115 protein-coding genes and 2 tRNA genes (2 of these 117 running past the window's edge) are annotated in these 111,562 nt (G+C 67.7%); 57 read left to right on the top strand and 60 right to left on the bottom strand.

Going from position 1 to position 111,562, the window contains the following annotated elements; genetic code table 11:
* Positions 1–54, top strand: partial view of a hypothetical protein gene (locus PK98_RS02875; RefSeq protein WP_039094140.1) — the final stretch only. The gene continues 138 nt to the left of window position 1, outside the view; only the last 54 of its 192 coding nucleotides appear in the window; its start codon lies beyond the left edge, outside the window; its stop codon occupies positions 52–54.
* Positions 55–307: 253 nt separating this feature from the next.
* Here PK98_RS02875 and rplQ read toward each other — a convergent pair whose 3' ends face one another.
* The 4 genes from rplQ to rpsM form a co-directional block, all read right to left on the bottom strand.
* Positions 308–727 carry a 50S ribosomal protein L17 gene (gene rplQ / locus PK98_RS02870; protein WP_039094138.1) on the bottom strand — a complete coding sequence of 140 codons (420 nt, stop codon included), beginning with the start codon at positions 725–727 and terminating at the stop codon, positions 308–310.
* A gap of 162 nt (positions 728–889) precedes the next feature.
* The gene (locus PK98_RS02865) at positions 890–1,951 is read right to left on the bottom strand and encodes a DNA-directed RNA polymerase subunit alpha (RefSeq protein ID WP_039094136.1); all 1,062 of its coding nucleotides are present in this window, start codon (positions 1,949–1,951) and stop codon (positions 890–892) included.
* Between the two features lie 115 nt (positions 1,952–2,066).
* Positions 2,067–2,456, bottom strand: a complete 390-nt coding sequence (gene rpsK, locus PK98_RS02860; RefSeq protein ID WP_039094134.1) for a 30S ribosomal protein S11 — start codon at positions 2,454–2,456, stop codon at positions 2,067–2,069.
* A gap of 78 nt (positions 2,457–2,534) precedes the next feature.
* Positions 2,535–2,903, bottom strand: a complete 369-nt coding sequence (gene rpsM / locus PK98_RS02855) for a 30S ribosomal protein S13 (protein ID WP_039094132.1) — start codon at positions 2,901–2,903, stop codon at positions 2,535–2,537.
* A gap of 341 nt (positions 2,904–3,244) precedes the next feature.
* On the opposite strand from rpsM, the gene PK98_RS02850 reads away from it, so the two are divergent.
* From PK98_RS02850 to PK98_RS02835, 4 genes are read left to right on the top strand one after another with little or no spacing between them, the layout of a single operon-like run.
* Positions 3,245–6,628: a transglutaminase family protein gene (locus tag PK98_RS02850; RefSeq protein WP_039094130.1), complete on the top strand. Its 3,384-nt coding sequence runs from the start codon at positions 3,245–3,247 to the stop codon at positions 6,626–6,628.
* A gap of 56 nt (positions 6,629–6,684) precedes the next feature.
* Complete coding sequence (locus PK98_RS02845) at positions 6,685–7,779, top strand: acyltransferase family protein (RefSeq protein ID WP_039094128.1); 1,095 nt, start codon at positions 6,685–6,687, stop codon at positions 7,777–7,779.
* Positions 7,780–7,818: 39 nt separating this feature from the next.
* Positions 7,819–10,317 carry a circularly permuted type 2 ATP-grasp protein gene (locus PK98_RS02840; protein ID WP_081996010.1) on the top strand — a complete coding sequence of 833 codons (2,499 nt, stop codon included), beginning with the start codon at positions 7,819–7,821 and terminating at the stop codon, positions 10,315–10,317.
* Positions 10,314–11,240: a transglutaminase family protein gene (locus PK98_RS02835; RefSeq protein ID WP_052207956.1), complete on the top strand. Its 927-nt coding sequence runs from the start codon at positions 10,314–10,316 to the stop codon at positions 11,238–11,240. The genes PK98_RS02840 and PK98_RS02835 overlap by 4 nt, the downstream gene beginning before the upstream one ends.
* 58 nt (positions 11,241–11,298) lie before the next feature.
* On the opposite strand, the gene PK98_RS02830 is transcribed toward PK98_RS02835, so the two are convergent.
* The 4 genes from PK98_RS02830 to PK98_RS02820 all read right to left on the bottom strand — a co-directional run bounded on the left by PK98_RS02830 (position 11,299) and on the right by PK98_RS02820 (position 17,561).
* Positions 11,299–13,779, bottom strand: a complete 2,481-nt coding sequence (locus PK98_RS02830; protein ID WP_039094126.1) for a TonB-dependent receptor — start codon at positions 13,777–13,779, stop codon at positions 11,299–11,301.
* 79 nt (positions 13,780–13,858) lie between these two features.
* Positions 13,859–14,023 (bottom strand): YezD family protein, encoded by a 165-nt coding sequence (locus PK98_RS16210; protein ID WP_081996009.1) that lies wholly within the window; start codon positions 14,021–14,023, stop codon positions 13,859–13,861.
* 66 nt (positions 14,024–14,089) lie between these two features.
* Positions 14,090–14,566 (bottom strand): RrF2 family transcriptional regulator, encoded by a 477-nt coding sequence (locus PK98_RS02825; protein WP_052207954.1) that lies wholly within the window; start codon positions 14,564–14,566, stop codon positions 14,090–14,092.
* A gap of 58 nt (positions 14,567–14,624) precedes the next feature.
* Positions 14,625–17,561 carry a TonB-dependent receptor plug domain-containing protein gene (locus tag PK98_RS02820; RefSeq protein WP_039094124.1) on the bottom strand — a complete coding sequence of 979 codons (2,937 nt, stop codon included), beginning with the start codon at positions 17,559–17,561 and terminating at the stop codon, positions 14,625–14,627.
* Positions 17,562–17,748: 187 nt separating this feature from the next.
* Here PK98_RS02820 and acs point away from each other — a divergent pair, with 187 nt between their 5' ends.
* Positions 17,749–19,698, top strand: a complete 1,950-nt coding sequence (gene acs / locus PK98_RS02815) for an acetate--CoA ligase (protein ID WP_039094122.1) — start codon at positions 17,749–17,751, stop codon at positions 19,696–19,698.
* A 47-nt stretch (positions 19,699–19,745) separates the two neighbouring features.
* Here acs and PK98_RS02810 read toward each other — a convergent pair whose 3' ends face one another.
* Together PK98_RS02810 and glmU are read right to left on the bottom strand one after the other, a co-directional pair.
* Positions 19,746–20,528 (bottom strand): SDR family NAD(P)-dependent oxidoreductase, encoded by a 783-nt coding sequence (locus PK98_RS02810; protein ID WP_039094120.1) that lies wholly within the window; start codon positions 20,526–20,528, stop codon positions 19,746–19,748.
* Between the two features lie 95 nt (positions 20,529–20,623).
* The gene (glmU, locus tag PK98_RS02805) at positions 20,624–21,988 is read right to left on the bottom strand and encodes a bifunctional UDP-N-acetylglucosamine diphosphorylase/glucosamine-1-phosphate N-acetyltransferase GlmU (protein ID WP_039096155.1); all 1,365 of its coding nucleotides are present in this window, start codon (positions 21,986–21,988) and stop codon (positions 20,624–20,626) included.
* Between the two features lie 71 nt (positions 21,989–22,059).
* On the opposite strand from glmU, the gene PK98_RS02800 reads away from it, so the two are divergent.
* On the top strand, positions 22,060–22,734 hold the full coding sequence (locus tag PK98_RS02800; RefSeq protein ID WP_039094118.1) for an HAD-IA family hydrolase: 675 nt from the start codon (positions 22,060–22,062) through the stop codon (positions 22,732–22,734).
* Here PK98_RS02800 and PK98_RS02795 read toward each other — a convergent pair.
* From PK98_RS02795 to PK98_RS02735, 13 genes are read right to left on the bottom strand one after another with little or no spacing between them, the layout of a single operon-like run.
* Positions 22,731–23,564, bottom strand: a complete 834-nt coding sequence (locus PK98_RS02795) for a flagellar motor protein MotB (protein WP_039094116.1) — start codon at positions 23,562–23,564, stop codon at positions 22,731–22,733. The two genes, PK98_RS02800 and PK98_RS02795, sit on opposite strands and share 4 nt — an antisense overlap.
* Before the next feature lies 1 nt (position 23,565).
* Positions 23,566–24,429 carry a flagellar motor stator protein MotA gene (motA, locus tag PK98_RS02790; RefSeq protein WP_039094114.1) on the bottom strand — a complete coding sequence of 288 codons (864 nt, stop codon included), beginning with the start codon at positions 24,427–24,429 and terminating at the stop codon, positions 23,566–23,568.
* Positions 24,430–24,471: 42 nt separating this feature from the next.
* A complete protein-coding gene (locus tag PK98_RS02785) occupies positions 24,472–25,386 on the bottom strand; it encodes a flagellin N-terminal helical domain-containing protein (protein WP_039094112.1) in 915 nt (304 codons plus the stop codon).
* On the bottom strand, positions 25,386–26,723 hold the full coding sequence (flgK, locus tag PK98_RS02780) for a flagellar hook-associated protein FlgK (RefSeq protein ID WP_039094110.1): 1,338 nt from the start codon (positions 26,721–26,723) through the stop codon (positions 25,386–25,388). Before flgK ends, PK98_RS02785 begins: the two co-directional genes overlap by 1 nt.
* 3 nt (positions 26,724–26,726) lie before the next feature.
* Positions 26,727–27,023 carry a rod-binding protein gene (locus PK98_RS02775; protein WP_039094108.1) on the bottom strand — a complete coding sequence of 99 codons (297 nt, stop codon included), beginning with the start codon at positions 27,021–27,023 and terminating at the stop codon, positions 26,727–26,729.
* Positions 27,020–28,123 (bottom strand): flagellar basal body P-ring protein FlgI, encoded by a 1,104-nt coding sequence (locus PK98_RS02770; protein WP_039094106.1) that lies wholly within the window; start codon positions 28,121–28,123, stop codon positions 27,020–27,022. Before PK98_RS02770 ends, PK98_RS02775 begins: the two co-directional genes overlap by 4 nt.
* Positions 28,123–28,776: a flagellar basal body L-ring protein FlgH gene (locus tag PK98_RS02765; RefSeq protein WP_039094104.1), complete on the bottom strand. Its 654-nt coding sequence runs from the start codon at positions 28,774–28,776 to the stop codon at positions 28,123–28,125. The genes PK98_RS02770 and PK98_RS02765 overlap by 1 nt, the downstream gene beginning before the upstream one ends.
* 5 nt (positions 28,777–28,781) lie before the next feature.
* Entirely contained in the window at positions 28,782–29,570 is a 789-nt protein-coding gene (gene flgG, locus PK98_RS02760; protein ID WP_039094102.1) for a flagellar basal-body rod protein FlgG, read from the bottom strand.
* 25 nt (positions 29,571–29,595) lie between these two features.
* Positions 29,596–30,336: a flagellar basal body rod protein FlgF gene (locus PK98_RS02755; RefSeq protein WP_039094100.1), complete on the bottom strand. Its 741-nt coding sequence runs from the start codon at positions 30,334–30,336 to the stop codon at positions 29,596–29,598.
* A 9-nt stretch (positions 30,337–30,345) separates the two neighbouring features.
* Positions 30,346–31,158, bottom strand: coding sequence for a flagellar hook-basal body complex protein (locus PK98_RS02750; protein ID WP_039094098.1), 813 nt, complete (start codon positions 31,156–31,158; stop codon positions 30,346–30,348).
* Between the two features lie 30 nt (positions 31,159–31,188).
* On the bottom strand, positions 31,189–31,464 hold the full coding sequence (locus PK98_RS02745; RefSeq protein WP_039094096.1) for a flagellar hook assembly protein FlgD: 276 nt from the start codon (positions 31,462–31,464) through the stop codon (positions 31,189–31,191).
* Positions 31,461–31,865: a flagellar basal body rod protein FlgC gene (gene flgC, locus PK98_RS02740; protein WP_039094094.1), complete on the bottom strand. Its 405-nt coding sequence runs from the start codon at positions 31,863–31,865 to the stop codon at positions 31,461–31,463. Before flgC ends, PK98_RS02745 begins: the two co-directional genes overlap by 4 nt.
* 4 nt (positions 31,866–31,869) lie before the next feature.
* Positions 31,870–32,217, bottom strand: a complete 348-nt coding sequence (locus PK98_RS02735) for a flagellar basal body rod protein FlgB (RefSeq protein WP_039094092.1) — start codon at positions 32,215–32,217, stop codon at positions 31,870–31,872.
* A 181-nt stretch (positions 32,218–32,398) separates the two neighbouring features.
* Between PK98_RS02735 and PK98_RS02730 the strand changes: the two genes are divergently transcribed.
* The 8 genes from PK98_RS02730 (at position 32,399) to PK98_RS02695 (ending at position 38,476) form a co-directional block, all read left to right on the top strand.
* On the top strand, positions 32,399–33,052 hold the full coding sequence (locus tag PK98_RS02730; RefSeq protein WP_039094090.1) for a MotA/TolQ/ExbB proton channel family protein: 654 nt from the start codon (positions 32,399–32,401) through the stop codon (positions 33,050–33,052).
* Positions 33,049–33,429 (top strand): hypothetical protein, encoded by a 381-nt coding sequence (locus tag PK98_RS02725; protein WP_052207951.1) that lies wholly within the window; start codon positions 33,049–33,051, stop codon positions 33,427–33,429. Before PK98_RS02730 ends, PK98_RS02725 begins: the two co-directional genes overlap by 4 nt.
* Before the next feature lie 45 nt (positions 33,430–33,474).
* Positions 33,475–33,996 (top strand): flagella basal body P-ring formation protein FlgA, encoded by a 522-nt coding sequence (locus PK98_RS02720; RefSeq protein ID WP_039094088.1) that lies wholly within the window; start codon positions 33,475–33,477, stop codon positions 33,994–33,996.
* 89 nt (positions 33,997–34,085) lie between these two features.
* Positions 34,086–34,376: a flagellar biosynthesis anti-sigma factor FlgM gene (locus PK98_RS02715; RefSeq protein ID WP_081996007.1), complete on the top strand. Its 291-nt coding sequence runs from the start codon at positions 34,086–34,088 to the stop codon at positions 34,374–34,376.
* The gene (locus PK98_RS02710; RefSeq protein ID WP_235425377.1) at positions 34,373–34,696 is read left to right on the top strand and encodes a hypothetical protein; all 324 of its coding nucleotides are present in this window, start codon (positions 34,373–34,375) and stop codon (positions 34,694–34,696) included. The genes PK98_RS02715 and PK98_RS02710 overlap by 4 nt, the downstream gene beginning before the upstream one ends.
* Before the next feature lie 56 nt (positions 34,697–34,752).
* Positions 34,753–35,610, top strand: coding sequence for a lytic transglycosylase domain-containing protein (locus PK98_RS02705; protein ID WP_235425376.1), 858 nt, complete (start codon positions 34,753–34,755; stop codon positions 35,608–35,610).
* A 92-nt stretch (positions 35,611–35,702) separates the two neighbouring features.
* Positions 35,703–37,739, top strand: a complete 2,037-nt coding sequence (locus PK98_RS02700) for a flagellar biosynthesis protein FlhA (RefSeq protein ID WP_152608594.1) — start codon at positions 35,703–35,705, stop codon at positions 37,737–37,739.
* Positions 37,736–38,476 carry a sigma-70 family RNA polymerase sigma factor gene (locus tag PK98_RS02695; protein ID WP_039094086.1) on the top strand — a complete coding sequence of 247 codons (741 nt, stop codon included), beginning with the start codon at positions 37,736–37,738 and terminating at the stop codon, positions 38,474–38,476. The genes PK98_RS02700 and PK98_RS02695 overlap by 4 nt, the downstream gene beginning before the upstream one ends.
* A 235-nt stretch (positions 38,477–38,711) precedes the next feature.
* On the opposite strand, the gene hspQ is transcribed toward PK98_RS02695, so the two are convergent.
* The 3 genes from hspQ to PK98_RS02680 form a co-directional block, all read right to left on the bottom strand.
* Positions 38,712–39,092, bottom strand: coding sequence for a heat shock protein HspQ (gene hspQ / locus PK98_RS02690; protein WP_039094084.1), 381 nt, complete (start codon positions 39,090–39,092; stop codon positions 38,712–38,714).
* Positions 39,093–39,163: 71 nt separating this feature from the next.
* Positions 39,164–39,253: transfer RNA gene (locus PK98_RS02685), tRNA-Ser, on the bottom strand.
* Between the two features lie 193 nt (positions 39,254–39,446).
* On the bottom strand, positions 39,447–40,733 hold the full coding sequence (locus PK98_RS02680; RefSeq protein WP_039094082.1) for an MFS transporter: 1,287 nt from the start codon (positions 40,731–40,733) through the stop codon (positions 39,447–39,449).
* A gap of 246 nt (positions 40,734–40,979) precedes the next feature.
* Between PK98_RS02680 and PK98_RS02675 the strand changes: the two genes are divergently transcribed.
* From PK98_RS02675 to mnhG, 9 genes are all read left to right on the top strand, one after another.
* Complete coding sequence (locus PK98_RS02675; RefSeq protein ID WP_039096149.1) at positions 40,980–42,377, top strand: amino acid permease; 1,398 nt, start codon at positions 40,980–40,982, stop codon at positions 42,375–42,377.
* Between the two features lie 114 nt (positions 42,378–42,491).
* Positions 42,492–44,267, top strand: a complete 1,776-nt coding sequence (locus PK98_RS02670; RefSeq protein WP_407637612.1) for an SLC13 family permease — start codon at positions 42,492–42,494, stop codon at positions 44,265–44,267.
* Between the two features lie 86 nt (positions 44,268–44,353).
* Positions 44,354–45,481, top strand: coding sequence for a rod shape-determining protein RodA (gene rodA / locus PK98_RS02665; protein WP_039094078.1), 1,128 nt, complete (start codon positions 44,354–44,356; stop codon positions 45,479–45,481).
* A 48-nt stretch (positions 45,482–45,529) separates the two neighbouring features.
* Positions 45,530–48,271 carry a hydrogen gas-evolving membrane-bound hydrogenase subunit E gene (mbhE, locus tag PK98_RS02660; RefSeq protein ID WP_039094076.1) on the top strand — a complete coding sequence of 914 codons (2,742 nt, stop codon included), beginning with the start codon at positions 45,530–45,532 and terminating at the stop codon, positions 48,269–48,271.
* Positions 48,268–48,648 (top strand): sodium:proton antiporter, encoded by a 381-nt coding sequence (locus tag PK98_RS02655; protein ID WP_039094074.1) that lies wholly within the window; start codon positions 48,268–48,270, stop codon positions 48,646–48,648. Before mbhE ends, PK98_RS02655 begins: the two co-directional genes overlap by 4 nt.
* Entirely contained in the window at positions 48,641–50,116 is a 1,476-nt protein-coding gene (locus PK98_RS02650; RefSeq protein ID WP_052207946.1) for a proton-conducting transporter transmembrane domain-containing protein, read from the top strand. The genes PK98_RS02655 and PK98_RS02650 overlap by 8 nt, the downstream gene beginning before the upstream one ends.
* Positions 50,113–50,448: a Na+/H+ antiporter subunit E gene (locus tag PK98_RS02645; RefSeq protein ID WP_039094072.1), complete on the top strand. Its 336-nt coding sequence runs from the start codon at positions 50,113–50,115 to the stop codon at positions 50,446–50,448. The genes PK98_RS02650 and PK98_RS02645 overlap by 4 nt, the downstream gene beginning before the upstream one ends.
* Positions 50,445–50,720, top strand: a complete 276-nt coding sequence (locus PK98_RS02640; RefSeq protein WP_039094070.1) for a monovalent cation/H+ antiporter complex subunit F — start codon at positions 50,445–50,447, stop codon at positions 50,718–50,720. Before PK98_RS02645 ends, PK98_RS02640 begins: the two co-directional genes overlap by 4 nt.
* A gap of 2 nt (positions 50,721–50,722) precedes the next feature.
* A complete protein-coding gene (gene mnhG / locus PK98_RS02635) occupies positions 50,723–51,079 on the top strand; it encodes a monovalent cation/H(+) antiporter subunit G (RefSeq protein ID WP_039094068.1) in 357 nt (118 codons plus the stop codon).
* 42 nt (positions 51,080–51,121) lie between these two features.
* Here the strand turns inward: mnhG and PK98_RS02630 are convergent, their stop codons facing one another.
* The 8 genes from PK98_RS02630 to rbfA form a co-directional block, all read right to left on the bottom strand.
* The gene (locus PK98_RS02630) at positions 51,122–51,805 is read right to left on the bottom strand and encodes an epoxyqueuosine reductase QueH (RefSeq protein WP_039096147.1); all 684 of its coding nucleotides are present in this window, start codon (positions 51,803–51,805) and stop codon (positions 51,122–51,124) included.
* A gap of 47 nt (positions 51,806–51,852) precedes the next feature.
* Complete coding sequence (locus tag PK98_RS02625; RefSeq protein ID WP_052207944.1) at positions 51,853–52,119, bottom strand: hypothetical protein; 267 nt, start codon at positions 52,117–52,119, stop codon at positions 51,853–51,855.
* Positions 52,120–52,325: 206 nt separating this feature from the next.
* Complete coding sequence (pnp, locus tag PK98_RS02620; RefSeq protein WP_039094066.1) at positions 52,326–54,695, bottom strand: polyribonucleotide nucleotidyltransferase; 2,370 nt, start codon at positions 54,693–54,695, stop codon at positions 52,326–52,328.
* Positions 54,696–54,910: 215 nt separating this feature from the next.
* A complete protein-coding gene (gene rpsO / locus PK98_RS02615; protein WP_039094064.1) occupies positions 54,911–55,180 on the bottom strand; it encodes a 30S ribosomal protein S15 in 270 nt (89 codons plus the stop codon).
* Positions 55,181–55,201: 21 nt separating this feature from the next.
* On the bottom strand, positions 55,202–56,086 hold the full coding sequence (gene truB / locus PK98_RS02610) for a tRNA pseudouridine(55) synthase TruB (protein ID WP_039094062.1): 885 nt from the start codon (positions 56,084–56,086) through the stop codon (positions 55,202–55,204).
* A gap of 2 nt (positions 56,087–56,088) precedes the next feature.
* Complete coding sequence (locus PK98_RS02605) at positions 56,089–56,775, bottom strand: site-2 protease family protein (RefSeq protein ID WP_039094060.1); 687 nt, start codon at positions 56,773–56,775, stop codon at positions 56,089–56,091.
* 5 nt (positions 56,776–56,780) lie between these two features.
* Positions 56,781–57,383: a thymidine kinase gene (locus tag PK98_RS02600; protein ID WP_039094058.1), complete on the bottom strand. Its 603-nt coding sequence runs from the start codon at positions 57,381–57,383 to the stop codon at positions 56,781–56,783.
* A gap of 24 nt (positions 57,384–57,407) precedes the next feature.
* Entirely contained in the window at positions 57,408–57,803 is a 396-nt protein-coding gene (gene rbfA / locus PK98_RS02595) for a 30S ribosome-binding factor RbfA (protein ID WP_039094056.1), read from the bottom strand.
* A gap of 135 nt (positions 57,804–57,938) precedes the next feature.
* On the opposite strand from rbfA, the gene PK98_RS02590 reads away from it, so the two are divergent.
* On the top strand, positions 57,939–58,304 hold the full coding sequence (locus tag PK98_RS02590) for an RcnB family protein (protein ID WP_039094055.1): 366 nt from the start codon (positions 57,939–57,941) through the stop codon (positions 58,302–58,304).
* A 91-nt stretch (positions 58,305–58,395) separates the two neighbouring features.
* Here the strand turns inward: PK98_RS02590 and infB are convergent, their stop codons facing one another.
* From infB to rimP, 4 genes are read right to left on the bottom strand one after another with little or no spacing between them, the layout of a single operon-like run.
* Positions 58,396–61,176 (bottom strand): translation initiation factor IF-2, encoded by a 2,781-nt coding sequence (gene infB, locus PK98_RS02585; RefSeq protein ID WP_039094053.1) that lies wholly within the window; start codon positions 61,174–61,176, stop codon positions 58,396–58,398.
* A 17-nt stretch (positions 61,177–61,193) separates the two neighbouring features.
* The gene (locus tag PK98_RS02580; protein ID WP_052207942.1) at positions 61,194–61,961 is read right to left on the bottom strand and encodes a DUF448 domain-containing protein; all 768 of its coding nucleotides are present in this window, start codon (positions 61,959–61,961) and stop codon (positions 61,194–61,196) included.
* Positions 61,942–63,591, bottom strand: coding sequence for a transcription termination factor NusA (nusA, locus tag PK98_RS02575; RefSeq protein ID WP_039094051.1), 1,650 nt, complete (start codon positions 63,589–63,591; stop codon positions 61,942–61,944). The genes PK98_RS02580 and nusA overlap by 20 nt, the downstream gene beginning before the upstream one ends.
* Positions 63,591–64,163 (bottom strand): ribosome maturation protein RimP, encoded by a 573-nt coding sequence (rimP, locus tag PK98_RS02570; RefSeq protein WP_039096144.1) that lies wholly within the window; start codon positions 64,161–64,163, stop codon positions 63,591–63,593. Before rimP ends, nusA begins: the two co-directional genes overlap by 1 nt.
* A gap of 167 nt (positions 64,164–64,330) precedes the next feature.
* Between rimP and PK98_RS02565 the strand changes: the two genes are divergently transcribed.
* Complete coding sequence (locus PK98_RS02565; protein ID WP_039094049.1) at positions 64,331–64,888, top strand: 3'-5' exonuclease; 558 nt, start codon at positions 64,331–64,333, stop codon at positions 64,886–64,888.
* Between the two features lie 37 nt (positions 64,889–64,925).
* Here the strand turns inward: PK98_RS02565 and pspF are convergent, their stop codons facing one another.
* On the bottom strand, positions 64,926–65,945 hold the full coding sequence (gene pspF, locus PK98_RS02560; protein WP_039094047.1) for a phage shock protein operon transcriptional activator: 1,020 nt from the start codon (positions 65,943–65,945) through the stop codon (positions 64,926–64,928).
* Positions 65,946–66,094: 149 nt separating this feature from the next.
* Here pspF and PK98_RS16990 point away from each other — a divergent pair, with 149 nt between their 5' ends.
* From PK98_RS16990 to grxD, 16 genes are all read left to right on the top strand, one after another.
* Positions 66,095–66,247 (top strand): hypothetical protein, encoded by a 153-nt coding sequence (locus PK98_RS16990; protein ID WP_161792392.1) that lies wholly within the window; start codon positions 66,095–66,097, stop codon positions 66,245–66,247.
* Positions 66,244–67,074, top strand: a complete 831-nt coding sequence (gene pspA / locus PK98_RS02555; protein ID WP_052207940.1) for a phage shock protein PspA — start codon at positions 66,244–66,246, stop codon at positions 67,072–67,074. The genes PK98_RS16990 and pspA overlap by 4 nt, the downstream gene beginning before the upstream one ends.
* Positions 67,075–67,077: 3 nt before the next feature.
* Positions 67,078–67,371, top strand: a complete 294-nt coding sequence (pspB, locus tag PK98_RS02550; protein ID WP_039094043.1) for an envelope stress response membrane protein PspB — start codon at positions 67,078–67,080, stop codon at positions 67,369–67,371.
* Positions 67,368–67,745 (top strand): envelope stress response membrane protein PspC, encoded by a 378-nt coding sequence (pspC, locus tag PK98_RS02545; protein ID WP_039094041.1) that lies wholly within the window; start codon positions 67,368–67,370, stop codon positions 67,743–67,745. The genes pspB and pspC overlap by 4 nt, the downstream gene beginning before the upstream one ends.
* Positions 67,746–67,781: 36 nt before the next feature.
* On the top strand, positions 67,782–68,072 hold the full coding sequence (locus PK98_RS02540; protein ID WP_235425374.1) for a hypothetical protein: 291 nt from the start codon (positions 67,782–67,784) through the stop codon (positions 68,070–68,072).
* Complete coding sequence (locus tag PK98_RS02535) at positions 68,069–68,305, top strand: hypothetical protein (protein WP_039094039.1); 237 nt, start codon at positions 68,069–68,071, stop codon at positions 68,303–68,305. Before PK98_RS02540 ends, PK98_RS02535 begins: the two co-directional genes overlap by 4 nt.
* Before the next feature lie 19 nt (positions 68,306–68,324).
* A complete protein-coding gene (locus PK98_RS02530; protein WP_039094038.1) occupies positions 68,325–68,558 on the top strand; it encodes a hypothetical protein in 234 nt (77 codons plus the stop codon).
* A gap of 25 nt (positions 68,559–68,583) precedes the next feature.
* Positions 68,584–68,994: a SufE family protein gene (locus tag PK98_RS02525; RefSeq protein WP_039094036.1), complete on the top strand. Its 411-nt coding sequence runs from the start codon at positions 68,584–68,586 to the stop codon at positions 68,992–68,994.
* Entirely contained in the window at positions 68,966–69,349 is a 384-nt protein-coding gene (locus PK98_RS02520; RefSeq protein ID WP_235425373.1) for a YbaN family protein, read from the top strand. The genes PK98_RS02525 and PK98_RS02520 overlap by 29 nt, the downstream gene beginning before the upstream one ends.
* Before the next feature lie 102 nt (positions 69,350–69,451).
* Positions 69,452–70,882: a 3-isopropylmalate dehydratase large subunit gene (leuC, locus tag PK98_RS02515; protein ID WP_039094035.1), complete on the top strand. Its 1,431-nt coding sequence runs from the start codon at positions 69,452–69,454 to the stop codon at positions 70,880–70,882.
* Entirely contained in the window at positions 70,879–71,406 is a 528-nt protein-coding gene (locus tag PK98_RS02510; RefSeq protein WP_039096142.1) for a DNA-deoxyinosine glycosylase, read from the top strand. The genes leuC and PK98_RS02510 overlap by 4 nt, the downstream gene beginning before the upstream one ends.
* A 6-nt stretch (positions 71,407–71,412) precedes the next feature.
* Positions 71,413–71,577 (top strand): isopropylmalate isomerase, encoded by a 165-nt coding sequence (locus PK98_RS16640; RefSeq protein WP_152608513.1) that lies wholly within the window; start codon positions 71,413–71,415, stop codon positions 71,575–71,577.
* Complete coding sequence (gene leuD / locus PK98_RS02505; protein WP_039094032.1) at positions 71,577–72,179, top strand: 3-isopropylmalate dehydratase small subunit; 603 nt, start codon at positions 71,577–71,579, stop codon at positions 72,177–72,179. Before PK98_RS16640 ends, leuD begins: the two co-directional genes overlap by 1 nt.
* Positions 72,180–72,219: 40 nt before the next feature.
* Positions 72,220–72,543 carry a DUF1476 domain-containing protein gene (locus tag PK98_RS02500; protein WP_039094030.1) on the top strand — a complete coding sequence of 108 codons (324 nt, stop codon included), beginning with the start codon at positions 72,220–72,222 and terminating at the stop codon, positions 72,541–72,543.
* A 2-nt stretch (positions 72,544–72,545) separates the two neighbouring features.
* Positions 72,546–72,779 (top strand): BolA/IbaG family iron-sulfur metabolism protein, encoded by a 234-nt coding sequence (locus PK98_RS02495; RefSeq protein ID WP_039094028.1) that lies wholly within the window; start codon positions 72,546–72,548, stop codon positions 72,777–72,779.
* 32 nt (positions 72,780–72,811) lie between these two features.
* Complete coding sequence (grxD, locus tag PK98_RS02490; RefSeq protein ID WP_039094026.1) at positions 72,812–73,141, top strand: Grx4 family monothiol glutaredoxin; 330 nt, start codon at positions 72,812–72,814, stop codon at positions 73,139–73,141.
* Between the two features lie 68 nt (positions 73,142–73,209).
* Here grxD and PK98_RS02485 read toward each other — a convergent pair whose 3' ends face one another.
* The 6 genes from PK98_RS02485 to PK98_RS02460 all read right to left on the bottom strand — a co-directional run bounded on the left by PK98_RS02485 (position 73,210) and on the right by PK98_RS02460 (position 81,279).
* Positions 73,210–73,719 carry a DUF4142 domain-containing protein gene (locus tag PK98_RS02485; RefSeq protein ID WP_081996005.1) on the bottom strand — a complete coding sequence of 170 codons (510 nt, stop codon included), beginning with the start codon at positions 73,717–73,719 and terminating at the stop codon, positions 73,210–73,212.
* 112 nt (positions 73,720–73,831) lie between these two features.
* Complete coding sequence (locus PK98_RS02480; RefSeq protein ID WP_039094024.1) at positions 73,832–74,506, bottom strand: retropepsin-like aspartic protease family protein; 675 nt, start codon at positions 74,504–74,506, stop codon at positions 73,832–73,834.
* A 49-nt stretch (positions 74,507–74,555) separates the two neighbouring features.
* Positions 74,556–75,536, bottom strand: a complete 981-nt coding sequence (egtD, locus tag PK98_RS02475; RefSeq protein WP_052207936.1) for an L-histidine N(alpha)-methyltransferase — start codon at positions 75,534–75,536, stop codon at positions 74,556–74,558.
* Entirely contained in the window at positions 75,533–76,759 is a 1,227-nt protein-coding gene (gene egtB / locus PK98_RS02470) for an ergothioneine biosynthesis protein EgtB (RefSeq protein ID WP_052207934.1), read from the bottom strand. The genes egtD and egtB overlap by 4 nt, the downstream gene beginning before the upstream one ends.
* A gap of 92 nt (positions 76,760–76,851) precedes the next feature.
* Positions 76,852–78,225: a class II 3-deoxy-7-phosphoheptulonate synthase gene (locus PK98_RS02465; protein ID WP_152608592.1), complete on the bottom strand. Its 1,374-nt coding sequence runs from the start codon at positions 78,223–78,225 to the stop codon at positions 76,852–76,854.
* An 81-nt stretch (positions 78,226–78,306) separates the two neighbouring features.
* A complete protein-coding gene (locus tag PK98_RS02460; RefSeq protein WP_039094020.1) occupies positions 78,307–81,279 on the bottom strand; it encodes a M16 family metallopeptidase in 2,973 nt (990 codons plus the stop codon).
* A gap of 103 nt (positions 81,280–81,382) precedes the next feature.
* Here PK98_RS02460 and PK98_RS02455 point away from each other — a divergent pair, with 103 nt between their 5' ends.
* From PK98_RS02455 to miaB, 7 genes are all read left to right on the top strand, one after another.
* Entirely contained in the window at positions 81,383–81,964 is a 582-nt protein-coding gene (locus PK98_RS02455; RefSeq protein WP_039094018.1) for a NifU family protein, read from the top strand.
* A gap of 19 nt (positions 81,965–81,983) precedes the next feature.
* Positions 81,984–82,592 carry a tRNA (adenosine(37)-N6)-threonylcarbamoyltransferase complex dimerization subunit type 1 TsaB gene (tsaB, locus tag PK98_RS02450; RefSeq protein WP_039094016.1) on the top strand — a complete coding sequence of 203 codons (609 nt, stop codon included), beginning with the start codon at positions 81,984–81,986 and terminating at the stop codon, positions 82,590–82,592.
* Positions 82,589–83,074 (top strand): GNAT family N-acetyltransferase, encoded by a 486-nt coding sequence (locus PK98_RS02445; protein ID WP_039094014.1) that lies wholly within the window; start codon positions 82,589–82,591, stop codon positions 83,072–83,074. The genes tsaB and PK98_RS02445 overlap by 4 nt, the downstream gene beginning before the upstream one ends.
* Positions 83,075–83,200: 126 nt before the next feature.
* The gene (locus PK98_RS02440) at positions 83,201–83,659 is read left to right on the top strand and encodes a MucR family transcriptional regulator (RefSeq protein ID WP_039094013.1); all 459 of its coding nucleotides are present in this window, start codon (positions 83,201–83,203) and stop codon (positions 83,657–83,659) included.
* Between the two features lie 128 nt (positions 83,660–83,787).
* A complete protein-coding gene (locus PK98_RS02435) occupies positions 83,788–84,210 on the top strand; it encodes a Fur family transcriptional regulator (protein ID WP_039094011.1) in 423 nt (140 codons plus the stop codon).
* A 56-nt stretch (positions 84,211–84,266) separates the two neighbouring features.
* On the top strand, positions 84,267–84,974 hold the full coding sequence (locus tag PK98_RS02430) for a lysophospholipid acyltransferase family protein (protein ID WP_161792391.1): 708 nt from the start codon (positions 84,267–84,269) through the stop codon (positions 84,972–84,974).
* A gap of 10 nt (positions 84,975–84,984) precedes the next feature.
* Positions 84,985–86,319, top strand: coding sequence for a tRNA (N6-isopentenyl adenosine(37)-C2)-methylthiotransferase MiaB (miaB, locus tag PK98_RS02425; protein WP_039094010.1), 1,335 nt, complete (start codon positions 84,985–84,987; stop codon positions 86,317–86,319).
* Between the two features lie 45 nt (positions 86,320–86,364).
* Here the strand turns inward: miaB and infC are convergent, their stop codons facing one another.
* Both infC and pdeM read right to left on the bottom strand, forming a co-directional pair.
* Positions 86,365–86,886 carry a translation initiation factor IF-3 gene (gene infC / locus PK98_RS02420; protein ID WP_039094008.1) on the bottom strand — a complete coding sequence of 174 codons (522 nt, stop codon included), beginning with the start codon at positions 86,884–86,886 and terminating at the stop codon, positions 86,365–86,367.
* A 114-nt stretch (positions 86,887–87,000) separates the two neighbouring features.
* Positions 87,001–87,765 carry a ligase-associated DNA damage response endonuclease PdeM gene (pdeM, locus tag PK98_RS02415; protein ID WP_039094006.1) on the bottom strand — a complete coding sequence of 255 codons (765 nt, stop codon included), beginning with the start codon at positions 87,763–87,765 and terminating at the stop codon, positions 87,001–87,003.
* Between the two features lie 53 nt (positions 87,766–87,818).
* Here pdeM and hemF point away from each other — a divergent pair, with 53 nt between their 5' ends.
* The 3 genes from hemF (at position 87,819) to PK98_RS02400 (ending at position 91,706) form a co-directional block, all read left to right on the top strand.
* The gene (gene hemF / locus PK98_RS02410; RefSeq protein WP_039096137.1) at positions 87,819–88,676 is read left to right on the top strand and encodes an oxygen-dependent coproporphyrinogen oxidase; all 858 of its coding nucleotides are present in this window, start codon (positions 87,819–87,821) and stop codon (positions 88,674–88,676) included.
* A gap of 66 nt (positions 88,677–88,742) precedes the next feature.
* Positions 88,743–90,836, top strand: a complete 2,094-nt coding sequence (locus PK98_RS02405; protein WP_039094004.1) for a RelA/SpoT family protein — start codon at positions 88,743–88,745, stop codon at positions 90,834–90,836.
* A complete protein-coding gene (locus PK98_RS02400; protein WP_039094003.1) occupies positions 90,837–91,706 on the top strand; it encodes an NYN domain-containing protein in 870 nt (289 codons plus the stop codon). It begins immediately after the preceding gene.
* Here the strand turns inward: PK98_RS02400 and PK98_RS02395 are convergent.
* Genes PK98_RS02395 through PK98_RS02385 form a run of 3 tightly spaced genes read right to left on the bottom strand, consistent with a single transcriptional unit; the run spans position 91,703 to position 93,589 of the window.
* A complete protein-coding gene (locus PK98_RS02395; RefSeq protein WP_039094001.1) occupies positions 91,703–92,092 on the bottom strand; it encodes a MerC domain-containing protein in 390 nt (129 codons plus the stop codon). The genes PK98_RS02400 and PK98_RS02395 overlap by 4 nt on opposite strands.
* Positions 92,093–92,146: 54 nt before the next feature.
* Positions 92,147–93,139 (bottom strand): peptidylprolyl isomerase, encoded by a 993-nt coding sequence (locus tag PK98_RS02390; RefSeq protein ID WP_039093999.1) that lies wholly within the window; start codon positions 93,137–93,139, stop codon positions 92,147–92,149.
* Between the two features lie 42 nt (positions 93,140–93,181).
* Complete coding sequence (locus PK98_RS02385) at positions 93,182–93,589, bottom strand: metallopeptidase family protein (RefSeq protein WP_052207931.1); 408 nt, start codon at positions 93,587–93,589, stop codon at positions 93,182–93,184.
* Between the two features lie 97 nt (positions 93,590–93,686).
* Between PK98_RS02385 and PK98_RS02380 the strand changes: the two genes are divergently transcribed.
* The 3 genes from PK98_RS02380 (at position 93,687) to PK98_RS02370 (ending at position 95,292) form a co-directional block, all read left to right on the top strand.
* Positions 93,687–93,777: transfer RNA gene (locus PK98_RS02380), tRNA-Ser, on the top strand.
* Positions 93,778–94,245: 468 nt separating this feature from the next.
* Positions 94,246–94,878 carry a hypothetical protein gene (locus tag PK98_RS02375; protein ID WP_039093996.1) on the top strand — a complete coding sequence of 211 codons (633 nt, stop codon included), beginning with the start codon at positions 94,246–94,248 and terminating at the stop codon, positions 94,876–94,878.
* Positions 94,879–94,884: 6 nt separating this feature from the next.
* The gene (locus PK98_RS02370) at positions 94,885–95,292 is read left to right on the top strand and encodes a hypothetical protein (RefSeq protein ID WP_039093995.1); all 408 of its coding nucleotides are present in this window, start codon (positions 94,885–94,887) and stop codon (positions 95,290–95,292) included.
* 320 nt (positions 95,293–95,612) lie between these two features.
* On the opposite strand, the gene PK98_RS02365 is transcribed toward PK98_RS02370, so the two are convergent.
* The 6 genes from PK98_RS02365 to PK98_RS02335 all read right to left on the bottom strand — a co-directional run bounded on the left by PK98_RS02365 (position 95,613) and on the right by PK98_RS02335 (position 104,780).
* Complete coding sequence (locus tag PK98_RS02365) at positions 95,613–97,091, bottom strand: deoxyribodipyrimidine photo-lyase (protein WP_039093993.1); 1,479 nt, start codon at positions 97,089–97,091, stop codon at positions 95,613–95,615.
* Between the two features lie 788 nt (positions 97,092–97,879).
* A complete protein-coding gene (locus PK98_RS02355) occupies positions 97,880–98,842 on the bottom strand; it encodes an alpha/beta hydrolase (protein WP_235425371.1) in 963 nt (320 codons plus the stop codon).
* Between the two features lie 13 nt (positions 98,843–98,855).
* The gene (locus PK98_RS02350) at positions 98,856–99,509 is read right to left on the bottom strand and encodes a GntR family transcriptional regulator (RefSeq protein ID WP_039093991.1); all 654 of its coding nucleotides are present in this window, start codon (positions 99,507–99,509) and stop codon (positions 98,856–98,858) included.
* Between the two features lie 11 nt (positions 99,510–99,520).
* Entirely contained in the window at positions 99,521–100,723 is a 1,203-nt protein-coding gene (locus tag PK98_RS02345) for a cytochrome P450 (RefSeq protein ID WP_039093989.1), read from the bottom strand.
* A 4-nt stretch (positions 100,724–100,727) separates the two neighbouring features.
* Positions 100,728–102,122 carry a spinster family MFS transporter gene (locus tag PK98_RS02340; protein ID WP_052207929.1) on the bottom strand — a complete coding sequence of 465 codons (1,395 nt, stop codon included), beginning with the start codon at positions 102,120–102,122 and terminating at the stop codon, positions 100,728–100,730.
* A gap of 3 nt (positions 102,123–102,125) precedes the next feature.
* Positions 102,126–104,780, bottom strand: a complete 2,655-nt coding sequence (locus PK98_RS02335) for a TonB-dependent receptor domain-containing protein (protein ID WP_039093987.1) — start codon at positions 104,778–104,780, stop codon at positions 102,126–102,128.
* 154 nt (positions 104,781–104,934) lie between these two features.
* Between PK98_RS02335 and PK98_RS02330 the strand changes: the two genes are divergently transcribed.
* Positions 104,935–106,380 carry an alpha/beta fold hydrolase gene (locus tag PK98_RS02330; RefSeq protein WP_152608512.1) on the top strand — a complete coding sequence of 482 codons (1,446 nt, stop codon included), beginning with the start codon at positions 104,935–104,937 and terminating at the stop codon, positions 106,378–106,380.
* Positions 106,381–106,411: 31 nt separating this feature from the next.
* Here PK98_RS02330 and PK98_RS02325 read toward each other — a convergent pair whose 3' ends face one another.
* From PK98_RS02325 to PK98_RS02310, 4 genes are all read right to left on the bottom strand, one after another.
* On the bottom strand, positions 106,412–107,833 hold the full coding sequence (locus PK98_RS02325; RefSeq protein WP_200884963.1) for a sugar porter family MFS transporter: 1,422 nt from the start codon (positions 107,831–107,833) through the stop codon (positions 106,412–106,414).
* Positions 107,833–108,561, bottom strand: a complete 729-nt coding sequence (locus PK98_RS02320) for an SDR family NAD(P)-dependent oxidoreductase (protein ID WP_039093985.1) — start codon at positions 108,559–108,561, stop codon at positions 107,833–107,835. The genes PK98_RS02325 and PK98_RS02320 overlap by 1 nt, the downstream gene beginning before the upstream one ends.
* Positions 108,555–109,703, bottom strand: a complete 1,149-nt coding sequence (gene dgoD / locus PK98_RS02315) for a galactonate dehydratase (protein WP_039093983.1) — start codon at positions 109,701–109,703, stop codon at positions 108,555–108,557. The genes PK98_RS02320 and dgoD overlap by 7 nt, the downstream gene beginning before the upstream one ends.
* Positions 109,704–109,876: 173 nt before the next feature.
* Entirely contained in the window at positions 109,877–110,653 is a 777-nt protein-coding gene (locus PK98_RS02310) for a FadR/GntR family transcriptional regulator (RefSeq protein WP_081996003.1), read from the bottom strand.
* Positions 110,654–111,020: 367 nt separating this feature from the next.
* Between PK98_RS02310 and PK98_RS02305 the strand changes: the two genes are divergently transcribed.
* On the top strand, positions 111,021–111,562 hold the start of the coding sequence (locus tag PK98_RS02305; RefSeq protein WP_200884962.1) for a beta-galactosidase. It continues 1,957 nt past the right edge of the window; only the first 542 of its 2,499 coding nucleotides appear in the window; it begins with the start codon at positions 111,021–111,023; its stop codon lies beyond the right edge, outside the window.

Here is a 111,562-nt window from a genome sequence, read left to right as displayed (position 1 = left end):
CGCGTGACCAAGCAGCGCGAAGACCGCAAGATCGCGGCAACCCCCTCCGAATAACCGATCTCCTTTCGGAAGAGATGCAGGCTGGTTCCATTTGGAGCCGGCCTTTTTTGTGCGTCCGGGCCGCCGCCGGGAAGGACTGGCGTCAGGCTGGTCATCCATCGACAGGCTCAGGGTGCGTGGAGAACAGCGGGTGGTATCACCCGCCGCTACAGGGCCACCCGGCGGCGGTCGTCCCGACTTGCAGTGAGGCCAACGAAAAAGGGGCGCCGTTGCGGGCGCCCCTTTCGGTATCGGTCGAAGCCCTGGCTCAGGCTTCTTCGTATTCGTCCTCGGTCTGCACCGGGCCGCTATCCTGGCCCTTGGCAGACACGTCACGATCAACCAGCTCGATATAGGCGATCGGTGCCGCGTCGCTGGCGCGGAAGCCGGCCTTGATGATGCGGACATAGCCACCCTCGCGGCCGGCGTAACGCTCGGCCAGCACTTCGAACAGCTTGCGCTCCTGCGTGTCGTCCATCAGGCGCGAATGTGCCAGACGACGGTTCGACAGGCCGCCACGCTTCGCCAGCGTGATCAGCTTCTCGACATAGGGGCGCAGTTCCTTCGCCTTGGGCGTGGTGGTCTTGATCTGCTCGTGCTTGATCAGCGCAGCGGCCATGTTGCGCAGCAGGGCGGCGCGGTGGCCGGACTTGCGCTGCAGCTTGCGGCCGGAAATGCCATGACGCATGATTTGGTGCTCCGTTCGTAAGGGGGCCGTGTGAGGTACCCCGGTCCTGGTTCGGATTGAGGGCTCCGAACCTGTGCCCATCTCTTCAAGTCTTGTGCTGCCGACCAGCCGTCAGGGAAGTAGATAACGTGACGGCTGGCGGCTGCGAACTCCGGACCTGGATTAGCCCAGCAGTTCCTGCTCCAGCTTCTTGGCCATTTCCTCGATGTTCTCGGGCGGCCAGCCGGGGATGTCCATGCCCAGGCGCAGGCCCATGCCGGACAGTACTTCCTTGATCTCGTTCAGCGACTTGCGGCCGAAGTTCGGCGTCCGCAGCATCTCCGCCTCGGTCTTCTGCACCAGATCGCCGATGTAGATGATGTTGTCGTTCTTCAGGCAGTTGGCCGAACGGACTGACAGTTCCAGCTCGTCCACCTTCTTCAGGAGATAACGGTTGAGCTGGTTGGTGTCGCTTTCTTCGGTCGGAGCAACCATGCCGCCGCCCGCCATCGGGGCAGAAGCCTGCGGCATGCCGTCCTCGAAGTGGACGAACAGCTGCAGCTGGTCCTGCAGGATGCGCGCAGCATAGGCCACGGCATCTTCCGGGGTCACGGTGCCGTCGGTCTCGACCGTCAGGTTCAGCTTGTCATAATCGAGTTCCTGCCCGACGCGGGCATTGTCGATCTTGTAGCTGACCTGGCGGATCGGCGAGTACAGCGAATCGACCGGGATCAGGCCGATCGGTGCATCGACCGGGCGGTTCTGCACGGCGGGGACGTAGCCCTTGCCCACGTCGGCGGTCAGCTCCATGTTGAGCGTCGCGCCTTCGTCCAGATGGCAGATCACCAGATCCTTGTTCATCACCTCGATGTCGCCGCTGACGGCAATGTCGCCGGCCTTCACCTCGGCCGGGCCGGTGGCGGACAGCTGCAGGCGCTTGGGGCCTTCACCTTCCATGCGCAGGGCGATCTGCTTCACGTTGAGGACGATGTCGGTCACGTCCTCGCGCACGCCGGCGAGCGACGAGAACTCGTGCAGCACGTTTTCGATGCGGATGGCGGTGATCGCGGCGCCCTGAAGGCTGGACAGGAGCACGCGGCGCAGCGCGTTGCCGAGCGTGAGGCCGAAGCCCCGCTCCAGCGGCTCGGCCACGAAGGTGGCGCGGCGCTTGGCATCGCCAGTTGCCTTGATGTCGAGGCTGTTGGGCTTCTTCAGTTCCTGCCAGTTCTTCACATTGACGGACATGGACTTCCCCTAAATGGTCTGGTGCTGGCGGCAACGGCCGCGGACGCCTTTGGAGCGTCGCGGCCGTGCAAAAGGTTCGCCCGGCGGCCTGCGGATGGCCTGCCGGGCGACACGATCAGACGCGGCGACGCTTGGACGGGCGCACACCGTTATGCGGGATCGGGGTAACGTCGCGGATGGAGGTGATGGTGAAACCCACCGCCTGCAGCGCGCGCAGGGCGCTTTCGCGGCCCGAACCCGGACCCTTGATCTCGACTTCCAGCGTGCGGACGCCGTGTTCGGCAGCCTTCTTGCCGGCATCGTCCGCCGCGACCTGAGCCGCATAGGGAGTCGACTTGCGGCTGCCCTTGAAGCCCATCGCACCGGCCGAGGACCAGCTGATGGCATTGCCCTGGGCATCGGTGATGGTGATCATGGTATTGTTGAAGCTGGCGTTCACGTGTGCGACGCCAGAAGAGATGTTCTTGCGCTCCCGCCGACGAATGCGCTGAGGTTCGCGTGCCATATTTGGGTATCCTGTCCTGTCTCGTCAAGAATGCGCGCGGCCCGGCCGTCCCGATCGGGGAGGCAGGCCGGCAGCGGCTTACTTCTTCTTGCCGGCGATCGGCTTCGCCTTGCCCTTGCGGGTGCGGGCATTGGTGTGGGTGCGCTGGCCACGGACGGGCAGGCCCTTGCGGTGACGCAGGCCGCGATAGCAGGCCAGGTCCATCAGGCGCTTGATGTTCATCGCGGTGTTGCGACGCAGATCGCCTTCCACGGTGTATTCGGCGTCGATCGCCTCGCGGATCTGCAGGACTTCGGCATCCGACAGGTCCTGCACGCGGCGGGCCTCGTCAATGCCCAACTTGGCGGCGATTTCCTTCGCCGTCGCAGGGCCGATACCATGGATGTAGGTCAGCGCGATGATCACGCGCTTGTTGGTGGGGATGTTCACCCCGGCAATACGAGCCAAAATTCGTTCTCCATGCTCCACAGGGCGCAAGCCGGCCGGCAGGTGCCCTATCTCATCGCGGTTACATTCACCCTGCCACAAACGAAAATGAACCGACCGGCGCGCATCAACGCTGCGGCCCTGTCGGTTTGTTCGTCCCCGGTAAAGCGAATGGAGAGCGCCCTTACGGCGATTCGGGAGCATCGTCAACCGGCTAAACACGGCCGGTCGTCACAAGCATGGCGCCTGCGATCCGCGGGTTGATCCCTCCCCTTCCAGTAGCGTGCCTGGCCGGTGCCGTCAAAGACGGGGTGAACATGACGGCGCTGTTGCACCCGCGCACGGGTCGGGTAGAACGGGGTGTGATCCGCGCTGCACTGCACCATGCCACGTCGTATCGCTACGACCGGCCCGTCCGCCTCGGACCGCAGGTTATCCGCCTGCGTCCCGCCCCGCACACCCGCACGGCCGTGCCGAACTATTCGCTGAAGATCGAACCGGCGAACCACTTCCTGAACTGGCAGCAGGACCCGCACGGCAACTGGCTGGCGCGGGTGATCTTTCCTGAACCCGTCACCCACATGTCGATCCAGGTCGACCTGCTGGCGGATCTGGCAGTCATCAACCCGTTCGACTTCTTCGTGGAGGACAGTGCCGCCGCAGTGCCCTTCACCTATGACGGGGAACTGCGCGAGGAGCTGTCAGCCTATTTCGGCAGCGAGGGCAGCGGTCCGCTGTTCGAGGCGCTGGTAGCCGAGTTCGCCCACTGGCAGGGCCGTACGATCGACTTCCTGGTGGCGCTGAACCGCGGCGTGCAGGAGCGGGTCGGCTACACCGTGCGGATGGAAGCGGGGGTGCAGACCCCGGACGAGACGCTGCAGCTGACGACCGGCAGCTGCCGTGATTCCGGCTGGCTGCTGGTCAATGTGCTGCGCCGGCTGGGGTATGCGGCCCGGTTCGTGTCCGGCTACCTGATCCAGATGAAGCCCGACGTAGTGGCGGTGGACGGCCCGCGCGGAACGGAGGAGGATTTCACCGACCTGCATGCCTGGGCGGAGGTCTACGTACCGGGCGCCGGCTGGATCGGGCTCGATCCCACCAGCGGGCTGTTCGCGGGCGAAGGGCACATCCCGCTGGCCGCCACGCCGCATTACCGTTCCGCCGCGCCGATATCGGGCGCGCTGCTGGATGCGGCGCGGACCGATTTCGAGTTCGCCATGCGGGTGGACCGAGTGCACGAGGCGGTGCGTATCACCAAGCCGTTCACCGACGGGCGCTGGCAGGCGCTGCTGGACCTGGGCGCGAAGGTGGATGCCGACCTGGAGGCGGGCGACTGCCGGCTGACCATGGGCGGGGAGCCGACCTTTGTCGCCGCCGACGATCCCGAGGCCGCCGAATGGAACGGCGAGGCGGTCGGCCCGACCAAGGCACTGTATGCCGACAGGCTGATCCGCAACCTGCGCCGCCGCTTCGCGCCCGGCGCGCTGCTGCATCATGGCCAGGGCAAGTGGTATCCGGGCGAGAGCCTGCCGCGCTGGGGATTCTCCCTGTACTGGCGCAAGGACGGCACCCCCCTGTGGGAGGATGAAGGGCTGATCGCGGTAGCCGGCAGCAGCGAGCTGACCGGCGACAACGAGGTCGAGACCGGGCGCCTGGGTCCGGCCGATGCGCAGGCCTTCCTGGACCGGACCGCCGCCGGGCTGGGCCTGGCCGACGATTACGTCCGCCCGGTCTACGAAGACCCGGTCCGCTGGATCGAGCGGGAGGGCGAGCTGCCGGTGAACGTCACCACCGCCGACCCCAAGGTCGACGATCCGGAGGAGCGCGCGCGTATCGTCCGCACCTTCAGCCGGGGCCTGAGCCAGCCGGTCGGCTATGTGTTGCCGATCCAGCGCTGGCAGGCGGAACCGGCGAAGACCAGCAAGTGGAAGAGCGAGCAGTGGAGCGTGCGGCGCGATGCGCTGTTCGCGGTGCCGGGCGATGCCAGCCTGGGATACCGCCTGCCGCTGGGCAGCCTGCCGCATGTGGGCAAGTCCGATTACCCGTACATCCATCCGCGCGTCACCACCGATGCCGCCGCACCGCTGGCCGATTACCGTGCGCAGGAGCCGCAGACCGGCGCCGACGACCGGGAACGGGCCGCGTCGCAGCGGATGGAGCGGGTCGAGGGGCCGGACGGCAACCGGCAGGATGTGGTCGAGCAGCGGATCATCGAAGGCGCCGTCCGTACCGCCATGACGGTGGAGGCGCACGGGTCCTACCTGTCGGTGTTCGTGCCCCCGGTGGAGGAGATGGCGGACTTCCTGGAGCTGGTCGCCACCATCGAGGCGACAGCGCGGGCGATGGGTGTGGCGGTGCGGATCGAAGGCTACCCCCCGCCGCCCGATCCGCGCATCAACGTGCTGAAGGTGACGCCCGATCCGGGCGTGATCGAGGTCAACATCCACCCGGCCGCCAGTTTCGCCGAGGTGACGGACATCACCACGCAGCTGTACGATGCAGCGCGCGAATGCGGGCTGACGGCGGACAAGTTCATGGTCGACGGCCGGTCCGTCGGCACCGGCGGCGGCAACCACATCGTGCTGGGCGGGGCGACCTTCCCCGACAGCGCGTTCATCCGCCGGCCGGACATGCTGAAGAGCTTCGTGCTCTACTGGCAGCGGCATCCGTCGCTGTCCTACCTGTTTTCCGGCCTGTTCATCGGCCCGACCAGCCAGGCGCCGCGGATCGACGAGGCGCGGCATGACAGCCTGTACGAGCTGGAGGTCGCGCTGGCGCAGGTGCCGGGCATGGATGCACCGCAAGGCTTCCCCTGGGTGGTCGACCTGCTGTTCCGCAACATGCTGGTGGACGTCACGGGCAACACGCACCGGACCGAGATCTGTATCGACAAGCTGTATTCCCCTGACGGCCCCACCGGGCGGCTGGGCCTGGTGGAGTTCCGCGCCTTCGAGATGCCGCCGGACGCGAAGATGAGCGTGGCGCAGCAATTGCTGCTGCGCGCGCTGTTCGCCTGGTTCTGGCGCGAGCCGCAGGATGGCGACCTGGTCCGCTGGGGCACGGCGTTGCACGACCGGTTCCTGCTGCCGCATTTCTGCTGGGCGGATTTCCTGGAGGTGCTGGGCGACCTGCGCCATGCCGGTTACGACTTCGATCCCAGCTGGTTCGAGGCGCAGCGCCAGTTCCGCTTCCCCGTGCATGGCACGGTGGAGGCCGGCGGCGTGGAGCTGGAGATCTCCCACGCACTGGAGCCGTGGAACGTGCTGGGCGAGACCGGCGCGATCGGCGGCACGGTGCGCTATGTCGACAGCTCCACGGAGCGGTTGCAGGTGCGGGCCAAGGGGCTGGTGCCGGGGCGGCATGTGATCGCCTGCAACGGCCGGCGCGTGCCGCTGCATCCCACCGGCCGCCCGGGCGAGGCGGTGGGTGGCATCCGGTACAAGGCGTGGGCGCCGCATTCCTGCATGCACCCGCTGCTGAAGGCGGACCCGCCGCTGACCTTCGACGTGCTGGACAGCTGGAACGGCCGATCGCTGGGTGGCTGCGTGTATCACGTGGCCCATCCGGGCGGCCGCGCCTACGACGACGTGCCGGTCAACGACTACGAGGCCGAAAGCCGGCGCAAGGCGCGGTTCCTGGATCACGGGCATACGCCAGGGCGGATCGACATTCCCGCGGGAGAGGCCGGTGGCGAGTTCCCGATGACGCTGGACCTGCGCCGCCCTGCCCCGCGATCCGGTGGATAGTTTGTCAGCGGACGGAGCATTGCCCGCCTGGGCCGATCGGGGCGACAGTGCCGTGAATGACGGACAGCACTGCCGCCGGCCCGACGGGCATCGCCTACAGCCCTGAGATCGACGGGCTGCGGGCGCTGGCTGTCACCTGCGTGCTGATCGGTCATCTGTACTGGCTGGAGTTCCCGCTGACGGGTGCCGGGGTGCGGCTGTTCTTCTGCATCAGCGGATATCTGATCACGCACATCCTGCTGTCCGCCCATGCGCGCGGCGCCAGCACCGGGCAGATCCTGCAGGCGTTCTGGACCCGGCGGGTGCTGCGGATCTTCCCGCCATACTACCTGGCGCTGGGGATCGCGCTGGCGCTGGATGCCTATGCCATCCGCGACACCGCCTGGTGGCACCTGACCTTCACCACCAACATCCTTCTGGCGCTGCAGGGCGAGTGGGAGCCGGTCATCACCGGCCATCTGTGGTCGCTCGCCGTGGAGGAGCAGTTCTATCTGCTGTGGCCCGTGACGCTGCTGTTCGCCCTAAGAAGGCGCAATCCGCACATGGCGGGCCTGCTGTGTGCCGGGCTGATCGCGGGGGCGGTCGCCTGGAACCTGGCGCTGAGCGAGGCGCACCATGCGCGCGAACCCGGCCTTGGCCTGCTGCTGATGGGGCAGCTGGACGCTCTGGGTGCCGGGGCCCTGCTGGCCTGGGTCGAGGCGCGCGGGCGGCTGGGCCGGTGGTGGATCGTGCCGGTGCTGGCGCTGATCGTCATCGGGCTGATGCTTTCGGTCGGCCTGGGCGCGATCCTGCCGGCACTGGCCGTCAAAGGGCTGAACGGCCCGCTGACGTGCCTTGCCTTTGCCGGGCTGATCCTGTTCGCACGGCATGGGCCGCGCGGCGTGGCCACGCCGCTGCTGGGCAACCGGTTGATCGTGTGGCTGGGTCGTCGGTCCTACGGCATCTACCTGTACCATATCTACATCGCCAACACCCTGCTGGACGCGGACGAGGCCGCGCCCGGCTGGACCACTTTGCTGCTGTGCGGCGGGGTGACGATCGTGGCGGCTGCCCTGTCGTGGCGGTACCTGGAACAGCCGCTGCTGCAATGGCGCACCCATTTCCCCTATGTGGCGCCACGGGGTGTTGCACCGGGCCTGCAGGCTGTATGAGGCCGATCCGCAACCTGTTCGAGGAAGGATCCCTGCATCATGGCCAGTCTGGGCGCCGACCTGTTCGGTGCCGATCCCGCGGCTGACCCGCTTGCCTGGTATGGCGGCGATGCAGAGGGCGATCTGTTCAGCGCTTCCAGCCCGGCGATCGCCGATGCCTGGCGCGGCTTCGTGGCCGCACTGTCGCGGCAGGGTGGCGGGCAGCTGGGGCCGGTACAGGCGCAGATCGACCGGCATGTGGCGGAACTGGGCATCGCCTTCCGGCTGACGGGGGACGAGCAGGAACGGTCATGGCCGCTGGGCCCCGTGCCGATCGTGATCGGCGCCTCCGAATGGCGGGGGATCGCGGCGGGGCTGGTGCAGCGGGCGGAGCTGCTGGAGACGATCGTCGCCGACATCTACGGCCCGCAGCGGCTGGTGCGCGAAGGGCATCTGCCCGCTGCCATGGTGTCCGGATCGCCGCATTTCGCCCGGCGCATGGTCGGGCTGAACCCGCCGCGGCATCACCTGCAGGTGCTCGCGGTCGATCTGGCGCGGGGCCCCACCGGCGAATGGCGGGTGCTGGCCGATCGCGTGCGCTTCGCCATCGGGATCGGTTACGCGCTGGAGAACCGGCTGGCGATCAGCCGCGCAACCGGCGGTGCACTGTCGGAGATGGGCGCACGGCGGCAGAGCGACTTCTTCGCCGCATTGCGGGCCGGTATCGCCGCCGACTGCCAGCGGAGCGAGCCGCGGGTCGCGCTGCTGACGGCGGGGCGCTTCAACCAGTCCTACCCCGAGCAGGCCTATCTGGCGCGGCATCTGGGGTTCTCGCTGGTGGAAGGGCGCGACCTGGTGGTACGTGACGGACGCCTGTTCGTGCGCACCATCGCCGGCCTGAAGCGGATCGACGCGCTTTGGCGCTGGATCAACACCCATTCGATCGATCCGCTGAACTTCGACACGCGCAGCCGCATCGGCGTGCCGGGCCTGCTGTCCGCCTGCGAGAGCGGGCAGCTGTCAGTGGCCAACTGGATGGGCGGCGGCGTGGTGGAATCGCGCGCCATGTCCGCCTTCATCCCGCGCCTGTGCCGCGAGTTGCGGGGCGAGCCGCTGCTGCTGCCCAATGCCGCGACCTGGTGGTGCGGCGGCCCGGCGGAGCGGGATCATGTGCTGGAGCATCTGGACGACCTGGTGCTGTCATCATCGTTCCGGACGCCTGTCGCGCTGCTGCCCGATGGCGCCACCCGCCAGGGCAGCAGCCTGACCGCGGAGGAGCGCGTGCGGCTGCGCGAGGCGATGGGGCGGCGGGCGATGGATTATACCGCGCAGGAGATCATCCGGGTCAGCACCACGCCCTGCCTGGTCGGCAACCGGCTGGAGCCGCGCGGCTTTACCCTGCGCGCCTTCCTGGCGCGCAATGCCAGCGGCGCCTGGACCGTGCTGCCGGGCGGCCTTGGCCGCATCTCGCAGAGCGGCGAGCTGCGCACCTGGCTGATGGGCGAAGGCGACCTGTCCGCCGATGTGTGCATTGTCGATCCTGTGGCGACGGCAGGCGACCAGCCCTTCCCCCGGCTGACCCTGTCGGTGCCGGAGGAGGCGCCCGCTATCCGTCGTGGCGCCGGCCTGCTGCCCAGCCAGGCGGCGGACAATCTGTTCTGGTTCGGCCGCTACGCCGAACGGTGCCAACAGGTCGCCCGCGCGGCACGCACCCTGCTGCAATGCGCCGGCGACCTGCAGGCCGACCCGGGCGCAAGCGGCACGGTGCAGCGCCTGTCGCAGCTGCTGTATCGCTGGGGCGCGGTGTCCTCCACCTATGGGCCTGCGCTGGACATCGCCGCCGCCGCGCTGGGCGACACGGGTGCCGGCAGCTCCGTCGCGTCGCTGGAAGAGCGGATGCGGTCACTGGCGCTGCTGCTGCGCGACCGGCTGAGCCGCGACAGCTGGCGGGCGATCAGCCGGCCGCATGCACCGCTTGTGCCGGGCAATGCGGAATCGCTGATCGCGGCGGCGGAGGCGGCGATCGAGCGGGGCGCGGCGGTGCAGCGGCTGATCGCCGACACGCTGAGCCGGGCGGATGCCTGGCGGTTCCTGGATGTGGGCCTGTGCCTGGAACGCGCATCGCTGATCTGCCAGGCGGTCAACGTGCTGGTGCCGGCGGAGCCCAGCGCCGACGATCTGGGGGCGCTGCTGGACCTGGCCGATGCGGAGGCGCTGTATATCAGCCGCTACATGACCCGCCCCTTCGCCGCCCCGGTGATCGATGTGGTGCTGCTGGACCCGGAACAGCCGCGTGGCGCGATCTTCCAGACCCGGCGGCTGGTGCAGCACATGGAGGCCTTGCCGCAGCTGCGCCATTCCGGCCGGGCCGATCCGCCGCTGCGGATGGCGCGCCAGCTGCACGCCCGGATCGAGGCGCTGGAGGCGGAACATGTGACCCCGCGGGTGATCGACGAGCTGGTCGACAGCCTGGGCGGCCTGTCGGACACGATCGCCCGGCGGTTCTTCCTGCAGCAGGACGTGCTGCGGCGGCGAGGCACGGAGGCGCTGCTGGGGTGAGATATCGCGTCCGGCAGGATTCGCGGCTGCAGTACCGCACAGGGGTCACCGATGCCCGGCTGAACCTGCGCCTGCGCCCCGTGACCTGGCCCGGGCAGGTGGTGCGCGATTTCACGATGGAGCTGGACGTGCCGCCGACGGAGCGGACGGAAGGACCCGGCCCTTATCTGAGCCACGTCACCACCCTGCGCTATAGCGGGCGGCTGTCATCGCTGCGGATCGTGACGGAATTCACGGCCGAGCTGTCCCCGTTGCCGGTGCCCGACATCACGCCGCCAGTGGCCGAGTTGCGACAAATGGCGAGCGAAGCCCGTACGCTCGGCCCGCTCGCGCCTGCCGCCTATCTCTACGGTGCCAGCATGACCCCGCCGGACGAGGCGATCGGTGCCTGGGCTGCGCCCGACCTGCTGCCCGACACCCCGGTGCTGGAGGCCGCGCGTGCGCTGGCCATGCGCATCCATCGCGAATTCGCCTATGCCCCCGGCACCACCACCTCCCGCACGCTGCCGGCCGAGGCCTTCGCCGCAAAGGCCGGGGTGTGTCAGGATTTCGCGCATGTGATGATCGTGGCACTGCGAATGCATGGCATCCCGGCGGGTTATGTCAGCGGCTACCTGCGCACCCTGCCGCCGGCGGGCCGGGCGCGGCTGGTCGGCGCGGATGCGATGCATGCCTGGGCCGCGGTGTGGTGCGGGCCTGGTGCCGGGTGGATCGGCATCGATCCGACCAATGACAGCCTGGCACGGGAGGACCACATCGTGCTGGGCATGGGCCGCGACTATGCCGACGTGACGCCGGTGAATGGCGTGTTCGTGGGCGGTGGCAAGCAGACCACCGATTTCCGCGTGGATGTGGTGCCGGTGGACGAGACGATGGCAGAGATCGCACCGCCTGCTTCCGCCTCCGCCCGTCGCACCGGCTGAACAATCGCAGATCGCCCGAAAGGACGCGGGTACCGGTTCGGCCCCGCGTCACCCACGGTCAGAACTGCGACTGAACGGTGAAGCCCCAGGTGCGCGGATCGCCGGGGTTGCCGACGATCAGCCCGGTATTGCCGGACGGCACCTGCAACTGCTCGAAATAGTCCTCGTCCGCCAGGTTGCGGACCCACAGGAAGGCATTGATGCCCGCATCGGTGCGGAAGCCGGCGCGCAGATTGTGCAGCTGGAACTCGTCGATCCAGGTATAGGCCGACGGCGTGGGGTTGGACGAGAAGCGCGAGCGATAGCTGCCGTCGTATCCCAGGTAGAGCTGGCCATCCCGGCCCGCCAGCGTGACGGGCACGTTGCCCTCCGCCCCGAAGGATACCGCCCAGCGCGACACGCCGGGCAGGCGCTGGCCGGAAATGTCGCAGTTCGCCGGGCTGAGCCCGCCGGGCGTGCCGGCCGGCGATGCCGTCTGCCCGGCGCCGACCGTGGTGCCGCCCGACAGTTCGGGCGGGCACGGCGCATCGGCGAAGGAGCGATAGGTCGCATCGGTGAACGCGCCGCTGACATAGGTGTTGAACCGCGCGGACGGACGCAGCGATGCATCCAGCTCGATCCCCTGCGTGCGCACCGCCTCCGCATTGGCGAGGTAGCCGCGCAGCACGCCGGTCTGCCCGTTCACCACCTGCGCCTGATAGTCGCGGATGTCCGTGCGGAAGGCCGCCAGGTTGACCGTGGCACTGCCATCCAGGAACTGGCTTTTCAGGCCTACCTCGTAATGGCTGACCCGTTCCGGATCGACCGTGCCCACCTCCAGCACCGGATTGCCGGCCGCATCGTTGGGCACGCCGTTCAGGTTGATGCCGCCCGGCTTGAAGGTGCGGGCATAGGTGGCGTAGCTGTTGATGTCGGGCGTGATCTCATAAGCCAAGGTCACGTCGTAGCTGACATTCCAGTCATCGAACTGCGGTTCGAAGAACTGCGGCGCCAGCACGCCGCGCTGCGCCACGATGCGCGGATCGGTGCTGGCGAAGGTCACCAACTGGCCCGTGCCATTGGTCACCACCGAATTGTACAGGCCATCCTTGCGGTCATAGTTCAGCCGCACGCCTGGCTGGATGCTGAGGCTGTCGGTGATGTCGAAGCTCAGCTGGCCGAACAGGGCGAGCGAGAGGTTGTCGAGCCGGATGTCGTTGCGCGCCGTCAGCCCGTCCAGCACGGACGGATCGCGCGACAAGGCGCTGGTTGGCGCCAGCAGCCAGGCGCTGGCTGCCCGACCCTGCGCCTGCAGGCCCTGGGTCCGCACCTCCTGGTAGAAGCCGAAGGCACCCACCAGGAAGTCGACGCGGTCGCCATCGTGATTGAAGCGGAACTCCTGCGTCCACTGGTTCTGCTGGCTGGGATTTTGCGAGATGCTGGTGATCGGCAGGCCGGTGAAATCGCGATCGTTCTCCGGCAGCCAGTCCCAGTACCGCCAGGCGGTGATGCTGGTCAGCTCGCCCCAGCCGGTGTCCCAGCGGACCCGGGCGGAGGCGCCGGCGATGGTGTTGCCGGCATTGAGGTTGGCGTCGATGTCAGTCCGCCGCGCAAAGGCATCGGTATCGGGCACCTGGTAGTTCTGCGCCGCAGCCAGCGCCGCATATTGCCGGTTCAGCGCGCGCTGGGTGGCGCCGGTGCGGACGAACACGGTGCCGCAGCAGGCCGGATCCTGCGTGCTGTAGTCGGCCGTCAGGGTCACATCCACGCTGTCGGCCGGCTCCCACAGGATCTGCCCGCGGATGCCGAAATTGTCCTGTTCGTTGATCCATTCGTTCGTGGCGACATTGCGGATCGTGCCACGGCGGCCGGTGCCGGAGAAGGCGACGCGGGCAGCGATGGTGTCGGTGATCGGGCCGGAGATGCTGGTCTTGCCCTGCGCGAAGCCGTAATTGCCGACCGACGCCTCCGCCCGCGCCTCGAAGTCGAAGGTGGGCTGGCGGGTGGTGATGTTCACCGCGCCGGCGGTGGTGTTCTTGCCGTACAGCGTGCCTTGGGGCCCGCGCAGCACCTCGATCTGGGCGACGTCCAGGAAGTCGAACGTGGCGGAGGCGACGCGGTTGTAATAGACGTCGTCGACATAGATGCCGACGCCCTGGTCGAAGCCATCATTGGTGAGACCGAAGGGTACGCCGATCCCGCGGATGTTCACCGCCGAGTTGCGTGGGTTGGAGCTGTAGAAGGTGAGCGACGGCACCAGCTGCTGCAGCCGGCCGACGTTGAACGCGCCGGTATTGTCGATCTTGTCCGCATCCACGACGCTGATCGCCAGCGGCACCTGCTGCGCGGTTTCCTGCCGCCGGCGCGCGGTCACGAAGATCGCCGGCTGCTCCGCATCGCGGGCGCCCGTGCCGACGGAAGGGGGCGCTTCCCCGCTTTCCCATCCGGGATCGCCTGCCTGGGCGGGGCTCTGTGGCTGCGCCTGGGCGACGGCCGTGCCGGGTGTGAACGCCAGCAGGCTCGCCGCCGCCAGCAGCGGCGCAATCATCTTGGAATGCATGGCCTCGCTTTCGAAAGGTGGAGATGATGCACCCGGAAACCCGGTCTCATCAGTGAAGGGATTGAAGGGGCGTACCGGCTCAGCCGGCGAAACGGCGCCGTTCGGTCACGTCGATCTGCATCAGCTTGCCGTCATGGACGGTCAGCTGGATCACGCCATAACGCAGGCGGCCCAGCGCCTCCGATACCGTGGAAAGAGCGTCGTCCTGCTGCCCGGAGGCGAGAGGGTCTGATCGTGTAGCCATCGAATTGCTCCTGCTTCGATGGGGCCGGTTTGTAACTCAACTCACTTGGTAGACAATAGGCTTCAGCTATTCGTCGCCCAAGTGCAGCTTTGGTGCGGCGGGAGGAGCCTCGTCATCTGCAAAGGGCGGCAGCGGATCGATCCGGTCGGACAGGCGGATGCCGTCCAGGATGGAGGCGGTCTGGTCGCGCACCTGCAGCATCAGCGTCCGCGTGCGGCAATCGCCTTCGGCCAGGCAATGACTGCATTTCTCATGCGCGAAGCGGCTGGCACACGGGACCAGCGCCAGCGAGCCGCGCATGAGGCGGATCAGGTCGCCATAGGTGATGTCCACCGGCGGGATCGCCAGCCAGTATCCGCCGACCTTGCCCCGCTTGCTGCCGACCATGCCGTAGCGTGCCAGTTCGGACAGGATGGTGGTGAGGAACTTGACCGGGATGTTCTGCGCCGCGGCGATCTCCGCCAGTTGCACCGGTCCCTGCCCATGCCGATCGGCCAGGTGCTGCATGGCGCGGATCGCGTAGCGGGTCTTCTGGGACAGCATAGGTCGCTACCTTCATGCCCGGACGGAGCGCGAACGGCAAGGTGGCACGTCGCGGGCCTCAGAACGCCTGCGCCACACCCAGCTTCAGCGTGCGGCCCAGCGCATTGTGGGTGAACGGATCGAAGTTCTGGTCGATCCGTGCCAGCGGTGGCTGCTCGTCGGCCAGGTTGACCAGCGCCAGCGACAAGGTGGTGCCCCCGTCCCGCAGCGGCAGGGTCCAGCGCCAGGTCGCATCCAGCGTCGTGAAGCTGCCGATATGCCGGCCCGCCGGCACGCTCTGCCCGCCAAGCGCGGCGCTGGGGCCGAAGATGGCAGCCCCCCGCGCATCGTCATAACCGGCGATGTGGTTGAGCTGCAGCCGGAGCAGGTGCCCGCCACTCTCGCCCTGCAACCAGGCGAAGCCCTTCAGGTCCGGCAGCGGATAGGCGGTGGTCTGGAAGTTCAGCGTGCCGGCCGCGTCGAAGGCAGGCTGTACGATGATCCCTTCTACCAGCAGGTCATCGACCTGGTATTCGATGGTGTAGGTGGCGTTCAGTCCGCCCTCCAGCCGCAACCCGGCGGCGGGTTCGAAGGCATAGGCGACGCGGGCATCGACGCCGCTGGTGTCGATCCCGCCGGTATTGAACAAGCGCGTGGACAGGCGCTGCACATTGCCGATGCCGCAGCTGCCGCCGGAAAAGGTGAAGCGCGCCTGCAGGGCGGCAAAGGCCGGGTTGCCGCAGTTGGCTGTGCCGCTGGCGCCGAACAGGGCGCCCGTGATCGCCCCCACGGGCTCCGCCTCGATCGCGCCGGCGAAGTCGTAGCGCCAGTAATCGAGTGCGGCGGTGAAGCCGCCTTGCGCCACGTCCACCCCGGCGTTCCAGGTGGTGGCACGTTCGGGCGCCAGTCCGGGATCGCCGCGCACATCCACGGCGCGCAATGCGCTGCCGATCAGCGTGAGCACGACCTGATCGACCAGCCGGCTTTGCGGTGGGGCGGCACGGAAGGTGGAGCCGACTCCGGCGCGCAAGGCGATCCCGTCCGCCAGTTCCCACCGGATGCGTGCCTGCGGGTCGAACGTGTTGCCCCCGCCATAGCTTTCATATCTGGCGGACAGCTGCACCAGCAGGCCGGGCAGCAGCGGCAGACGGGCCTCTGCAAAGCCGGCCCAAACCGCGTCCGCCGCGGCGACGTTGCGGTTCGAGCCGATGAAGCCGAGCGCGCCGGTCTCCACCGCGCAGGTGGCGGCCGGATCCAGCACGGAGCCGGGGCACGGAAACAGGTCCAGGCTGTTCGCCCCGGTGTAGCGACGTTCGTAACGGTCGCGCCGGTACTGCCCGCCAACGGCAAACTCCGCTTCCCCGCCCGGCAGCTCCACCCCGGTGCCGCCCGCCAGTACCAGATCGGCCACCCAGGCGCGGGTATTGGCAACCCGCCACGACAGGTCGTAGATGTGGTCGACCGTCGCCAGATCGTTGGCCAGCGCCGCGCCGCCGAAGTTCGGGTTGACCGCGCCGGTGATCGCGTTCGCGGAAACTGCGGTGGAGAACGGGTTGAAAAAGGTGCAGCCACCGGTGCCGGCCAGTGCCGCCAGTTGCGTGGCATTCAGCCCGGCGCGGCTGGCCGGGCGGGCATAGGCGCAGTCAGGCCCGCCGAAACCCGCCAGCGCATTCTGCAGCAGGTCCACGAAGCTGTCACCGACCGCGAAGTGCCGGTCATACTCGCTGTAGGTCGCGCTGGCGGTCAGGCGCAGGGCGCCCGCCAGCTGCCAGCCCAGCTCCGCGCTCGCCTGGTACATGTCGGCATCACGCGGCTGCTTGGCGGTGTTGCGGGCATTGTCATACAGCGGATTGCCGCCGGCCAGCAGCGGGCGGAAGCGGACGGGAAAAGCCAGGGCTGGCTGCCCCGGCGCACAGCCCGCCGCCGCGCCGAAGCGGGCGCAGTAATCCTGCAAGGCGGGTGCGTAGGCCGGGATCACGAACAGCCCGCCCCCGCCGAACGCCGCATTGCCCGATGGCGCCACGGTCGGCAGGAAGGAGGGCGAGGTCGCCAGCGTGGTTTCCAGCCGACCGTACAGGCCGGTGACGCGCAACTCCGCCGATGGGCCGAGGTCCACGGCAAGGTCGGCGAACAGCTGGTAGCGGTCCTCCGGCTCCACGATGTTGGTGAAACCCAGGAAGTTGGTGAAGCACAGGTCGCCGCCGCTGATGGGCGAGCGATAACCGCCCAGCCCTTCGCAACCCTCGTCCGCGGTGAAGCTGGTCCCGTTCAGCGGGCCATCCCAGTCGAAATTGCCGGGATTGCCGCCGCCGGTCCAGCCGCCTTGCGGGTTCTCGGCGTAAGGGCGCAGCACGGCCCGTCGGTCACTCGCCATCAGTTCGCTGCGGTGCTGGTAGCCGGCCGACAGGAAGGCGCGCACCGGACCGATCCGTCCGCCCCAGCCTAGCGCCGCATTGCTGTCACCCTTCGATCCGTCGATCAGCCGGTGCGCGGCCGAAGCGGTGAAGCCGTTCTGGTTTGTGCGGGTGATGAAATTGACTACACCGCCAATCGCGTCGGAGCCGTAGGTGGTGGCGCCGCCGTCGGTCAGGATCTCGATCCGGTCCAGCGCATCGACCGGCAGCAGGTTCACGTCCACAAAGGGGATGTTGCCCGATCCGCTCTGCGCCAGGCGGCGTCCGTTCAGCAGCACCAGCGTGCGCTGCGGCCCCAGCCCGCGCAGATTGATGGACGCGCTGCCTTCCGCAAACTGGCTGCGCCCGTCGAACTGCGCGGAGTCCCCCAGCACGCCGCTGGAGGCGGGCAGCAGCCGGGTCAGGTCCAGCAGGGTCGGCGATCCCTGGGCGGCCAGGTCGTCCGCCCGGAACACCTGCACCGGCGCCGCACCGTCACCCGGGCCCGCGATCAGCGTGCCGGTCACGACGATCGGTGCATCCGCCTCCTGCGCGATGGCCGGGGCGGTGGCGAGCGCCATGGCCGGCAGGCAGGTCGCCGCAAGCAGCCGATGCGATGTCATTGGTATGTTTCCGTTCCGGACCCGTGTGCGGCGGCCCGGATAGAGCGGCAGCAGGATTGATCAAGCGCAGTTTCGGCAGCCGGTCCGGTGCGAAGAGGCTGGCACTGCGCGCAAGGGCTGTGCATTAACAAAGGCGGGATGAGACAAACCGACCGGCACAGGTCGCAAGCTGGAAGAAGGAAGAGCGATGGCAGACGCGACAATCGCGGAGCGGTGGATCGAACCGCCGCTGCAGGCGCGCGAGCACACGCTGTGCGACGCAGACACCTACGAGGCGATGTATCGCCGTTCCATCGAGGAGCCGGACGCGTTCTGGGACGAGCAGGCCGCGCGGCTGGAGTGGATCACGCCGCCGGAGACGATCGCGGACTGGAGCTTCGACCCGGTGGCGATCCGCTGGTTCACCGGCGGCACGCTGAACCTGTGCCACAATGCGGTGGACCGCCATGTCGCCGCCGGCCGGGGCGAGACGATCGCGCTGATCTTCGAACCCGACGACCCGGCGGGCGAGGTCCGCCGCATCACCTATGCCGGGCTCCAGCGCGAGGTCATCCGCATGGCCAACACGCTGAAGCAGCTGGGCGTGGCGCGTGGCGACCGGGTCACCATCACCATGCCGATGATCCCGGAGGCAGCCTTCGCCATGCTGGCCTGCGCCCGTATCGGTGCGGTGCATTCGGTGGTGTTCGGCGGCTTCAGCCCCGACGCGATCGCCGGCCGGGTGGAGGATTGCGCCAGCGACTGGATCATCTGTGCCGATGGTGCCGTGCGCGGGGCCAAGCCGGTACCGCTGAAGGCGCATGTCGATGCCGCCCTGCAGAAGGTGGCGGCCAAGGCGGTCTTGGTGGTGCGCCATACCGGCGTGGACGTGACCATGGTGGCAGGGCGCGACCACTGGTACCACGAGGCGTCGCAAGGCGTGGCCGAGGATTGCCCGTGCGAGCCGATGGCGGCGGACGACCCGCTATTCATCCTCTACACCTCCGGCTCCACCGGCAAGCCGAAGGGCGTGCTGCACACGACCGGCGGCTATGCCGTCTGGACGGAAACGACCTTCCGCTACGTGTTCGATTACCGCCCGGGCGAAATCTACTGGTGCACGGCCGACATCGGCTGGGTCACCGGACACAGCTACATCGTCTATGGCCCGCTGCAGAACGGGGCCACGGCGCTGATGTTCGAAGGGGTGCCCAACCACCCCGATCACGACCGGTTCTGGCAGGTGGTGGCCAAGCACAAGGTCAACATCTTCTACAGCGCGCCGACCGCCATCCGCTCCCTGATGCGCGAAGGCGATGGCCATGTGACGAAGCACGACCTGTCCAGCCTGCGCCTGCTGGGATCGGTGGGCGAGCCGATAAATCCGGAGGCATGGCGCTGGTATCATCAGGTCGTCGGCAAGGGCGCAGTCCCGATCGTCGATACCTGGTGGCAGACGGAGACCGGCGGGATCATGATCACTACCCTGCCTGGCGCGCACCCGATGAAGCCGGGCAGCGCAGGACGGCCGTTCTTCGGCGTATGCCCGCAACTGGTGGATGGCGATGGGCAGGTGCTGGACGGCGCAACGGAAGGCAATCTGTGCATCAGCCGCAGCTGGCCCGGCCAGGCGACCACGATCTATGGCGATCACGAACGCTTCGTGCAGACCTATTTCAGCACCTATCCCGGCAAGTACTTCACCGGCGATGGCTGCCGGCGGGACGAGGACGGATACTACTGGATCACCGGCCGGGTGGATGACGTGATCAACGTGTCCGGCCACCGGCTGGGCACAGCGGAGGTGGAAAGCGCGCTGGTGCTGCACCCCAGGGTGGCGGAGGCGGCAGTGGTCGGCGCGCCGCACGACATCAAGGGTCAGGGCATCTACTGCTATGTCACGCTGAATGTGGGGGAGGAGCCGGGCGAAGGTCTCGCAGCGGAGCTGCGCGCGCATGTCCGGCAGGAGATCGGCCCTATCGCGACGCCCGACTTCGTGCATTTCACGCCGGGTCTGCCCAAGACCCGCTCGGGCAAGATCATGCGTCGCATCCTGCGCAAGATCGCGGAGAACGACTTCGGGTCGCTGGGCGATACCAGCACGCTGGCGGATCCCTCGATCGTGGAAACCCTGATCGACGGGCGGCAGAACCGCTGAGGATGTGCGCGGCAGACCTTCCGGGGTCCGCCGCGCAGGTCCCGGGCTCAGTCGGCGCTGCCGGGCTCCGCCATCTTGCGGTGCTGTTCGGCCTTGACCGACTCCGGAATGATCCCCTCGACCGCCATCTGCACCTTGTTCTTCCAGCCGGACACCACGCTGGCCTTGCCGGACATCAGCGCATCCCAGCCGTTGCGGGCGGTGACCTGCGGGTCTTCCTTCTTGGGGTCGGTGCCGACCGAGGTGTCCATCATGCCGCCCCGCTCGAAGAACTCGGTGTCGGTCGGCCCCGGCATCAGGTTGGTCAGCGTGACGCCGTCCACATCCTTCAGCTCGTTCTGCAGGGCCAGCACGAAATTGTCCACGAAGGCCTTGGTGCCGTTATATACGGCCTGGAACGAACCCGGGATGTAACCGGCAACGGACCCTGTCACCAGCACCTTGCCGTCATTCCGCGCCACCATCGGCTTCAGCACGGTCTGCAGCAGGTACAGCGTGCCGGTGATGTTGGTGTCGACCACGTGGCGCCAGTCGGCGACCGGCTGGTCCAGGAAAGCGTGCCCCAGGCCGTGCCCGGCATTGGCGCACAGCAGGTCTACCTGCCGGCCCTGGGTGGCGGCCAGCAGGCTGTCCACGCCTTCGATGGTGGACAGGTCCGCCTCGACCGCGTCGACCTGCGTGCCGAACTGTCGGAAATCGGCCGCCGCATCATTGATCAGCCCCTCGTTCGCCACGACCAGGATGTCGTACCCGTCCTTGGCCGCCAGCGTCGCCAGCTCGAACCCGATGCCGGTGGAAGCTCCGGTAATGATTGCGAATTTGCCTGCCATGATTGCTGCATCCTCTGAAACCCGTCGTCGGGCGTAGAAGCGTGCTGCACCGGTGCCGGTTCCCTGTTCGGCAACGACACCGCCGGGTCGCAGGATCAGTCCCGGCCTGCGTCCTTCTTGCGGCGCATGGCATCGTGGAAGGCGTCGGCCCAGCCGGGCTTCACCAGCTGGTCGGCGCGTACCAGCCGCAGCTCGCCATCGCCGACGTCACGGCTGACCGTGCTGCCCGCGGCGACGATCGCGTCCGCGCCGATGCGGATCGGCGCGATGAGAGCGGAGTTGGAGCCGATGAAAGCGCGCGGTCCGATCTCGGTCCGGTGCTTGAAGTAGCCGTCATAATTGCAGGTAATGGTGCCGGCACCGATATTGGCGCCCGCGCCGACGGTGGCATCGCCGATATAGCTGAGGTGATTGGCCTTGGCGCCAGCGCCCAGCACAGCGGCCTTCACCTCCACGAAATTGCCCACGCGCACGCCCTCTTCCAGCACGGTGCCGGGGCGCAGCCGGGCGAACGGTCCGACGACGGTGCCGCTGGCAATCGTCGCGCCCTCCAGATGGCAGAACGCGTGAACGGTGACGTTGTCCGCCACGCGGACCCCGGGGCCGAACACCACATTGGCGCCCACCGTGACATCCCGGCCCAGCTGCGTGTCCCAGCTGAAGAACACCGTCCCGGGCGCCAGCAGCGTGGCACCGGCATCCATCGCCCGGACCCGGGCGCCCGCCTGCCAACGTGCCTCCGCCTGCGCGAGTTCCGCCCGCGAGTTGATGCCGGCGACCTCGTCCGGATCGGCGGCGCTGATCACCGCACAGCCCTGCCCTTCGGCGATGGCGATGTTGATGATGTCGGGCAGGTAATATTCGCCCTGCGCATTGTCGTTGCCGACACGCGCCAGCAGCGGGAACAGGGTGGCGGCAGGCGCCGCCAGCAGGCCCGAATTGCACAGCGTCACGGCGCGCTCGGCCGGGTCGGCATCCTTGTATTCCACCATGCGCCGGATGGCGCCATCTTCCGCCACGACCCGCCCATAGTTCAGCGGATCGGCCGGCTCGAAGCCCAGCACAACGACCGCCGGCGCATCCGCCCCGTGCAGTCGGTCGAGCATGGCCCGCATGGTGGCGGCGCTGACGAAGGGCACGTCGCCATACAGCACCAGCACATCCCCGGCGAACCCCGCCAGCGCGCCTTCCGCCTGCGCGACCGCATGGCCGGTGCCCAGCTGCTGGTCCTGCACGGCGAAGCTGGCGCGGCCGGCAAGCTGGCGCTCCACCTGATCGCGGCCTTCGCCGGTGACCACCACCACCTGACGCGGGGCCAGTTCCGCCACGCTGGCCATCAGATGTTCGATCATCGGGCGGCCCGCGACCGGGTGCAGCACCTTGTGCATGGCGCTGCGCATCCGCGTGCCGCGCCCGGCGGCCAGGATGATGATGGCAAGCGGCGTGGCGGCGTCGGGCATGTTGCTCATGGCAGGGGCCAATGCCACCGTTCGGTTGCGGTTTCCAGACGGCTCGGGCACGGGCGCCCGCGATGAACAGCTTTCCATTCACCGCAGTCGGGTTCGACCTTGACGGCACGCTGGTCGATTCCGCCCGCGATCTCGGCCCGGCCCTGCAGCACGCACTTGATGCGATCGGCCGGCCCGCCGTCCCGGCGGAGGATGTCGTGAGCCTGATCGGCGGCGGGGCCCGCGCGATGCTCGAACGCGGATTGCTGCTGACTGGCGGCCCGCTGCCGGCCAGGGCGTTCGAGGCGGCGCTGGCCGGTCTGATGGACCACTACACCGCGCATATCGCCGACCATACGGTGCCGTATGACGGTTGCCTGCAGGCGCTGGACGACCTGGCCGCGCGCGGCGTGGCGCTGGCGGTGGTGACCAACAAGGCGGAACATCTCGCCCGCCTGCTGCTGGAGAAGCTGGACCTGACCGACAGGTTTGCCGGGATCATCGGCGGTGACACGCTGGGGGCCGGCCGGTCCAAGCCCCGCCCCGACATGATCGTCGAGGCCATCCGCCTGTGCAATGTCGGCGGCCGCTTCGCCATGGTGGGCGACAGCACCTACGATACCGGCGCGGCGCGCGCGGCCGGGGTACCGTCCGTCGCGCTGTCCTTCGGCTATAACGACCGGCCTGCGGCCGAGCTGGGGGCGGATGCGGTGATCGACCATTACGACCAGCTGGTACCCACCCTGCTGCGGCTCTAGCTGCCCAGCAGGATGGAGATGCGCCGGTTGCGCGGGTCGGCCGGGTTGTCCGCCACCAGCGGCTCCCGGTCGGCAACGCCTTCGATGCGGCGGAACCGGCCCGGCATGATGCCGTGCCGCACGAAGGCCTGCCGCGTCGCTTCCGCCCGGCCGCTGCTGAGCGCCCAGTTGTTGCCTGCCCCGCTGCGCCATTGCAGCGCATCGGTATGGCCACGCACCGTCAGCATCCCGGCCTCGTCCGCCACCGTGGCAGCAATCGCCCTGACCAGCGCATCCGCGTCCGCCGTCATCACCGTGGTGCCGAGCTGGAACATGGAGAAGTCGGCATCGTCCACCAGGTCGATACGGATGCCCTCGGTCGTGTCGACCATCTTCACCTGCTTCATCAATCGCTGCAGCTTGCGGTTCTCGGCCAGCTTCTCCGCCACCTTTTCCCGCATGCGGGCGATGGCGGCGGCGCCTTCCTTCGGACCTCCGGTCACATCGCGCGGAATCGTCAGGGTGCGGGTGCCGGTCTGCCCCTGCCTGTTCGGATACTTGTCCACCTCCGTCAGCGAGGATCCGCCCAGCAGGCCGTTGTTCGATCCGGCGCTGCCTTCCTTTGTCTTGACCAGGGTGGGGGTGAAATAATCCGCCAGGCCGCGCTTCTGCTTCTCCGTCGTGGCGCCCAGCAGCCACAGCAGCAGGAAGAAGGCCATCATCGCGGTCACGAAATCGGCATAGGCGACCTTCCAGGCGCCGCCATGGTGGCCGCCCCCGGCGACCACCGTGACCTTCTTGACGATGATGGGCGGCGGCAGATCGTTTTTGCCGCGGGACGTAGCGGCCATGTCAGCGGCCCCGCAGGCTGTCGAGCAGCTCCGACAGGCCGGGCCGGAAGGCGTGGCCCAGCCCGGATCGCGCGCTTTCCACCACCAGCGGCTGCGGATAGCCGTTCAGGGTGGCGATGATCACCTGCTTTACCGCGTGGAAGATCTGCTCGTCCTGGTCCAGCACCTGCTTCAGCCGGCCGGCCAGCGGGCCGACGATGCCATAGGCCAGCAGCACGCCCAGGAAGGTGCCGACCAGTGCCGATCCGATCATCCCGCCCAGCACTTCCGGCGGCTCGCTGATCGATCCCATGGTCTTCACCACGCCCAGCACAGCGGCCACGATGCCCAGCGCCGGCAACGCATCCGCCAGCGACTGCAACGCATGCTGCGGTTCCTGCATGTCGTGGAAGTGGCTCTTCATGGCATTGTCCATCACGTCTTCCACCGCATGGGTTTCCAGCGTGCCGGAGGACACCACGATCAGCGTCAGCGTGTCGCTGATCAGCGCGGTCAGCGGACGGTTGGCCAACAGGCGGGGATATTCGGCGAAGATGGTGGAGCCGGCCGGGTCCGTCACATGCGATTCCAGCGCGACCGGCCCGTCGGCGCGCAGCACCTTCATCAGCTTGCTGGTCAGCGCGATGGCATCCACGTGATCCTGCTTGGTATGCCGGGGCCCCTTGAAGATCTTGCCGAAGCTGGCGCCGATCGCCTTCAGCTCGTGCAGCGAATTGCCCGCGATCATCGCGCCCACCGCGGCGCCACCGATGATCAGCATCTCGTGCGGCAAGGCATGCAACACCGGCCCCAGCGCGCCACCGGTGAAGGCGAACCCGCCGAAGACCATTACCAGCAGGACGATTATCCCGATTGCAGCATACATGCGTCAGAGCCCTTGTGTGGATGCCAGGCTAACGGCGAAAGATTACGAAAGCTGATCGAACAGCGAGATGTTCGCGAGGCGCACGAAGCTGGCCTGGCTGGCTTCCAGCACGGTCATCACTTCCTGCAGCCTGCTGATGGTGGTGGCGAGATCGGCGGCGCCCAGATCCTTGGCCTCCTGCGCGCGCAGTTCGCCATTGGTGGTGCGCCGTTCGTCCATCAGCTCGACCCAGTTCATGCGCGAACCGATCACCGCCTGCGCGGTGGTGACCCGTTCCAGACCGGCGGACAGCCCGTCCATCGCGTTGCGCGACGCAGCCACCGGATCGCTGCCGTCCCCCTGCAAGGCGGAGGACAGCGCGCCCAGCACCGCAAACAGGTCCGTCGCCGTGCCGTTCACCGTGAAGGACAGCACCTCCGGACCGGTCAGCGAAGGGGTGACGGTCTGCCCTTCCCCCAGGTCGATCGGCTTGCTGGCGCCGCTGCCCTGATAGGTGACGACGCCGCCGACCTCCGCATAGGCCGCGCCCGCGCCCTGCCCGCCGAACAGCGCGTGGCCCGACCCGTTCTCCCCGTTGGCGATCGTCAGCAGGCTGCGCCGCAGGTCGGCCGCCTCCACCCCCAGTGCGGTGCGCTGGCTGGGTGTCAGCACGCCATTTGCCGCCTGCTGCGCCAGTTCCTGCGCGCGGATGACGATCTTCGCCGTCGCATCCAGCGAGCTGCCGACCTGCTCCATTTCCGCCATCGCGGTGTTTGCGCCGTTCTGGTCGATCTGCGCCAGCCGTTCCCCGCGGGACAGGCTACGCAGCCGCGCGGCCGCGACCGGATCGTCGGAGGACGTGGTCAGCCGCTTGCCGGTGCTGGCCTGCTCCTGCAGCCTGGCCGCCTGGCCGCGCAGGTCGGTCAGGTACCGGTTGGACTTGTCGTAGAACGATGCGGTGGAAAGATTGACGGTCATTATCTGATCCCGATCAGAGTATCGAACAGGTCGCTGGCCACCTGCATGGCCCGGCTGCTGGCCTGGAAAGCCTGCTGGAAGCGGATCAGGTTGGCCGCTTCCGTATCCAGGTCCACACCCGCCTGTTGCTGCAGGACAATCTTCGCGGAGGAGGCGATGGTGCCCAGCGCCTCGTTCGACAGGGTGCGCGCGGCCACCAGGGCGGATGCGTCGAACAGCAGCAGGTTCATGCCGCCCGCCGGGTCCAGCGTGGCCACCGCCTGCCGCAGGGCCAGCAGGTTCGTGCCGTCCCGACTGCTGGCGGGCGCACCGGCGGCGGCGGCGGCGATCCTGCTGCCATCGGGCAGCACCATCCGCATGCCTGCCGCACCTGAGCCGGCAAAGATCGGCTGGCCGGCGCCGCCGGTCAGGTCCACGCCAGCGCCCTGCGCATCGTTCACCGTCTGCACGATGCCGTCCGCCAGCGTGTCGAGCCGGGCGCGGAAGCTGTTCGCGCTGACCACGCCCGTCTGCGCGCCGGCCAGCCTGCCGCCGGTGACCGCAATGGCGGCGCCATTCACTGCGAAGGACAGCGTGTCGTCGGCTGCGACGGCCATCTCCAGCGTGCCGGCGACATTGCCGGCGACGAACACCGCGCCGCCCGCGCCGCCCAGCCGCACGGTCACCGTGCCGTCGCCCGCAAACTCCGCCGTGCTGTCGGCATGGGTGCTCAGTTCGCTCAGCAACAGGTCGCGCCGGTCCAGCAGGGCGGCCTTGTCCGTGCTGCCATTGGCCGCGCGGGACAGGCCGACATTGACCCGTGCCAGCTCGGCCCCGATCCCGTTGGCACGGGCGACATCGGACCTGGCGTCGAAATGCAGCCCGTCCACGCTGGCATCCAGGCCCTGGGCGGCGATGTTGAACTTGCCGGCCATCGCATCGGCCCGGGCCAATGCGACGGCGCGCAGGGCCGGGTCGACCGGATCGTTGGACAATTGTTGCAGGGCCGCCTCGAACTCGACCACGGAGTCGAAGATCGCGGTGTCCTCCAGCGCGGCCTCGACCTCGCGCAGAGCCGCGAGATCCTTGTCGGACCGGGCCAGGTCGCTGCCGGTGCGGCGCACTTCCGCCTGGCGGAACGCGTCGGCATTGCGGTGGATCGACCCGACCCGCGCACCCGACAGGCTGATGTCGCTGGTGTAAGGGAACGTGCCGCGGCCGGCCAGTTCCTCCAGCCTGGCGGTGCGGCGGATGTAGCCTTCGGTGGAGGCATTGGCGATGTTGTGCGCCGTCACGTCCAGCGCGGCGCGGGCGGCCTTGGCGCCGGCGGCGCCGATGGTCAGAAGATCGGAGGCCATGGATTATAGCTCCTGTGCCGCGCCAGGTCGGGCGAATTTGGGGCGGGCGAGTTGGGCTTCGAGCATGTCGGCCAGGCCCAGCATGCCGGAGCCGGCGGCGAGGTCCGCGAACTGCGCGTCCTGCATCTCGGCAAAGGTATCCTGCCCGGCGCTGCCGCCGAACAGGTCGTCACCCATGTCGCTGGCGCGCGCGGCGGCCAGCATCTGACGCAGCATGATCGCCTCGAACCCTTCGGCGGCAATGCGCAACTCGCTCCTGGCCGCATTCGGCGGAGCCACGGTGTGGACAGGAGCGATCATATCACCAGCATCTCCGCCTTGAGCGATCCAGCCTGCTTCAGCGCCTCCAGGATGGCGACGAGGTCGGACGGGGTGGTGCCCAGCATGTTCAGCGCATCGACCACCTCCGCCAGGCTGGCGCCGGGTTCGAACAGGGCGACGCGGCTGCCCTCCTCCTCGATGCTGACGGCGGAGTCCTCCTCCACCGCCGTACGGCCATTGCCGAACGGTTCGGGCTGCACCACGCGGGGGGTCTCCTCCACCCGCACCACCAGGCTGCCATGGCTGATTGCGGCGGGGGCGAGGCGCACCGCGCTGGAGATGACCACGGTGCCGGTGCGGCTGTTGACCACCACGCGCGCGGCGGCCTCCGCCGGGTTCACGTCCAGCATCTCGATCTCCGCCATCAGGCCTGCGCGCAGGTCGGCGCCGGCCGGCAGCGCCAGCGCCAGCGTGGCGCCATCCTCCACCGATGCGGCACCGGGCAGGCGGCTGTTGATGGCATCACGCACGCGGGAGATGGTCAGGAAATCGGCCTGGAACAGGTTCCAGCGCAGCAGCGGCTGTGTCTCGAAGGCGACCGCCACGCCGCGTTCCACCGTGGCGCCTTCGGGAATTCGGCCCACGGTCGGCACGTTGACCGTCAGGCTGGACCCGTCGCGGCCGGTCACGCCGAGGCCGCCCACGGCGAGGCTGCCCTGCGCCATGGCGTAGATCTGCCCGTCCGCGCCATAGAGCGGGCTCATGATCAGTGCCCCGCCCCGCAGCGAGCGGGCGCGGCCGATGGCGGAAACGGTGATGTCGATCCGCTGGCCCGGCTTGGCGAAGGCGGGCAGGTCGGCGGTGATCATCACCGCCGCGGCATTGCGCAACGCCGGATTCACGCCCGGCGGCAGCTGAAAGCCCAGCCGGTTGGTGACGCCCCGCATCGCCTCCGCCGTGTAGGCGAAGTTGTCGTCGCCCGTGCCGTCCAGCCCGACCACTATGCCATAACCGGTCAGCTGGTTGCCGCGGACCGACTGGAACGCGCCCAGGTCACGCACGCGTTCCGCCGCGGCGGGGCTGGCCAGCGCGGCGCAGGTTGCGGCGGCGGCGAACAGGATATGTCGCAGGGTGCGCATCAGAACGGGCTCACCAGGTTGAAGAAGCTGGTCAGCCAGCCCTGCCGGCTGGACTGCTGCACCGATCCGCGCCCGCCATAGGTGATGCGGGCATCGGCCACGCGGGTGGAGAGCACGTCGTTGCCGGGGCCGACATCCGCCAGCCGGATGACGCCGGACAGCTGGATCCATTCCTCGCCCTGGCTGAACGCCATCTGCTTCTCGCCGCGCACCAGCGCAGTGCCGTTGGGGCGGACATCGACGATGGTCACGGTGATGTCCCCTTGCAGCCTGCTCTGCTGGGCCGCGTCGCCCCCGCCATTGAACGACGAGGACGCGCCGGAATTAACCCCGGCCGGGTTGAAGGAGAACGGCCCGGTGGCCGGTGGCGAGACGCTGATGCCGCCGTCCCGCTGCGTCTGGCTGCTGGCCGATTTCACCGTGCTGGTCACCTCCACCAGCCGCACGGTGACCAGATCGCCGATCCCCTGCGCGCGGTAACCGCGATAGAGCGGGGCGTAGCCGTTGGCCGCCTGGAAGATGGCGCCGTTGCCATCCGCCGTGGACGGAGCTGGCACGGGTGTCGGCGGCAGCACGGGCATGTAGCCCAGCGGCCGCTGGCCCACGCCGCCGCAGCCGGCCAGCAGCAGTGCCAGGATGAGGGGGAAGCGCATGGCGGTCACAGCGTCTGGTTCGCGTTCTGCAGCATCTCGTCGACGGCGGAGACCATCTTCGAATTGATCTCGTAGGCGCGCTGACATTCAATCATCGCGACCAGTTCCTCCACGATGTTGACGTTGCTGCCCTCCAGCATGCCCTGCCGGATATTGCCGCGCCCCTGCTCGCCGCCGGCGGCCAGCTGCGCCGGGCCGCTGGCGGCGGTTTCCAGCAGGAAGTTGTCGCCGATCGCCCGCAGGCCGGCCGGGTTGGTGAAGTTGGCGACCTGCAGCTGGCCCAGCTCGGACGGTTCCGCCTGGTTCGGCATGATCGCGGTGACGGTCCCGTCCGGCGCGATGCTGACGCCGGTCGCCCCCTCCGGCACGGTGATGCTCGGCTGCACTGCGAAGCCCTGCTGCGTCACCAGCTGGCCATCGGCGGTCAGCGCGAAATTGCCGGCGCGGGTATAGGCCAGCTGGCCATCGGGCCGCTCCACCTGGAAATAGCCATTGCCATCCAGCGCCAGGTCGTAGGCCTGGTCGGTCATGTTCAGCGTGCCCTGGGTCACGATCTGGCTGGTCGATTGCAGCGCGACGCCGGTGCCCAGGTTCAGCCCGGTGGCATAGGCGGTCTGCGCGGAAGACCGCTGCCCGGCGACCCGCGCATCCTGATAGGCGAGCGTGGCGAAATTGGCGCGGTCCCGCTTGAAGCCGGTGGTGGCGACGTTGGCCAGGTTGTTGGCGATCACCTGCATGCGGTGGCCCTGGGCCTCTAGCCCGGTGCTGGCGACCTGGAGTGCGTTGGTAGGCATGTGTGCGTTTTCCTTCGTGTTTCGGTCAGCCGAGGCGCATCAGGGAAGCGCCGCTTTCATCGAGCTCGCCTGCGGTGGCGATCAGCTTGGTGCGCATGGCAAACAGGCGCTGCGCGTCGATCATCTCCACCAGCACCTCCGATGAATTGACGTTCGACTGTTCCAGCGCAGCCGTGACCAGCGTGGCCTGCTCGTCCGCCGGCAGCATGCCGCCGCCGACCACGCGGAACAGGCCATCCAGCCCCTTCAGCACCTGGCTGCCGGTGGCGCTGGCCAGCTTGATCCGGCCGGCATCCTGCGGTGGCGCGGCGGGTTGCGCCGGGTCGCGCACGGTGATGCTGCCATCGGCTGCCAGCTGCGGCTGCGCATTGGGCGGCAGGCTGATCGGACCATCGGCGCCCAGCACCAGGAACCCTTCGCCATTGGTCAGCATGCCCGCCGCATCGACCGTCAGGTCGCCGCGACGCGTGTAGGCCTCGCTGCCGTCGGGCGCCTGCACCGCCAGCAATGCGTCGCCGTTCAGCGCCACGTCCAGCGGGTTGCCGGTCTGGACCACCTCGCCCGCCCGCATGTCCGCGCCGCGCACCTCGCCCTTCTGCATGGCGCGCACTTCCAGTGCCTCGCCACGCAGGGTGACGGGGCGGCGATCCAGCTCCTCCGCGCGGAAGCCGATGGTCTGGGCGTTGGCCATGTTGCTGGCGGTGACCCGCTGCTGGTCCATGGAGGCGCGCATGCCGGACAGCGCGGTGTAGATGAGGCGGTCCATCGATCAGCCTCAGGTGCGCAGGTTGATGATGGTTTCGGTGATGCGGGTGGCGGTGTCGATCGCCTTGGCATTGGCCTGGAAGTTGCGCTGCGCGCTGATCAGGCCGACCAGTTCCTCCGCGATGTCGACGTTCGACCGCTCCAGCGTACCCGACAGCAGCGAACCGTTCATGCCGACCCCTGCCTCACCATAGGTCGGCTGGCCCGACAGGCCGGTCGCCTCCCACTTGGTCGATCCGACCTGCTGCAGGCCGGTGGTCGACGCAAAATTGGCCAGCGCCACCCGGCCGACCGGGTTGACGGAGCTGTCGGCATAGTTGGCGGTCACCAGACCATCCTCGCGGATCGTCAGACCGACGAACTCGGCCCCGCCGGCATTGGTGGCGGGGATCAGCGCATCCACCGGCGTGGTGCTGGTGACGGCGCCATTGGCATCCACCGCGAACACCTGCAGCCGGTTGTCCGATCCGTCGTTGATGTAGCCGTTGCGGTCCAGTTCCAGTGCGCCGTTGCGGGTATAGCTCATGGAACCATCCTCCGCCGCCTTCAGCGCGAAGAACCCGCTGCCGTTGATCGCCAGGTCCAGCGCGGAGCCGGTCTGCTCGGTCGAGCCGAGCGAGAAGTTCTGCGTGATCGACTGCAGCCGGGCGCCGATGCCCATTGTCTTGCGCGGGTCGGACATGGCCGAGCGGGCGACCACGTCGGAGAAGCTGGCATTCGACTTCTTGAAGCCGTTCGTTTCCGTGTTGGCGATGTTGTGGGCGATGACGCCAAGGTCGGTCTGGGCGTTCTTCAGCCCGCTGATGGAGGTGTAGTAGGACATGCGGCTTGCTCCTGGATCGGGGTGGCGGGATCAGGTCTTGGGGGTCAGGCGGTCGAGCTTGGCGGAGATCTTCGCCAGCTCGGCGCTGACGTCGGTCATGGTGGCGAGACTGGAGAACTGCGCCATCTGCGCCAGCATCTGGGTGTTATCGACCGGGGCGAACGGGTCCTGCTGCTGCAGCTGGGTGGTCATCAGCGCCAGGAAATCTGCCTGCCCCAGGCTCTCCAGCCCGCGGCCGGTGCCGGCCTTCTCCGGGCGGCTGGTGGCGGTGGCGTTCTGCAGCTGGGTGATGGTGGAAAGGCTCATTTCATCCTCATGGTTTCGAGCATCAGTTGCTTGGCGGTGGACAGGGCCTCCACCATGTTGCGGTACTGGCGGGAGGCCTCGAGCATCTCGACCATCTCCTCGTTCTCATCGACCGGGCTGACCCAGACCTCGCCCTGCTCGTCCGCCAGCGGATGACCCGGGTCGTAGCGGCGGGCAGGCGCGACATCGGCGCGGGCGACAGTGGCGACATTGACGGTGCTGAGGCCGGTCTGCCGGTCCAGCGCCTGCGCGAACACGGCGCGCACCGGGCGGTACGCGCCCTGCTCCGTCTGCGAGACGCTGCCCGCATTGGCGAGGTTGGAGGCGGCGGCGTTCATGCGCACCAGCTGCGCCGACATCGCCTGGTGCCCCAGCTGGAACAGGGTCGTGGGGTTCGGCATCGCCCTACTCGCCCCGGATCGCGCGGGTGACGGTTTCGACCCGCCCCTTCAGGAAGCCGAGCGTGGCGGAATAGCCGACGGCGTTCTCGGCAAAGGCGGCCTGCTCGGTCGCCATCTCCACGGTGTTGCCGTCCAAGCTGGACATCACGGGGCGGCGATACAGGGTGGCCCCGCCGATCGCGGCCTCGCCATCCGCACCCGCCAGGCGGGCCTGCAGCGCACCGCCGAAGTCAATGTCCTGCGCCTTGTATCCAGGCGTCGCGGCATTGGCGATGTTGGACGCCAGCACGCCCATGCGGTGCGAGCGAACCTCCAGCGCCGCGCCGTGGATGCCGAACAGGGATTGGCTCATGTCAGAAGGTGCTCCGTTCCGGTTGCCCGCCTGTGCGGCGGTATCGTGGAGCTGTTCAGCAAGGGACGTGCCAATTGCGCTTTCGCACCGGCGCATGGCTGCGGCCGGCAAGCGCTTGCCGCTGTCCGGCAAGTGTCCGCCCCGGCCTGAAAGCCGCTGCCCCGCTGCCGTTCTGACGTGCATGGACATTCTCGATCCCGCATCGGCCATCATGGTGGCCGGCGGCACGCTGGCCGCCACGGCGCTGCGCTGCGGCGCGGCGGAGCTGCGCATCACCTTGCGGGCGATTGCCGGGCTGACGCGAAGGCGATTCGACCCCGTCACCATCCGCCAGCGACTGGCCGCGCAGATCGGCGACATCGATGCCGACGGGCTGATCCGGGCGCGGATGCGATCGGTCAGCGATGGCGAGTTCGACCGGGCGACCGATGCGCTGATCCGCTCCCGATCGGTGGACGGGCTGCTGGCCACCCATGCGCGTCTCGGTCGCGACCGGGCGGGCGACGCCGCGGTCGCCGGAAACGTGCTGGACCAGGCGACCGAGCTGGCGCCGGTGCTGGGCCTTGCCGGCACGTTGCTGGCGATGAGCGGGCTGACCGGCGCGGTGGCCGGTGGCAGCACCTATGCCGATGCGATCGGCGGTGCGGTGACCACCACCCTGTACGGCCTGGTACTGGCGCATTTCATCTGCGCGCCGCTTGCCGCCGCGATCGCCCGGCGAGCGGCGCACGAAGATACGGAACGGCAGGCGGTGGTCGAGTGGCTGGCCCGTGCCGTGCGGCAGAGTGTGGCCTCCGCGACGATGCATGCCTCTGACGCCGACATCGCAGCATGATTCCCGGCGCACGTGCCGGCCTGGGCGGATGGCAGACCATGCTGGCTGACCTGGCGCTGATCCTGTTCCTGGTCGCCGCCTCCGCTCTGGACCGCCCGGACGCTGCGCCTGCGCCTGTCTCCGTCACGCCGCCGCAGGTCGGCACGCCTGCCGCGATCTGGCGCGACAAGCCGGATGCGCCTCCACTGGCCGAATGGCTGGCGAGCGAGCAGCGTGATCCCCGGCTGCAACTGACCCTGCTCGCTGCGCCCGTCGACAGCGGACGAGCGCTCGCGCTGGCGGCGGACCTGCCGGATGCCCGCGTGGTGATCCAGCCGCGAACTGCAGAACAGACCACGGGTGTCATCGCCATCCTTGCCTATGATCGCGTGCCCTGATGGCATGATGCTTGCTCCGAAGGTGCCAACCACCAAGGAGCCTTCATGCGATCCCTGTTCTTTCTTGCCGCCGCCTGCGCGGTGCTGCCGGCCACCGCCCTGGCCAATCCGGTGGTCGATCCGGGCGCCATCGACGGTGCCGTGGCGAACTTCACCGGCCACGGCATCGGCGAGCCCGGCGGCGCGCGCCAGCCGGTCGATCGCCGGTTGCGGCTGGCCGCCTGCCCGCAGCCGCTGACGCTGGAAATGCATGGCGGCGGGCAGGCGAGCGTGCTGGTCCGCTGCCCGGTCGCAGGCTGGCGACTGTTCGTGCCCCTGACATCCACGCCGCAAGCCGCGGCATCTGCATTCGCATCCGCATCCGCATCCGCTCAGAAGGTGGTGGCACGCGGAGAGACGGTGACCGTCGCGCTGCGCGGTCGCGGCTTTGCGCTCCAGCGGCAGGCGGAGGCGATGGAGGCGGGCGCCGTCGGCGACTGGATCCGAGTGCGCCCCGCCGGGCGCGATGCGGAGCCCATGCGCGCCCGTGTGATCCGGCCGGGCCTGGTCGGCATGGAAATGCCGTAGATCGGCAACACTCTGCCGCCAGTGCCCCTATAAAGGCTGGCATCGCTGCCGTTCTGTGCATTCGATAGCTGATCGCCGGAGCACGCGCGATGAAACCGATCGAAAATGCCAGACCCATTGCCCCGCAGCGGATCATACCGTTGCAACCACTCGCCAAGGTGAGCGCAGCCCGCACCGACACCGGCAGCGCCACGCCAGCCCCGCCGGACGTCGAGGCGTCGATCGCCGCGCGGCTGTCTGCTGCCGGCGAGACGCCGATCGATACCGGGCGGGTTCGCGCTATCCGCGAAGCGATCAGGCGGGGCGACTATTCCCTGGAGCCGGGGGCGATCGCCGATGCGATGATCGCCGCTGGCCACCTCAAGCGAGACAATGCATGATCTCCGCCTTCCACACCGACACCGCCACGCGCCTGCGGCAGATGCTTGCCCTGCTGGAAGGCGAGCGGCAGGCACTTGCCGGGCTGGACCTGGAACGCATCCTGACCTGTGCGCAGGGCAAGCTGGACATGTGCGACCAGCTGTCCGCCACCGACGCGGCCGCGCTGGATGACGAATGCCTGGGCCTGCTGGATGCGGTGCGCCGGGTGAACGAGACCAATCGCCGGCTGCGCAACCTGATCGCCACCAACATGGCCGCGCGCTTCGCCGCGCTGACCGGATCGGTGAAGCTATATCACCGGGCAATCCCCGCGCACTGATCTGGCACGACCCTTGCTGATCTCCTCTGCAGGAACCCAAGCAGAGGGGATCACGAGTGCCCACGATTACCGCCGCCCAGCCGGGCGGCACCGCGGTCGGCGACCCGCATGAAGCGATCGCCCGCGCCGCCGCCGCGACCGGCGTCAACTTCGATTACCTGATGGCGCAGGCGCGGATCGAATCCGGGCTGGACACCAACGCGCAGGCCCGCACCAGCAGCGCGGCCGGCCTGTTCCAGTTCGTGTCCGGCACCTGGCTCGACACGCTGGACAAGCATGGCGCGGCGCATGGCCTGGGCTGGGCCGAAGCCGCGATCAGCCGGGATGGCGGCCGCGCACGGGTGGACGATCCGGCGATGGCGCGCGCGGTGATGGCGCTGCGCTACGACGCCGATGCCTCCGCCATGATGGCGGCGGAGCTGGCGCGCGACAATGCCGGCGCATTGCGCGGCGTGCTGGGGCGCGAACCTGACGCGGCCGAGCTGTACCTGGCGCACTTCATGGGGCAGGCGGGCGCCCGGCAGTTCCTAGGGGCGCTGCACACCGACCCCGGCCAGTCTGCCGCTGCCCTGTTCCCCGACGCCGCCGCCAGCAACCGTGCCATCTTCCACGGCACTGCCGGCCCGCGCTCCGTGGGCGAAGTGATGGGCCTGCTGCGCAGCAAGGTCGCCAGTGCCATGGAGGGCGGCACCGGCTGGCAGCCCGGCGGCGGCAACGCCTTGCCGACCAGCAGCCGGCCGGCATCCTTCCGGCTGGCCAGCATGGGCAACGGTGCGACCAGCGCTCCTGCCTCGCGACCGTCCATGGCAGACACGCTGCGGGCGACCTTCGGCACGGGTGACACGGCCATGTCCGGCCGGGCGCTGGCCCGGGCCGATGCCGCTTACGACCGGCTCAAGGCCTTCAACCTGTGACCACCGCCTCCTTCGTCGCGCCGCGCGGCGTGAACCGCTTCCTGCCGCCGACCCTCGCCCTGCCGGGCGCGATCCTGACCATCATCGTGCTGATGGTGATGCCGATACCGGCGCTGGTACTGGACGTGTTCTTCGTGCTGAACATCGCCCTGTCGGTCGCTGTGCTGATGGCGGCAATCAATGCGGAAAAGCCACTCGATTTCTCCGCCTTCCCTTCTGTCGTGCTGTTCGCCACCCTGCTGCGCCTGGCGCTGAACGTCGCCTCCACCCGCGTGGTGCTGCTGAACGGGCATGAGGGCGAGGCCGCCGCCGGCATGGTAATCGAGGCGTTCGGTGCCTTCCTGATCGGCGGCAACTTTGCGGTCGGCCTGTTCGTGTTCCTGATCCTGATGATCATCAACCTGGTGGTGGTGACCAAGGGTGCGGGCCGCGTCTCCGAAGTGTCCGCCCGCTTCACGCTGGACGCGCTGCCGGGCAAGCAGATGGCGATCGACGCCGACCTCGCCGCCGGGCTGCTGACTGCGGAGGAGGCCAAGGCCCGCCGCCGCGAGGTCGCCACCGAGGCCGATTTCTACGGCAGCATGGATGGCGCCAGCAAGTTCGTGAAAGGTGACGCGGTCGCCGCGCTGCTGATCCTGGCGGTCAACATCATCGGCGGGCTGGTGCTGGGCATGGTCAGCCACGGCCTGTCCGCCGGCGAGGCGGGCGAGCTGTACGTCACGCTGGCGGTCGGCGACGCGCTGGTCGCGTCCGTTCCCGCGCTGCTGCTGTCGATTGCGGCGGCGGTGATCGTCACCCGCGTGTCCGACACGCGCGATCTGTCCGGCCAGATCGGCGGACAGCTGGCGGACCCGCGCATCTGGCTGCCGGTCGGCCTGATCCTGGCGGCGCTGGGCATGATCCCGGCCATGCCGCAGACCCTGTTCCTGCCGCTCGCCGCCGCCACCCTGCTGCTGTGGCGCAAGCTGAGCCAGAGCCGCGCGATCGCTGCCTCCAACGCCATCGTGCCCGAACCCGTACCCGATCCGGCGCGCATCACCATTGCCGACGTATCCGAACGCGCCATGGTGACGATCGAGCTGGGTTATGGCCTGGTGCAGCTGGCGGACGAGGCCCGCGGCGCTCCGCTGGTCAGCCGGCTGACCGGCCTGCGCAAGCAGATGTGCCAAAGCTTCGGCTTCATCGTCCCGCAATTCCGCATCCGTGACAGCTTCGATCTCGCACCTGACCGCTACCGCATCACCCTGGGCGGTGCGCCGCTCGGCGCCGCTACGCTGCGCCTCGGCCGCCTGCTGGCGATCGACACCGGACAGGTGGGCCGCAGCAGCCTGGTGCAGGGCGAGCCGACGCTGGATCCCAGCTTCAACTGCCCGGCCCTATGGATCGACCCGGCCATGCGCGACCTGGCCGTGGCAGAAGGCTACCTGGTGGTCGACCTGGAAAGCGTGGTTGCCACGCATGTGAACCAGTTGCTGAGCGTGCGGGCACACGACCTGCTGGGACCCGACCAGGTGCGCGAGCTGATCGACCTGGTGCGCGAACGCAATGCGCAGCTGATCGACACCATCACCCCTGCCCCGCTGAGCCTGGCCGCCCTGACCCGCCTGCTGCGCGCCCTGCTGGCCGACGGCATCCCGTTCGCGCATCCCCTGCCGGTGCTCGCCAGCCTGTCGCAGGCGGTGCAGGTCACGCTGGAGCACGATCGGCTGCTCGACATGATCCGGGCCGATCTGGGTCCGCTGCTGGTTGGCGCCCTGTGCCAGCCGGACGAGGTGTTGCCGGTCATTACCCTCGCGGCCGAGCTGGAGGAGATGGTGGTCGGCGGCCTGCACGATCCGCTGAGCGGTCAGCTGGTGCTGGAACCCGACCTTGCCCGCTCCATCGGGGAACGGGTGGCCGCGATCGCCGCCACCCTGCCGGGCGGACGCCATGCCGCGCTGATCGTGCAGCCCCGCGCCCGCCGCCCGCTGGCCGCGCTGCTGAAGCTGCGGGCACCCGCCTGCACCGTCCTGTCCATCGCCGAGCTGCCACCGACCCAGCCGATCGAGGTGATCGGGATCGTCGGCGGCAAGGAACCTGCCCCACCCGCACTGGCCCACCCCGCGACAGAGGAGCCGCTGGCCGCATGATGTACTACGCCCCTGTTCCCCTATCCCGCCACGCCGGCATGCGTGCCGAACGGTCCTACCGCGGTGACGAGGTTGCCGATCGCGTGACCCGCTTCCTGCCGATGGTCCGCCGGCTCGCCTGGCATCTGTCGGGCAGCGCCAGCGGTGCGCTGGACGTGGACGACCTGATGCAGGCCGGCCTGGTTGCGCTGACCGAATGTGCGCAGAAGCATGGCGGGCCGACGGAAGATGGTTTCGCCGCCTATGCCAAGCTGCGCGTGCGCGGGGCCATGGTGGACCTGCTGCGCAGCTGCTCCGCCGAACCGCGCGGACAGCGGATGCGCCGCCTGCGGCTGGAGAAGGCGGTAGCTGGCCTGCGGGCGCAACTCGGGCGCGAGCCGGATCTGGCTGAACTGGCAGGTGCGTTGGGCCTTTCGGCCGAGGAAGCGCAGCAACTGCGCGACGAGGCGGGACCGATCACTGTAGGTTCGATCGACGAGTGCTATTCCGATGCCGACACCCGCTTTGCCGCCGATGACGCGACGGCGGAGCAGGTCCTGCTGGCGCAGGAGGACCGGTCACGGCTTGTCACGGCCATCGCCGACCTGCCGGAACGGCTGCAACTGGTGATCAAGCTGTATTTCGTGGAGGAGATGAACCTGGCGGAGATCGCCGCCGTGCTGGAGGTCAGCGTGCCGCGGGTTCATCAGCTGAAGGCATCCGCGCTCAAGCAGCTGCGGAGCGCGCTGCGGGAATGAAGGACGGTTGCTGGATGGCCGGGCCGACCTCGATTGTGACGCCATCCAGATCCGTCATGATCTGGCTAGGCTTACCGGGGTTACTGAAGCCGATGCCCAACGTGCGGTTATAGCGCCACGTCATTCTGGGCTCACCGTCGCCACTGGTGGCGCACACTGCGACATACTGACAACGCCCCTGCCAACCCGATCGTACCGACGAGCACAGCCCGCCAAAGTACACGCACCGGTGCTGTTAATGCGTCAGGCGACGGCGTAGGCGATATCGGCCCTCGGCCCAAGGCTCAAAGATCTGGTCCACGCTGGGATGATCGACCGGGCCGGCCTTGCTGTCCTCCACCAGGTTCTGCTGGCTGACATAGGCGACGTAGGATCCGTCGTCATTCTCCGCCAGCAGGTGGTAGAAGGGCTGCTCGCGCGCCGGGCGGATCGCCTCGGGAATGGCGGCATACCATTCCTCGCTGTTGGCGAAGACGGGATCGATGTCGAAGACCACGCCACGCAGGTCGAACATCCGATGGCGCACGACATCGCCGATCGTGAAGTTCGCCGCGTTCTGGCGAGGCGCCTTGATCAGGCGGCCGGCTTGCGGCGAAAAGAACTGCGATACTTCCATGGTGCCGATATAGGTGACTGACCGGGCCGGGCAAGGTTCCCGGGCCGTGCCGGCTGCCGATCCGGGATGTGTGGCGGAGAGGGTGGGATTCGAACCCACGTTACGGTTACCCGTAAACCGCATTTCGAGTGCGGCGCGATCGACCACTCTGCCACCTCTCCGCACGAGAGCGCATGGCGCCGGGGGCGCCCAGTCGGTTGCGAGCGCGGCGCCTAGCGCAGGCCGGCAGGCTTGCCAAGCCCCTGTGTGTCACCGCGGCAATGCCCCCAGCAGCAGTCGCAATTTCTTCAACAGAATAAGCAAGGATCATCGGGGCGCATCCATTGCAAGGATACGCCCCGGTTCAGGCCCCGGTCAGGCGTGCTCGACCCGCTCCAGCCGCGGGGAGAGCAGGTGCACCGCCAGCAACGCCAGGAAGTAGGCCGAGCCGGCAACCGCGAACAGCGGCGTGTAGCTGCCGATGCTGTCGAGCACGTAGCCGGCATATTTGGCCATGATCATGCCGCCAATCGCGCCGATGGTACCGCCGATGCCGACCACCGAGCCGACCGCCGCCCGCGGGAACAGGTCCGAAGGCAGCGTGTACAGATTGGCCGAGAAGGCCTGGTGCGCGGCGGTAGCGATGCCGATGACCAGCACGGCAAGCCACAGATTGTCGATCGACTGGGCGAAGAACACCGGCGTCACGGCGCAGGCGCAGATGAACATGGTCAGCTTGCGCGCATAATTGACGCTCTTGCCCGCGGCGATCAGGCGCGAGGACAGCCAGCCACCGGCGATGCTGCCGACGTCCGACAGCAGGTAGATCGCCACCAGCGGCGGACCGAAGCTCAGCAGGTCCAGGTCATAGCGGTCACCCAGGTAGCCAGGCAGCCAGAACAGGAAGAACCACCAGATCGGATCGATGAAGAACTTGCCGAGCGCATACGCCCAGGTTTCCTTGACGGTGATCAGGCGCTTCCACGGCATCGGCGTGACGGGATCGACCGGATCCTGGTTGATCCAGGCAAGCTCTCCCGACGTGACCTTCTTGTGCTCGGTCGGGCGGCGATACATGATCAGCCAGGCGACCAGCCACACCAGGCTGACCGCGCCGGTGATCACGAAGGCCATGCGCCAGCCATAGGCGACCGTCAGCATCGGCACCGCCAGCGGGGTGATGATCGCGCCCACATTGGCGCCGGCATTGAAGATGCCGATGGCCAGGGCACGTTCCTTGGCCGGGAACCACTCGGTCACTGCCTTGATGCCGGCCGGGAAGTTGCCCGACTCGCCGATGCCGAGGCCGAAGCGCGCCATGGCAAACTGGGTGACGCTGTAGGCACCGCCATGCGCCATGTGCGCCACCTGCCAGATGACGAAGGCGATCGCGAAACCGAACCGTGCGCCGATCACGTCCACGATCCGGCCGAAGCCGATATAGCCGATGGCATAGGCCATCTGGAAGAAGAAGATGACGTTGGCGAAGTCGGTTTCGGTCCATCCGAGGTCGGCGGACAGGGTCGGCTTCAGCACGCCGATCATCTGGCGATCGACATAGTTGATGCAGGTGGCAAGGAACAACAGCGAGACGATTACCCACCGGTATCGCCCTGCTCGCTCTGCCGCTTTCCCGATCCCGTCCGACTCCGCAGCCACCATCACCCATCCCTTGTTGTTTGGGCATCAGCGCATGCGCATCGCCCGCTTTGCACCTCACCTGCATGGCAACACAAACCATGTCAATGCGACCCTCCCGCAAAATGACAACGGTGTCCGACCTGCATGGAGAAACTTTCGCGCGCTATCCGGCTTATCGTCGTGCGTGCTACAAGCCGGATGCCCGCGCCGGTTGCGTTACCCGGCGGGCTGTCCCTAGAAGCAGGTGACCGCAACAGGAGACACCCTATCACCGGAAGCTTGTTCCGCCGTAAGCACATCACCCCCGATCACGGCGGGCAGCAGCCCCTCGCCCGCTCGCTCGGCTGGCCGCATCTGATGGCATTGGGTGTGGGTGCGATAGTCGGAACAGGCATCCTGACGCTGATCGGCGTAGGGGCGGACAAGGCCGGGCCGGCCGTGATCCTGGCCTTTGCCGTGGCGGGCGTGATCTGCGCCTGCGCTGCCCTTGCCTATGCCGAAATGGCGACGATGATTCCGGCATCGGGCAGCGCCTATACCTACACCTATGTGGTAATCGGCGAAGTCTTGGCGTGGGTCGTGGGGTGGAGCCTGATCCTGGAATATTCTCTCGTCGTCTCGGCGGTTGCGGTCGGCTGGTCGGGCTATGCCGCGCCGTTGCTGCGGGATGGCGTCGGCGTGCCGATGGCGCTGATGCAGGGGCCGGAACTGGGCGGGATCATCAACCTGCCGGCGGTCGGCATCATCGGCGTCGTCGCGGCCCTGCTGCTGCGCGGCACGCGGGAGAGCGCGACGGTCAATGCCGTGCTGGTGCTGGTCAAGATCGCTGCGCTGATCGTGTTCGTGATCGTGGCCATGCCGGCGGTCGACACCGCCAACATGGTGCCGTTCAGCCCGTTCGGCTTTGGCAAGACCATGGGGCCGGATGGCGTGGAACGTGGCGTCATGGCTGCGGCGGCGATCATCTTCTTCGCCTTCTACGGCTTCGATGCCATTGCCACCGCGGCGGAGGAGGCGAAGAACCCGGCTCGCGACCTGAAGATCGGCATCGTCGGCTCCATGCTGATCTGTGTGGTGATCTATGTGGCCGTCGGGGCCGCGGCAGTGGGCGCCGTATCCTACACCCGCTTCGCCAACAGTCCCGAACCGCTGGCCCTGATCCTGCGCGAGCTTGGCAGCCCGCTGGCCGCGCAATACCTGGCCGCATCTGCGATGATCGCGCTGCCAACCGTCATCCTCGCCTTCTTCTACGGACAGAGCCGGATCTTCTTCACCATGGCGCGTGACGGCATGTTGCCGGCCAGTCTGGCGCGCGTCTCCGCCCGTGGCACGCCAGTACGGATCACCCTGTTCACGGCCGCGATCGTTGCCGTGCTTGCGGGCCTGGTCCCGCTGGGCGAGTTGGCCGCCCTTGCCAATGCCGGCACGCTGGCGGCGTTCACCGCCGTGTCCGCCTGCATGCTGATCATGCGGCGTCGCGCACCCGACGCCCCGCGCACCTTCACCACGCCGCTGCCCTGGCTGGTCGGTCCGGTCGCCATCGGGGGCTGCGCCTACCTGTTCTTCAGTCTGCCCACACAGACCCAGGTCTGGTTCGGCGTGTGGAACATTGTCGGGCTGGCAGTTTACTTCCTCTACAGCCGCAAACGCGCTGTCATCGCCTGATCCGGCACTGACGGTACTCTTCCCTGTTGAAGGTCGCGTCATCCGGCGTGCCTGCCTCGAGAACATGACAATGCATGACCGCATGATGGCCCCGCCCGAACGCCCCGGCGCATGATCCAGGCGGTCCAGGGTTTCCTCGAGGCGCACAGCGCGATCATCGGCCTGCTCATCCTGGCCGCGATGTTCGTGGAGTTCTTGCGCGAGCGGTTCCCGGTGCCGGTGGTCGCGCTGCTCGGCACCTGCGCGTTCCTGGTGACCGGCCTGTTGGATTCGCCCGGCTTCTTCGGCACGTTCAGCAACAGCGCGCCCATCGCGGTGGGCGCGATGCTGATCCTGTCTGGCGCGCTGATGCGGACGGGGGCGATCGAGGCCATCATCAACGTGATCGTCGCACGGGCCGAACGGCACCCGCGGCTGGCCGTGGTCGAGGTGTTCGCCGGCCTGCTGCTCGCCTCCCCCTTCCTGAACAACACGCCGGTCGTGGTGATCATGATCCCGATCATGTTCCGCCTGGCGCAGGCAACCGGCATTCCGGCCAAGCGCCTGCTGATGCCGATGTCGATCCTGGCGGTGCTGGGCGGCTGCCTGTCGCTGATCGGCACCTCCACCAACCTGATCGTCGACGGGATCGCGCGCAAGGAGGGCATGGCCCCCTTCGGCATCTTCGAGATCACGCCTTATGGCCTCGCCGGCGTCGCCGCCGGTATCGTGACGCTGCTGCTGCTGATCCGGTTGCTGCCGAGCGATCCGGTGTCGACCGAGACAGCGAGCGCCGGAGCGGACTATCTGACGGAACTGACACCACGGGCCGACAGCCAGCAGATTGACCGGCCGCTGACCAGCCTGCCGGTGTTCAAGGGCGGCGTGAAGCTGCTCGGGCTGAGGCGCGGGGCGGAAACCGTGCGAACCGGACTGGAGGAACGCCGCCTACGGCGCGGGGACCGGCTGGTGGTGCGGGCCAGTGCAGTGGAGCTGATGACGCTGCGTACCAGCCGCGACTTCGAGATCGGCCTGGGTGGTCCGACAAGTCCCTCCGCGGATGTGGGCGCCGCGGTGGAGACGATGATCTCGCCCTCGCATCCTTCTATTGGCCGACGCCTGGGCGACATTCCGTTCCTCAGCCGCGTGGGTGTGCGGGTGCTCGGCGTGTCACGCCACAACCACCTGCCCGGCCCCGATCTGGGCAATGCGCGGATCCGTGCGGCCGATCGCCTGCTGGTGACAGGAGAGCCGCGCCAGATCCAGCAACTGCGGGAGAACCGCAACCTGCTGGGCGTCGACCTGACCCTCACCCGTCCGTTCCGGCGGGCCAAGGCCCCCGTGGCCATCGGCGCACTGGCTGCGACCGTCGCTGTGGCGGCGTTCGACCTCGTGCCCATTTCCATCGCGGCGGTGGTGGCGATCGGGGTCATCCTAGCCACCCGCTGCATCGATGCGGAAGAAGCGTGGTCCTCCATTGACGGCAATGTCCTGATCCTGATCATCGCCATGCTGGCGGTGGGCACGGGGCTGGAGCAGGCTGGCAGCGTGGCGCTGATGGTGTCATGGTTCACGCCGTTGCTGGGCCATGCGTCCCCCACCCTGCTGGTCTTCCTGATCTATTTCGTCACGCTGCTGCTGTCCGAATTGCTGAGCAACAATGCGGTGGCGGCGATCGTCACGCCGGTGGTGATCCAGCTGGCCATCGACCTGGGCATCGATCCCCGGCCGCTGATCATCGCGGTAATGATCGGTGCGTCGGCCTGCTTCGCGACGCCGATCGGCTATCAGACGAATGCGCTGGTCTACACGGCCGGCGAGTACCGATTCGCGGATTTCGTGCGCATCGGCGTACCGACGAACATCATCGTTGGCGTGGCGGTCTGCCTTTCGATCGTCGCCCTGGGCTGAACAGGATCGTCCGCCCGCACGGTGCCGGTCGCATCGCGCGCATTGTCAGCCGCCCCGGCCTGCTTTAGCGCACACTGCACCACATCATGCCAAGCATCGTTCCCGATCCCGTCGCCGCGCTGCCGTGGAGAGTGCTCTTCACGCTGACCGGCATCAGCCTGTTCGGCACTGCCGTGCTGTATTCCGCGGCCGGTGGCGCGATGCAGCCGTGGGCCGCGCCGCACCTGCTCCAGTTCGTGGTCTTCCTGACGCTGGCAATGGGCATCAGGATGATCAGCGTGGACATGATCCAGCGGCTGGCCCTGCCCGCCTATGGCGCGTGCCTGCTGTTGCTGATCTTCGTGGAGGTGCTCGGCCAGGTCGGTGGTGGCAGCCAGCGCTGGCTCAGCCTGGGCCCGCTCACGCTGCAGCCTTCGGAGCTGATGAAGCTGACCATCATCATGGCGCTCGCCCGCTATTACGAGATGCTGCCCCCCGGGGTGGTGGCGGAGTGGCGCTCGCTATGGCCGCCGGCATGCCTGATGGGGGCGCCTGCGCTGCTCGTACTGATTCAGCCGGACCTCGACACGGCTCTTATCCTGATTGTCGGCGGCGCGGTCGTGATGTTCCTGGCGGGCACCCCGACACGGGTCTTCGGCTGGGCGGCCGCCGCCGGCGCGCTGGTGTCCCTGCCGGCTTATTTCTTCGTGCTGAAGCCATATCAGCAGCGCCGCCTGCTGAGCTTCATCGATCCGGAAAGCGATCCGCTGGGCGCCGGGTACCACGTCATCCAGTCGAAGATCGCGATCGGCTCCGGCGGGTTCTTCGGCAAAGGCTTCCTCAACGGCACCCAGGGTCGGTTGAGCTACCTGCCGGAACATCATACCGACCTGGTGTTCGCCACCATGTTCGAGGAGTGGGGCCTGATCGGCGGGCTCGCCCTGCTGGCGGTGTACATGTACCTGTTCATCTGGGGCTACAAGACCGCCCTCGGCGCCAAGACCCGCTTCGGCAAGCTGATGGCCGCGGGCCTCACCACGACCATCTTCTTCTACGTGGCGATGAACATGCTGACGGCCACCGCGATCACCCCGGTCATGGGCGTGCCCCTCCCACTCGTCAGCCATGGGGGGTCGGCGATGATGACCATCATGATCGCATTCGGCCTGATCATGGCCGTCGAACGCGAAGGCGCACGCAGCCGCAGCAAGTCGCGCGCCGGATTGCTCGCCTAGGGGCACAGGCGGGCTGTTTTATCGCGCCGTCTGGGGCATTAGGCCCAGATGTTCATGATTCTCCTCGTCTCGCTGGTCGGCGCGCTGCTCATGCCGCTGTTCGCGCGGATGATCGGCCGGGGTGCGGGGCTCGTCATCGCGCTGCTGCCGCTGGGGCTGCTGGTGGCCTTCATCGAACTGGCCGAACTGGTGGAGCGTGGCTGGGTGCTGGGCCAGGGGCGGCGGTGGGCGCCTTCGCTCGGGCTTGACCTGACGCTGCGGCTGGATGGTTTTTCGTTCCTGTTCTGCCTGCTGATCACCGGCATCGGCGCGCTCGTCATCATCTATGCGGGCGCGTACCTGACGGACAAGTCGCGGGTGGAGCGCAGCCGCTTCTTCCTGCTGATCCTGCTGTTCATGACCGCCATGCTCGGCACGGTACTGGCGGAGAACCTTCTCGTCCTGCTGATCTTCTGGGAGGCGACCAGCATCATCTCCTTCCTGCTGATCGGCTTCGACAGCCGCAGCGCACGGTCCCGCCGGGCCGCGCTGATGGCATTGCAGGTGACGGCGTTCGGCGGGCTGATGCTGCTCGCCGGGGTACTGATGATCGGGCATGTGCTGGGCACCTATTCCATGGCCGTGGCGATCGACCGGGCCGACGCGCTGGCGGCCAGCCCGTTCGGCGGACCGATCGTGGCCTGCATCCTGATCGCCGCCTTTACCAAGTCGGCCCAGTTCCCGTTCCATTTCTGGCTGCCCAACGCCATGCAGGCGCCCACCCCGGCCTCCGCCTACCTGCATTCGGCGACGATGGTGAAGCTGGGCATCTACCTGCTCGCCCGGTTCGAACCGGTGTTCGCCGCGACCAGCTGGGGCCGGGCCACCGTCATCACGATCGCCTGCATCACCATGCTGGTGGCCGCGGCGCAGGCGTTGCGGGCGGAAAGCTTCAAGAGCGCGCTGGCCTATTCCACCATCGCCTCGCTGGGCATCCTGACGCTGCTCGTGGGACTGGACGGGCCGGCCGCCACGGTTGCCATGGTCGGATTCCTGCTGTCGCACGCCCTGTACAAGGCGGCGCTGTTCTTCTGTGCGGGGTCGGTGCTGCACGCCACCGGCATGCAGCGGCTGCGACCCAAGAGCGGGCTGGCGCGCGTGCTGCCGCTGACCGCCGTGGCCAGCGTCGGCGCCAGCCTGTCGATGGCCGGCATTCCACCCTTCCTAGGCTTCATATCCAAGGAATTCCTGTTCGAGGCGCAGCTGGAAAGCAGCTGGGAAATCGCACCGCTGGCCGCCGCGGTGATCGTCAATGCGGTGATGGTCGGTGTGGCGGGCGTGGTCACGCTGCGGCCGTTCTTCCTGGGGCGCGGCGAAGGCAGTGGGGAACGGCCCATTGTGCGACATGGGGAAAGCTTCTCGCTGGTGGTGCCGCCGCTCATGCTCGCGCTGGCCGGGCTGATCATCAGCCTGGAGCCGGACTGGATTACCCGCGCCGTGCTGCGGCCGGCGGTGGCGGCGGTCTACCGCGCGCCGGTGAATGTCGACATCGCCGTGTGGCATGGCCTCACGCCGATGCTGCTGCTCAGCGCCGTCGTCGTCACCATCGGTGCGTTGATCGTGCGCTTCTGGCATCCGATCCACGTGCGGCTGCGCACGATGGACCGGTTCGACACGCTGGCGGTGGAACGCTTGTGGGAAGAGACCCTGCGTGGCCTCGTCCGCGGCTCGACCGCGCTGACGGAGGTGCTGCAGCACGGTGACCTGCGGCGGTATTTGTTGCTGGTGGCCATCGGCATTGCAGGCCTCGGCGCATGGTCGGTCGGTAATCTGGGCCTGTTCCCGCGCTTGCCGACGGACGATCCGCTCAGGATCGCGCCGGCCATGGTGGCCCTCGTCGGCCTGGCCGGTGCACTCGCCGCGACCAGGGCCGCCAGCCTGCTCGGCGCGATGATCGCCACTGGGCTGACCGGCTTCGCCACCGCGCTGACCTTCATGATGAACGGCGCGCCGGATCTGGCGTTGACACAGTTCGCGGTCGAGGTCCTGCTGGTCGTGCTGCTGACCGCCCTGCTGCTGGCCGTGCCGCTGGCCACCGCGCCGACCCGCACGCCGCTGATGCGGCGGACCGATGCGGTGGTCGCCTGCGGCATCGGTGCGCTGCTGTTCTGCGGCATCGTCGACATGGCGGCCAATCCGCAGGCATCCCCTGCCAGCGACTTCTACGGCCGCGCATCCTATCTCGCGGCAAAGGGGCACAATGTGGTGAATGTGATCCTGGTCGATTTCCGCGCCTTCGACACACTGGGGGAAACGACCGTCATCGCCATCGCCGCCGTGCTCGCCCGGTCGCTGCTGATGACCCGTGGCGGCGATGTTCCGGCCGGTCGGTCGCAACCGGTGCACTTCTCCTTCCTCATGTCGGGCCGGGCGCTCAGCTGGCTGCTGTTCGCGGCCTCGCTCGTGATCCTGTGGCGCGGCCACGACCAGCCCGGCGGCGGGTTCGTCGGCGGCTTGGTGGCGGCACTGGCCTTTGCGTTGCTGGCGCTGGCCTATGGCGTCGACTGGGCGCAGCGCGCGCTGCGCGTGAACCCGCTCACCCTGGTTGGAACCGGCATGCTGCTCGCGCTGGTCAGCGGCCTGCCGGGCGTTGCCGCCGGCCGGCCATATCTGAGCCATCTGTGGTGGGAACCTGGCGGATGGCTGCCCAAGCTCGGCACGACGATGATCTTCGATCTCGGCGTCTATCTGGTGGTGCTCGGCGCCGTGCTCACCTTCCTGTTCGGCCTGCAGCGGGAGGCGGCGCGATGACGGCCCTGTATGCATTCGTCGGCGCGGCGATCGTCGCCTGTGCCCTGTTCATGATCCTGTCGCGCAATCTGGTGCGGGTGCTGCTTGGCCTCTCGCTGCTGGCGACGGGCGCCAACCTGCTGCTGTCGCTGGTGGGAAATGTCCGCAGCGAGCAGCCACCGATCATCGCGGATGGCCAGCAGACCCTCGGCACCGCGGCAGACCCGCTGGCGCAGGCGCTGGTGCTGACCGCAATCGTCATCGGCTTCGCGCTCACCGTGGTGCTGGCCGTGCTGGTACTGCGCGCCTGGCGGGCGGAGCACACGGTCGATTCCCGGCAGGTCGATTCCGCCGAAGCCCTCGGTCCCCCTCAGGAGCGGGATCCGACCAATGTCTGATGCCCTGCTGGTCTTGACGCCGGTGGCGGTGCCGTTCGTCGGCGCGGTGCTGGCCCTTCTCCTGCGCGAACGTGTCGCCGCGGCGCGCGGCGTGGGCATGATCGCGCTGGTGACGCTGGCGGTGCTGTCGCTGGCGCTGTTCCGGCGGACGGCCGGCGGCGCGCGGCTGGTGGGCAGCGTGTTCGGCGGTTGGCCGCAACCGTTCGGCATCGGCTTCAGCGCCAGCCTGCCGGGTGCGGCGCTGGTGCTGGTGACCGCGCTGGTGGCGCTGGCCTGCGCCATCTACGCGCTCAGCGATATCGGGCCGCGCCGCCGCCGGGCGGGCTACGACGCGCTGATGCTGGCGATGATCGGCGCGGTCAACGGTGCCTTCCTGACGGACGACCTGTTCAATCTGTATGTCTGGTTCGAACTGGCGCTGATCTCCGCCCTGGGGCTGCTGACGCTGGACCGGCGCCGGACGCAGATCGACGGGGCCATCCGCTATGCCGCGTTCGGCATGCTGGCGGCGACCTTCATCCTGCTCGGCATCGGCATGATCTACGGCATCACCGGCACGCTGGACATCACCCGGGCCGCGGCCGCCCTCGCCGCCGGGTCACCCAGCGTCGGCTCTGCCGTGGCGGCAGCGCTGCTGCTGGGCGGCTTCGCGCTGAAGGCCGGGCTGTTCCCGTTCCACCTGTGGCTCCCCGCATCGTACCACACCGCGCCGGTCACCGTGGCGGCGCTGTTCGCCGGGCTGCTGACCAAGATGGGCTTCTATGCCCTGCTGCTGGTCTTCGCCGGGCTGTTCGGCGTCGGCTCCGGCGGTGTTGCCGCCGCACAGCTGGTGCCGGCACTTGGCCTGATCGCTGGGGCGACCATGGTGGTTTGCGCCGCCGGGGCGCTGGCGCAGACCGACATGCGCCGGCTGCTGGCCTACCATGTGATCGCGCAGGTCGGCTACATGATGGCCGCGCTGGCGCTATCGACGCGTGAGGGACTGGCTGCTGCGATCTTCTACATGGTCCATTCGATCATCGTGCAGGCCAACCTGTTCCTGGGCGCAGGGCTGATCCGTCGGGCCAGCGGCAGCTGGGACCTGACCCGCACAGGTGGCATGGTGCGGCAGGAGCCGTTGTTTGCCGTGCTGTTCGCGGTCCCGGTGCTGTCCCTGGCCGGCATTCCTCCGCTGTCAGGCTTCTTCGCCAAGCTGATCGTGATCCGTGAAAGCTTCGATGCCGGCATGGCCTGGCTCGGCGCGGTCGGGCTGCTCGCCGGGTTGATGACGATCGTGTCCATGGCGCTGTTCTGGTCCGACGCCTGCTGGAAGGATCCGCGCAGCGGCCGGACCCAGCGGCGCCTGCCGGGCAGCGCACTGCTCGCGATGGCGATGCTGTCGGCCGCGACGGTGGCGATCGGCCTGGCACCTGGCTGGTTGTGGACCGTGGCGCAGCTGTCGGCCAAGGCGCTGGGGGATCTCGGATGAAGCTGCTGCGCCGCATTCGGGCCGCGCTGATGCTGCTGGCGGTGTTCCTGTGGGACCTCGTCGTCGCCTCGCTGGGCGTGGCCCGCATCGTCCTTTCACCGCGCATCGACACCGCGCCTGCGATCATCGTCGTCCCGGTCGAGCTGGAGCAGCCCTGGGCTGTCGCTCTAGCCGCGTATTTCGCGTCGCTGACGCCCGGGTCGACCTGCCTGCACGTGTCGGACGACCGCCACCTGCTGTATGTTCACGTGCTGCATACGGCTGATGCGGCAGCCTGGACCGCGCGGTTCAAGCGGCACTTCGTCCGCTGGATCAGGGAGCTCGAAGCATGACGGGGCCAGACAGTTTTCAGGCGATCCTGGGCATCATGCTGGCGATCGCACTGATCCTGGCGGGCTGGCGCATGGTGCGTGGTCCCAGCTTCGCCGACCGGTTCGTGGCGCTGGACATGCTGACGGCGGTGGCTGTCGGTTTCGCCGCGCTGACGGCACTGAGCACCGGGCGCGGTGCCTTCCTGGACATCGCTCTGGGCGTCGCGCTGATCAACTTCATTGCCACGGCCGCCTTCGCAGTCTTCCTGGAACGCAAGCGGAAGGGACCGTGAGCATGCTCGCCATGATATTGCAGGGCCTGGGTGCGGCCTTCCTGCTGATCGCGGCAATCGGCGTGATCCGCCTGCCCGATCCGCTGCAGCGCATGCACAGCGCGACCAAGGCTGGCACGCTGGGCACCACCTTGCTGCTGCTGGGCGTGATGGCTTCGGGCGAACTGGATCGCAGCGGATCCGGCTGGCTGCCGATCCTGTTCCTTCTCGTGACCCTGCCGCTCGGCGCGCAACTGCTTGCGCGCGGCAGCTACCTGTCGGGCACCAGGCTGGAAGGGCTGGAAGACGACCCGCTCGCCGAGGAGCTTGGCCGTCCGCGCAACGCTACAGAACAGGGCACCGGCATCGACCTGCCCTGACAAAGGGCGACGGGCGCTGCAGGCGCGAGGGCTTCGGCGTCGTCAGCCTTCGCCCGGTCCTTCCACGCCGTAGAACATTTCGCCCATGCGGATCTCCTCGCGACCCTGGCTCACCCGGTGCGCGTTCGTGTCCCGCAGTGAATAGACACAGCCACAATATTCCTGCTGGTAGAACTGCTCGCGCTTGCTGATCTCGATCATGCGGGCGGCACCGCCGCCCTTGCGCCAGTTGAACGTCCAGTAGGTGATGCCGGGATAATGGGCCGCTGCGCGTTCGCCGCAGCCGTTGATCTGCGTCATGTTCTTCCAGCGCGAGATGCCGAGCGACGACGTGATCACGGGGAAGCCGTTCTCGTGCGCATACAAGGCCGTGCGTTCGAAGCGCATGTCGAAGCACATCGTGCAGCGTGCGCCGCGCTCCGGCTCCATCTCCATGCCCCGCGCCCGCTTGAACCAGTTGGCCGTGTCGTAATCGGCGTCGATGAACGGGATCCCATGCTTCTCGGCGAAGCGGATATTCTCCTCCTTGCGGAGGATGTACTCTTCCTTGGGGTGGATGTTCGGGTTGTAGAAGAAGATCGCATAATCGATGCCGCTCGCGGTCATCGCCTCCATCACCTCGCCCGAGCATGGGGCGCAGCAGGAATGCAGCAGAACCCTGCCCTGCGCCTCTGGCGGGATCAGGACGGGGCGGTCGATCGGGGTCGTGACAGGCTGATCGGTCATGCGCGCGCCCATACAGGATGTGGGCGGCCGATGCGAGAGGCTGTGCCTCAGTCGTCCGCGGCGGCTTCCTGCCCCTTGCGCGTCAGTACGGCCGCCATCAGCAGCGGCGCAGGGCCGGTGCCCACCAGCAGCGCCTCGTACATGATCAGCCCGTCATCCTGCAGCGCAACCGCCGCCGCCAGGAAGTCGTCCGTCGTGATACCGTTACCCAGCGTCCGCGCGCTCAGGTCGACGCTGTCGGGCCAGTCACGGCGCAGGTGCTGCAGGATGGCGGTGCGCGCCGCACCGCCGCTGTCCTGTCGATCGCCGTCCATCCGCCGCAGCCCCGCTCACCAGATCAGGCATCATCCGGCCCCGTCGCTCCACCTGATGAACACAGCTGGTAAACAGACGGTAAAGACCGGATCGTTGCCATGGCGATCATGGCGCAGCCGCGAAGAAACGCAAAGGGCCGCAGCCAGACGAAATGTCCGGCCGCGGCCCCGTTGATGTCCCGAAGCGGGAAATCAGCTAGATGCGATCAATCCTCGCGCAGGAAGGCAGGCAGGTGGTCGGGGTCACCGCCACCATTGTTGCCGCCATTGCCGCCGTCTTCGCTACGGCCGCGACCTTCCGGGCGCGGACCGCGATTGCGGTCGCCCCCGCCGCTGCGGGGACCCCGACGGTCGCCACCGCGTGCGCCACGGTCGCCGCCGCGGTCACCACCACGATCACCGCCGCGATCGCCACCACGGTCACCACTGCGCGGCTCGCGCGCTTCACGTGGCGGACGGGTGTCTTCCAGCGGTTCGCCGGTTTCCTGGTCGACGACGCGCATCGACAGGCGGACCTTGCCGCGGCTGTCGATTTCCAGCACCTTGACCTTCACTTCCTGGCCTTCGGTGACGACGTCGGTCGGCTTCTCGACCCGCTCGTTCTTCATCTCGGACACATGGACCAGACCGTCCTTGCCGCCCATGAAGTTCACGAACGCGCCGAAATCGACGATGTTAACGACCTTGCCGGTGTAGATCGCGCCGACTTCGGCCTCTTCCACGATGCCGGAAATCCACTTCTTGGCCGCCTCGATCTGGGCGATGTCGGAAGAGGAAATCTTGATCACGCCTTCGTCGTCGATGTCGACCTTGGCGCCGGTCTCGGCCACGATCTCGCGGATCACCTTGCCGCCGGTGCCGATGACGTCACGGATCTTCGACTTGTCGATCTGCATCGTCTCGATGCGCGGGGCATGGGCGGACAGTTCGGTGCGGGCGGTGCCCAGCGCCTTGGTCATCTCGCCCAGGATGTGCGCCCGGCCGGCCTTCGCCTGCTCCAGCGCCTTGGTCATGATCTCCTGCGTGATGCCGGCGATCTTGATGTCCATCTGCAGGCTGGTGATGCCCGCTTCCGTACCAGCGACCTTGAAGTCCATGTCGCCCAGGTGATCCTCGTCACCCAAGATGTCGGACAGGACGGCGAAGTCCTTGCCTTCCAGGATCAGGCCCATCGCGATGCCGGAGACCGGCCGCGTGATCGGGACGCCGGCATCCATCATGGACAGACAGCCACCGCACACCGTCGCCATGCTGGACGAACCGTTGGACTCGGTGATGTCGGACAGGACGCGGATCGTGTAGGGGAAGTCTTCCTTGGCCGGCAGCACCGGGTGCAGCGCCCGCCATGCCAGCTTGCCATGGCCAACCTCGCGGCGGCCCGGCGCGCCGAACCGGCCGACCTCACCCACCGAGTAGGGCGGGAAGTTGTAGTGCAGCATGAAGGACTGGTACGACAGGCCTTCCAGCCCGTCGATCATCTGCTCGGCGTCCTTGGTGCCCAGCGTGGTGGTGCAGATCGCCTGCGTCTCGCCACGGGTGAACAGGCTGGAACCGTGCGTACGCGGCAGGAAGCCGACCATCGCCTCGATCGGGCGGACCTGGTCGACCGTGCGACCGTCGATCCGCTTGCCGTCCTTCAGGATGGCCTTGCGCACGATATCGCTTTCCAGCTTCTTGACCAGCTTCAGCTTGCCCAGATACTCGGCCGGGTTCGCGCCCTCGATGCTCTCGAAGTGGGTGCGGGCCTTGGCACGCGCCACGTTGATGGCGTTCTGGCGCTCCTGCTTGTTGGTCAGGGCGTAAGCCTTGGCCAGATCCTTGCCGATCAGCTTGTCGAGCTCCTTCAGGGTGGCGGACTTGTCCTCCACCGGGGTCAGCTCCCAAGGCTCCTTGGCGGCCTGCTCGGCCAGGTCGATGATCGCGTCGATGACCTTGCGGCACTCTTCGTGCGCGAACAGGATGCCGCCCAGCATCTCTTCTTCGGTCAGTTCCTTGGCTTCGGACTCGACCATCATCACCGCTTCGTGCGTGGCGGCGACGATCAGGTCCAGCCGGCCGTCAGCCAGCGCCGCGTCCTGCTTCGGGTTCAGCGTGTATTCGCCGTCCTTGAAGCCGACGCGCGCGGCGCCGATCGGGCCCATGAAGGGCACGCCGGAAATGGTCAGCGCAGCCGACGCGGCGATCATCGCCACGACATCGGCCTCGGTCTCGCCATCATAGGATAGGACCTGCGCGATCACGTTGATCTCGTTGTAGAACCCTTCGGGGAACAGCGGGCGGATCGGACGGTCGATCAGGCGGCTGGTCAGCGTTTCCTTCTCGGTCGCGCCACGCTCCCGCTTGAAGAAGCCGCCCGGAATGCGGCCGGCGGCGGAGAACTTCTCCTGGTAGTGGACGGTCAGGGGGAAGAAATCCTGCCCTTCCTTCACGGTGCGTGCGGCGGTGACGGCGCACAGCACCACGGTCTCGCCATAGGTCGCCAGAACGGCGCCATCAGCCTGGCGCGCAATGCGCCCGGTTTCGAGGGTGAGGGTCTTGCCGCCCCACTCCAGCGATACGGTCTTGGTGTCGAACATGTGTGTTCCTCGTACCCGCCGGCCCTATTGCACAGGCGGGGTTTGCTGCCGGGTATGCCGTCCCGGTCCGGTGTGGAGCCTTGATCTTTGGCTCCGGACCAACAGCGCCGGATTGCGCTGGTCTATGGTCTTGTCTGCAGGCCCGGCATCGTTGCACGGGCTTCATTGCATCCATGCGAAAAGGGCGGCCGATCGGCCGCCCTTCCCGAAATTGCTTACTTGCGCAGGCCCAGCTTCTGGATCAGCCCGTTATACCGCTCGACATCCTTCTTCTTCAGATAGGCGAGCAGGCTGCGGCGCTTGTTGACCATGGTTAGCAGGCCGCGGCGGGAATGGTTGTCCTTGTGGTGGTCCTTGAAGTGCTCGGTCAGGTTGCGGATCCGCGTGGTCAGGATTGCGACCTGCACTTCGGGGGACCCGGTGTCGCCCTGCTGACGGGCGTTGTCCGTGATGACTTCCTGCTTCTTCTCGGGGGTAACCGACATTCTGTTTGCTCCGCGGTATCGTTAAAGATTGAACCCCCGGACGACCGTGATCGTCCCGCCGGCGCTCTCCATCAACGCGACCGGTACACCGGCCAGCGTCGCAAGATGGAGCCCGTCTGCTTGGGGCTGCCCGGACAAGACCCGGCCCTGGCGGACCGCCTGCGCGTCTTCCGGTGTGAGGTTCAGGGCCGGGATACCGTCCAGCCCCGCCTCCAGCGGCAGGAGGTGGTCTTCAAGCGGGGCACCATTCCCGATTTCTTCCAGCATGTCCAGCGAAATCGCCTGATCCTGCACGAACGGGCCGGCCTGGGTGCGGCGCAGGAAGGTCACATGCCCCACCGTATCCAGCGCGTGCGCGATGTCGCGCGCCAGGCTGCGGATGTAGGTCCCCTTGCTGACATTTGCCAGCAAGGTGGCGTGATCGGGACCGCTTTCCAGCAGGTCGAGCGCGTGGATGGTCACGCTGCGCGTCGCCAGCACGACCTCCTCGCCGGCACGCGCCAGATCGTAGGCGCGGCGGCCATCCACCTTCAGCGCCGAGTAGGCCGGCGGCACCTGTTCGATCGGCCCGGTGAAGCGCGGCAACATGGCCTGGACCTCTGCCGCGGACGGGCGATGATCGCTGCTGGCGACCACCTCTCCCTCGGTATCGAGCGTGCTCGTCTGCTCGCCGAAGGTGACGGTGAAGGCGTAGGTCTTGCTGGCATCCAGCATCCGCCCGGCCAGCTTGGTCGCCTCGCCGAGCGCGATCGGCAGCACACCTTCGGCCAGCGGGTCCAGCGTGCCGCCATGGCCCACCTTCACCTTGCCGTACCCGGCGGCGCGCAGCACGCGCTTCACCGCACCCACCGCCGGGGTGGAGCCGAGCCCACGCGGCTTGTCGAGGATCAGCCAGCCATGCGGCATCCTCAGACGCCCGCCACGAAGCCGGCCAGCGCCATGTAGCGGCCCTCCAGCCACTCGACCGGCGGGGCGACGAGGTTCTCCACGATGCCGGCGCCGGGGAACAGGTACGGCACCGCCACCAGCAGCACGAACAGCAGCGGGAAACCCAGCGGGCGGAACCGGTCGTACACCCGTGCCGCACGCCGGGGCAGCAGCCCTTCCACGATATGCGACCCGTCAAAAGGCGGGATCGGCAGCAGGTTGAACAGCGCCAGGAAGATGTTCACCAGGATGAACAGTTGCAGCGTCACCACAAAATAGGCGAACACGCCGCCGGACGGTGCCGCGGCGAAACGGGCCAGCAGCCCCAGCAGGATCGCGCCAAGCGCCGCGAGCACCAGGTTCGTCAGCGGGCCGGCCGCGGCCACCGCCATCATGCCCGTGCGCGGATCGCGCAGTCGCCTGGCATCGACCGGTACCGGCTTCGCCCAGCCGAACACCGGCATCCCCGCCAGCGCCAGTGCGCCCGGCACCAGCAGCGTGCCGACCGGATCGACATGGCGGATCGGGTTCAGGGTCAGCCGGCGCTGTTCGCGCGCCGTGGGATCCCCCAGCAGCAGCGCGGCCCAGCCATGCGCCACCTCGTGAAACACGATGGCGATGATCAATGCCGGGATCATCGCCAGGGCCAGCAGGAATGTATCTGTCATGGGGCTCACCTAGGCGCGCGGGCGTCCGGGCGATAGAGGTCCAGCGCGTCCGCGAAATGGCGGCGGCATAGCGCTACATAGCGTTCGTTGCCGCCGATCTGCGTCTGGTCGCCCTGCTGCACCGCGCCGCCCTCGTCGCTCAGCCGCAGGTTCATGGTCGCCTTGCGGCCGCAATGGCACACGGCCTTCAGCTCCACCAAGCTGTCGGCCAGTCCCAGCAGGGCCGCCGATCCGGGGAACAGCGCACCCTTGAAGTCCGTACGCAGGCCATAGCACAGCACCGGAATGTTGGCCGCATCCGCCACCCGGGCGCACTGCCACACCTGTTCGTGTGTCAGGAACTGCGCCTCGTCCACCAGCACGCAGGCGAGCGGCGTCGCCGCATGGCAGGCCGTGACCGCAGCCCACAGGTCGGTCTCGGGCGCGAACAGATGCGCATCGGCAGACAGGCCGATCCGGCTGGCGATGGGCGCCACGGCGCGCGTGTCGATCGCGGCGGTCCAGCGCATGGTCTCCATGCCGCGTTCGCGATAGTTGAAGTCCGCCTGCAACAGGTTGGTCGACTTGCCCGCATTCATGCTGGCATAATAGAAATACAGCTTGGCCACGTGGCATCCTGCCGCGCTGAGCGGTCAGTCCTTGTCCAGGTCGCGCGTGACGCGCGGGTCGGACAGCAGCTGGTCGATACGGCCAGCCTCCTCGAAGCTTTCGTCGGCCAGGAAGCTCAGCTTAGGCGCGAACTTCAGGCCCAGGCGCTGTGCCACCTCGCGCTGCAGATAGGCGGTGTTGCGGCGCAGGGCCGTCAGCACTTCGGCCTCGTCCCCGCCCAGCAGCGGCTTTACATAGGCCTTCGCCTGCCGCAGGTCGGGCGTCAGCCGCACCTCCGTGACGGAGACGGTGTGGGCCGACAGGGTATCATCATGCACGCTCTGCCGGGTCAGCAGCTCGGACAGGATATGACGCACGCGCTCGCCCACCTTCAGCAGGCGGATCGACTGGTCTTCGTTCGTATGCGGCTGGCGGGCCAATGGTTCGCTTCCGTTTCATAGCTTGCGGCAGGATGACTGGTGACCGGATCGGGCGACAATCTGCGACCCGATGTGACGGACACGGCGCCGGGTCCGGCCGTAGATAGGGCACAGGTTCTCGAAAGGAAATGCGCCATGAACAAAGTGATCGCCACCCTGCTCGCCGCCGCGCTGGTCGTCCCGTTCGCTGCGGAGGCGCAACCGGTCCAGCGACATGACCGGGCGGAACAGGCACGCTACAACCAGCACGATCGCGGCGACCGGCACGACCGCCGCCCCCAGGCGACATCCCCGCGGCAGCAGCACCAGATCCATCGCTTCGCCCGTGGCGATCGCTTCGACCGCAACCGTGCCGCCAACTACCGTCGGCTCGATCACCGCCAGGTCCGCCGGCTGAGCGCACCCGGGCGCAACCAGATGTGGGTCCGTTCGGGCAACGATGCCCTGCTGGTGTCGTTGAGGAACAACACGGTCCAGCGGATCGTGCCGAACATCTTCTGACACGAATGCGATGGCCGGCATGCCCGCGGAGCGGACGTGCCGGCCAGTCTTGCGCAAGTACCTTCCAGCGACTGCCGTCAGGAAGCGCCGCTTACAGCGTGCGTTCCTGCTCGGTCACCTCGAACACTTCCAGCTGGTCGCCCGCCCGGATGTCGTTCGTGTCGGCCAGCACCACGCCGCATTCCATGCCGGCGCGGACTTCGTCCACGTCGTCCTTGAAGCGACGGAGCGAGGCAATGGTGGTCGCGCTGACAATCACGTCGTTGCGGGTGAGACGGGCATGCAGACCCTTGCGGATCGCGCCTTCCTCCACCAGCAGGCCGGCGGCCTTGTCGCGCTTGCCGGCAGGGAAGACCTGCTTGACCTGCGCACGACCGACCACGTTCTCGATCCGCAGAGGCCCGAGCTCGCCCGCCATCTCCTTGGCGATCTCCTGCGTCAGGTGGTAGATGACGTCGTAATACATCATCCGCACCTTGTCCCGCTGGATCAGCTGCCGCGCATTGGCATTGGGACGCACGTTGAAGCCGATCACCGGCGCCTTGGACGCCGCTGCCAGCACCACGTCGCTCTCGGTGATCGCACCCACGCCAGACTGCAGGACGCGAACCTTGATCTCGTCGTTCGACAGATTGTGCAGCGCATTGACGATCGCCTCGACGGAGCCCTGCACGTCGGCCTTCACCACCAGCGGGAACTCGATGACGGCGCTGTTCAGCCCCGCGAACATCGTGTCCAGGTTGGCGGGGGCCATTGCCGTGCGCTTCTCCGTCGCCTGCTCGCGGCGGTATTCCGCCACTTCGCGGGCCCGCTGCTCGTTCTCTACGACGGTCAGCACGTCACCGGCCTGCGGCACACCGCCGAGGCCCAGCACCTCCACCGGCATGGACGGACCGGCTTCCTTGATCTGCTTGCCCTTGTCGTCGACCAGGGCGCGCACGCGGCCGCTCTGCGTACCGACCACGAAGGTGTCACCACGCTTCAGCGTACCACGATTGACCAGCACGGTAGCCACCGGGCCGCGACCCTTGTCCAGCTGCGCCTCGATCACGGTCGCTTCCGCCTCACGGTCGGGCCGTGCTCGCAGCTCCAGCAGTTCGGCCTGCAGGCCGATCGCCTCGATCAGCTTGTCCAGGCCGGCGCCGGTCTTGGCGGAGACTTCCACGTCCTGCACATCGCCGCTCATCTGCTCGACCACGACCTCGTGCTCAAGCAGGCGCTCACGGATCCGCTGCGGGTTCGCCTCCGGCCGGTCGATCTTGTTGATCGCCACGATCATCGGCACGCCGGCCGCCTTGGTGTGATTGATGGCTTCGATCGTCTGCGGCATGATGCCGTCATCCGCCGCCACCACCAGCACCACGATGTCCGTCACGTTCGCGCCGCGCATCCGCATCTGCGTGAACGCCTCGTGCCCCGGCGTATCCAGGAAGGTGATCTTCTGCTTGTCCTTCGTGACGATCTGGTAGGCGCCGATATGCTGCGTGATGCCGCCGGCCTCCCCCTTCACCACGTTGGCGCCGCGCAGCGCATCCATCAGGCTGGTCTTGCCGTGATCGACATGGCCCATGATGGTGACCACCGGCGGACGTTCGCGCAGCGTTTCTTCGGGATCGGCCTCGACCGTCTGGCTGATGTCGATGTCCGCCGCCGAGACCCGGACCATGTTGTGGCCGAATTCCTCGACCAGCAGCTCCGCCGTGTCCTGGTCGATCGTCTGGTTGACGGTCACCGGCATGTCCATGTTGAACAGCGCCTTCACCAGGTCGGCGCCCTTCTCGGCCATGCGGTTGGCCAGTTCCTGCACCGTGATCGCCTCGGGCACGATCACATCGCGTACCTGCTTCTCGCGCGGCTTGGACGACCCGCCATGCTGCGAACGACGCTCCTTCTCCCGCGCGCGCTTCAGCGCGGCGAGCGAACGGGCGCGGGCACCCTCGTCATCGTTCAGCGCACGGTTTACGGTCAGCTTGCCACCGCGCCGCTTGTCGCGGTCGGCTGCGCTGCCGCGCTCCGGCGCGCCGCGTTCCACGACCGTACGTCCGGGTGCAGCCGCCGTGGCGCCCGATCCCGTGACCTTGCCGCGCTCGGCCCGCTGCGCAGGTTCCGCCTTCGCATCCGCACCACGCGCTGCCGTCGCCTCGGTCGGCGCAGGCCGGCGTGGCTCCGGCCGGGGCACGGGCGAAAAACGCCGCGGGGCCGGCGTAACGACAGGCGCTTCTTCCGCCTGCGGCTCGGGTGCCGGAGCAGCCGTCGCAGCAGCAGCATCAGGCGCTTCGGCCGGTGTTGCAGCAGCGCCTTCGTCTGGCGCGGGAGCCGGAGCGGCCTCGACAGGCGCCGGGGTGGCGATCTCCGCAGCCGGCACCGGTGCTTCCGCTGCCGGCTTCACCTCTTGGGGCTGGCTCGGCGTGACGGGTTCGACCTGGGCCTCCCGTGACGCGGCCTCGGCGCGGCGGTTCTCCTCGGCACGCACACGCTCGGCTTCGGCGACGCGCTGGCGTGCCTCTTCCTCGCGTCGGCTGACATCTTCCATGGCCGACAGGCGTGCTTCTTCCGCCTCGCGCAGCAGACGCTGCTGCATCTCGAGCCGGCTTTCGCCCGACGGGGCCGGTGCGGGACGTGCCGGGGCCGGCGCCGGCGCAGCGGGCCGCGGCTGGGCAACGACCTGAGCCGGAGCCGGAGCAGCCTCGGCCACTTCCGCCGCAGCAGGCTTGTCGCCCGGGCGGGTCAGCTTGCGGGAACGCTTCACCTCGACCGTCACCTTGTTGGTCCGGCCGTGGCTGAAGGTCTGCTTGACCTCGCCCGCATCGACCGAACGCTTCAGCCCGAGGGGCTTGCGGGTGCTGGTCGTGGTGGTGTCGTTATCGCTCATTGGTGGTCAACAATCCTTCAAATCAGCTCGTCGGGTCCGGCCTGCGCCGCCCGTGCCGGTGACGCGCTCACGCGGTCCGGTCCATCTTCGTTCGCCTCGATCAGCTGCGCGTCGTCGGCGGGGACGCCCAGGAAGTTCAGCAGGCGTTGCAGCGGGACGGTGACCCGCTGCGCAGACCCGGGATCGGTCAGCGCCAGATGGACGACATTGTCGCGGCCCAATGCCACAGACAGGGTCGCCCGGTCCAGTGGCAGACGCTGCCCCGCCAGTCCGGTGCCTTCCGCCTCGTTGCCGACACGCCAAGCCTGATCAAGCTTGCGGGCCCCGTCGCTACGGGCATCCGCGGCGTGGAACAATGCCGCCACCGTTCCGTCACGCGCGGCGCGGGCAATGCGGTCTGATCCCAAGATAAGACGTCCGGCGCGAAATTCGAGTCCCAGCCGTTCCGTCAATGCACGGGTCAGGCCCGCCTGCGCCAGTTCGGGCAGGTCCTCGGGAATCGCGAGTGCGCCGGTGCGCAGCGCCCGGGCCAGCGCACCCTTCAGCTTGCCATTGACCAGCGCCGTTGCCAGCGTGTCGCGATCCACCCCGATCCAGGCACCGCGACCCGGCGCCCGCGCCAGCGGATCGGGCAGCACGACATGCTGCCCGTCCGGCCCGGTCGGCCCCATCGCCAGACGCAGCATCGCGTCCCGCCCGGCATTGCTGCCGGACAGGATGCAACGCCGCTCCGGCGCGTCATCGCTGTCGTGGTCGACTAACGGTTCATTGCGAGGATTCCGCACCGGCGGCCTCCTGCGCTGCGGGTGCGTCATCTTCGTCGGCGAACCAGTGGGCGCGCGCGGCCATGATGATCTCGTTCCCTTGTTCCTCGGTCAGGCCGAACTCGCCCAGCACGCCGCCCTTGTCGGTTTCGCGCTGCGGACGCCGCGGCGGCGGACCGGCTTGCGGCTTGTCGGTGTTGCGCCGACGCGGCCCTTCGCGGCGGCGGGCGATCAGCTCGTCCGTTGCCAGGTCGGCCAGGTCGTCCAGCGTCTTGATGCCGGCCTTGCCCAGCACCACCAGCATCTGTTCGGACAGGTGCGGCAGCTCGGCCAGCGCATCCTCGACTTCCAGCGCCTGCCGTTCCTCGCGGAAACCGGCCTCCTGGCGCTGCAGCGCTTCCTGCGCGCGGTTCTGCAGTTCCTCGGCCAGGTCGTTGTCGAACCCTTCGATGCCGGCGAGCTCGCTCAGCTCGACATAGGCGACCTCTTCCAGTTCCGCGAAGCCCTCGGCCACCAGCAACTGGCTCAGCGTCTCGTCGACATCCAGCTCTTCCTCGAACATCTTGGAGCGGCTGGAGAATTCCTTCTGCCGCTTCTCGGAGGCTTCTTCCTCCGTCATGATGTCGATCTGGCTCTCGGTCAGCTGGCTGGCCAAGCGGACGTTCTGCCCGCGACGGCCGATCGCCAGCGAAAGCTGGTCGTCAGGCACCACGACCTCGATCCGGCCCTCGTCCTCGTCCAGCACCACGCGGCTGACGGTGGCGGGCTGCAGCGCGTTCACCACGAAGGTCGCGGTATCCTCGCTCCAGGGGATGATGTCGATCTTCTCGCCCTGCAGTTCCTGCACCACTGCCTGCACGCGGCTGCCCTTCATGCCGACGCAGGCGCCGACAGGATCGATGGAGCTGTCGCGGCTGATCACGCCGATCTTGGCGCGGCTGCCCGGATCACGGGCGGCGGCCTTGATCTCGATGATGCCATCGTAGATTTCGGGCACTTCCTGCGCGAACAGCTTCTTCATGAATTCGGGGTGCGCACGGGACAGGAAGATCTGCGGCCCGCGATTGTTGCGCTCCACCTTCATCACCCAGGCGCGGACCCGCTCGCCCACGCGGGTCGCCTCGCGCGGGATCTGCTGGTCGCGGCGGATGATGCCTTCCGCGCGGCCCAGGTTCACGATGACATTGCCGAACTCGACCGACTTGATGACGCCGGTGATGACTTCGCCCGCGCGGTCCTTGAACTCTTCGAACTGGCGCTCCCGCTCCGCATCACGGACCTTCTGGAAGATCACCTGCTTGGCGCTCTGGGCGTCGATGCGGCCCAGATCGACCGGCGGCAGCGGATCGACGATGAAGTCGCCCAGGGCCGAACCCTTCTGCAGCTTTTCAGCCTGTTCCAGGTTCACCTGCTTGAAGTAGTCTTCGACCTCCTCGACCACCTCGACCACGCGCCAGAGGCGCAGGTCGCCGGTCAGCGGATCGAGCTTGGCGCGGATGTCGTTCTCCGCACCGTAGCGCGCCCGCGCGGCCTTCTGGATCGCCTCTTCCATCGCCTCGATGACGATGGAACGGTCGATCATCTTCTCGGACGCGACGGAATTCGCGATCGCGAGCAGTTCGGCCTTGTTGGCGGAAATCGGACTGGCCATCAGTCGTCTGCCTTCTCTTCTTCAGGAATGTCTTGGGGAACTTCCAGGATTTCGTCGGCGCCGCTCATGTCGAGCGGGCGGGTGGCGGCGATCAGCTCGTTCGTCAGGACCAGCTTCGCCGAGTGGACCTGCGCCAGCGGCACGTCCAGCCGGCCAACCTTGCGATCCTCGAACGCGATCACATCGTCGGTGATGCCCAGCAGCTTGCCGCGCAGCTTGCGATGCTCGCCCAGCGGTTCGACCAGGGAGACATTCGCCTCGTGCCCGGCCCATTGCGCCCAGTCCTTCACGCGGGTCAGCGGACGGTCGATGCCGGGGCTGCTGACTTCCAGGTGGTAGGCGCCGGGGATCAGCTCCTCGCCTTCCGCCTCGATCGTGTCGATCGCGTCGGATACGCGGCGCGACAGGGCCATGCACTGTTCCACGATCAGCTGCCCGGTGGCGGGATCTTCCGCCATGACCTGCAGCGTGCGCTCCTCGCCCGTGCCCGTCAGCTTGACCCGCACGAGGTCAAAGCCGAGCGCGTTGGCTTCGGGCTCGATCACTTGGGTCAGGCGGGCAGTATCGGCCATGGGCGTGCAGTCATGCTCCAGTTGCGGCCAATGGCCGATCGTGCCGGCCCCTTCCGGCGCCAGCCCCACAATGTCGCGACAATGTTGGGATGCCGGCCATGTATGCGGAGTCGCCCGTAATAGCAAGCAGGAAGCCGATTGCCGCTCTTGCGCATTGTACGGGCACCATGCTGGTGTTCCTCGACTTCGAAGCATCCTCCCTCTCCGACCATTCCTACCCGATCGAGGTCGGCTGGGTGTGGGAGGATGGCACGGGGGAGGCGCACCTGATCCGCCCTGCCCCGCGCTGGACCGACTGGGACATGAAGGCACAGGCGATCCATGGCGTCTCGCGGGCCGAACTGGAGGAGCATGGCACGGATCACCGGGAGGTGGCCCGTCGCATGGTCGAGGTGCTGGCCGGGCACGATCTGTGCGCCAGCGCCCCGTCATGGGATGGCAAGTGGATGAGCGCGCTGCTGCGCGCCGCCGACCTGCCGCGCCATACGCTGCGCCTGCGCGACAGCGACGACGTGATCGCCGAGGCAGCCCGCACCATCCTGCAACCGCGCTACCCGGCCGGACAGCTGGAGACGGCGCTGGAGACGATCCTGACGCTGGACGATCTGCGCGAACGCCCGCCGGCGCACCGCGCGCTGGAGGATGCGCGAGGAGAATGGCGCAAGTGGCAGCGGGTCATCGCGCGGGCCACGGAAATGGCCGGGCCGCAGGCAGACACGAACTGATCCGGACATTTAACCGTGGGAACATTGACCAAGCCGGTTATTCGCTCAGCGCGTGCTTCCGGATGCAATGGCGTAGCTGGTCGTAGGTCAGGCCCAGCGACTTGGCCGTCTGTCGCTGGTTCCAGCGGTTGCGGCCGAGATGATGCTCCAGGATCGCGCGCTCATGCGCTTCCACCGCAGCCCGCAGATCGGCGATCGTTTCGAAATCGGCGGGCTTCGGAGCCGTGGGGGTCGCGGGGCCGGACGCCGGACCGTCTTGCACACGCGGCAGCGGGGTCGGCTTCCAAGGGCTGTCGAACGGGTCGAACTGGGCGTGGCCGATGGGCTGGTTCCATTCGTCCCAGCGGTAGACGGCGCGTTCCACCACGTTGCGCAATTCGCGCACGTTGCCGGGCCAGGCGTAGTCCTCCATCTGCCGGCTGACATGCGGCGCGAAGCCCGGCCAGTCGCGCCAGCCCAGTTCGGCCGCCATCCGTCGCCCGAAATAGTCCGCCAGCACTTCGATATCGCCTTCGCGCACACGCAACGGCGGCAGGGTGATGACCTCGAAGCTCAGCCGGTCCAGCAGGTCGGGCCGGAACCGCCCTTCTTCTGCAGCGCGCGGCAGATCCTCGTTGGTGGCGGCAACGATCCGCACGTCCACCCGCACAGGCCGGCTGGCGCCGATCCGCGTGATCTCGCCATATTCCACCGCGCGAAGCAGCCGCTCCTGCGCACCCATCGACAGGGTCCCCAGCTCGTCCAGGAACAGTGTGCCGCGATCTGCCTCCTCGAAGCGTCCGACCCGCGCCTTGGTCGCGCCGGTGAAGGCGCCCGCCTCGTGCCCGAACAGCTCCGCCTCGATCAGCGTTTCCGGCAGCGCGGCGCAGTTCATGGTGACCAGCGGCTGGTCCCACCGGTCGGACAGACGATGCAGCCGCTCCGCGATCAGCTCCTTGCCAGTGCCGCGTTCGCCGATCACCAGCACCGGCCGACGCAAGGGCGCTGCCCGGCTGGCCCGCTCCACCGAGTCCAGAAATGCGCCGGACTGGCCGATGAACTGGTTTTCCCGCTCCATCCCCAGAACATAGCACCAGGCCCCAACATCTGGCAATTTGCGCCATCGCGATTTCCCGCTGCTCCACGCAAGTGCATGTTAAATCGAGAAGAAAGCGTTTGGCACGGCTTATGCAAAAGCTTCGGCATACAGGTTCAGGAGCCATCACGATGTCCGTCCATACGATCCTCGCCCACCCGTCCCGCTTGGCCGCGCTGGTCAGCGTGCTGGCGCTTGTCTCCCTGAATGTCCTGGCGCTGGACAGCGTGGAACGCGCCACCGGTCCGGTGCTGGTGGTGGCGCCGGTGGTGGCCCTGGCATGAGCGACAACCAGGTTCCCGCCCCCGGGCAACGCCTGACCCAGCTGGGCAGCCGGCTCGATCGCGAGATCGAACGGTTGCGCACCAGCCCCACGCCAGTGCTCGGCCCCAAGCTCGAGCGCGTCTTTGCAAGCGGAGTACCCCTTATGGGCATCTTTTCCCGCACCCGCGACATCATCGCGGCCAATTTCAACGAGCTGCTCGACCAGGCGGACGATCCGACCAAGATGATCCGCATGATCATCCTGGAAATGGAGGAAACGCTGGTGGAGGTCCGCGCAAGCGCTGCGCGCACCATCGCCGACCAGAAGGAGATGCACCGCCACACCGTCCGCCTCGAGAAGCTGCAGGCCGACTGGGCGGAGAAGGCGCAGCTGGCTCTGTCCAAGGATCGCGAGGACCTGGCCCGCGCCGCCCTGATGGAACGCAAGAAGGCGTCGGACATGGCCGACCAGCTGAAGGAGGAGATCACCGTCCTAGATGATTCCCTACGCGCCTACGAGGAGGACATCGCCAAGCTGCAGACCCGCCTGCGGGAGGCCCGCAGCCGCCAGACGCAGATCGCCGCCCGGCTGGAAAGCGCGGAGAACCGCGTCAAGCTGCGCACGCTGATGACCAGCGAGCGGGTGGACGATGCGCTGGCCCGGTTCGACCAGCTGGAGCGCCGCGTCGACTACGCCGAAGGGCGTGCCGATGCGCTGAACACGGGCCAGGGTCGTCCCAGCCTGTCGGACCAGATCGCCGCGCTGGAAGGCTCGGACAAGATCGATGCCGAACTGGAAGAGATGAAGCGCGCGCTCGGCAAGGGCGGCGAGAACAAGGAGGGCTGACCCATGGAACCCGTCATCGCAATCATCGCTATCTTCATTGGCCTGCCCTGGGTCATCCTGCACTACATGACCAAGTGGAAGACCGCCGCCACCATCACCACCGATGACGAGGTGCTGCTGGAGGAACTGTACAACCTGGCCAAGCGGCTGGACGAGCGGATGGAGACGGTGGAGCGCCTGGTCGCCGCCGACAGCCCGGAATTCCGCCCCGCCCGCCTGTCCGACAGTGCGGACAACAATGATCAGCTACGCGAGTTGGACCGCCTGCTGGCCGAGAAGAAAGGAATGCTTTCGTGAACTCTCCCCGCACCCGCCTGTACCGCGACAAGCAGGAAGGCAAGCTGATGGGCGTCTGCGCCGGGCTGGCCGACTATGCCGGGGTCGATCCGATCTGGACGCGGCTGGGCTTCCTGGCGCTGGTGTTCATGTCCGGCGGCACCATCCTGCCCTTTTACTTCATCGCCGGCCTGCTGCTGAACAAAAAGCCGCCGCAGCTCTACACCGACCGCAACGAGCAGAAATACTGGCAGAGCGTGCGCCAGAGCCCGAAGCGCACCGCGCGCGAGCTGCGTTCCAAGATGCGCGAGATTGACCGCCGGCTGGCGGATGTGGAGCACCATTACGTGTCCAGCAATCCGCGACTGTCGGCAGAGATCGAACGGCTGCGCTGATCCATTAGCGAAGGGACTGTTTACATGCACGGTACCATGGCCCTGCTTATCCCGATCCTGGCATTGATGATCCCGTTCTTCGCCATCTGGATCAAGCATCGCGAGAAGATGATGGACCGCCAGATCGGCACCACCAGCGAGGCGACGGCCGAGAAGGCAGCGCAATATGTCAGCCATGTGCAGGCGCTGGAGGATCGGGTCCGCGTGCTGGAACGCATCGTCACGGATCGCGGCTACGACATCGCCACCCAGATCGAGGCGCTGCGCGATCAGCGCCGTGTGGAGGATGGCGCAGGACTGCGCGACAGTCGGGAGAAGGTGCAATGACCTTCTGGACCGCCGCCGTCCTGATCGTGCTGATCTGCGCGATCGCCAGCGTGTTCCGCAAGCCGCGCCGAGACCTCGACTCCGCTGAAGGTGTGCCAAGCCAGCGCGAGACCGAGCTGCAGCGCGAGCTGACCGAACTGCGCGAACGGGTGCGCGTGCTGGAACGCATCGCCACCGACGACACCCAGGGCCGCCGCCTGTCCGACCAGATCGAGCGCCTGCGCGAAGATTGAACACAAGGAGCCTGCCGCCATGTCCCACGACCTGCTGCTTGCCCTGACGGCCCTCTCCGCCCTGCTGGTGATCGCCGCCGCTGCGCTGAAAGGCTGGCAGGGTTGGCTGGCGCTCAAGACCCGGGAGCTGGACCTGCGCCGCGCCGGTCCGGCGGAGAGCGGCAGCCGCGAAGGCGCCGCCCGGATCGAGATGGCCGACCTGCGCGAACGCATCCGCCAGCTGGAAGCGATCGCCAGCGGGGTGGATTTGTGAGCCGCAGCCACTACATCGCCGGACCATGCGATCCCTCGACGACATCTTCGAAGAATATGACTTCCTCGACGGCGACGAACGCTATCGCCTGCTGATCGAACTGGGCCGGGAGCTTGACCCGATGCCGCCCGCCCTGCGCACCGATGCCACGCTGGTACGCGGATGCTCGGCCAGCGTGTGGGTCTACCCCACCGGCGGCCCTGACCAGCTGCACTTCATGGCCGACAGCAATGCCGCGATCACCAAGGGGATCGTCGCGCTGGTCGTAGCCGCCGTGCAGGACCGGCCGGCGGCGGAGGTTGCGACGACTGACATCATGGACCGGCTGGCGCCGTTCGACCTGAAAAGCCAGCTCAGTTCCAATCGCACGCAAGGGGTACCCAACATGATCGCGCTGGTGCGCCAACATGCTGCGCGCATCGCGGCCGACGCCTGAACGCATGCTGCGGTCGCTGTGGATGGCGGCCGGCCTGGTCATGGTGGTGCTTGGCATCATCGGGCTGATCCTGCCGATGATGCCGGGCGTGGTGTTCTTCATCGGTGCGGCCTTCTGCTTCGCCCGCGGCAATCCGGCATGGGAGCAGCGCCTGCTGGCTGACCGGCGGATCGGCCCGCACCTGATCGCATGGCGCAGCCGCGGCGCCATCTCCGCGCAAGGCAAGCGGGCGGCCCTGATCATGATGGCGATCGCTGCCGCACTCACCTGGTGGCGGCTCGGCTGGCCATGGGCGGCGGTCTCGAGTGCGGTGCTGGTGGTCGTTGCGCTGTGGATCGCGACGCGGCCGGAGTGAGGTCGCTGCGCCGGGGCGGCCAGACGCTGTTAAATGGGCGCTTCACGGGCGGAAAGACAGGGCCGGCTTGCCTTGGCGTGCGCGCCACGCCATCTGCTGCACATGGCCAGCAAACCACGCACATTGTACGAAAAGATCTGGGACGCGCACGTCGTCGAGCGGCGGGAGGATGGCACCTGCCTCATCTTCGTCGACCGGCATCTCGTTCACGAAGTCACCAGTCCGCAGGCCTTCGAAGGACTGCGCATGGCCGGGCGCCCGGTGCGCCGGCCCGAACTGACGCTGGCCACGCCCGATCATAACCTGCCGACGACCGCCCGCATCGATGCCGCCGGCCAGCGCCTGCCGATCGCCGACGGCCAGAGCGCGCAGCAGCTGTCCGCGCTGGAGCAGAACGTGGCGGAGTTCGGCATCCGTTACTTCAACGCCACTGCGCGCCAGCAGGGCATCGTGCATGTGGTGGGGCCGGAACAGGGCTTCAGCCTGCCGGGCACCACCATCGTGTGCGGCGACAGCCACACCGCCGCCCATGGCGGCATGGGCGCGCTGGCCTTCGGCATCGGCACCAGCGAGGTGGAGCATGTGCTGGCCACGCAGACGCTGCTGCTGCAGCCGTCCCGCACCATGGAGATCCGGGTCGATGGCGAGCTTGGCCCCGGCGTCACATCCAAGGATCTGATCCTGCACATTATCGGGGTGATCGGCACCGCCGGCGGCACCGGCCATGTGATCGAGTATCGCGGCGAGGTGTTCGAGCGGATGAGCGTGGAAAGCCGGCTGACCGTCTGCAACATGAGCATCGAAGGCGGCGCCCGCTCCGGCCTGGTCGCACCCGACGAGACGACCTTCGCCTATCTCAAGGGTCGCCCCTTCGCGCCGCAGGGCGCCGAATGGGACGCGGCTGTCGCCTATTGGCGCACGCTCCACACCGATCCCGGAGCCACCTTCGACAAGTCGGTCGTGATCGATGCAGGCACGGTGGAGCCGACCGTTACCTGGGGCACCAGCCCGGAAGACACTGCCCCGATCACCGGCTTCGTCCCCGCGCCCGAAAGCTTCGCCGATCCGTCCAAGCAGGATGCCGCGCGCAAGAGCCTGGCCTATATGGGCCTGGAACCCGGCCAGAAGCTGGCTGGCCTGCCGGTGGAAAACGTGTTCATCGGCAGCTGCACCAACAGCCGGATCGAGGATCTGCGCGCTGCGGCCGCCGTGCTGAAGGGCCGGCATCGGGCAGCCAATGTGAAGTGGGCCATTGTCGTCCCAGGCTCCGGACTGGTGAAGGAACAGGCCGAGGCCGAGGGGCTGGACCGCATCTTCACCGATGCCGGGCTGGAATGGCGCGAACCCGGCTGCTCGGCATGTCTGGGCATGAACCCCGACAAGGTGCCTGCGGGCGAACGCTGCGCTTCCACCTCCAACCGCAACTTCGTAGGCCGACAGGGCCCGGGCTCGCGCACGCATCTGGTCAGCCCGGCCATGGCCGCGGCGGCAGCGGTGACCGGACGGCTGGTGGACGTGCGGGAGCTGGTCTGACCCGCAAGGCGTCCTTCCCGCCTGTCGTCGCGGCCGACACCAGCCTGATGATCCTCGGCAGCCTGCCCGGCGAGCGGTCGCTGGCGGAGGCGCGCTATTACGCGCACCCGCAGAACCGCTTCTGGCACCTGGTGGGCCATGCCATCGGCACGGAGTTGTACGCCATCCCCTATGAGCAGCGCCTCGCCACCCTGCTCGATCACGGCATCGGCCTGTGGGACGTGATCGGCTCCGCCTCCCGTGCGAACAGCAGCCTCGACGCCGCGATCCGCGACATCGCGCCCAATCCGCTGGCCGACCTGGCCGCCACCCTGCCCCGCCTGCGAGCGGTCGCCTTCAACGGCGCTACCGCCGCGCGCATCGGCCAGCCCCTGCTCGCCGGCAGCAACCTGGCCCTGCTGCCGCTCCCCTCCTCCAGTCCCGCCTACGCGTCCATGTCCCTGGCGGAGAAGGAGCGACGGTGGCGGGCAGTAGGAAAGTTTGTCGGCAGGCGCTTGCCAGCACCGCCGCAGCAAAGCATCTAGCAGGGCATGACCAAGAACAAGGATCTGGGAGCGGGCGGCAAGGCTGCCCTGGCAGGCGCCATCGGTTCGGCAGCGGTCGCGGCCGCGTTGCTTTACGTCAAGCGACGCAAGCAGCGCGATGATCGCAAGCTGTTCATCACGCCTTCCGGCGAACTGCCGGAAACCGACTGATGGAGCCGGTGCGCGCCATCGAAGGTCGGGCGATTCCCTTCGGGTTGAAGAACGTCGATACCGACCTGATCATTCCGGCACGCTGGCTGAAGACCATCAGCCGCGAAGGCCTGGGTGCCGGCGCGTTCGAGGCGGTGCGGGCGGAACCCGGCAACATCTTCGACGATCCGCGCTTTGCCGGTGCGCCGATCCTGATCGCGGGCGACAATTTCGGGTGCGGGTCCAGTCGCGAACATGCGGCCTGGGCACTGGCCGACATGGGCGTGCGTGCGGTGATCGCGCCGTCCTTCTCCGACATCTTCTCCGGCAATGCCTTCAAGAACGGCATCCTTACCGTGGCTTTGCCGCAGGATGCCGTCGACCGGTTGCTGGCCGTGGCGCAGACCGACCCTGTCTCGATCGACCTGGAAAGCCAGTCGGTCACCACGCCGTTCCAGGACCGCTTCAGCTTTCCGATCGATCCGTTCCGCAAGGACTGCCTGCTGCGCGGGCTGGACGAGATCGGCCTGACGCTGGCGCGTGACGCGGCGATCTCGACCTATGAGCGGCGGCTGGACGCGGCGCAGCCATGGCTGGTGCGCGGCACCGCGCTGTCGGCCTGATGCTGCGATCGACCAGCACCCCTCCACGAGAGACCGCAAGATGACCGACCCGGATGACAGGCAGCACGGCAAGGACGCGCAGTTCGCCTTCGATGGGGAGATCGCGTTCCGCATCGCTGCCCGACGCAACCGCCTGCTGGGCCGGTGGGCGGCCGAGCGGATGCAACTGACGCAGGAAGAGACCGACGCCTATGCGCGCGAAATCATCCACGCCGAGTTCGAGGAAGGCGGGGATGAGGCCGTGATCCGCAAGCTGCTCGGCGATCTGACCGGAGCGGGCGTGGAGACGGATGAGGCCGCCTTGCGCACTGCCCTCGACGAACAGAACATCGTCGCCCGCCGACAGCTTATGAGCGAGAACTGATCATGGCCATGCCAGCCGCCGAAATCGAGGCGCTGATCCGCGCCGCCCTGCCTGACGCCGATGTGGTGATCGAGGATCTGGCGGGGGACGGCGATCATTACCGTGCCCGCGTCACCAGCGCATCCTTCGCGGGGCGCAGCCGTGTGCAGCAGCACAAGCTGGTCTATGACGCGCTGGGTGGGCGCATGGGCGGGGAACTGCATGCCTTGCAAGTCCTGACAGCGATTCCCAACTGAACCCCAACACCGATCAATTGGAAAACACTGCCATGTCCGACGTCAACGCCCGCCTGTCTCAGCTCGTATCCGAAAACGAAGTCGTGCTGTTCATGAAGGGCACGCCGTTGTTTCCGCAATGCGGTTTTTCCAGCCGTGCGATCGCCATTCTGGACCATTGCGGCGTTGCGTACGAAAGCGTCGACGTGCTGCAGGACATGGAAATCCGTCAGGGTATCAAGTCGTTCAGCGACTGGCCGACCATCCCTCAGCTATACGTGAAGGGCGAGTTCGTGGGTGGCAGCGACATCATGATGGAGATGTACGAGGCCGGTGAACTGCAGCAGATGCTGGCCGAAAAGCAGGTCGCCCGCGCAGAGTAATCGCGTCGCCTGAGACATGAAAGGACCGGGCACAGCCATGCTTCCCCGGTCCTTTTTGTATGCGTCGCCTAGACGCGCCGCATCTTGCCCAGCAGTGCCAGGTGTTCCATGATCTGGCCACGTGCCAGCATGGCGACGTGCCGCGTGGGCATGTCCTGCCCATTCGCCAGGTAGGTTTCCTGGATCTGCAGCAGCTTCTGGTGCCCTTCGATCTGTGCCGCGACATAGGCGCGGTCAAACGCCCGCCCGCTGGCGACGTTCAGCCGGGCGAGCACTTCCTGCTCCATCGCGCCGGGCGGCGGCGGGGTCATGTTCTTGGATTCGCGGATGATCTGGGCGATCGTGGTCTGCTCCGTCACTTCGAAGCCGGCAAATTCCTTCACCGCGGCATTGCGGCCCTTCTCCAGTGCCATCTGGCTGGTCATCAGCGCCAGGCCGCCATTGCGCAGCGTTTCCATTGCGTGCTGCCGCTCGGCCTCGCCCATAGCACCCTGCGCCCATGCTGCCGCCGGAAGGCCTGCGCCTGCGGTCGCAAACGCGCCACGCAGCAATGCTCCACCAAGTTCTCGCCTGTTCATCGCTTCGCTCCAACTTCGCGGCAGGATGGCCGCTTCATCCAGAGAACCGGCAGGTGTCAGACAAGTAACAAAGTAAACATTGAGCAACAGGGAAGATGCGGTCGGTCTGCAGTCAGCCGGTGACTTCCAGCGGCTCTTGCGGATTGTTCGGTACAAGGATCATGGTGTCACCCTCCACCCGCCAGCTGGCGAGCCGGGACAGCAGGTTCATGCCGATCACATTGGTCGGTCCCAGTCCCGGTGCGATGATCGCATCCAGCCCGCGCGCCGTGACATTGCCGAAGCGCAGCTCTTCGATGGAGGTCAGCTGCGCAGCAACCGGACCGTTTGCCGTCTGCATCCGCACCGGCAGGCCGTTGGTGCGGACCTCCAGCCCGGCCGACTGCGCCGTTTCCGTGGATACGGCCGTCAGCGTCGCGCCCGTATCGACCAGGAAGCGGGTCGGATGGCCGTTCAGCTCCCCACGCAGCCAGAAATGACCGTCACGGGCCAGCTTCACGCGGGTCTCGTCCCCGGCGACGGTCTGTTCAGGCATGCCGAGCTGCGGCACCGCCATGTCGAAGCGCGGGTCCATGCGCGACAGTTGCAGCACCACCATCGCCAGCACGGCCATCAGCGCCAGCGTGCTGCCCGCACGGAGCAACCGGCCGATCGACGGCACCCAGCGCATCACCATCGATCCCAGAATGCCGAGCACCATGGCCGCGATCGCAGCCATCAGCAGACCCGATTTGGGCAGTTCGGCAATGGAGTGGGCCAGCTGGTCCCAGATCGGCGCGAAATCCATGACGCCTATCTAGGATCAGTAGTGGCGGTTTGCGATGGGGGCTGCCCGCTCATGGCGCATGGTGCGGCTCGCGTGCCTCCGCCAGAAGCAGGCTGAACCGCTCGTCCGCGTCGGTCCAGCGCTGTACGGGCGTCCAGCCGCCGGCGGCCAGCAGCAGGTTCTGGCTGCGACCATCGTACTTGTGGCTGTTTTCCGTGTGGATCGTCTCCCCCGCCGCCATGGAGAAGGCTTGGCCGGCGACCTCGAACCGGATCGCCTCGCGCGCGACCAGATGCATCTCGATCCGGGCGAACGCATCGTTCCAGCGCGCCTCGTGCTTCAGGCGATCGAGCGGCAGGTTGCCAGCCAGTTCCCGGTTGATGCGTGTCGCCAGGTTCAGGTTCAAACGGCCGGTGATCCCGGCGGCATCGTCATAGGCGGCTATCAGGGTGGCCGGGGCCTTGATCAGGTCCATGCCGATCAGCAGCTGCGCGCCAGTGCCCAGCGTCGTCCGCATGTTGCGTAACAGGTCCACGGCCTGGGTCGGCACCATGTTGCCGATCGTGGAGCCAGGGAAGAAACCGAGCTTCGGCAGGCCGGCAACAGCATCCGGCAGCGTGACCGGTGCCGTGAAATCCGCTTCGACCGGCCACACGGGCAAGGCCGGGAACTGCTGCTGCAGCTGCGCGGCGGAGCTCCGCAGGAAGTCTCCGGAGATATCCAGCGGGACATAGGCGGCCGGCGCGATCGCCTGCAGCAGCAGGGGCGTCTTGGTGGAGGAACCGGAGCCAAACTCCACCACGGTGCGCCCGGGCTGGATCAGACGGGCGAAGTCCGGGCCGCGCTCCGCAAGGATGGCCCGCTCCACCCGGGTCGGATAATATTCCGGCAGCCGGGTGATCTCCTCGAACAGCAGGCTGCCCGCATCGTCGTAGAACCAGCGCGCGGGCACGGCCTTCTGCGGCAAGGCCAGCCCGGCCAGGACATCGTCGCGAAAGGCGGTGTTCGCCGGGCGGGTTGCCGCCGCTGTCTCTGCCAGGTCAGCCCTCACAGGTCACGCGCCAGTCGTACGCCGGTGAACTGCCAGCGTTGATGCGGATGGAAGAAGTTGCGGTAGGTGGCGCGCGAATGGCCGCGCGGGGTAGCGCAACTGGCGCCCTTCAGCACCCACTGCCCCGCCATGAACTTGCCGTTATACTCGCCCACCGCCCCGCCGGCAGGGCGGAAGCGCGGGTATGGCAGGTAGGCGGAACGGGTGAACTGCCAGCAATCGCCGAACAGGCTGTCGCCACCCTGCGGCAGCGGCGCGTCTGCCGCGTCCAGCTGATTGCCGCCATCGGCCGCGTGATCGGCCGCGATCGCCTCCCACTCGAACTCCGTCGGCAGACGATGGCCCGCCCACGCGGCGAAGGCATCCGCCTCCCAGAAGCTGAGGTGGGTCACCGGCCGCTCCGGATCGCGCGATTGCCAGCCGGCATGGGTGAACTGCTCGTCCCCATGCCAGTACAGCGGGGCGGAGATGCCGTGCTGCTGCACCCAGTCCCATCCGTCGGCGAGCCACAGCGCGGGCGTCCGGTAGCCGCCGTCGGCGATGAACTGCGACCACTCACCGTTCGTGACCAAGCGATCGGCAAGGGCGAACGGCTCCAGCAGAACGCGATGGGCCGGCCCTTCATTGTCGAAGGAAAACTCGGCCCCTGCATCGCCGATCTCGACGACACCGCCGGCATGGTTCCACCACCCACGCGCGCCCGGCGCTTCGGCAGCTTCGTCGCTCGCAGGCCACACGGCAGGGCCGGCAGGATTACTGAAGAAGGCGTGCTTGATGTCGGTCAGCAGCAATTCCTGGTGCTGTTGCTCATGCGCGATGCCAAGCCGGATCAGCGGTGCCATCGCGGGATCGCCGAGCAAAGGCTCCATCGCCGCGTCCACATGCGCCCGCCAGTCCAGCACCTCCGCCAGTGCCGGCCGCGACAGCACACCGCGACTGTTGCGCGCGATCCGCTGACCTTCCGCCTCGTAATACGAATTGAACAGGAACGGCCAGTCCTCCCGGAACAGGCGGTAGCCCGGCAGGTGATCACGCAGCAGGAAGGTTTCGAAGAACCAGGTCGTGTGCGCCAGATGCCACTTCGCGGGCGAGGCATCCGCCATCGACTGCACGGTGGCGTCAGCATCGGACAACGGCGCAACCAGCTCCCGCGTCAGCGCTCTTGTGGTGGTGAATTGCGTCGGCAAACCCATTGCGATTGCCGGCGCCACGTTGCGGTGCATCGTGGCCAAATCATCCTCCCCCACCCGGTCCGAAGCGAACGGTCGCCGGCACATGGTCTGATAAAGATCAGGCCGGCGACCGGTTCCCCGGATCAGGCCGCCTGGCGTTGCCGCTCCCGCCGATCCAGGTTGAGCATGTCGGCCAGCAGGAACGCCATCTCCAGCGCCTGCGCGGCGTTCAGGCGTGGATCGCAATGCGTGTGGTACCGGTCGGCCAGGCCCTCATCGGTGATCGCCACAGCGCCGCCGATGCATTCCGTCACATCCTGTCCGGTCATCTCCAGATGGATGCCGCCGGCATGGGTGCCTTCCGCCCGGTGCACTGCGAAGAATCCACGCACCTCGGCCAGGATGCGGTCGAAGGGCCGCGTCTTGTAGCCGCTGTCCGACTTGACGACATTGCCATGCATCGGGTCGCATGACCAAACGACCGGATGACCCGACCGCGCCACCGCGCGCACCAGCCGCGGCAGGCCGGCCTCCACCTTGTCGTGCCCGAACCGCGCAATCAGGGTCATGCGGCCGGGTATGCGCGCCGGGTTCAGCGTATCGAGCAACCGGAGCAACTCGTCCGGCTCCAGGCTGGGTCCGCACTTCACGCCGATCGGATTACCGACACCGCGCAGGAACTCGACATGCGCGCTGCCAGTGAACCGGGTGCGATCGCCGATCCACAGGAAATGCGCGCTGGTGTCGTACCATTCGCCGGTCAGCGAATCCTGTCGTGTCAGCGCCTGTTCGTAGGGCAGCAGCAGCGCCTCGTGACTGGTATAGAAGGCGGTGCTCTTGAGCTGCGGCGCGGTTTCCGGCGCCACGCCGCACGCTTCCATGAAGTCCAGCGCCTCGCGGATCCGGTCCGCAACGTCGCCGAAGCGGTCGGCCCAGGGCGAGCGGCCCACGAAGTCGAGCGTCCACTGGTGCACCTGGCGAAGATTGGCGTAGCCGCCGCCGGCAAAGGCACGCAGCAGGTTCAGCGTCGCTGCCGCCTGACTGTAGGCACGCAGCATGCGCTGCGGATCATTGCGGCGGATGTCCGGCGCGAATTCGATGCCGTTGATATTGTCGCCTAGGTAGCTGGGCAGCGTCAGCCCGTCGATCGTCTCCGTCGCGGAGGAACGCGGCTTGGCGAACTGCCCCGCCATGCGGCCAACCTTGATCACCGGCATCGCGCTGGCGAAGGTCAGCACGACCGCCATCTGCAGGATGACGCGGAAGGTGTCCCGGATGGTATTCGGATGGAACTCGGCAAAGCTTTCCGCGCAATCGCCGCCTTGCAGCAGGAAACCGCGGCCGCTGGCGACTTCCGCCAGCTGCGCCTGCAGGTCGCGCGCTTCGCCGGCGAAGACCAGCGGCGGGAAGTTGCTCAGCTGCGCTTCCACGCCGGCCAGCTCCGCCGCATTGTCATAGACGGGCAGATGCTTGGCTTCATGCCGCTGCCAGCTTTGCGGATCCCAGTTCTGTACCACGGCGTTCAATCTTCCAGACATTTGCAGGCGGATGCGCGCACTACACCGCGCGCACCCACCCGGCAAATGTTACAGGCGTAATCAGCGGCTGGCGGCCGCAGCGGCCTCCTGCGGCAGGACCACCAGCTTCCAGCCGCCATGTGTGCCCAGGTATTCCTGCGCCAGCGCGCGATAATCTGCCGGTGGTGTCTCCGTGTAATCGGTCCACAAGGTGCGCAGATGCTGCACACGCGCCGGATCGTTTGCCGCCCCGCTCAACTGATTGAGCCAGAAGGTGTGTCCGGTCTGCGCCCGGTCCAGCATTTGCCGGATCGGCTCCACCACACGCGCCAGCTCGTCCGCCTGCGGGCCGTTGGTGGCGAGGTCGGTGGCGATCTCCTGTGCCTCGGCGAAGAAGGCCGGCACTGCGGATGGCGGCAGCTGCGCCAGCGCCATCAGCTGGCCGCCGCCATTCACGTCCAGCGGCCAGTTGCTGCCCACGAATGGCGCGTAGCTGGCACCCAGCCGCTCGCGCAGCCCATCCATCAGACGGTTGGAGAAGACCTGCGCCAGCACGTCCAGCCGGCGTGACCGTGGCAGATCCGCGCTGCCGCCGCCCGTCGGCCAGGCGATCACCGCTGCGGCCTGGTCCGCATCGCCGGTATGGCGCAGCACTTCCGGCTCTGCGTTGGCGGCCGGGAACTCGACCGGCGGATCGATCGCCTCCGCCGGCGCGGGCTGGCGGGCCGGCATTGCACCGAATGTCTGACCCAGCGCAGCAATCACGGCAGCCTTGTCGAAGTCGCCGAACACATCGACCTCGACCGGTCCCTGTGCCAGCAGCCGGGTCCAGACCTGCTGGAAACCGGCCGCATCGGCCCCCGCCAGCGCTGCGGCGTCAGGCTTGCGGTAGCGCGCATCGCGATCGTGCAGCAGCCATTGCAGGTCACGGTTCAACACGCCGTTGGGATCGCCGCCGAAGGAATCGTAGGACAGCCGCTGCGCCGCCTTGGCCCGCTCGAACGGTGCCGCATCCCAGCGCGGATCGGCCAGCTTCGCAGCGAACAGGTAGAGCTGGTCCGCCACATCCTCCCGCCGGGTCTGCCCGTCGAACACGAAGGTGCCGTCCTCGATCTGGAAGTTCCAGCCGAACTTGCGGCCGGTCGCCAGCTGGTCCAGCCCGTTCTGGTCCACCTCGCCGAAACCGGTCCCGACCAACGCCTGCCGGCCGAGATCGAGATAGACGCTCTCGTCCTCCTTGACGCCCTGCAGGCCGGTACCGAAGCGGACGCGCACGGTCGCGCGGCCAGGCTCGTTCGTGGTCGGCCACAACAGCGCGGTCACCCCGTTGCCGAAGCTGACCCGCTCCACGTCCAGCACGCCCAGCGGGGCGACGGCAACAGGCGCCGCCGGGGCGCCGACCGGTGGCAGCTGGGCAAAGGTGATCGCCTCGGCCCCGTTACGCGCCAGTGCCTCCGTGCTGATCGGTGCGGTCATGGCCGTCCGCAGCGCGGCATCGTCGGCCTCCATCGGGTCCGGCGTCAGCAGCATGGCGCGGATGACCTCACCGGTGAACAGCGCCTGGGTATGCTCGTGGATCGCCGCCGGGGTGAAGCGGTCGCGCATGCCGCGGAACAGCTCCAGCACCGTTTCAGGCGACGCGATCGCTTCCCGGATGTCGACGGCATTGACCAGCTCGTTCGCCAGTTCGGAACCGGCCTGGATACGGCTCTGCTCGACGCCATTGGCGAAGGCGATGTCGAACTCGGCCACTTCGCGGTCGATCTCCGCCTGGGTCGGTGGGGCTGCCACGGCATCGGCGATCACGGCGCGCACATCGGCCAGCGCGGCGCGCCAGTCCTCCGTCAGCGGCGCCAGGGTGACGAAGGTGCCGTTGGCGGACCGGCTGGGCCGATCCTTGTTGACCGCGGCGAACAGGAAGCTGCCGCCACCGCGCGCACGCTCCTCCAGCCGGCGATTGATGACCGCGGTTGCCATCGAATCGATCAGCAGGCCGCGATTATACTCCTGCGTGTCCACCACCTGTTGCCACGGGCGCAGCACGGCAAAGGTCAGCCCGCGCTGCTGGCCGGGCTCCACCACGACGCGTGTCTCGCCAACCGGGTTGGCGCGATCGACACCCCTGGGTGCCTCGGGCTTGCCGAAATCCGGTGCCTCGGCCGCGCGGCCCTGCCCTTCCCAGTCGGTGAAATACTTTTCCACCAGCGCAGCCAGCAGCTGCGGATCGGCATCGCCCACGATCGCCACCGTGGCACGCTCCGGACGGTACCAGCGACGATGGAAGGCGCGCACATTGTCCTGCGTGGCACCCTGCAGCGTTTCGACCGTGCCGATCGGATTGCGGCTGGCGAGCGGCTGGTCGGCGAAGAACAGCTGGCGCGTGGCATCGGCGATGCGCTGGTCCGGCCCCAGTCGCTCGCGCCGCTCCGCCAGCACGATGGGCAGTTCGGTGCGGACATTGTCGCTGCTCAGGGTGGGTTCGCGGATCATGCCGGCGAACAGGCGAACGCTGTCATCCAGCGTCTGCAGCGTCGCATTCGGCAGGTCCAGCTGGTACACGGTCTGCGTCGGACTGGTGGTCGCGTTCGTGTCCGCGCCCAGTGCCGCACCCAGCCGCTGGAAATAGGGGATTGCCTCCCCGTTGCCGAAATCGCGCGACTGACGGAACACCAGATGTTCGATCAGGTGGGCAAATCCGCGCTCCTCCTCCGTCTCGTACAGCGACCCGGCATCGATCGCGACGCGGATGGAGATTTGCCCCGGGGGCACGCCGTTTTCGCGCACGGCGTAGCGCAGCTTGTTCGGCAACTCGCCCATCAGCCAGTCCGGATCGATCGGGATGTCCGTCCCGCGGTAGATCCATGGATCGGCCGGCTTGGCATATTGCGGTGCGCTGATCGCGGGTGCGGGGGGTGCGGCCGGTGCGGTTGATGGCGGCAGGGGCGATGCCAGCACGGGAGCCGGCGACGGCGCCTGCTGGGCTTTGAGCGGAGCGGCCGGCAGAACGGCCAGCAGGGCGATTACGGCAACGGATCGGCGAAGGATCGATTTCATGAAAGCCCTAAAGGTCGCGGGGGATGAAGCAACAGTGAATAGGGTGCCGCAACCATTTGGCCAGTCCTTGCGGCATGTGCCTGCTGTGCCTAAATCGCTCACCATGTTCATCGAAACCGAAACGACACCCAATCCCGCCACCCTGAAGTTCCTGCCGGGGCAGGCTGTGTACCCGGCCGGCACCCGCGACTTCGCCACGCCGGAGGATGCGGAGGCCTCGCCGCTGGCGCAGGCCCTGTTCGACACCGGCGAGGTGACGGGCGTGTTCTTTGGCCGCGACTTCGTGTCGGTCACCGCGGCGCCGGGCGCAAACTGGGGCATGCTGAAGCCGCAGGTCGTGTCGATCCTGCTGGACCATTTCATCAGCCAGGCCCCGCTGTTCGCGGGCGGCGATGCCGGCGCGTTCAACGTGCCGGCGGAAGACGACGATCTGGTGGGTGACGATGATCCGGCGGATGCCGACATCGTGGCGCAGATCAAGGACCTGATCGAGACGCGCGTGCGCCCTGCCGTCGCCAATGATGGCGGCGACATTCGCTACCGCGGGTTCCGTGACGGTGTCGTCTACTTGGCGATGCAGGGCGCCTGCTCCGGCTGCCCCAGCTCCAGCGCGACGCTGAAGCAGGGGATCGAGGGGCTGCTGCGCCACTACGTGCCCGAAGTCAGCGAAGTACGCGCAGCCTGAACGCCGGCCACCTCTGCCCATGCGCCTGCTGGCGATCGATACCGCGACGCCGGCCTGTTCCGTCGCCCTGTTCCACGATGATCGGCTGATCGCCGGCGACTATGCCGTGATCGGTCGTGGCCATGCCGAACGGCTGGTGCCGATGATTGCCGCGCTGCCGGATCGTGGCCGGGCGGACCGGATCTGCGTGTCGCTTGGACCCGGCAGCTTCACCGGCGTGCGTATCGGCCTTGCCACTGCGCGTGCGCTGGGTCTGGCCTGGGGTGCGGAGGTGCTGGGCTATCCGACGCTGGCGCTGGTGGCTGCCATGGCTCGGGAAGAGAGCGCCCAAGCGGTCTCGGTGGCCATGACTGGCGGACACGGCGAATGGTTCGTGCAGAGCTTCACCCAAACGGGCCTGCCGGATGGCGATGCAATGTCGCTACCCCCGCAGGAGGCACAGGTGGCCTGTACCGCGCCGCTGGTGGCGGGGGATCGTGCGGCCGAACTGGTGGCGGTGCGTGGCTGGGGCGAGGCGCAGGAAACCTTGCCGGATGCGCGCGCGTTCGACCGCTTGCCACCGGCCTGCCTGCTGAGCGCGCTCAGCCCGCTATACGGCCGCGCGCCCGACGCCAGGCTGCCGGCATGACCGACGATCTGGATGCCGTCATGGCAGTGATGAGTGCTGCCTTCGACCCGGCGTTTGGCGAGGCGTGGACACGCCGCCAGGTGGAGGACACGTTGCTGATGCCTGGCACCGCCTGTCTGCTGGCCGGGCCAGATGGCGGGCCGCCCGCACCCAACGGGCCGGTTGCCGGCTTTGCGCTGACCCGCTGCGTGCTGGACGAGGAGGAGCTGCTGCTGCTGGCCGTGCAGCCGCGCTGGCATCGCCGCGGGGTCGGCGGCCGCCTGCTGCAGCGGGTGATCGCGGATGCCGAAGCGCGTGGTATTGCCCGGCTTTTCCTGGAGATGCGGGACGGAAACGATGCGGTGCATCTGTATGCGGCCGCCGGCTTTGCACAAGTTGGTCGCCGGTCGGGCTATTACAGGCGTGGTTCAGGTGGACCTTTCGATGCGATTACCTGTGCCATGTCGATCCAGAAGCTCGCTTCATCGAACAACGTCTCCTAGATACATAAAACATGCTTGTTTTTCAGCGCTGCGCCTGAAATAGGCGTCCAGAAGGTCTGGCAACGATGCTTTGATCAGCATTCAATGCCGATCTTGCCGGAAATCTAATAAAATTAAAGGGTCCCCATGAACACTTTGGAACATGATTTTAGCGAAACGCTGATCTCGCTCACCTCCGACATCGTTGCGGCGCATGTCAGCAACAATAATGTCGCGGTGGAGGACGTCTCCACGCTGATCCAGAACGTGTATGGCGCGCTGCAGGGTCTTGGCGCTACCCAGCCGGTCGAGGAACGGCCGGAGCCGGCGGTGTCGGTCCGCGCATCGATCAAGCCGGACTACCTGGTCTGCCTGGAAGACGGCAAGAAGATGAAGATGCTGAAGCGTTACCTGATGACGCAGTACGGCATGACGCCCGAGCAGTATCGCGCCCGCTGGAATCTGCCCGCCGACTACCCGATGGTCGCGCCCGAATATGCCGAGAAGCGCCGCAAGCTGGCGAAGGATATCGGTCTCGGTCGCAAGCCCGGTCAGAAGCGTGGCCGTCGGCCCAAGGCAGCCGGTGCGGCAACGCCTGCCGAGTAACACGCAGGGCCGGGGACGGAGCCCGATCGAGGCCTCCACCCGGTTGCAATCGCGCCCCTCCGCTTCCATAGTGGTGGGGCGCTGGCGCTTTCTGTCGCGTCTGCGATGACAGAAGGGAATACGAAGGCGTGCAGCAAGTGATCGATCTGGAAGCGCTATGTGCGGAACGGGGTCTCCGGATTACCGAACAGCGCCGGATCATCGCCCGCGTGCTGTCGGAATCCGACGATCACCCGGATGTGGAACTGCTGCACAAGCGGTCCAGCGCGATCGATCCGCGCATCTCTATCGCCACCGTGTACCGCACCGTCCGCCTGTTCGAGGATGCAGGCATCCTGGACCGGCACGATTTCGGTGACGGCCGCGCTCGCTACGAAGCCTCGCCAGAGGCGCATCACGATCACCTGATTGATGTGGAAACCGGCAAGGTCGTTGAATTCGTCGATCCGGAGGTGGAAGCATTGCAGCGCCAGATCGCCGAGAAGCTTGGCTATCGCCTGGTGGACCACCGCATGGAACTCTACGGCGTCCGGATCGACCGCGAGGAATGATCGCGCGCGCCGCGCCGCCTGCAGCAACGGTGACCGGCTGGTTGCCGCCAGTCCGCGTGGCTGCCATCCTGGCGTTGTTCGTGGCGATCATCCTGCCCCATCTTCTGCTCAGCCTGTTCGGCCTTCGCCGCGCGATACCGCCGCACTTCCTGGGCGCAGTCGGCTGGCTGGCCGGATTGCGGGTGACGATCGTCGGACGCGCGGCTTCGGGACAGCTGCTGCTGATCGGCAATCACACCAGCTGGCTGGACATCCTGGCGCTGGGCGGCGCGTGTCGCGCCGCGTTCGTTGCCAAGGGCACGCTGGCGAACAATCGCCTGCTCGGCTGGCTGTGCGCGCAGAACGACACCCTGTTCATCGCGCGTGAACGGCGGGGCGCAGTGAGCCAGCAGGTCGGCCAGCTGCGCGCTGCCCTGGCGAAGCGCCGCATGTGCGTTTTCCCCGAGGGTACGACCGCTGACGGAACCCGCCTGCTGCCTTTCAAGAGCGCGCTGCTGTCCGCCGCGGAGGGCGCGCAGGGCGTGACCGTGCAGCCGGTGGCCTTCGAATACCAGGATGCGCCGGCAGTTGCCTGGACGGATGCGGAACCCGGCGCCGACAACATCCGCCGGCTGCTGGCCCGGCGCGAACCCATCCGGCTGACAATCCACTTCCTGCCTCCGCTGGATGCGGCGGCACTGGCGACCCGCAAGACCATGGCGGAGGCGGCGCAGGGCCGGATCGCCGCGGCGCTGGCGCTTCCAATCGGGGCCCCGATCCCCTAACTGGCGGCCTATGCAACGCCGTCCCCTGCCCACCACCTACCGCATCAAGAGCTTCGGCTGCCAGATGAACGTCTATGATGGCGAACGCATGGGCGAGCTGCTGGCATCGCAGGGGCTGACCCCCGCCGCGGAGGGCGAGGATGCGGAGCTGGTGGTGCTGAACACCTGCCACATTCGCGAACGTGCGGCGGAGAAGGTCTATTCGGATATCGGCCGCCTGCTCAAGACGGATGGCCCCGCGCCGATGATCGCCGTTGCCGGCTGCGTCGCGCAGGCGGAGGGAGAGGAGATCATGGCCCGTGCGCCCGGCGTCGGCATCGTCGTCGGCCCGCAGGCGTACCACCGCCTGCCCGACCTGATCGCGCAGGCGACGCAAGGCGTCCGCGCCACCGACACCGACATGCCGGCGGATGCCAAGTTTGCTGCCCTGCCCCGCCGCCGCCGCAGTGCGCCGTCCGCGTTCCTGACCGTGCAGGAAGGGTGCGACAAGTTCTGCACCTATTGCGTGGTGCCCTATACCCGCGGCGCGGAGATCAGCCGTCCGTTCGCCGACCTGCTGGCGGAGGCGCAGCTGCTGGTGGAAGCCGGCGCGCGCGAGATCACGCTGCTGGGACAGAACGTCAACGCCTGGTCCGGCGCGGACAAAGCCGGTCGCGTGCTGGGCCTTGATGGGCTGATCCGCCATCTCGCCCGGGTCGATGGGCTGGAACGGATCCGCTACACGACCAGCCACCCCAATGATGTCACCGACGGACTGATCGCCGCCCATGCGGACGTGCCCAAGCTGATGCCTTACCTGCATCTGCCGGTGCAGAGCGGATCGGACCGGGTGCTGCGCGCCATGAACCGCAGCCACACGGCCGAGGCCTATCTGCGCCTGCTGGAACGTTTTCGCGCCGCACGGCCGGACATCGCGCTGTCGGGCGACTTCATCGTCGGCTTCCCGGGAGAAACGGAGGCGGAGTTCGTCGAGACGCTGCAGCTGGTGGAGACGGCGGGCTACGCCCATGCCTTCTCCTTCAAGTACTCGCCGCGCCCTGGCACGCCCGCTGCCACTATGGACGCGCAGGTTGCGCCCGAAATGATGGACGAGCGCCTGCAGCGCCTGCAGGCGACGATCGCGCGCGGGCAGCTGGCCTTCAACCAGGCGACTGTCGGCCGCCGCTGCGCCGTGCTGGTCGAACGACGTGGCAAGTTGCCCGGCCAGTGGCTCGGCAAGTCGCCCTGGCTGCAATCGGTGTGGTTCGATGCCGACGCGACAATCGGCGATCTGGTGATGGTGGACCTGGCACAGGCCGGGCCCAATTCGCTGGAAGGGCGTGTGCTGGAAACACTGGCCGCCTGACACCGGCAACCTGCTCCTCCGCCACAGGACGGAGGAGCGAAGTGCTTACTTGGGTGACAGCACCATCAGCATCTGCCGGCCTTCCAGCCGCGGGTAGGCCTCTACCTTGGCGACTTCCAGAACGTCGTCCTGCACCCGCTTCAGCAGGTCCATGCCCAGATGCTGATGCGCCATTTCGCGTCCGCGGAACCGCAGGGTAACCTTCACCTTGTCACCATTCTCGATGAACTTGTTCATGGCGCGCATCTTCACGTCATAATCATGGTCATCGATGTTCGGACGCATCTTGATCTCCTTGATCTCCTGCGTCTTCTGGGTCTTGCGGGCAATATTCGCCTTCTTCTGCGCCTCGTACCGGTGCTTGCCCACGTCCAGGAACTTGCAGACCGGCGGATCGGCGTTGGGCGACACCTCCACCAGGTTCAGGCCGGCCTCATTCGCCTGCTCGATCGCGGCGCGCGTATACATCACGCCTAGGTTTTCGCCCTCGTCATCGATGACGCGGACCTTGTCTGCCTGGATGAGATGGTCGAAGCGGGGGCCGGACTTGACCGGGGGCGCCAACATGCGCCGGGGTGGACGGGGTATGGTTTGTTCTCCTGAAGCCCAATGGAATCACCGGCCCACATAGTATGGCTGCGGCCATTTCGCTAGAGGGCGAACCGCTCCGCCCGGCAGGTTTCAGGCAGCCGCCCGCCACAGGGGAAACTGTGCCAGCCGCCCCTTCGCCGGCAACACCGCCCGGATCGTCCGGGCCGGCTGCAATGCGGCCAGGATCGCGGGGTCGCCTGCATCCATCCCGCCGGTCAGCGCGCCGAAGGCCGGCAGGATCATGCGCCCGCCCGCATTGCCGATGCCGTCGCTCACCACCGCGCAGGGCCGCCGGATGCGGCGGGCGCGCACGGTGACGTCCAGCCGCGGATGGAAATGCCCTGACAGTTCAGGGCGATCCTCGCCCGGCTGCGCATGATGGCGCAGGATGATGCCCGCCAGCTCCAGCTCCCCCAGCACGGTCCCGCCCAGGCGCTGCGCCAGCGCGGCATGGTCGGCCGGAATACCGCGTGAGGCATCGTGATTGCCCGTCAGCCACACCCAGTCGAGCACACGGGTCAGCGCCGCCAGCATCCCGGCGGCATGCGGCTCCAGCCGGGCCGGTCCGCCGGCATCATGGAAATTGTCGCCCAGCGTCACCACCCGCCGTGCACCGGTCTGCCGTACCTCCACCGCCAGCCGCTCCAGCGTCTCGCGGCTGTCGTAAGGGGGCAGCATCTGGCCATGCCGGGCAAAGAAGCTGCCCTTCTCCAGATGCAGGTCCGCGACCAGCAATGTGCGTTCACGCGGCCAGTAGAGTGCGTGACCGGGTGTCAGCACGAACTCCTCGCCTGCGAAGGGCAGCGGGCAGCCACCGGGGCTGCAGGGATCGGAGCCGAACGAAACGGGAACCATGCCGGCGCCTTGCCGGACCGGTCCGGCTTTGGCAAGCAGGTGCGATGGATCAGATCACCGACTGGAACCCGTACACGCAACGTGCCCGCGACTGGTTCGAGACCTTGCGCACCCGCATCTGCGCAGCGTTCGAGGAAATCGAGCGGGAGGCGGGCAGCGATGCCGCCTTCACCTACACGCCGTGGGACCGCAGCACGGAGGACGGCAGCGAAGGCGGCGGCGGGGTGCGCGCGGTGATGAAGGGGCGTGTGTTCGAGAAGGTGGGCGTGAACGTGTCCACCGTGCAGGGCGAGTTCGCACCGCAGTTTGCCGCCACCATCAACGGTGCCAGCGCGGATGCCCCAGGCTTCACCGCCACCGGCATCAGCCTGGTCGCGCACATGGCGAACCCGCACGTGCCGGCGGTGCACATGAACACCCGTTTCCTGACGACCAGCAAGGCATGGTTCGGCGGCGGGGCCGACCTCAATCCGCCGATCCCCTACCCGGAGGATACGGAAGCCTTCCACGCCGCCTTTCGCGCAGCCTGCGCCCCGTTCGATCCCACCTGGTACGAACGCTTTGCCCGCTGGGCGGACGAATACTTCTTCATCCCGCACCGCGGCGTCGCACGCGGGGTCGGCGGCATCTTCTACGACCATCTGGAATGTCCGGACGACGCGCAGTGGGACCGGCATTTCGCCTTCACCCGCGGCGTGGGCGAGGCGTTCCTCCGCGTCTTCCCGCGCATCGTGCGTCAGCGGATGGGCACCGAATGGACGCCTGCCGACAGGCAGACGCAGCTGGAATGGCGCGGCCGCTATGCCGAGTTCAACCTGGTCTATGACCGCGGCACATTGTTCGGTCTGAAGACCGGCGGCAACGTCGATGCCATCCTGATGAGCCTGCCGCCGGAGGCGGTCTGGAGCTGAACTGAATTGCTGCAACAGCGATAAGGCCTTGCCCTTCCCCTGTTAATAGGCACATCGTTCTCCGCGATGCTGCGGCAATATGAACTGGTGGAACGGGTCAAGGCATATGACCCAGGGGCCGACGAGGCGCTGCTGAACCGCGCCTACGTCTTTACCGTGCAGAAGCATGGCAGCCAGAAGCGCGCCAGCGGCGATCCCTATTTCAGCCATCCGGTCGAGGTGGCGGGGCTGATGACCGACCTGAAGCTGGATCAGGAAACCATCGCCACCGCCCTGCTGCACGACACGGTGGAGGACACGCTCGCCACCATCGCCGACATCGAGGCGCAGTTCGGGCCCGAGATCGCGCGGCTGGTGGATGGCGTGACCAAGCTGTCCAAGATCGAGACCATGCCGGAGAACGAGCGCGCGGCGGAGAACCTGCGCAAGTTCCTGCTGGCGATGAGCGAGGACATCCGCGTGCTGCTGGTGAAGCTGGGTGACCGGCTGCACAACATGCGCACGCTGCATTTCATCAAGAGCCCGGACAAGCGCCGCCGCATCGCGCGCGAGACGATGGAGATCTATGCTCCGCTCGCCGAACGGGTCGGCATGTACGAATATATGCGCGAGATGCAGGCGCTGGCCTTCGAACAGCTGGAGCCGGACGCCTTCAAGACCCTGAGCGGCCGGCTGGAACAGTTGCGCAGCCAGGATCACGGCCAGGTCGATCAGGTCGCGCTGGCCATCAAGCAGGCACTGGCGGCCGAAGGGCTGCAGGTGATGGTGTGGGGCCGGGAGAAACAGCCCTATTCCATCTGGCGCAAGATGGCCGAACGGCATGTCGCCTTCGACCAAGTGACCGACATCATGGCCTTTCGCGTGCTGACGCAATCCCCGCAGGACTGTTACCGCGCGCTGGGGGTGCTGCACACGACGTGGCAGTTCCTGCCGGGCCGGTTCAAGGATTACATCTCCACGCCCAAGAGCAACGGCTACCGCTCGCTGCACACCGCGCTGATCTACGAGAACTCCATGCGGGTGGAGGTGCAGGTCCGCACGGGCGAGATGCACCGTACCAACGAGTTCGGGCTGGCGGCGCACTGGGCCTACAAGCAGGGCAATCGGCCTGATGGGCAGGTCGGCTGGCTGCGCGACCTGATCGAGATCGTGGATGCCAGCCACGATGCGGAAGAGCTGCTCGAGAACACCAAGATGGCGATCTACCAGGATCGCATCTTTGCCTTCACGCCCAAGGGGGCGCTGTTCCAGCTGCCCAAGGGCGCCAGCGCGGTCGACTTCGCCTTCGCCGTGCACACCGACTTGGGCGCTGCGGCGGTCGGCGCCAAGATCAATGGCCGCCACGTGCCGCTGCGCACCCAGCTGGAGAACGGCGATGTGGTGGAGGTGGTCAAGGGCCAGAGCGCGGAACCGCAGCTGTCCTGGCTCGGCTTCGTCACCACCGGCAAGGCCCGCGCCGCGATCCGCCGCGCGCTGCGCGCCAAGGAACGGGCCGAGGTGATCGAGACCGGTCGCCGCCTGTATGACGAGATCGCCGACCGGCTGCCGGCGCGTGTGGGCCGCAAGGCCCTGCGCGAGGCGCTGGAGCGGCTGGGGCTGGAGGACGAGGACGACCTGCTGTTCGCGATCGGCGCCGCGCGCCTGTCCGCGCGCGAGGTGATGGAAGCACTGGTACCTGGCAGCACGGCCGACCTGCCCGATGAGCCGGAGGAGCGCGCCATCACGATCAAGGGGCTGCGGCCCGGCAGCGGCTTCCATCTGGCCGAATGCTGCCACCCCGTGCCGGGCGACCGCATCGTGGGCCTGCACGAGGAGGATGGCTCATCCCGCGGCACGGTCGCGGTCCATGTGATCGACTGTCCTCGCCTGGCGGAGGAAGGCACCGCCGAGTGGCTGGACCTGGGCTGGGGCGAGCATTCGCGTGGCGCGGTCGGCCGGCTGCGCGCGGTGCTGTATCACCGGACGGGAACGCTGGCGGAGATGGCCGGCATCTTCGCCCGCGCCAATGCCAACGTGATCGGGCTGGACCTGACCGAGCGGCGCGACGACCCGTTCCACACCTATGTCGTCGACCTGGAAATACAGGATCTGGCGCATCTTACCCGCATCCTCAGCGCCCTGCGCGCCAGCGATGCCGTAGCAGAGGCAATGCGTGTCTGAATGAGCAGCAATTCCCCGTCAGGTCCCACGCCCGATCGCCGCATCGCTCTGCTGATCGACGCCGACAATGTCTCCCACAGCAAGATTCCGGCCATGCTGGCCGAACTGGCGAAGTACGGCACGGCCAGTATCCGGCGCGCTTATGGCAACTGGGCCAGCCCCGGGCTGAAGGGCTGGACGGGCAAGCTGCACGCCCATGCGATCCGGCCGATCCAGCAGTTCAGCTATTCCACCGGCAAGAACGCCACCGACATCGCGCTGGTAATCGATGCGATGGAACTGCTCTACACGGTCAAGCCGGACGCCTTCTGCCTGGCGTCGAGCGATGCCGATTTCACCCCCCTGGTGATGCAACTGCGCGCCAACGGGCACGACGTGTATGGCTTCGGTGAGCGCAAGACGCCCGATCCGTTCGTGAACGCCTGCACCACCTTCCTGTATCTCGACAGCCTGGACGATCCCGCGGCCGCCGTCCGCGACGAACCTGCCAGGGAGAAGCCGGCGCGCGCAAGGGCGGCCAGCAAGGCAAGGCCCGCCGAAAGCGAGGACAATCCGGCAAAGGCGGCGCCCGATGCCCCCGCCAAACCGGCTGTCAGGTCGGAACGGCCGCTGGCACTCGACGCCAAGCTGGTGACCATCCTGCGCGGCGCGGTCGACGCGGCCGCACGCGACGATGGCTGGGCTGTGCTGAGCACCGCCGGCAGCGCAGCGAAGCGGCAGGCGCCGATCGATCCGCGCAATTACGGGGTCAAGAACTTCCCTGCCCTGTTCGAGGCAACCGGACTGTTCGAGATCGTGCAGGTCCCCGGCGGCCAGCGCTATGTGGCCGACCGGCGCAATACCGACCGGGCCAAGGCGCCCGAAGGCTAGCGCCGGCTGCGGCGCGCGCGCCAGTTCGTCACATGCGCGCCCGCCAGCAGCAGGCTGCCGCCCAAGGTCAACATCTGCTCCGCCGCCTCGCCGACCAGCAGCGCGAGCGCGAGCAGGCCCAGACCGGCGGCGCCTGCAAGTAGCGGGCCATGGCCGCGGCCCGGGGAGCGCGAGGCCCACAAGGCCATGGCACTGGTCGGCATCGCCAGTGCCAGCACCAGTACGTGAAAGCCCTCCCCCTCCACCAATGTGCCGGACAACAGGGGCAGCATGGCGAGTACCAGCGGCAGCGCCAGGCAGTGCACCATGCATGCGGCAGACGCCGCCAGCGCGAAGCCGTCGAGCAGCGTCAGTGATTGGCGGCGGGCAAGCTGGGACGAAATCATGACCGGTCTCTTAGAACCGATCACGGCATGTGACAACATTACTTTGCTGGTCCATCAGGATTGTACGCGGCGTACCGGCACCGGCGCATTGCACAGATCGACCCCGCCCGCCGGCACCTTGTAGAACGAGTCCTGCCGGTTGGCCTTGATCGCCAGATAGCGGTCAAAGCTGTCGCTGTCCGTGGCCAGGTACTCGAAACGCAGCGGCTCGCCCGCTGGCAGCGCGTCGCCCATGCGGACGGAGCGGATCGGCGTATGTTCCGCCGGGGTGCGGTACACGCCCGCCTCTCCCGTGCCACGCGGCAGGACGGAAAGATGCTCGATCCCTTCGATCACGCGGCCCACCACCGCGATGTTGCGGTCGAGCTGGCGCGGCGCATGGCCGATCACCGCATACAGCTCTGCCCCGCTGCCGGTGTCGGGCGACAGGTCGCGCGCCACGCCGACCGCGCCATAGCAGTGGACCGGCCAGGCGGTGCCGTCGCCCTGGCTGTCCAGCGCGACCGGCCAGCCGGCGACATGCGCGCCAATCGCATATGGGTCTAGCCAGCGGCTGACCACGATCTCCTCACGGCCGCCATTCGCGCCCCGGCCGGTCAGCACGTGATCGCGTCCGTCCTCCGGCCCGCGCAGGACAGAGGTGACATAGGCGGTTTCGGGCACGGGCGTGATTCCCGGCGGCAAGGGCTTGCTCTTGCCGGCCTCATCCTCCCCCGCGCCCCATTGTGCCACCCAATTGTCGACCACGCGATAGACGCCGGTCCCGTCCCACCAGCGCGCGGCGGCCAGTGTCCGGATGTTCTCCACCCACCCCTGGCTGAAGGGCGCCGGCAGCAACTGGATGACGACGCGGCGGGGTTGCCCGGCAGCATCCGGAGCAAGGTCCATCACCAGCAGGTCGGCCGGATCGATCGCCCGCCAGTCCTCCGCCGGCGCTGCAGCGATGATCGATCCGGGCGTGGGTGGCTCTGCCGGCTGTTGCGCGCTGGTGGGCGTGGCGGTGGCGAGAACGGCCAGCAGGGCCGCGACGGAGGCGTGGATATGCATCGCGCCATCCTGCCACCGCGTCGCCCTGCGGCAAGGGCAATCTCAGCCGGCCTCGTCCTCCAGCGCATGCATCGCCGCATCAGACAGGCCGAAATGGTGGCCGACCTCATGCACCAGCACGTGGGCCACAAGATGCTCCAGCGTGATGTCGCCACGCTCGGCCCATTCATCCAGGATCGGGCGACGGAACAGGCGGATGCGGTCCGGCATCGCGCCGCTATGGTCAATGCTCTTGTCGCCCAGCGGCAGGCCTTCATACAGGCCGGTGAGTTCGAACGGATCTTCGATGCCCAGATCGGTCAGGACGGCTGCTTCGGCGTAGTCCTCCACCAGCAGGCGCACACCCGTCAGATGATCGGCAAAGGGAGCGGGAATGCGCCGGAGCGCTGCATGGGCGAGCTGCTCGATCTCCTCCAGACTGGGCGGCGGACCAAAGGTGCGGGGTGTCATTGGTGCATGCTACGCTGCCTGTGGATGGAGTGACAAGCACATGCTTGCCAACCGGCCCACCCGCCTGTAGGGGCCGCGCTCTTGCCAGCAGGCATGCGGAGCGGTGGCCGAGTGGTCGAAGGCGCACGCCTGGAAAGTGTGTATACGTCAAAAGCGTATCGTGGGTTCGAATCCCACCCGCTCCGCCACTTGCAGATCCATGGTGATCCAGGATCGTCCGCCATCCAGCTGAAATCTTCATACTTCCCCGCTGCTCGTGTCCGACAGGGTCCACGTCGGCCCGCCTCAAGCCGACGGCTGTTCGGGGGTGGATCGCGAGGCTATCGGGCACCACAGGGTGGGGCTTCAGATGCTGACGGACGAGGCAGTACGGGCTGCTACAGCTCGCGATAACCCGGCGGTCAGTTCCTCCCGTGACCATCCTGCCGCATTCCCGGATTGTGGCATCTGACCGATCATGTGCGTGGCGCGATGCCTCGAGACGAAATCGTCAGGATCCCCTTCCTTTGCGGACGAAGCGCGGCACGTTCCGTAGTGGAAGATCGCCGTTGCCGCCTTGCCCCTGCTCGCCGCCATCCTGCCGGGTGCGGCACTGGCGGCATCCACGCCGCCGGCAGTCCGTTGGAGATGACCACGGCCCCGGCTGACCGGGCGGCATGGCGGAAGTCGCCACCATCGTCGCCTCCCGCGCGCCTGACCTTGCTCAGCTGGATGTCGCACTGGCCAAGCTTCCCCGCCCTACCCCGTTGCGCGGCATGGTGCAGCCGGTGCGGGCCGGCCTGCTCGCCCAGGCACGCCAGCCAGCGCCGGCCGTCCTGGCAGTAGAGGAGGCGCTGCGCCTGTTGCCCGATCATCCGCAATCCAAGCTGACCGCCGTCAGCATCTTCACCTTCTCCGGCGCGCCCACTCGCGCTGCAGATCTATGGCTTCAGGCCAGTCGGGAAGCGCCAGCCGCGGCGCAGCGTACCAGTTCCTACCTGATCGACGCGCTGCTCGATCGGCTTCGCCGTATTGGCGATCACGAGCGGGCAGACCGGGTGGGCGCTCCTCTCAGCGAGATCGGCTACACCGTCACCAAGGCATCAGACTGGTCCGGCTCTGCCCTTGCCCGCACGCGGCAGGCGGTCCGCAGCGGACAGCAGGCGGAGGCGCTGCAAGCCGTCACGGCGATCGGTAGTCCCGGCCACATGATGACGCTGTATGTCGACCGGCGTTACGAGGCGTTGTGGCCGCGCATTGCCGAATGGGCCGATGCGGGCCCGTGCATCAATCGCGAGGCTATCGTCTAGGTCAACATGGCGGGCCTGCGCCTGTCGCAACTGGGGCGCAACGACGAGGCACAGGGCCCGGTCGCCGCTGTGCTGCTGGCACGGGCCGTGATGCCCACCCATGCCATGACGGTCAATCTGTGCCGGGGCGACCTGACGGCAGCACGGGCGCTGTTAGTGGAACGTTTGGCCGACGAAGAGACGCGCACATGGGCGCTCAACTTCGTACAGCCTGAGGCAGAGAGGGCGCTGACACCATTGGACCGCCTGATGCAACCGCCCGCCGAGGCCATCCACACAGCGCCCGACGTGATCGCGGCGGCGGCGGCTGTGGGCAGGATCCTGCCCGAGCCCATCAACGCCACCCTGCCCGCCAGCTTCGATCCGTTCCGCGCCAACCCCGCCACTGGATTGCCTGACGCCGGGGTGGCCTGACACGTAAGCGCGCTTCTGTCGCCTACCGGTCCGAGCCGCCGACAGGCACCCGTCCGGGCCTTCCTTTATGGCTGCTCAGACCTCGTTGCAGTCGACATATCCACACCTCTCGCCCCGTAGCTCAGCTCTCGATCGTCATGAGGTAAACCGCATGCGGCAAGGTCGCTAAGGTCGCGCCTTAAATCCCTTTGAGGCGCAAGCTGCCTGACTGTCCTTGCGCCGGTGTCGATGCAATCCGCAGGCCCAGGCTGGTGCTTGCCGCCCCGCGGCAAATGCCATTTAGGCTACCGCCCCCTAAGCTTCAGGCGAGCAGCGCGGCCTCAGGTCTTGGCGGGCCAGGCACCGGCCAGATAGGCGTCACCGGGCAAGGGGTCGGGCACCGACACCGCCGGCGGCTGCAGCGCTGCCGCAAGCCACGTTGCGCCCTGCTCACGGTTCCGCGTCGATCCGTCGCCGCGCGTCGCCACCCGGCCGTAGACCGGCCGGTCCCGATCCCCGGGCGAGCCACCGAACATCGCGGCCATGTTGCCATAGGTGGCCGGGTCACGCCCATCCAGGCTCAGTCGGTCGTTGAGATAGCAGGCGGTCGCCCATGCCGTCTCCGGATCGGGCGTCATCGCGATGATCCGCTTGCCCCAGTACATGCGCAAATTGTTGTGCATCCAGCCATGGACGAGGAACTGGCGCTGGCACGCGTTCCACGTCTCGTCGCGCGTTTCGCCGCGCAGCATGGCCGCCAGCGGCTCGGCATCCGGCCGAGCATCGTCCGCGTGCTCGGCCAGCGTCCGCCGGGCCCACTCCGCCACCCTCCCGTACTGCTCCGGCCGGGCGAGCCCCCGCGCCTGGTAGTGGAACCACTCGCGCCAGCCGAGCAGTTCGTCGGCGAACTTGGCCTTGTGCGTCCCGCCGGCCCGGGCATCCGCTACCGCCGCCATCACTTCGCGCGGGCCGAGGACTCCGAAATGCAGGTAGGGCGAAAGCCCGCTCGCCCCCTCCGGCCGCGTGGCATCGTTGCGTGCCGAGGCGTAGCCGGGCAGCACCTCCTTCATCAGCCGGGCAAGCCGGGTCATCGCCGCCGCCCGCCCGGGCGGATGCATGTCGCTGGGCGGCAGCGTGTGGTCGATCGCCAGACTGGCAACGAGGGCGTCGATCCCGGCGCTTTCCAGCTGATCGGGATCGAAGGGCAGCGGCCCGTCGTAGCGCGAGACATCAGGCGCCTCGTCCCCGGCCTTGCTCCAGGTGGCGCGCTCAGGCTCATGCTGGCGCAAGAAGCCGGAGCGGCCGCGCACGTTGTCGCCGATGACCGAAGGCGGAACCAGGCAGGCGGCGTTGACCACGTAGATCGGCACCGCCGCGCGCCGCGCTACCCGGTCCGCCTGCCAGCGCGCCACAAAGGTCGGCTGGTCCTCCGCGACGATCGCCGCGGCGTCTGTGCCGAGCCGGTGGACAAGGCCGCGCTCGCGCTGCTCCTGCCGGTCGACATGGCGGACAAAGGCGATCCCGCGTGCCTCGCAACCCGCCCCGAGGTCGAGGCTTGCGCCCAGGATGAAGCGATGCAGCCGATCGGATGCGTATGGATAGTCCTCCCGCACGCCGTGATACACCAGAACAGGCAGCCGCAACGCATTGCCGAGCCGGACGGCCGCATCGATCACCGGATTGTCGCGGGCGCGGAGCGCCTGCTGCAGCCAGCACAGCACGTAGCGGCTGTCTGCCCCGAGCGGGCGATCGTTGAGGGCGCGGACGCGGGGTGCCTCGCGCCAGTCGGCGAGCACTGGCGGCAGCGGGGGCATCACCATCTCATGCTGCCCGGCCTATCCCGCTTTGTGCGCCCGCCCGGCAACAACGCGCGGCCAGGCCACGGCGCCAGCCGCAAGATGACGGCGACCGCCCCGGCTTTATTGTCTCTGCCAAATTTCAGCTCCTGCGGGCCGGAGGGCCGCCGCTGTTAAGCGAAGCAGGGCAGCCGGTGTTCCTACCGGATCGGGTTCAAACCAATTGGGCCAAAGCGATGACCCGCTGCCAGCACCGGCAATGCAGCCGTGGATCAAGCGTACAGCCGCTCGTCCTACCATGCACGTGTCAGCGGACCATCGGCAGCCGGCGCTGCCAGAGTGTCCAGTTCAAACTCTTGTCGGCTTTGCTGGTCGTGACATTCGTACCCGCCTTTGCGAGTCCGAATCTAGGCGCGTTGTGCTACGCTACGAAGATGTTGAAACCTCGTGGCGCTTGGCGTGCTAATCAGGACAGGCGTGCAAAGAAGCACCTGGCGGACATCGAAGCGACGGTTGTCGCCTTGAGTGACAACGATCTGCTCGATCTTGCAGACATCTTCGAAGCTGCCCCGCCGTCGACCTTGAAGGAGATTGCTGCGCGCGAGATGGCGAGGCGTGGAATTAGTCTATAGCCAGGCTCCGCCTGCTTCAACCGCCAGCAGCCGCCGGACGTTCAGTCGTCTTTGAAGCGCTCCGCCAGTCCTGCGCCACGAATTTCCACGGCTTTGCGCCAGATGCGGATCGCCTCTCCCATGGCAAACTCCGGAAGCATGTTCGTCACGCCCCCGGACCTCGCACCCGCCGTCAGCTCATCACAGCCTCTTGCTGGCGTACTGCCATTCCCGGCTGGTGCAGAGCTGGCAATCCTCGCCGGCGAACCACGTGCCCGCCGCCTGATCACCGCGCAACTGCCAGTCCAGCCAGCGCCAGACGATCTGGGCCGCCCTGCCCCCATTCGGCTGGTCGAATGTCCCGCCATGTCCGACATCCAGATCCGCGGCCGCCACAGGCACGTGGTCGATGCGCGCATAATCGTCCATGCCGTTGGGCCACGCCACGTCACCCTGTCCGCCCAGCACATACAGGACGGGCGCGTGGAGATTGTTAAGTTCGGCCTTGTCGACAGTCAGCCCGCGGATCGGGTTGCCACTGCCCGGGTTGAGGACGCCGCTGTTCTGCACGATGGTCGTGGCGATACGCGGATCGGCGGACAGCTTGATTGCCTGCAAGCCGCCACAGCTGTGCCCCGCTACCGCGATCGCGACCGGATCGATGCGCTGGTACCAGCCGCTTCCAGGGCGCGCGTTTTCGGCCAGGAGCCAGTCCAGTGCGGCGACCATGTCTTCGGGCGTGGTCTCCACCGGCGGGAATGCGTCTCCGGCATGCGGACGCTCGGCCGGCGGGGCGGGTGGAGCGCCAGGACCGCTGCGGATCGAGCCTGGCGCGATGGCGACATAGCCGTGGGAAGCGATTTCCAGCAGGTGCTGGCGCGCCGATGCGCCATCCGCCCGGCAGCCGCCATTGCCCCACAACAGCACGCCCAGCCTGGTCTGTCCCAGCCCGTCCAGTTGCGCCGGGCGATAGAGCACGTGATCGGGCAGGCCGCTGACGACTTCCTTGATCGCGGGGAACGGCCCGGTGCCCGGCATGTCGGGCAGGGTGTCGGCCAGACTGGCCGCATCCGGACCGCTGCCCGCCGGTGCCGTGGTCTGCACACATGCCGCCGCCATCAACATGGCCAGCGTTGCACCGGTCGCCTTCAGCACATGACGCATCCTTGGTCCTCCCTTACAGAAACAGGCGGTCGGCCAGCGCGGCGAGGCGCGCGTTGCCGCCGCGGACATGGCACCGCATGGCGGCCTCCGCCGCGTCGCCGTCGCCTGACAGGATCGCGCGGGTGATCGCCTGATGGTCGCCATTGCGCTCCTCCAGCGTCTCGCGCCGGAGCCCTTCCACGAATTGCAGCCGGAACAACGGCACGCGCAGCCGATCCAGCGTGGTCGCCAGCAACGCATTGTCCGCAGCCCGCACGATCAGGTCGTGAAATTCACGATTGAGGTGGCCGTAGGTTTCGGCATCGGAAGCGGCAGCCGTCTGGTCCATCTGCTCGCCCAGCGTGACCAGCTGCCGCTCCAGCTCCGCATCGGGCATCCGTTCCGCAGCCAGCCGTGCCGCCAGACCTTCGATCATCTCGCGCAGGCGGCCCAGGTCGGTCGCGTCCTTGCGGTCCAGCCGGCGGATCCGTACGCCGCGCTGCTCCTCGAACTCCAGCAGGCCCTCGCCCACCAAATTGCGCAGCACCTCGCGCATCCGCCCGCGGCTGACGCCGTATTCCTCCACCAGGTCCTTCTCGAGCAACCGCTGGCCGGGCGCGTACAGCCCTTGCGCGATGCGCGTCTTCAGCTCTTCCGACACCTGCCGGAGTGTCTTGCGATCTACCATCGGCAACCGGCTCAGCCCTGCGCCGCGACCAGCCGCACCGGGGTGCTGACAGGGCCGAGTTCGGGCAGCCGGGTCATCTCGACTTCGCCGTTCACCTGGATCTGCGAGGTCCGCCGCAGCAGTTCTTCCAGGAAGATGCGCAGTTCCAGTCGGACCAGTCCGCTGCCGGCACATTGATGCGCGCCCCTGCCGAATGCCAGATGTTCACGGATGCGCGGGCGGTCGAAGCGGAATTCATCCGGTGCGTCGAAGATCGCCTCATCCCGGTTGGCGGAGGCATAGACCATCGTCACCGCATCATCGCGCGGTATGGTCCGGCCGCCGATCTCCACGTCGCGCGTCGGTGTGCGGGCGAAGCCGCGATACGGACCATACAGCCGCAGCAATTCCTCAATCGCGGCGGGGATGCGGTCCGGCGTGGTGCGGAGCAGATCCTGCAGCGCGGGGTCACGCGACAGGTGCACGCAGATGCTGCCAAACAGCGGCGGCGGCGCCATCAGGCCGACGACCAGCGTCTGGCGGATGGTGGCCACGACGTAGTGGGGCAGGATCGGGCCACCGGGCGTCTCTTCCGCCAGCAGGGCGGAGGCCGGATCGGTTGCCACGGGGCGCGGATGCTGCTGGCGGTCGGCCACCAGCCCTTCGGCGATCGCGTACAGATCCTGGCTGGTCTGGCGGACCACCGCAGTATCGCTGGCACGCCACGCGATGTTGTAGAGCCGGGCGACCTCCGCCAGCAGGGCGGCATGGGCAGGATCCAGGTTCAGCCATTCCACGGCCACCCAGGCCGGGAAGATGGTGGCGAAGTCGCTGGAGATGTCGCCGCCGCCCGCGGCGATCATCCGGTCCAGCTCGCGCGCGGCATGCTCGCGCAGCACCGGCTCCAGCGCTGCGACCCGGCTGGCACGCAGCGTGCGGTCCAGCGCCCGGCGATAGGGTGTATGTTCCGGCGGATCCTTGCCCAGCGGCGGGCGCCGTTCGCCCATCGCCATGTTCGGGATCACGTTGATCCTGGATGTGATGAAGGTTTCGCTGTCGGTCACCGCGTCGACGATGTCGGCATGACGGGTCAGGGCCCAGAAACCGCCATGCGCGTTGCTGTGTGCCACCGGGCATTCGGCCCGCAACCGGCGGTAGGTATCGTGCACGTTGTCGAACGTTTCGGGCGCGTGCGGATCGAAATCGTCCGTGCCGGAAACTGGGTGGTCGGTCACAAGGTCACTCCGTATGCAACATGGCGCGATATGCGCCGCGCCCGGCGATCAGGGCAAGCACCGCCGTCAGGCCGATCGCCGCGGCGACGATGGTTATAGAATGCCGCAGCGCCTCTTCGGCACCGAAGACATTGTCGGTCAGCAGGGCGATCAGCGTCGGGCCGAGCGCGGCGCCGATCAGGTTGACGATGAAGAAATACAGCGCCGCGATCTGCGACTTCATCTGCGTGGGCACCACCGCCATCAGCGTGGTGACGCCGGTCGCCTGCAGGATGCCCCCGCCGATCCCCGCCGGCACCAGCACCGCGATTGCCAGGTTCGGGGTCGGCATTGCGGCGAACAGGGCGTAGCCGGGCGCCAGCAGCAGGATGCCCACCAGCAGGGTACGCAGGTGACCGTCGCTGTAGCGGCTGCCCAGCCAGTCCACCAGGAAGCCGCCGCCAATCACCCCGCATGCACCGGAGACCATGGAGATGGCGCCATAGGTCGCCAAGGCCTGCCCCGCCTCTGCCGTGGACAGGCCGAAGCTGCGCTGGAAGAACGACGGTATCCAGTAGCCGACGCCGAAGGTCATCATGGCACTGGCGACCAGCGGCCAGCCGATCGCCATGTAGGCCATGCGGTGGCGTGACAGGTGGGCCACGATCTCGCGCACCGGCAGATTGACCAGGCGACCTCTGGCATCACGCCGGACCTGCCCCTGCCGCGCGGGCTCCCGCACGGTCAGCAGCAGCGCCACCATCAGGAAACCGGTCAGGCCCAGGAACAGCAGCAGTGCCTGCCACGGCCGGATCAGGCCGATAACGGGCAGTTGCACCAGGTCGGGCGAGGACAGCACCGGCAGCCATGCACCGCCGACGATATGCGCCAGTCCGCCGCCGATCGACACGCCCAGCATGTACACGCCCATGGCCCGGCCCAGCCGGTGGCGCGGGAAGTAGTCGCTGAGCATCGGCACGACCGCGGGGTTGAGGCAGGCCTCGCCCAGCCCTACGCCCATGCGGGCGGCGAACAGCTGGCCGTAATTGCGGGCAAAGCCGCACAGCGATGTCGCCGCGCTCCAGATCGCGACCCCCGCCACCACCATGTTGCGCCGGTTGGAGCGGTCTGCCAGCCGCCCCATGGGCAGCCCCACAATCGTGTAGAACACCGCGAAGGCGAAGCCGAGCAGCAGGCTCATCTGCGTGTCGCTGATCGCCAGGTTGCGCTTGATCGGTTCCACCAGCACACCCAGCACCTGCCGGTCGATATAGGCTAAGATGTAGATCAGCAGCAGGACGCACACGACGTACCAGGCGTAGGCCGGCCTGGGCCAGTCCGGCCCGGCTGCCGTTCCGGCGACAAGGCCGGGTGCCGGATCGAGCGCCGGTTCGGTCGCGTGCGTGTCCGTGGCTCGCATGGATCAGAACCTCGTGCGGATGCCGGCGGACACAGTGCGCCCCAGCGGGTCGTGGGCATTAGGGTCGAACGCCAGGGTGCCGTTGCGCACATAGGGCGGATCGTTGTCGAACACATCCCGCACGTCGAGCGTGAAGGTCACCGCGTTCAGGAACGACGCGACGCCCTCGACAGTGTAGCGCAGCGCCAAGTCGAACTCGGTCTGCGACGGCACTTCGACCAGTGGCGTCACGGTATCGTTGTCGTAGCCGCCGGTATGGTTGACGGTAACCCGCCCGGTCACGCCGCCCACGGTCGCGCCGAGATAGGCGCGGGCGATGAACTGCAGCGGGTTGTTGAGCGTGTTGACGATGTCGAGGGCGGCCGCGTCGGGCGTCAGCTGCCGGTCGAAGTTCAGGATGTAGGCCGCGTTGACGCCGGCGGTCCACGATCCCCAGCCAGTGTCGGCATCATAGTCGGCGATGAACTCCAGCCCGTCCGTCTGCACAGTCCCCAGGTTGACGCGCCGGCCATCGACGATGGCATAGATGGTGGCGGGATCTTCCGGCACGCCGTTGAAGCTCGGCTGGGCATAGACGGCGTTGATCACTGCCGGATCGGGGTTGAGGGTGATGAGCGACGCCAGTTCCGGCCGTGTAAGCGCCAGTTGATCGTTGCCGGGCGTGGCGATCCGGTTCGAATAATCGACATTGTAGTAGCTGACCGACAGTGTCAGCCCGTCGACAAACGATGGCTGGACGTCCGCGCCCACGGACCAGGTGGTCGCCTTCTCCGGCTCCAGCTCGGCATTGCCGCCGCGCAGGAACAGCACCCGCCGGAAGCCGTCGGGCGACGTCGGATCCACGAACGTCCCCAGCCCGTTGCTGGGATTGCCAAGGTCGGCCAGGGTCGGCGCACGGAACGACTTGCCCCAGGTGGCGCGGATCGCGACATCGTCGATCGGCCGCCAGGTGAGGCCGAACTTGGGATTGATCGTCGATCCGACGTCCTGGTAATCGTCGAAGCGGGCTGCGGCGGACAGGTTCAGTTCCTGGCCGAAGGCGCCGGCCGTCTCGCCGCCGATGACCGGCACGAACAGCTCCCCGAACACCGAATTGACGCCGCGGCTGCGATCGTTCGCCACCGGGCTGATATCGACGAAGCGGATTTCCTGCCGCGAGGCGCCGATCGCCGCCCGCACGTCGCCCGCCGGCAGGGCGAACAGCGGGCCGTCAGCCGACAGGCCATATTCCTGCAGCCGGTAATCGGTGTCGACCCGGAACCGGCCGACCAGCGATGCCAGCGTTGCCGGGTTGGTGTTGCTGCCATCGCCAAAGGGGTTGAGCGCGGTGGCCGGGTTCGGGTCGGCCAGGGCACGCGAGAGGGCGGCCGCGTCCACATTGTTGATGGAGGAGCGTTCGCGATCCTCGCCATAGCTGAAGAACGCCTGCCCGGACCAGCCGCCCCACAGGTCGGCATTGAGGGCGGACGTGACGAACAGCACGTCCTGCTCGCCGCGCCGGACATTGTTGCCTAGATCATCCTGGAAGCCGTAGCGGACCTGTACGCTGCGCGCGGCCGGGTTGGTCGGGTGCACGAAGAACGGATTGCTGGACGGCACGGTCAGCGTGGACGTCGTGCCGCCGAATGCCTGCTCGCCATCGCGATGCGCCATGAAGCCCTGCACGTCCAGCGACAGCCAGTCTGTCACGTCCTGCTGCAAGGTCAGCGCAGCTGAGTAGCGGGTCTGCGACGGAAGGGCGTAGGCCCCGTCATAGATGCTCTGCAGGTTGGTGGTACCGGCTGCCAGATCGCCCGGTTGCAGGTTCGTGCCGTCCTGTCCCGCCGGGATGGCATAGGACGTGCCGCCGACGATGATGTTGCCCGGATTGGAGAATTGCGAGCGCAGGTCCGGCCCGCCGAACGGCCGGTGATCGTCGGTATAGAAGGACCGTCCGGACGCCAGCAAGGCGTCGCGATTGCCATATTCGCCGGCCACCATCACCGACCCGCTGCCCCAGCTGTCGCCGATGACACCGCCGGCCTGGTACTCCTCCGCGCCGTCGCTCAGGCTGACACGGCCGAACACTTCGGCCCCGGTATAGTTGCGTCGCAGCAGGATGTTGACCACCCCGCCCACCGCATCGGACCCGTAGATCCCGGAACTGCCGTCTGCCAGGACCTCGATCCGCTCGATCGCGGTGGTCGGGATCACTGACGGATCGAAGAACTGCCCTTGCGTGCCGGCCTGCGGCAGCCGGCGCCCGTCCAGCAGCGACAGCGTGGATTCGGTGCCGAGCCCGCGCAGGTTGATGCCTGTGCCAAGGGTGACATTGGCATTGGCGTTGTTGGCCGAACTGAAGCTGGCATCGGTGACACCCAGGTTGAACACCTGCGGCAGCTCCGACAGGAACTGCGCCGTGGTGGTGGCCGTGCTGGCCTCCAGATCCTCGCGCGAGAGCCCGATTACCGGCGATCCGGTCGGCTCGATCCCGCGAATGCGGCTGCCGGTCACGATGATGGCCGGCTCGGCTGCACCCTTGCCATCGGCGGCGGGCGGCGCCGGATCACTGGCCTGCTGCGCCTGCGCCATCTCTGTGGTCAGGGTGAACCCGAATGCCCCGATGGCGAGCGCCATGGCGGAGACGCCCGGCGACATCTTGCGTGCAATAACCAGCACCTGAACTCTCCCATTTTGTATTCTTGTATAGCAATATGATGCTTGTCAGCGACGTGAGTCAACAGGAATGTCGACATTATGATTGACATGTGAGCGTCATCGCTCAGTTTGCGGCAGCAGAAAATGGACCGGCTCTCGTTGAAGGGCGGCGTGGGTGAAGGACAGGATGATGATGAAGGTGCGGCGGAACGCGGCGGCGTGGATGCTGGCATGCGCGGGCTCGCTGGTATTCTCCGGGGCAGTGGCGGCTGCGCCCGACGGTGAAACGGCAACGACCATCATGGTGGAAGGCACCACGCATCAGGCAAACAACTGGCGCATCGAGATGCCGGCGAACTGGAACGGCACCCTGCTGCTGTTCAGCCACGGCTTCGTCCATGGACCCGACAACCCGGCCCGCAACCGCCCGCACGAGGGCGCGGAAGACCTCCTCGCGCGCGGCTATGCACTGGCGGGCACGTCCTATCGCGCCACCGGCTGGTCGCTGGAGGAGGCGGTTCCGTCGCAGATGGAGATGCTCGACCTGTTCGAACACCGGTTCGGCCCGGCCCGGCGGGTGCTGGCCTATGGCGAGTCCATGGGCGGCCTGGTCACGCTGGCGCTGGTGGAACGGCATCCGGAGCGCATCGCCGGCGCCATGCCGCTCTGCGCCTCCGTTTCCGGCGGCGTCGGCATGATGAACCAGGCGCTGGATGGTGCGTTCGTGCTTGCCACGCTGGTGCCAATGGATCGCCCGCCCGCCATCGTCGGGATCGCGCGCAAGGGTGAAGGCCTTGTCGCTCAGGTGCCGGACGAACCGGAGGCAGTCGGCGCACTGGTCCGGGCCGCCTCCGCCACCCCGCAGGGCCGCGCACGGCTGGCCCTGGCCGCTGCCCTCGCCCAGTTGCCGGCCTATGCCGGGAACGGGCCGCGCGGCGCCGCTGCGACAAGGATCCCGCAAGACGATCTCGCGGAACGGCAGGACGCATGGGCCACAGTGTTCGAACGCGGCGTGTTCTTCCCGCGGCGGGATCAGGAGCATCGCGCTGGTGGCAACTTCTCCTGGAACACCGGCATCGATTATGCCGCGCAGCTCGCCCTGTCCGGCCAGGAAGACGCGATCGGCCAGATCTATCGCGAGGCGGGGCTCGACCTCGCCGCGGACCTTGCCGTGCTGGCACAGGCGCCCCGCATCGCCGCCGATCCGGCAGCTGTCGCCTATATGCGCGCGAACTACGTGCCTACGGGGCAGTTTACCCGACCAGTCCTGTCCATGCACACGACCGGTGATCCGTTCACCATGGTGACCTACCAGGACAGCCTCGCCCGGCTGGCCCGCAATGGCGGCGGATCACGATGGCTGCGCCAGGCCTATGTCGAAGGCGGCGGGCATTGCACCTTCAGCGGGGCGGAAATCGTGGCCGGGATCGAAGCGCTGGACGAGGCCGTCCAGGCTGGCGGGTGGGACGGCGTCGCCGTGGACAGCGCAGCGATGAACCGCCGTGCCGGAAGCAGCCCGGCCACCCCCGGCAGGTTCGTCGCATTTACCCCCGACCCGTTCCTGCGTCACTGCGGCCGCACGCCGGGCAGCTGTCCGGGAGAACCCGCGGCCGATCGTTGATGGCCGCACCGCGCACGCCGCCGGGCGGGCATCATGTCCACGATCGTTCGATCTCCTCCAGCGTCTTGCCCTTAGTTTCGGGCAGGCGCGTGTAGACAAAGATCAGCCCGGCAACGCAGATCACCGCATACAGCCAGAACGTCAGCCCCGTTCCCGCGGCAGCATTGAGCAGCGGGAAGCTGTAGGTCAGCAGGAAGCAGGCGGACCACAGCGCCGTTGTGGCCACCGCCATGCTCGCCCCGCGGGCCTCGCCCGGGAAGATCTCCGACAGCGCCACCCAGGTCACCGGGGCCAGCGTCATCCCGTAGCAGGCGATCGCCGCAATCACGAGCAGCAGCAACGGCCACCCCTGCACCCCTGCCAGGTAGCATCCGCCCAGCACGATATAGATCACCGCCAGGCCCGAGCACCCGATCAGCATCAGCTGTCGCCGGCCAAGCCGCTCGATGGTGAACAGCGCCACCAGGGTGGCGATGCAGTTCACCACCCCGGTGATGACGATGTTCAGCATGGTGTCCGACACCGCATAGCCGGCGGACGCGAAGATCTCCTGGGCGTAGTTGAAGATGACGTTGATACCGCACCATTGCTGGAGCACGGCCAGCACGATCCCGATGACCAGCACCCGCCGGAAACGGGGCTCGGCCAGGATCGAGCGCAGGTTCCGGCCGGGTGCCGCTGCAAGGGCCTCGCGTATCTCGCCGATCGCCTGGGTCGCATAGTCCGCGCCGCCGAAGCGGGACAGGACCTGCTCGCTCTGCGCCCACCTGCCCCGCTTGGCCAGCCAGCGCGGACTTTCCGGGATCAGCAGGCAACCCAGCAGGAAGAAGACGGCCGGTACCGCCGCCGCACCGAACATCCAGCGCCAGCCGCTGGTGCCGTTCCACGACCGGCCGATCTCGGCAACGGTCGCACTCACCGGCACAGGCTCGGCGATCAGCAGGTTGACGACCTGCGCGCCCAGAATACCCAGCACGATGGCGATCTGGTTGAGGCAGACCAGCCGCCCTCGGCTCGCCGCCGGTGCGATCTCGGCGATGTAGAGCGGCGACAGGCCGGAAGCCATGCCGATCGCGACACCGCCGGCGATCCGCCAGGCGACAAAGGCATCGAACTGCGTGGCCAGCGCAGTACCGACCGAGGAGACCGCGAAGATCACGGCGGCCACGATCAGCGCCGGCTTGCGCCCGAACCGCTCGCTCAGTCCGCCCGACATGATCGCACCCGCGAGGCAGCCGATCAGCGCGCAGCTCACCGCCCAGGCCTGCTGGGTCGGGCTGGCGAGGCCGAAGCTGGCCTCGTAGAACGGCTTGGCACCGCCGATCACCACCCAGTCATAGCCGAACATCAGCCCGCCCAGGGCGGACACCGCCGAGCACAGCCACACCGCTCCCGACGCGCCCGGGGGAACGACCCGGGCACTCCCCTGTCCGCCCAGATCCATGCCCTGCATCAGAGTCTCCCCATGCGGCCGGCATCGGCGACCACGTCTTCCCCGGTGATGAAGCGGGCAGCGGCGGATGCGAGAAAGGCGACCGTGGCGGCCACGTCCTCGGGCTGCCCGATATCGTCCTCGTCCAGCACCTCGGCGCCCGACTTGATCGCCGGGCTTTCGCGCAACATCGGCGTGTCGATGGCGCCGGGCAGCACGGCGTTGACCCGTATGCCCAGCGGCCTGCCCTCGATCGCAGCCGAGCGCGTGAGGCTGACCAGTGCCGCCTTCGCTGCGGCGTAGGGTGCGACGAGCGGGGTGGTCCTGCGGGCATGGACCGAAGCCACGTTCACGACGCATCCGCCAGGCTGCATGCGCCGCAGCGCATGGCCGATATAGAGCGCCGCGCCGACGAAATTGATGTCGAGCAGGCGGCGCCAGTCGGCCGCGGCGAGCTCCGCCACCGGCTTGTAGATCATGGCCCCGGCAACGTTGACCACGACATCCAGCGCATCGAACCGATCCATGACGTGCTCGACACTGGCGGCGACCGCGGCTTCGTCGGTGATGTCGGTGGCCAGTGCGATCGCGTCGCCCGCCCCCGCCTCGATCAACGCCCTGCAGGCCGTGCCATCATCGGGCCTGCTGTCGACCAGCAGGATCCGGGCGCCCTCTTGCGCGAAGGCATGTGCACAGGCGAGGCCGATGCCGCCCAGCCCGCCGGTGACGATGACGCTTCGGCTCACCATTCGCGCAGTTCCCCATGTTCGCCGCGCCATGCCGGATTGCGCCAGCGATGCGGCTCCCTGGCCATCTCGCGCACGGCGTCTTCGTTGATCTCGACGCTCAGTCCCGGCCCCTGCGGAACCGCGACCGAACCGGCGGACAGGTCGAACAGCTCCGGGTTGCGCATCAATGTCGTCAGGTCTTCCGCCACCCCGTTGTAGTGGATGCCGAGCGACATCTCCTGGATGACGAAGTTCGGGGTTGCGGCCGCCACGTGCAGGCAGGCGGCCAGGCCCAGCGGGCCGATCGGGCAATGCGGAGCAAACGCAACGTCATAAGTTTCCGCCATCGCGGCGATGCGGCGGCATTCGGAAATGCCGCCAGCATGCGCCAGATCAGGCTGCGCGATGTCGATCGCGCCGCTCTCCAGGAATGGCCGGAAGTCCCAGCGGCTGTACAGACGCTCGCCCATGGCGATCGGCACGCTGGTGTGCTGCGCCAGCTGCTCGATCGCCTTGGGGTGCTCGCTCAGCAGCACCTCCTCCGCGAACAGGGGACCAAAGGGTTCGATCGCCCGCAGCACGCCGCGGGCCATCGGCTTGTGCACGCGGCCATGGAAGTCGACGCCCACGTCGATGCCGGTTCCGCGTACCAGGGCGACCCGCTCGGCAATGCCCTCCAGCTGCGACGGGCTGGCGACCCAGTCCATGCTCTCGACGCCGTTCATCTTTACGGCGGTGAAGCCTTGCAGCTTGCGCGCGGCGGCGCCGGCCGCGACGTCGTGCGGCATGTCGCCGCCGATCCAGGCATAGACCGCGATGCGGTCCCGCACCTGCCCGCCCAGCAGGGCATGCACCGGAACGCCCAGCTTGCGGCCCTTGATGTCCCATAACGCCTGATCGATGCCGGAGATGGCGGACATCAGCACCGGGCCGCCCCGGTAGAACCCGAGCCGGTAGAGCAGTTGCCAGGCATCCTCGATGCGGTCCGGGTCGTGCCCGATCAGGCGGTCACGCGCGGCATCGATGGCGCCGATGACCGACTCCACATGCCCCTCCAGCGTGGCCTCGCCCCATCCGACCGCACCCTGCGCCGTCTCCACGCGGACGAACAGCCAGCGGGGACGCACAGGAAAGCACTCGATCAAGACGATACGATCAGCCATTCACGCCCTTTCGACCGGCAGGTGCGGAGCGCCGGTCGCTCACCCGGTAACGGCCCGGAGGTAGGCACTTCGCCTACCCGGGTCAAATAAAACCATACTTTATCGGGCAACGCATTACAGGTCGTGCCGGGACGACAGGCGCGTGTCGCGGACCTGCAGCAGACAGCCGGACCTCAGTCGAACAATGGCGGCCGCGTGCGATGCCCGCCCGCTGTCATGAGCAGGTCGAGCGCACCCTGGATCAAGGCGTGCATCAGCTTGGCGGCAGCCCTTGCATCGCCCTGCACGATGGCGTCGGCGACCTGGCGGTGATCGGTCGCGCTGGCGCGGGCGACACCCTTGTAGGCGTTGGTGCGCCGGATACTGAACCGCAGAGTCGCCTCGGCAAGATCGGTGAACTGCCGCATGAAGCGGTTGTTGCTCGCCTCCAGAACCGCCGTGTGGAAGGCGATGTCCGCCTCCAGCGCATCGTCGGCGCCTCGCTCCGCCGCGAACATCCGGTCGATGGCATGCAGGATCGCCTGCCGTTGCGCACCCTTGGCGCTTTCGGCGGCAAGGGCCGCAGCGCGTGGCTCGATCGACATGCGGATCTCCGTGAAATCGATCAGCAGGTCGATCGAGAATTCCCGCTGCAGCATCCAGCCCAGCACGTCCGGATCCAGCAGGTTCCAGGACGATTCCGGCAGCACCTCGGTCCCGGCCCGCTGCCGTGCCTTCAGAAGGCCCTTGGCGGTAAGCATCTTGACCGCTTCCCGCACGATCGACCGGCTTGCATCGTATCGCCGGCAGAGCTCCGCCTCCACGGGAAACGGTGCTGCGGCCGAAAACTGCTCGGTCACGATCGCACGCCCGAGATCATGGACGATCCGGGATGTCAGATTGCGTGTGCCGCCTGCTTCCTGCGACAACAGCCCGCTATGGCCATCCGCCTTGAACGTGCTGGAAGACAAGGCCGCTGGACTCCTTTGCGCTGGTGGGAAGACGGTGCTGCCGCAACCCACGCCAAATTGCACCTAATTAAGCCGGTTCTGTCGGCAGTGGCCCATCCGCGCGGTCCGGACATGGGGAACGTCCACCAGCGCCGGGTCCTCGCCTGCCTTGCGGCACATGGTGGATAGACTCGCTGCCGTCGATCTGCAAAAGTATGACTTAACCTGCCGGGATGAGCAGGCATCCGGAAGGCACCGCTCGCGTGCTGATTGGCGTCGATGGCGGGGACATAAGCGTGTCCATCGCCCAAACCGACCGCCGCACGGGCTGCCGCGGCGGGGGGCAGCCTCGACCGTAATGGCCGGACGAACTGAAGGAAGCAGGACAATGATGCGCCACCCCGTGCCATTCCGGACAGGATTTCTGACACTGGCAGCCTGCCTGCTCGGCACCGTCGCCACCCAGGCATCCGCCCAGCTCCTGCAGATCGACGCCAGCGCGCCGGCGTCGGAGCCGACCTCCGGCTATCTCAGAATGGGCACCGGCACCGGCCCGAATGGCACCATCGCCATCAACAGCCGCTATCTCACGCGCGATGGCCGGCCGTGGATCCCGGTCATGGGCGAGTTCCACTACAGTCGCTTCCCGTCCCGGTACTGGGAGGAGGAACTGCTGAAGATGAAGGCGTCGGGCATCGACACGGTCGCCACCTACATCATCTGGAACCAGCATGAGCGCATCCCCGGCCAGCTCGACTGGACGGGTGATGGCGACCTGCGCCGGTTCGCCGAACTCTGCGCGAAGCATGGCCTCCTGCTCTACGTGCGTCCGGGACCGTGGGTCCATGCCGAGACGCGGCTCGGAGGTCTGCCGGACTGGGTCGTCGCCCGCACCACCAGGCGCAGCAACGATCCCGCCTACATGGCCGA

The sequence above is a fragment of the Croceibacterium mercuriale genome (assembly GCF_000802385.1).
Taxonomy (GTDB): domain Bacteria; phylum Pseudomonadota; class Alphaproteobacteria; order Sphingomonadales; family Sphingomonadaceae; genus Croceibacterium; species Croceibacterium mercuriale.
Note: the sequence above shows the minus strand (reverse complement) of the source record. Positions and strands in the feature narration are given on the sequence as shown.

Coding starts and splice junctions, on each gene's coding strand:
- PK98_RS02340 (WP_052207929.1), bottom strand. CDS start 102,122: ATGCGAGCCACGGACACGCACGCGACCGAACCGGCGCTCGATCCGGCA.
- PK98_RS02400 (WP_039094003.1), top strand. CDS start 90,837: ATGAGCAGCAATTCCCCGTCAGGTCCCACGCCCGATCGCCGCATCGCT.
- infC (WP_039094008.1), bottom strand. CDS start 86,886: ATGTTGGCGCCCCCGGTCAAGTCCGGCCCCCGCTTCGACCATCTCATC.
- nusA (WP_039094051.1), bottom strand. CDS start 63,591: ATGGCCAGTCCGATTTCCGCCAACAAGGCCGAACTGCTCGCGATCGCG.
- flgC (WP_039094094.1), bottom strand. CDS start 31,865: ATGCCGAACCCCACGACCCTGTTCCAGCTGGGGCACCAGGCGATGTCG.
- PK98_RS02810 (WP_039094120.1), bottom strand. CDS start 20,528: ATGGCAGGCAAATTCGCAATCATTACCGGAGCTTCCACCGGCATCGGG.
- PK98_RS02785 (WP_039094112.1), bottom strand. CDS start 25,386: ATGACCGTCAATCTTTCCACCGCATCGTTCTACGACAAGTCCAACCGG.
- PK98_RS02395 (WP_039094001.1), bottom strand. CDS start 92,092: ATGATTTCGTCCCAGCTTGCCCGCCGCCAATCACTGACGCTGCTCGAC.
- pspB (WP_039094043.1), top strand. CDS start 67,078: ATGGAACCCGTCATCGCAATCATCGCTATCTTCATTGGCCTGCCCTGG.
- PK98_RS02865 (WP_039094136.1), bottom strand. CDS start 1,951: ATGTCCGTCAATGTGAAGAACTGGCAGGAACTGAAGAAGCCCAACAGC.
- PK98_RS02650 (WP_052207946.1), top strand. CDS start 48,641: ATGTCTGATGCCCTGCTGGTCTTGACGCCGGTGGCGGTGCCGTTCGTC.
- rodA (WP_039094078.1), top strand. CDS start 44,354: ATGCCAAGCATCGTTCCCGATCCCGTCGCCGCGCTGCCGTGGAGAGTG.
- PK98_RS02655 (WP_039094074.1), top strand. CDS start 48,268: ATGACGGCCCTGTATGCATTCGTCGGCGCGGCGATCGTCGCCTGTGCC.
- PK98_RS02535 (WP_039094039.1), top strand. CDS start 68,069: ATGACCTTCTGGACCGCCGCCGTCCTGATCGTGCTGATCTGCGCGATC.
- PK98_RS02725 (WP_052207951.1), top strand. CDS start 33,049: ATGATTCCCGGCGCACGTGCCGGCCTGGGCGGATGGCAGACCATGCTG.
- PK98_RS02845 (WP_039094128.1), top strand. CDS start 6,685: ATGACGGACAGCACTGCCGCCGGCCCGACGGGCATCGCCTACAGCCCT.
- PK98_RS02460 (WP_039094020.1), bottom strand. CDS start 81,279: ATGAAATCGATCCTTCGCCGATCCGTTGCCGTAATCGCCCTGCTGGCC.
- leuC (WP_039094035.1), top strand. CDS start 69,452: ATGGCCAGCAAACCACGCACATTGTACGAAAAGATCTGGGACGCGCAC.
- PK98_RS02325 (WP_200884963.1), bottom strand. CDS start 107,833: ATGCAGGGCATGGATCTGGGCGGACAGGGGAGTGCCCGGGTCGTTCCC.
- PK98_RS02765 (WP_039094104.1), bottom strand. CDS start 28,776: ATGCGCTTCCCCCTCATCCTGGCACTGCTGCTGGCCGGCTGCGGCGGC.
- glmU (WP_039096155.1), bottom strand. CDS start 21,988: ATGCCCGACGCCGCCACGCCGCTTGCCATCATCATCCTGGCCGCCGGG.
- pdeM (WP_039094006.1), bottom strand. CDS start 87,765: ATGGTTCCCGTTTCGTTCGGCTCCGATCCCTGCAGCCCCGGTGGCTGC.
- hspQ (WP_039094084.1), bottom strand. CDS start 39,092: ATGGAAGTATCGCAGTTCTTTTCGCCGCAAGCCGGCCGCCTGATCAAG.
- dgoD (WP_039093983.1), bottom strand. CDS start 109,703: ATGGCTGATCGTATCGTCTTGATCGAGTGCTTTCCTGTGCGTCCCCGC.
- leuD (WP_039094032.1), top strand. CDS start 71,577: ATGGAGCCGGTGCGCGCCATCGAAGGTCGGGCGATTCCCTTCGGGTTG.
- PK98_RS02445 (WP_039094014.1), top strand. CDS start 82,589: ATGACCGACGATCTGGATGCCGTCATGGCAGTGATGAGTGCTGCCTTC.
- PK98_RS02750 (WP_039094098.1), bottom strand. CDS start 31,158: ATGTCCTACTACACCTCCATCAGCGGGCTGAAGAACGCCCAGACCGAC.
- PK98_RS02830 (WP_039094126.1), bottom strand. CDS start 13,779: ATGCATTCCAAGATGATTGCGCCGCTGCTGGCGGCGGCGAGCCTGCTG.
- PK98_RS02540 (WP_235425374.1), top strand. CDS start 67,782: ATGGCCCTGCTTATCCCGATCCTGGCATTGATGATCCCGTTCTTCGCC.
- PK98_RS02745 (WP_039094096.1), bottom strand. CDS start 31,464: ATGAGCCTTTCCACCATCACCCAGCTGCAGAACGCCACCGCCACCAGC.
- miaB (WP_039094010.1), top strand. CDS start 84,985: ATGCAACGCCGTCCCCTGCCCACCACCTACCGCATCAAGAGCTTCGGC.
- PK98_RS02680 (WP_039094082.1), bottom strand. CDS start 40,733: ATGGTGGCTGCGGAGTCGGACGGGATCGGGAAAGCGGCAGAGCGAGCA.
- egtB (WP_052207934.1), bottom strand. CDS start 76,759: ATGCACCGCAACGTGGCGCCGGCAATCGCAATGGGTTTGCCGACGCAA.
- pspA (WP_052207940.1), top strand. CDS start 66,244: ATGAGCGACAACCAGGTTCCCGCCCCCGGGCAACGCCTGACCCAGCTG.
- rimP (WP_039096144.1), bottom strand. CDS start 64,163: ATGGCCGATACTGCCCGCCTGACCCAAGTGATCGAGCCCGAAGCCAAC.
- rplQ (WP_039094138.1), bottom strand. CDS start 727: ATGCGTCATGGCATTTCCGGCCGCAAGCTGCAGCGCAAGTCCGGCCAC.
- PK98_RS02735 (WP_039094092.1), bottom strand. CDS start 32,217: ATGAGCCAATCCCTGTTCGGCATCCACGGCGCGGCGCTGGAGGTTCGC.
- PK98_RS02495 (WP_039094028.1), top strand. CDS start 72,546: ATGGCCATGCCAGCCGCCGAAATCGAGGCGCTGATCCGCGCCGCCCTG.
- PK98_RS02405 (WP_039094004.1), top strand. CDS start 88,743: ATGCTGCGGCAATATGAACTGGTGGAACGGGTCAAGGCATATGACCCA.
- PK98_RS02795 (WP_039094116.1), bottom strand. CDS start 23,564: ATGGCCGCTACGTCCCGCGGCAAAAACGATCTGCCGCCGCCCATCATC.
- PK98_RS02800 (WP_039094118.1), top strand. CDS start 22,060: ATGAACAGCTTTCCATTCACCGCAGTCGGGTTCGACCTTGACGGCACG.
- PK98_RS02375 (WP_039093996.1), top strand. CDS start 94,246: ATGGCGGAAGTCGCCACCATCGTCGCCTCCCGCGCGCCTGACCTTGCT.
- acs (WP_039094122.1), top strand. CDS start 17,749: ATGGCAGACGCGACAATCGCGGAGCGGTGGATCGAACCGCCGCTGCAG.
- pspF (WP_039094047.1), bottom strand. CDS start 65,945: ATGGAGCGGGAAAACCAGTTCATCGGCCAGTCCGGCGCATTTCTGGAC.
- PK98_RS02500 (WP_039094030.1), top strand. CDS start 72,220: ATGACCGACCCGGATGACAGGCAGCACGGCAAGGACGCGCAGTTCGCC.
- PK98_RS02350 (WP_039093991.1), bottom strand. CDS start 99,509: ATGGTAGATCGCAAGACACTCCGGCAGGTGTCGGAAGAGCTGAAGACG.
- PK98_RS02820 (WP_039094124.1), bottom strand. CDS start 17,561: ATGACATCGCATCGGCTGCTTGCGGCGACCTGCCTGCCGGCCATGGCG.
- PK98_RS02565 (WP_039094049.1), top strand. CDS start 64,331: ATGCTGGTGTTCCTCGACTTCGAAGCATCCTCCCTCTCCGACCATTCC.
- PK98_RS02710 (WP_235425377.1), top strand. CDS start 34,373: ATGATCTCCGCCTTCCACACCGACACCGCCACGCGCCTGCGGCAGATG.
- mbhE (WP_039094076.1), top strand. CDS start 45,530: ATGTTCATGATTCTCCTCGTCTCGCTGGTCGGCGCGCTGCTCATGCCG.
- PK98_RS16990 (WP_161792392.1), top strand. CDS start 66,095: ATGTCCGTCCATACGATCCTCGCCCACCCGTCCCGCTTGGCCGCGCTG.
- infB (WP_039094053.1), bottom strand. CDS start 61,176: ATGAGCGATAACGACACCACCACGACCAGCACCCGCAAGCCCCTCGGG.
- PK98_RS02775 (WP_039094108.1), bottom strand. CDS start 27,023: ATGATCGCTCCTGTCCACACCGTGGCTCCGCCGAATGCGGCCAGGAGC.
- PK98_RS02825 (WP_052207954.1), bottom strand. CDS start 14,566: ATGCTGTCCCAGAAGACCCGCTACGCGATCCGCGCCATGCAGCACCTG.
- PK98_RS02355 (WP_235425371.1), bottom strand. CDS start 98,842: ATGCGTCATGTGCTGAAGGCGACCGGTGCAACGCTGGCCATGTTGATG.
- PK98_RS02590 (WP_039094055.1), top strand. CDS start 57,939: ATGAACAAAGTGATCGCCACCCTGCTCGCCGCCGCGCTGGTCGTCCCG.
- PK98_RS02755 (WP_039094100.1), bottom strand. CDS start 30,336: ATGGACCGCCTCATCTACACCGCGCTGTCCGGCATGCGCGCCTCCATG.
- truB (WP_039094062.1), bottom strand. CDS start 56,086: ATGCCGCATGGCTGGCTGATCCTCGACAAGCCGCGTGGGCTCGGCTCC.
- PK98_RS02640 (WP_039094070.1), top strand. CDS start 50,445: ATGACGGGGCCAGACAGTTTTCAGGCGATCCTGGGCATCATGCTGGCG.
- PK98_RS02485 (WP_081996005.1), bottom strand. CDS start 73,719: ATGAACAGGCGAGAACTTGGTGGAGCATTGCTGCGTGGCGCGTTTGCG.
- rpsO (WP_039094064.1), bottom strand. CDS start 55,180: ATGTCGGTTACCCCCGAGAAGAAGCAGGAAGTCATCACGGACAACGCC.
- PK98_RS02525 (WP_039094036.1), top strand. CDS start 68,584: ATGCGATCCCTCGACGACATCTTCGAAGAATATGACTTCCTCGACGGC.
- PK98_RS02605 (WP_039094060.1), bottom strand. CDS start 56,775: ATGACAGATACATTCCTGCTGGCCCTGGCGATGATCCCGGCATTGATC.
- PK98_RS02530 (WP_039094038.1), top strand. CDS start 68,325: ATGTCCCACGACCTGCTGCTTGCCCTGACGGCCCTCTCCGCCCTGCTG.
- PK98_RS02630 (WP_039096147.1), bottom strand. CDS start 51,805: ATGACCGATCAGCCTGTCACGACCCCGATCGACCGCCCCGTCCTGATC.
- flgK (WP_039094110.1), bottom strand. CDS start 26,723: ATGGCCTCCGATCTTCTGACCATCGGCGCCGCCGGCGCCAAGGCCGCC.
- PK98_RS02695 (WP_039094086.1), top strand. CDS start 37,736: ATGATGTACTACGCCCCTGTTCCCCTATCCCGCCACGCCGGCATGCGT.
- PK98_RS02700 (WP_152608594.1), top strand. CDS start 35,703: ATGGTGATGCCGATACCGGCGCTGGTACTGGACGTGTTCTTCGTGCTG.
- PK98_RS02720 (WP_039094088.1), top strand. CDS start 33,475: ATGCGATCCCTGTTCTTTCTTGCCGCCGCCTGCGCGGTGCTGCCGGCC.
- PK98_RS02455 (WP_039094018.1), top strand. CDS start 81,383: ATGTTCATCGAAACCGAAACGACACCCAATCCCGCCACCCTGAAGTTC.
- PK98_RS02840 (WP_081996010.1), top strand. CDS start 7,819: ATGGCCAGTCTGGGCGCCGACCTGTTCGGTGCCGATCCCGCGGCTGAC.
- PK98_RS02320 (WP_039093985.1), bottom strand. CDS start 108,561: ATGGTGAGCCGAAGCGTCATCGTCACCGGCGGGCTGGGCGGCATCGGC.
- PK98_RS02365 (WP_039093993.1), bottom strand. CDS start 97,091: ATGGTGATGCCCCCGCTGCCGCCAGTGCTCGCCGACTGGCGCGAGGCA.
- PK98_RS16640 (WP_152608513.1), top strand. CDS start 71,413: ATGACCAAGAACAAGGATCTGGGAGCGGGCGGCAAGGCTGCCCTGGCA.
- PK98_RS02625 (WP_052207944.1), bottom strand. CDS start 52,119: ATGGACGGCGATCGACAGGACAGCGGCGGTGCGGCGCGCACCGCCATC.
- pnp (WP_039094066.1), bottom strand. CDS start 54,695: ATGTTCGACACCAAGACCGTATCGCTGGAGTGGGGCGGCAAGACCCTC.
- PK98_RS02645 (WP_039094072.1), top strand. CDS start 50,113: ATGAAGCTGCTGCGCCGCATTCGGGCCGCGCTGATGCTGCTGGCGGTG.
- PK98_RS02440 (WP_039094013.1), top strand. CDS start 83,201: ATGAACACTTTGGAACATGATTTTAGCGAAACGCTGATCTCGCTCACC.
- PK98_RS02480 (WP_039094024.1), bottom strand. CDS start 74,506: ATGGATTTCGCGCCGATCTGGGACCAGCTGGCCCACTCCATTGCCGAA.
- rpsK (WP_039094134.1), bottom strand. CDS start 2,456: ATGGCACGCGAACCTCAGCGCATTCGTCGGCGGGAGCGCAAGAACATC.
- tsaB (WP_039094016.1), top strand. CDS start 81,984: ATGCGCCTGCTGGCGATCGATACCGCGACGCCGGCCTGTTCCGTCGCC.
- PK98_RS02730 (WP_039094090.1), top strand. CDS start 32,399: ATGGACATTCTCGATCCCGCATCGGCCATCATGGTGGCCGGCGGCACG.
- motA (WP_039094114.1), bottom strand. CDS start 24,429: ATGTATGCTGCAATCGGGATAATCGTCCTGCTGGTAATGGTCTTCGGC.
- PK98_RS02520 (WP_235425373.1), top strand. CDS start 68,966: ATGCTGCGCGCATCGCGGCCGACGCCTGAACGCATGCTGCGGTCGCTG.
- PK98_RS02390 (WP_039093999.1), bottom strand. CDS start 93,139: ATGCATATCCACGCCTCCGTCGCGGCCCTGCTGGCCGTTCTCGCCACC.
- PK98_RS02385 (WP_052207931.1), bottom strand. CDS start 93,589: ATGACACCCCGCACCTTTGGTCCGCCGCCCAGTCTGGAGGAGATCGAG.
- PK98_RS02770 (WP_039094106.1), bottom strand. CDS start 28,123: ATGCGCACCCTGCGACATATCCTGTTCGCCGCCGCCGCAACCTGCGCC.
- PK98_RS16210 (WP_081996009.1), bottom strand. CDS start 14,023: ATGGCTACACGATCAGACCCTCTCGCCTCCGGGCAGCAGGACGACGCT.
- grxD (WP_039094026.1), top strand. CDS start 72,812: ATGTCCGACGTCAACGCCCGCCTGTCTCAGCTCGTATCCGAAAACGAA.
- flgG (WP_039094102.1), bottom strand. CDS start 29,570: ATGCCTACCAACGCACTCCAGGTCGCCAGCACCGGGCTAGAGGCCCAG.
- PK98_RS02370 (WP_039093995.1), top strand. CDS start 94,885: ATGGCGGGCCTGCGCCTGTCGCAACTGGGGCGCAACGACGAGGCACAG.
- PK98_RS02715 (WP_081996007.1), top strand. CDS start 34,086: ATGAAACCGATCGAAAATGCCAGACCCATTGCCCCGCAGCGGATCATA.
- mnhG (WP_039094068.1), top strand. CDS start 50,723: ATGCTCGCCATGATATTGCAGGGCCTGGGTGCGGCCTTCCTGCTGATC.